General features: G+C 64.9%; 109 protein-coding genes, 1 pseudogene and 1 riboswitch (1 of these 111 cut by a window edge). Of the genes and pseudogenes, 68 read left to right on the plus strand and 42 right to left on the minus strand.

Annotation, left to right across the window (positions count from 1 at the left end; translation table 11 throughout):
- Positions 1–57: 57 nt before the first annotated feature.
- From AAHM38_RS09140 to AAHM38_RS09155, 4 genes are all read right to left on the minus strand, one after another.
- Complete coding sequence (locus AAHM38_RS09140; protein ID WP_015855961.1) at positions 58–777, minus strand: OmpW/AlkL family protein; 720 nt, start codon at positions 775–777, stop codon at positions 58–60.
- A 204-nt stretch (positions 778–981) separates the two neighbouring features.
- The gene (locus tag AAHM38_RS09145; protein WP_015855962.1) at positions 982–1,983 is read right to left on the minus strand and encodes a delta(1)-pyrroline-2-carboxylate reductase family protein; all 1,002 of its coding nucleotides are present in this window, start codon (positions 1,981–1,983) and stop codon (positions 982–984) included.
- 34 nt (positions 1,984–2,017) lie between these two features.
- Positions 2,018–2,782, minus strand: a complete 765-nt coding sequence (locus AAHM38_RS09150) for a lysoplasmalogenase (protein WP_015855963.1) — start codon at positions 2,780–2,782, stop codon at positions 2,018–2,020.
- A gap of 93 nt (positions 2,783–2,875) precedes the next feature.
- The gene (locus AAHM38_RS09155) at positions 2,876–3,352 is read right to left on the minus strand and encodes an Lrp/AsnC family transcriptional regulator (protein WP_009239525.1); all 477 of its coding nucleotides are present in this window, start codon (positions 3,350–3,352) and stop codon (positions 2,876–2,878) included.
- 138 nt (positions 3,353–3,490) lie between these two features.
- Between AAHM38_RS09155 and phhA the strand changes: the two genes are divergently transcribed.
- Both phhA and AAHM38_RS09165 read left to right on the plus strand, forming a co-directional pair.
- Entirely contained in the window at positions 3,491–4,435 is a 945-nt protein-coding gene (gene phhA, locus AAHM38_RS09160) for a phenylalanine 4-monooxygenase (RefSeq protein ID WP_015855964.1), read from the plus strand.
- Between the two features lie 60 nt (positions 4,436–4,495).
- Positions 4,496–4,795: a 4a-hydroxytetrahydrobiopterin dehydratase gene (locus tag AAHM38_RS09165; RefSeq protein ID WP_015855965.1), complete on the plus strand. Its 300-nt coding sequence runs from the start codon at positions 4,496–4,498 to the stop codon at positions 4,793–4,795.
- Positions 4,796–4,813: 18 nt separating this feature from the next.
- On the opposite strand, the gene AAHM38_RS09170 is transcribed toward AAHM38_RS09165, so the two are convergent.
- Positions 4,814–5,041, minus strand: coding sequence for a DUF3717 domain-containing protein (locus AAHM38_RS09170; protein ID WP_015855966.1), 228 nt, complete (start codon positions 5,039–5,041; stop codon positions 4,814–4,816).
- A 75-nt stretch (positions 5,042–5,116) separates the two neighbouring features.
- Here AAHM38_RS09170 and AAHM38_RS09175 point away from each other — a divergent pair, with 75 nt between their 5' ends.
- Both AAHM38_RS09175 and AAHM38_RS09180 read left to right on the plus strand, forming a co-directional pair.
- Positions 5,117–5,827 (plus strand): response regulator transcription factor, encoded by a 711-nt coding sequence (locus AAHM38_RS09175; protein WP_015855967.1) that lies wholly within the window; start codon positions 5,117–5,119, stop codon positions 5,825–5,827.
- A 9-nt stretch (positions 5,828–5,836) separates the two neighbouring features.
- The gene (locus AAHM38_RS09180; RefSeq protein ID WP_015855968.1) at positions 5,837–7,510 is read left to right on the plus strand and encodes a sensor histidine kinase; all 1,674 of its coding nucleotides are present in this window, start codon (positions 5,837–5,839) and stop codon (positions 7,508–7,510) included.
- A gap of 16 nt (positions 7,511–7,526) precedes the next feature.
- On the opposite strand, the gene AAHM38_RS09185 is transcribed toward AAHM38_RS09180, so the two are convergent.
- Complete coding sequence (locus AAHM38_RS09185) at positions 7,527–8,066, minus strand: SET domain-containing protein (protein WP_015855969.1); 540 nt, start codon at positions 8,064–8,066, stop codon at positions 7,527–7,529.
- A gap of 634 nt (positions 8,067–8,700) precedes the next feature.
- Between AAHM38_RS09185 and AAHM38_RS09190 the strand changes: the two genes are divergently transcribed.
- The 4 genes from AAHM38_RS09190 (at position 8,701) to AAHM38_RS09205 (ending at position 11,991) form a co-directional block, all read left to right on the plus strand.
- Positions 8,701–8,979, plus strand: a complete 279-nt coding sequence (locus AAHM38_RS09190; protein WP_004628548.1) for an HU family DNA-binding protein — start codon at positions 8,701–8,703, stop codon at positions 8,977–8,979.
- Between the two features lie 145 nt (positions 8,980–9,124).
- Positions 9,125–10,072, plus strand: a complete 948-nt coding sequence (locus AAHM38_RS09195; RefSeq protein ID WP_015855970.1) for a DUF2272 domain-containing protein — start codon at positions 9,125–9,127, stop codon at positions 10,070–10,072.
- 112 nt (positions 10,073–10,184) lie between these two features.
- Entirely contained in the window at positions 10,185–11,009 is an 825-nt protein-coding gene (locus tag AAHM38_RS09200; protein WP_015855971.1) for a class II aldolase/adducin family protein, read from the plus strand.
- Between the two features lie 4 nt (positions 11,010–11,013).
- Positions 11,014–11,991 carry a 2-dehydropantoate 2-reductase gene (locus AAHM38_RS09205; protein WP_015855972.1) on the plus strand — a complete coding sequence of 326 codons (978 nt, stop codon included), beginning with the start codon at positions 11,014–11,016 and terminating at the stop codon, positions 11,989–11,991.
- 13 nt (positions 11,992–12,004) lie between these two features.
- Here the strand turns inward: AAHM38_RS09205 and AAHM38_RS09210 are convergent, their stop codons facing one another.
- Together AAHM38_RS09210 and AAHM38_RS09215 are read right to left on the minus strand one after the other, a co-directional pair.
- Complete coding sequence (locus tag AAHM38_RS09210) at positions 12,005–12,808, minus strand: tetratricopeptide repeat protein (protein WP_015855973.1); 804 nt, start codon at positions 12,806–12,808, stop codon at positions 12,005–12,007.
- Positions 12,809–12,821: 13 nt separating this feature from the next.
- Positions 12,822–14,876: a bifunctional 2',3'-cyclic-nucleotide 2'-phosphodiesterase/3'-nucleotidase gene (locus tag AAHM38_RS09215; protein WP_015855974.1), complete on the minus strand. Its 2,055-nt coding sequence runs from the start codon at positions 14,874–14,876 to the stop codon at positions 12,822–12,824.
- Between the two features lie 349 nt (positions 14,877–15,225).
- Between AAHM38_RS09215 and minC the strand changes: the two genes are divergently transcribed.
- The 3 genes from minC to minE are packed head-to-tail and all read left to right on the plus strand — an operon-like array spanning position 15,226 to position 17,161.
- Positions 15,226–16,029: a septum site-determining protein MinC gene (gene minC / locus AAHM38_RS09220; RefSeq protein ID WP_015855975.1), complete on the plus strand. Its 804-nt coding sequence runs from the start codon at positions 15,226–15,228 to the stop codon at positions 16,027–16,029.
- Positions 16,030–16,073: 44 nt separating this feature from the next.
- Complete coding sequence (minD, locus tag AAHM38_RS09225; RefSeq protein ID WP_009239512.1) at positions 16,074–16,892, plus strand: septum site-determining protein MinD; 819 nt, start codon at positions 16,074–16,076, stop codon at positions 16,890–16,892.
- Between the two features lie 14 nt (positions 16,893–16,906).
- Positions 16,907–17,161, plus strand: coding sequence for a cell division topological specificity factor MinE (minE, locus tag AAHM38_RS09230; protein WP_004628536.1), 255 nt, complete (start codon positions 16,907–16,909; stop codon positions 17,159–17,161).
- A 15-nt stretch (positions 17,162–17,176) separates the two neighbouring features.
- On the opposite strand, the gene AAHM38_RS09235 is transcribed toward minE, so the two are convergent.
- Positions 17,177–18,409 (minus strand): citrate synthase family protein, encoded by a 1,233-nt coding sequence (locus tag AAHM38_RS09235; protein ID WP_015855976.1) that lies wholly within the window; start codon positions 18,407–18,409, stop codon positions 17,177–17,179.
- A 107-nt stretch (positions 18,410–18,516) separates the two neighbouring features.
- Here AAHM38_RS09235 and AAHM38_RS09240 point away from each other — a divergent pair, with 107 nt between their 5' ends.
- The 3 genes from AAHM38_RS09240 to ppk2 all read left to right on the plus strand — a co-directional run bounded on the left by AAHM38_RS09240 (position 18,517) and on the right by ppk2 (position 21,919).
- Positions 18,517–19,950 (plus strand): CoA transferase, encoded by a 1,434-nt coding sequence (locus AAHM38_RS09240; protein ID WP_015855977.1) that lies wholly within the window; start codon positions 18,517–18,519, stop codon positions 19,948–19,950.
- Between the two features lie 60 nt (positions 19,951–20,010).
- Positions 20,011–20,868 (plus strand): 23S rRNA (adenine(2030)-N(6))-methyltransferase RlmJ, encoded by an 858-nt coding sequence (locus tag AAHM38_RS09245; protein WP_015855978.1) that lies wholly within the window; start codon positions 20,011–20,013, stop codon positions 20,866–20,868.
- Between the two features lie 148 nt (positions 20,869–21,016).
- A complete protein-coding gene (gene ppk2, locus AAHM38_RS09250; protein WP_015855979.1) occupies positions 21,017–21,919 on the plus strand; it encodes a polyphosphate kinase 2 in 903 nt (300 codons plus the stop codon).
- 81 nt (positions 21,920–22,000) lie between these two features.
- Here ppk2 and AAHM38_RS09255 read toward each other — a convergent pair whose 3' ends face one another.
- A complete protein-coding gene (locus AAHM38_RS09255; RefSeq protein WP_015855980.1) occupies positions 22,001–23,587 on the minus strand; it encodes an inorganic phosphate transporter in 1,587 nt (528 codons plus the stop codon).
- 102 nt (positions 23,588–23,689) lie between these two features.
- Positions 23,690–23,977: an acylphosphatase gene (locus AAHM38_RS09260; protein WP_015855981.1), complete on the minus strand. Its 288-nt coding sequence runs from the start codon at positions 23,975–23,977 to the stop codon at positions 23,690–23,692.
- Positions 23,978–24,265: 288 nt separating this feature from the next.
- Between AAHM38_RS09260 and AAHM38_RS09265 the strand changes: the two genes are divergently transcribed.
- From AAHM38_RS09265 to AAHM38_RS09290, 6 genes are all read left to right on the plus strand, one after another.
- Positions 24,266–26,050 (plus strand): ABC transporter permease, encoded by a 1,785-nt coding sequence (locus AAHM38_RS09265; protein ID WP_015855982.1) that lies wholly within the window; start codon positions 24,266–24,268, stop codon positions 26,048–26,050.
- Positions 26,051–26,079: 29 nt separating this feature from the next.
- A complete protein-coding gene (locus AAHM38_RS09270; RefSeq protein ID WP_015855983.1) occupies positions 26,080–27,453 on the plus strand; it encodes an ABC transporter ATP-binding protein in 1,374 nt (457 codons plus the stop codon).
- Between the two features lie 191 nt (positions 27,454–27,644).
- Positions 27,645–28,607, plus strand: coding sequence for a mannuronate-specific alginate lyase (locus AAHM38_RS09275; protein ID WP_015855984.1), 963 nt, complete (start codon positions 27,645–27,647; stop codon positions 28,605–28,607).
- Positions 28,608–28,684: 77 nt separating this feature from the next.
- Positions 28,685–29,734 carry a dienelactone hydrolase family protein gene (locus AAHM38_RS09280; protein ID WP_015855985.1) on the plus strand — a complete coding sequence of 350 codons (1,050 nt, stop codon included), beginning with the start codon at positions 28,685–28,687 and terminating at the stop codon, positions 29,732–29,734.
- A 54-nt stretch (positions 29,735–29,788) separates the two neighbouring features.
- Positions 29,789–30,751, plus strand: coding sequence for a chromate resistance protein ChrB domain-containing protein (locus AAHM38_RS09285; RefSeq protein ID WP_015855986.1), 963 nt, complete (start codon positions 29,789–29,791; stop codon positions 30,749–30,751).
- A gap of 26 nt (positions 30,752–30,777) precedes the next feature.
- Complete coding sequence (locus tag AAHM38_RS09290) at positions 30,778–31,950, plus strand: chromate transporter (RefSeq protein ID WP_015855987.1); 1,173 nt, start codon at positions 30,778–30,780, stop codon at positions 31,948–31,950.
- Between the two features lie 22 nt (positions 31,951–31,972).
- Here the strand turns inward: AAHM38_RS09290 and AAHM38_RS09295 are convergent, their stop codons facing one another.
- The gene (locus AAHM38_RS09295; protein WP_015855988.1) at positions 31,973–32,278 is read right to left on the minus strand and encodes a hypothetical protein; all 306 of its coding nucleotides are present in this window, start codon (positions 32,276–32,278) and stop codon (positions 31,973–31,975) included.
- Positions 32,279–32,529: 251 nt separating this feature from the next.
- Between AAHM38_RS09295 and AAHM38_RS09300 the strand changes: the two genes are divergently transcribed.
- From AAHM38_RS09300 to AAHM38_RS09325, 6 genes are all read left to right on the plus strand, one after another.
- Positions 32,530–32,991, plus strand: a complete 462-nt coding sequence (locus AAHM38_RS09300) for a lysozyme inhibitor LprI family protein (RefSeq protein ID WP_015855989.1) — start codon at positions 32,530–32,532, stop codon at positions 32,989–32,991.
- Positions 32,992–33,411: 420 nt separating this feature from the next.
- The gene (locus tag AAHM38_RS09305; RefSeq protein WP_015855990.1) at positions 33,412–33,732 is read left to right on the plus strand and encodes an ArsR/SmtB family transcription factor; all 321 of its coding nucleotides are present in this window, start codon (positions 33,412–33,414) and stop codon (positions 33,730–33,732) included.
- Complete coding sequence (locus tag AAHM38_RS09310) at positions 33,726–34,244, plus strand: arsenate reductase ArsC (RefSeq protein WP_015855991.1); 519 nt, start codon at positions 33,726–33,728, stop codon at positions 34,242–34,244. The genes AAHM38_RS09305 and AAHM38_RS09310 overlap by 7 nt, the downstream gene beginning before the upstream one ends.
- A 5-nt stretch (positions 34,245–34,249) precedes the next feature.
- Positions 34,250–34,957: an aquaporin gene (locus tag AAHM38_RS09315; protein WP_015855992.1), complete on the plus strand. Its 708-nt coding sequence runs from the start codon at positions 34,250–34,252 to the stop codon at positions 34,955–34,957.
- Positions 34,958–35,122: 165 nt separating this feature from the next.
- A complete protein-coding gene (locus AAHM38_RS09320) occupies positions 35,123–36,031 on the plus strand; it encodes an alpha/beta fold hydrolase (RefSeq protein ID WP_015855993.1) in 909 nt (302 codons plus the stop codon).
- A 52-nt stretch (positions 36,032–36,083) separates the two neighbouring features.
- On the plus strand, positions 36,084–36,413 hold the full coding sequence (locus AAHM38_RS09325) for a hypothetical protein (protein WP_009239494.1): 330 nt from the start codon (positions 36,084–36,086) through the stop codon (positions 36,411–36,413).
- A 55-nt stretch (positions 36,414–36,468) separates the two neighbouring features.
- Here AAHM38_RS09325 and AAHM38_RS09330 read toward each other — a convergent pair whose 3' ends face one another.
- Complete coding sequence (locus AAHM38_RS09330; RefSeq protein WP_015855994.1) at positions 36,469–36,837, minus strand: hypothetical protein; 369 nt, start codon at positions 36,835–36,837, stop codon at positions 36,469–36,471.
- A gap of 578 nt (positions 36,838–37,415) precedes the next feature.
- Here AAHM38_RS09330 and AAHM38_RS09335 point away from each other — a divergent pair.
- Together AAHM38_RS09335 and AAHM38_RS09340 are read left to right on the plus strand one after the other, a co-directional pair.
- Positions 37,416–37,775: a CHAP domain-containing protein gene (locus AAHM38_RS09335; protein WP_015855995.1), complete on the plus strand. Its 360-nt coding sequence runs from the start codon at positions 37,416–37,418 to the stop codon at positions 37,773–37,775.
- 9 nt (positions 37,776–37,784) lie between these two features.
- Positions 37,785–38,240 carry a DUF3828 domain-containing protein gene (locus AAHM38_RS09340; protein WP_015855996.1) on the plus strand — a complete coding sequence of 152 codons (456 nt, stop codon included), beginning with the start codon at positions 37,785–37,787 and terminating at the stop codon, positions 38,238–38,240.
- A gap of 87 nt (positions 38,241–38,327) precedes the next feature.
- Here AAHM38_RS09340 and AAHM38_RS09345 read toward each other — a convergent pair whose 3' ends face one another.
- Positions 38,328–40,301, minus strand: coding sequence for an APC family permease (locus AAHM38_RS09345; RefSeq protein WP_015855997.1), 1,974 nt, complete (start codon positions 40,299–40,301; stop codon positions 38,328–38,330).
- Positions 40,302–41,006: 705 nt separating this feature from the next.
- On the opposite strand from AAHM38_RS09345, the gene AAHM38_RS09350 reads away from it, so the two are divergent.
- The 11 genes from AAHM38_RS09350 to AAHM38_RS09400 all read left to right on the plus strand — a co-directional run bounded on the left by AAHM38_RS09350 (position 41,007) and on the right by AAHM38_RS09400 (position 54,596).
- Entirely contained in the window at positions 41,007–41,432 is a 426-nt protein-coding gene (locus tag AAHM38_RS09350; RefSeq protein WP_009239489.1) for a universal stress protein, read from the plus strand.
- 487 nt (positions 41,433–41,919) lie between these two features.
- A complete protein-coding gene (locus AAHM38_RS09355; RefSeq protein ID WP_369812434.1) occupies positions 41,920–42,693 on the plus strand; it encodes a TorF family putative porin in 774 nt (257 codons plus the stop codon).
- Between the two features lie 31 nt (positions 42,694–42,724).
- Positions 42,725–42,850: a hypothetical protein gene (locus AAHM38_RS09360; protein ID WP_004628489.1), complete on the plus strand. Its 126-nt coding sequence runs from the start codon at positions 42,725–42,727 to the stop codon at positions 42,848–42,850.
- Positions 42,847–42,936 carry a K(+)-transporting ATPase subunit F gene (gene kdpF, locus AAHM38_RS09365; protein ID WP_004628487.1) on the plus strand — a complete coding sequence of 30 codons (90 nt, stop codon included), beginning with the start codon at positions 42,847–42,849 and terminating at the stop codon, positions 42,934–42,936. Before AAHM38_RS09360 ends, kdpF begins: the two co-directional genes overlap by 4 nt.
- A 19-nt stretch (positions 42,937–42,955) precedes the next feature.
- Positions 42,956–44,728 (plus strand): potassium-transporting ATPase subunit KdpA, encoded by a 1,773-nt coding sequence (kdpA, locus tag AAHM38_RS09370; protein ID WP_015856000.1) that lies wholly within the window; start codon positions 42,956–42,958, stop codon positions 44,726–44,728.
- Positions 44,729–44,768: 40 nt separating this feature from the next.
- Positions 44,769–46,994, plus strand: a complete 2,226-nt coding sequence (kdpB, locus tag AAHM38_RS09375; protein WP_015856001.1) for a potassium-transporting ATPase subunit KdpB — start codon at positions 44,769–44,771, stop codon at positions 46,992–46,994.
- 15 nt (positions 46,995–47,009) lie between these two features.
- Entirely contained in the window at positions 47,010–47,633 is a 624-nt protein-coding gene (gene kdpC / locus AAHM38_RS09380) for a potassium-transporting ATPase subunit KdpC (RefSeq protein ID WP_015856002.1), read from the plus strand.
- 156 nt (positions 47,634–47,789) lie between these two features.
- The gene (locus AAHM38_RS09385) at positions 47,790–50,606 is read left to right on the plus strand and encodes a sensor histidine kinase (RefSeq protein ID WP_015856003.1); all 2,817 of its coding nucleotides are present in this window, start codon (positions 47,790–47,792) and stop codon (positions 50,604–50,606) included.
- A 137-nt stretch (positions 50,607–50,743) separates the two neighbouring features.
- On the plus strand, positions 50,744–51,550 hold the full coding sequence (locus AAHM38_RS09390) for a MetQ/NlpA family ABC transporter substrate-binding protein (protein WP_009239483.1): 807 nt from the start codon (positions 50,744–50,746) through the stop codon (positions 51,548–51,550).
- A gap of 941 nt (positions 51,551–52,491) precedes the next feature.
- Positions 52,492–53,706 carry an EAL domain-containing response regulator gene (locus tag AAHM38_RS09395; protein ID WP_015856004.1) on the plus strand — a complete coding sequence of 405 codons (1,215 nt, stop codon included), beginning with the start codon at positions 52,492–52,494 and terminating at the stop codon, positions 53,704–53,706.
- Between the two features lie 242 nt (positions 53,707–53,948).
- Positions 53,949–54,596 (plus strand): response regulator transcription factor, encoded by a 648-nt coding sequence (locus tag AAHM38_RS09400; protein ID WP_009239481.1) that lies wholly within the window; start codon positions 53,949–53,951, stop codon positions 54,594–54,596.
- A 10-nt stretch (positions 54,597–54,606) separates the two neighbouring features.
- Here AAHM38_RS09400 and AAHM38_RS09405 read toward each other — a convergent pair whose 3' ends face one another.
- Both AAHM38_RS09405 and AAHM38_RS09410 read right to left on the minus strand, forming a co-directional pair.
- The gene (locus AAHM38_RS09405; RefSeq protein WP_015856005.1) at positions 54,607–55,347 is read right to left on the minus strand and encodes an aquaporin; all 741 of its coding nucleotides are present in this window, start codon (positions 55,345–55,347) and stop codon (positions 54,607–54,609) included.
- 173 nt (positions 55,348–55,520) lie between these two features.
- Complete coding sequence (locus tag AAHM38_RS09410) at positions 55,521–56,987, minus strand: MFS transporter (protein WP_041668411.1); 1,467 nt, start codon at positions 56,985–56,987, stop codon at positions 55,521–55,523.
- 124 nt (positions 56,988–57,111) lie between these two features.
- Between AAHM38_RS09410 and AAHM38_RS09415 the strand changes: the two genes are divergently transcribed.
- The gene (locus AAHM38_RS09415) at positions 57,112–57,957 is read left to right on the plus strand and encodes a helix-turn-helix transcriptional regulator (protein ID WP_015856007.1); all 846 of its coding nucleotides are present in this window, start codon (positions 57,112–57,114) and stop codon (positions 57,955–57,957) included.
- Between the two features lie 4 nt (positions 57,958–57,961).
- Here the strand turns inward: AAHM38_RS09415 and AAHM38_RS09420 are convergent, their stop codons facing one another.
- Both AAHM38_RS09420 and AAHM38_RS09425 read right to left on the minus strand, forming a co-directional pair.
- Complete coding sequence (locus tag AAHM38_RS09420; protein ID WP_015856008.1) at positions 57,962–58,561, minus strand: hydrolase; 600 nt, start codon at positions 58,559–58,561, stop codon at positions 57,962–57,964.
- 22 nt (positions 58,562–58,583) lie between these two features.
- On the minus strand, positions 58,584–59,018 hold the full coding sequence (locus AAHM38_RS09425; protein WP_015856009.1) for a PaaI family thioesterase: 435 nt from the start codon (positions 59,016–59,018) through the stop codon (positions 58,584–58,586).
- A 294-nt stretch (positions 59,019–59,312) separates the two neighbouring features.
- On the opposite strand from AAHM38_RS09425, the gene AAHM38_RS09430 reads away from it, so the two are divergent.
- Positions 59,313–60,440 carry a porin gene (locus AAHM38_RS09430; RefSeq protein ID WP_009239476.1) on the plus strand — a complete coding sequence of 376 codons (1,128 nt, stop codon included), beginning with the start codon at positions 59,313–59,315 and terminating at the stop codon, positions 60,438–60,440.
- An 18-nt stretch (positions 60,441–60,458) separates the two neighbouring features.
- Here the strand turns inward: AAHM38_RS09430 and AAHM38_RS09435 are convergent, their stop codons facing one another.
- Positions 60,459–61,508, minus strand: coding sequence for an ABC transporter substrate-binding protein (locus AAHM38_RS09435; RefSeq protein ID WP_015856010.1), 1,050 nt, complete (start codon positions 61,506–61,508; stop codon positions 60,459–60,461).
- Between the two features lie 147 nt (positions 61,509–61,655).
- Between AAHM38_RS09435 and AAHM38_RS09440 the strand changes: the two genes are divergently transcribed.
- Together AAHM38_RS09440 and AAHM38_RS09445 are read left to right on the plus strand one after the other, a co-directional pair.
- Positions 61,656–62,336 carry a response regulator gene (locus tag AAHM38_RS09440; RefSeq protein WP_004628458.1) on the plus strand — a complete coding sequence of 227 codons (681 nt, stop codon included), beginning with the start codon at positions 61,656–61,658 and terminating at the stop codon, positions 62,334–62,336.
- Positions 62,314–63,765: a sensor histidine kinase gene (locus AAHM38_RS09445; protein ID WP_015856011.1), complete on the plus strand. Its 1,452-nt coding sequence runs from the start codon at positions 62,314–62,316 to the stop codon at positions 63,763–63,765. Before AAHM38_RS09440 ends, AAHM38_RS09445 begins: the two co-directional genes overlap by 23 nt.
- A 224-nt stretch (positions 63,766–63,989) precedes the next feature.
- On the opposite strand, the gene AAHM38_RS09450 is transcribed toward AAHM38_RS09445, so the two are convergent.
- The 3 genes from AAHM38_RS09450 to AAHM38_RS09460 all read right to left on the minus strand — a co-directional run bounded on the left by AAHM38_RS09450 (position 63,990) and on the right by AAHM38_RS09460 (position 65,595).
- Positions 63,990–64,529, minus strand: a complete 540-nt coding sequence (locus AAHM38_RS09450) for a DUF4142 domain-containing protein (protein ID WP_009239472.1) — start codon at positions 64,527–64,529, stop codon at positions 63,990–63,992.
- 26 nt (positions 64,530–64,555) lie between these two features.
- Complete coding sequence (locus tag AAHM38_RS09455; RefSeq protein WP_015856013.1) at positions 64,556–64,933, minus strand: DUF2795 domain-containing protein; 378 nt, start codon at positions 64,931–64,933, stop codon at positions 64,556–64,558.
- 182 nt (positions 64,934–65,115) lie between these two features.
- Positions 65,116–65,595 carry an RrF2 family transcriptional regulator gene (locus AAHM38_RS09460; protein WP_004628449.1) on the minus strand — a complete coding sequence of 160 codons (480 nt, stop codon included), beginning with the start codon at positions 65,593–65,595 and terminating at the stop codon, positions 65,116–65,118.
- A gap of 230 nt (positions 65,596–65,825) precedes the next feature.
- Between AAHM38_RS09460 and AAHM38_RS09465 the strand changes: the two genes are divergently transcribed.
- From AAHM38_RS09465 to AAHM38_RS09485, 5 genes are all read left to right on the plus strand, one after another.
- On the plus strand, positions 65,826–67,031 hold the full coding sequence (locus tag AAHM38_RS09465) for a globin domain-containing protein (RefSeq protein WP_015856014.1): 1,206 nt from the start codon (positions 65,826–65,828) through the stop codon (positions 67,029–67,031).
- 20 nt (positions 67,032–67,051) lie between these two features.
- On the plus strand, positions 67,052–68,266 hold the full coding sequence (locus tag AAHM38_RS09470) for an NnrS family protein (RefSeq protein ID WP_015856015.1): 1,215 nt from the start codon (positions 67,052–67,054) through the stop codon (positions 68,264–68,266).
- Positions 68,267–68,338: 72 nt separating this feature from the next.
- On the plus strand, positions 68,339–69,796 hold the full coding sequence (gene pdxR, locus AAHM38_RS09475; protein ID WP_015856016.1) for a MocR-like pyridoxine biosynthesis transcription factor PdxR: 1,458 nt from the start codon (positions 68,339–68,341) through the stop codon (positions 69,794–69,796).
- A 78-nt stretch (positions 69,797–69,874) separates the two neighbouring features.
- Positions 69,875–70,312, plus strand: a complete 438-nt coding sequence (locus AAHM38_RS09480) for a carboxymuconolactone decarboxylase family protein (protein ID WP_015856017.1) — start codon at positions 69,875–69,877, stop codon at positions 70,310–70,312.
- Between the two features lie 48 nt (positions 70,313–70,360).
- Positions 70,361–70,792, plus strand: a complete 432-nt coding sequence (locus AAHM38_RS09485; RefSeq protein ID WP_015856018.1) for a hypothetical protein — start codon at positions 70,361–70,363, stop codon at positions 70,790–70,792.
- Positions 70,793–70,796: 4 nt separating this feature from the next.
- On the opposite strand, the gene AAHM38_RS09490 is transcribed toward AAHM38_RS09485, so the two are convergent.
- On the minus strand, positions 70,797–72,116 hold the full coding sequence (locus tag AAHM38_RS09490; RefSeq protein WP_015856019.1) for an MFS transporter: 1,320 nt from the start codon (positions 72,114–72,116) through the stop codon (positions 70,797–70,799).
- A gap of 168 nt (positions 72,117–72,284) precedes the next feature.
- Positions 72,285–73,169, minus strand: coding sequence for a LysR family transcriptional regulator (locus AAHM38_RS09495; protein WP_015856020.1), 885 nt, complete (start codon positions 73,167–73,169; stop codon positions 72,285–72,287).
- 113 nt (positions 73,170–73,282) lie between these two features.
- On the opposite strand from AAHM38_RS09495, the gene argC reads away from it, so the two are divergent.
- On the plus strand, positions 73,283–74,215 hold the full coding sequence (gene argC / locus AAHM38_RS09500; RefSeq protein WP_015856021.1) for an N-acetyl-gamma-glutamyl-phosphate reductase: 933 nt from the start codon (positions 73,283–73,285) through the stop codon (positions 74,213–74,215).
- A 138-nt stretch (positions 74,216–74,353) separates the two neighbouring features.
- Complete coding sequence (locus AAHM38_RS09505) at positions 74,354–75,190, plus strand: bifunctional allantoicase/(S)-ureidoglycine aminohydrolase (RefSeq protein ID WP_015856022.1); 837 nt, start codon at positions 74,354–74,356, stop codon at positions 75,188–75,190.
- A gap of 85 nt (positions 75,191–75,275) precedes the next feature.
- Here the strand turns inward: AAHM38_RS09505 and AAHM38_RS09510 are convergent, their stop codons facing one another.
- Positions 75,276–75,881 carry a trans-aconitate methyltransferase gene (locus AAHM38_RS09510; RefSeq protein WP_041668412.1) on the minus strand — a complete coding sequence of 202 codons (606 nt, stop codon included), beginning with the start codon at positions 75,879–75,881 and terminating at the stop codon, positions 75,276–75,278.
- On the opposite strand from AAHM38_RS09510, the pseudogene AAHM38_RS09515 reads away from it, so the two are divergent.
- A pseudogene (locus tag AAHM38_RS09515) lies at positions 75,762–76,124 on the plus strand (LysR substrate-binding domain-containing protein); the annotation flags it as partial. The gene AAHM38_RS09510 and the pseudogene AAHM38_RS09515 sit on opposite strands and share 120 nt — an antisense overlap.
- Before the next feature lie 58 nt (positions 76,125–76,182).
- Here AAHM38_RS09515 and AAHM38_RS09520 read toward each other — a convergent pair.
- On the minus strand, positions 76,183–76,491 hold the full coding sequence (locus AAHM38_RS09520; protein WP_015856023.1) for a hypothetical protein: 309 nt from the start codon (positions 76,489–76,491) through the stop codon (positions 76,183–76,185).
- A gap of 318 nt (positions 76,492–76,809) precedes the next feature.
- Between AAHM38_RS09520 and AAHM38_RS09525 the strand changes: the two genes are divergently transcribed.
- Together AAHM38_RS09525 and AAHM38_RS09530 are read left to right on the plus strand one after the other, a co-directional pair.
- Positions 76,810–77,082: a metal/formaldehyde-sensitive transcriptional repressor gene (locus AAHM38_RS09525; protein WP_015856024.1), complete on the plus strand. Its 273-nt coding sequence runs from the start codon at positions 76,810–76,812 to the stop codon at positions 77,080–77,082.
- Positions 77,083–77,440: 358 nt separating this feature from the next.
- Positions 77,441–78,304, plus strand: coding sequence for a DMT family transporter (locus AAHM38_RS09530; RefSeq protein ID WP_015856025.1), 864 nt, complete (start codon positions 77,441–77,443; stop codon positions 78,302–78,304).
- A gap of 23 nt (positions 78,305–78,327) precedes the next feature.
- Here AAHM38_RS09530 and AAHM38_RS09535 read toward each other — a convergent pair whose 3' ends face one another.
- The 4 genes from AAHM38_RS09535 to AAHM38_RS09550 all read right to left on the minus strand — a co-directional run bounded on the left by AAHM38_RS09535 (position 78,328) and on the right by AAHM38_RS09550 (position 81,387).
- Positions 78,328–79,668: an ATP-binding protein gene (locus tag AAHM38_RS09535; protein WP_049779108.1), complete on the minus strand. Its 1,341-nt coding sequence runs from the start codon at positions 79,666–79,668 to the stop codon at positions 78,328–78,330.
- Complete coding sequence (locus AAHM38_RS09540) at positions 79,644–80,309, minus strand: response regulator (RefSeq protein ID WP_015856027.1); 666 nt, start codon at positions 80,307–80,309, stop codon at positions 79,644–79,646. Before AAHM38_RS09540 ends, AAHM38_RS09535 begins: the two co-directional genes overlap by 25 nt.
- Before the next feature lie 147 nt (positions 80,310–80,456).
- Complete coding sequence (locus tag AAHM38_RS09545) at positions 80,457–80,846, minus strand: hypothetical protein (protein WP_009239456.1); 390 nt, start codon at positions 80,844–80,846, stop codon at positions 80,457–80,459.
- A gap of 106 nt (positions 80,847–80,952) precedes the next feature.
- Entirely contained in the window at positions 80,953–81,387 is a 435-nt protein-coding gene (locus tag AAHM38_RS09550) for a universal stress protein (protein ID WP_009239455.1), read from the minus strand.
- A 184-nt stretch (positions 81,388–81,571) separates the two neighbouring features.
- Here AAHM38_RS09550 and AAHM38_RS09555 point away from each other — a divergent pair, with 184 nt between their 5' ends.
- Both AAHM38_RS09555 and AAHM38_RS09560 read left to right on the plus strand, forming a co-directional pair.
- On the plus strand, positions 81,572–82,015 hold the full coding sequence (locus AAHM38_RS09555) for an acyl-CoA thioesterase (RefSeq protein WP_015856028.1): 444 nt from the start codon (positions 81,572–81,574) through the stop codon (positions 82,013–82,015).
- 109 nt (positions 82,016–82,124) lie between these two features.
- The gene (locus AAHM38_RS09560; RefSeq protein ID WP_009239453.1) at positions 82,125–82,346 is read left to right on the plus strand and encodes a hypothetical protein; all 222 of its coding nucleotides are present in this window, start codon (positions 82,125–82,127) and stop codon (positions 82,344–82,346) included.
- A 12-nt stretch (positions 82,347–82,358) separates the two neighbouring features.
- Here AAHM38_RS09560 and AAHM38_RS09565 read toward each other — a convergent pair whose 3' ends face one another.
- Genes AAHM38_RS09565 through AAHM38_RS09575 form a run of 3 tightly spaced genes read right to left on the minus strand, consistent with a single transcriptional unit; the run spans position 82,359 to position 84,291 of the window.
- The gene (locus tag AAHM38_RS09565; RefSeq protein ID WP_015856029.1) at positions 82,359–83,066 is read right to left on the minus strand and encodes a hypothetical protein; all 708 of its coding nucleotides are present in this window, start codon (positions 83,064–83,066) and stop codon (positions 82,359–82,361) included.
- Positions 83,063–83,719 (minus strand): type VI secretion system amidase effector protein Tae4, encoded by a 657-nt coding sequence (locus AAHM38_RS09570; RefSeq protein ID WP_015856030.1) that lies wholly within the window; start codon positions 83,717–83,719, stop codon positions 83,063–83,065. The genes AAHM38_RS09565 and AAHM38_RS09570 overlap by 4 nt, the downstream gene beginning before the upstream one ends.
- Positions 83,716–84,291, minus strand: coding sequence for a PAAR domain-containing protein (locus AAHM38_RS09575; RefSeq protein ID WP_015856031.1), 576 nt, complete (start codon positions 84,289–84,291; stop codon positions 83,716–83,718). The genes AAHM38_RS09570 and AAHM38_RS09575 overlap by 4 nt, the downstream gene beginning before the upstream one ends.
- A gap of 457 nt (positions 84,292–84,748) precedes the next feature.
- Here AAHM38_RS09575 and AAHM38_RS09580 point away from each other — a divergent pair, with 457 nt between their 5' ends.
- Together AAHM38_RS09580 and AAHM38_RS09585 are read left to right on the plus strand one after the other, a co-directional pair.
- Positions 84,749–85,033 carry a hypothetical protein gene (locus AAHM38_RS09580; protein WP_015856032.1) on the plus strand — a complete coding sequence of 95 codons (285 nt, stop codon included), beginning with the start codon at positions 84,749–84,751 and terminating at the stop codon, positions 85,031–85,033.
- 117 nt (positions 85,034–85,150) lie between these two features.
- Complete coding sequence (locus tag AAHM38_RS09585) at positions 85,151–85,807, plus strand: VOC family protein (RefSeq protein ID WP_041668570.1); 657 nt, start codon at positions 85,151–85,153, stop codon at positions 85,805–85,807.
- A 14-nt stretch (positions 85,808–85,821) separates the two neighbouring features.
- On the opposite strand, the gene AAHM38_RS09590 is transcribed toward AAHM38_RS09585, so the two are convergent.
- Entirely contained in the window at positions 85,822–86,706 is an 885-nt protein-coding gene (locus AAHM38_RS09590; RefSeq protein ID WP_015856034.1) for a LysR family transcriptional regulator, read from the minus strand.
- A 353-nt stretch (positions 86,707–87,059) separates the two neighbouring features.
- On the opposite strand from AAHM38_RS09590, the gene AAHM38_RS09595 reads away from it, so the two are divergent.
- The gene (locus AAHM38_RS09595) at positions 87,060–88,790 is read left to right on the plus strand and encodes a GMC family oxidoreductase (RefSeq protein ID WP_015856035.1); all 1,731 of its coding nucleotides are present in this window, start codon (positions 87,060–87,062) and stop codon (positions 88,788–88,790) included.
- A 307-nt stretch (positions 88,791–89,097) separates the two neighbouring features.
- On the opposite strand, the gene AAHM38_RS09600 is transcribed toward AAHM38_RS09595, so the two are convergent.
- The 4 genes from AAHM38_RS09600 to AAHM38_RS09615 all read right to left on the minus strand — a co-directional run bounded on the left by AAHM38_RS09600 (position 89,098) and on the right by AAHM38_RS09615 (position 94,240).
- Positions 89,098–90,006: an amino acid ABC transporter substrate-binding protein gene (locus AAHM38_RS09600; RefSeq protein WP_015856036.1), complete on the minus strand. Its 909-nt coding sequence runs from the start codon at positions 90,004–90,006 to the stop codon at positions 89,098–89,100.
- Between the two features lie 209 nt (positions 90,007–90,215).
- Entirely contained in the window at positions 90,216–91,112 is an 897-nt protein-coding gene (locus tag AAHM38_RS09605; protein ID WP_015856037.1) for an amino acid ABC transporter substrate-binding protein, read from the minus strand.
- A gap of 124 nt (positions 91,113–91,236) precedes the next feature.
- The gene (locus AAHM38_RS09610) at positions 91,237–92,898 is read right to left on the minus strand and encodes an acyl-CoA dehydrogenase family protein (protein WP_015856038.1); all 1,662 of its coding nucleotides are present in this window, start codon (positions 92,896–92,898) and stop codon (positions 91,237–91,239) included.
- 193 nt (positions 92,899–93,091) lie between these two features.
- Entirely contained in the window at positions 93,092–94,240 is a 1,149-nt protein-coding gene (locus tag AAHM38_RS09615; RefSeq protein WP_015856039.1) for an NAD(P)H-dependent flavin oxidoreductase, read from the minus strand.
- Positions 94,241–94,455: 215 nt separating this feature from the next.
- Positions 94,456–94,557: riboswitch (TPP riboswitch) on the plus strand.
- 99 nt (positions 94,558–94,656) lie between these two features.
- Between AAHM38_RS09615 and thiC the strand changes: the two genes are divergently transcribed.
- The 9 genes from thiC (at position 94,657) to AAHM38_RS09660 (ending at position 106,512) form a co-directional block, all read left to right on the plus strand.
- The gene (thiC, locus tag AAHM38_RS09620; RefSeq protein ID WP_009239442.1) at positions 94,657–96,564 is read left to right on the plus strand and encodes a phosphomethylpyrimidine synthase ThiC; all 1,908 of its coding nucleotides are present in this window, start codon (positions 94,657–94,659) and stop codon (positions 96,562–96,564) included.
- Positions 96,565–96,576: 12 nt separating this feature from the next.
- On the plus strand, positions 96,577–97,722 hold the full coding sequence (locus AAHM38_RS09625; protein WP_015856040.1) for an FAD-dependent oxidoreductase: 1,146 nt from the start codon (positions 96,577–96,579) through the stop codon (positions 97,720–97,722).
- Complete coding sequence (thiS, locus tag AAHM38_RS09630; RefSeq protein ID WP_004628385.1) at positions 97,719–97,934, plus strand: sulfur carrier protein ThiS; 216 nt, start codon at positions 97,719–97,721, stop codon at positions 97,932–97,934. Before AAHM38_RS09625 ends, thiS begins: the two co-directional genes overlap by 4 nt.
- 9 nt (positions 97,935–97,943) lie before the next feature.
- Positions 97,944–98,771 (plus strand): thiazole synthase, encoded by an 828-nt coding sequence (locus AAHM38_RS09635; protein WP_015856041.1) that lies wholly within the window; start codon positions 97,944–97,946, stop codon positions 98,769–98,771.
- Complete coding sequence (locus AAHM38_RS09640) at positions 98,768–99,922, plus strand: thiamine phosphate synthase (RefSeq protein ID WP_015856042.1); 1,155 nt, start codon at positions 98,768–98,770, stop codon at positions 99,920–99,922. Before AAHM38_RS09635 ends, AAHM38_RS09640 begins: the two co-directional genes overlap by 4 nt.
- A gap of 122 nt (positions 99,923–100,044) precedes the next feature.
- Entirely contained in the window at positions 100,045–100,524 is a 480-nt protein-coding gene (locus AAHM38_RS09645; protein WP_009239438.1) for a VOC family protein, read from the plus strand.
- A gap of 223 nt (positions 100,525–100,747) precedes the next feature.
- Positions 100,748–103,141, plus strand: coding sequence for a T6SS effector phospholipase Tle3 domain-containing protein (locus tag AAHM38_RS09650; protein WP_015856043.1), 2,394 nt, complete (start codon positions 100,748–100,750; stop codon positions 103,139–103,141).
- Positions 103,142–103,150: 9 nt separating this feature from the next.
- Positions 103,151–104,731, plus strand: a complete 1,581-nt coding sequence (locus AAHM38_RS09655; protein WP_015856044.1) for a hypothetical protein — start codon at positions 103,151–103,153, stop codon at positions 104,729–104,731.
- A 182-nt stretch (positions 104,732–104,913) separates the two neighbouring features.
- Entirely contained in the window at positions 104,914–106,512 is a 1,599-nt protein-coding gene (locus AAHM38_RS09660) for a hypothetical protein (protein ID WP_015856045.1), read from the plus strand.
- Between the two features lie 18 nt (positions 106,513–106,530).
- Here AAHM38_RS09660 and AAHM38_RS09665 read toward each other — a convergent pair whose 3' ends face one another.
- Together AAHM38_RS09665 and thiD are read right to left on the minus strand one after the other, a co-directional pair.
- On the minus strand, positions 106,531–106,890 hold the full coding sequence (locus AAHM38_RS09665) for a DUF4369 domain-containing protein (RefSeq protein ID WP_009239435.1): 360 nt from the start codon (positions 106,888–106,890) through the stop codon (positions 106,531–106,533).
- Positions 106,891–106,904: 14 nt separating this feature from the next.
- Positions 106,905–107,816 carry a bifunctional hydroxymethylpyrimidine kinase/phosphomethylpyrimidine kinase gene (gene thiD, locus AAHM38_RS09670; RefSeq protein ID WP_015856046.1) on the minus strand — a complete coding sequence of 304 codons (912 nt, stop codon included), beginning with the start codon at positions 107,814–107,816 and terminating at the stop codon, positions 106,905–106,907.
- A 114-nt stretch (positions 107,817–107,930) separates the two neighbouring features.
- Here thiD and AAHM38_RS09675 point away from each other — a divergent pair, with 114 nt between their 5' ends.
- A complete protein-coding gene (locus AAHM38_RS09675) occupies positions 107,931–108,269 on the plus strand; it encodes a hypothetical protein (RefSeq protein WP_182552936.1) in 339 nt (112 codons plus the stop codon).
- Here the strand turns inward: AAHM38_RS09675 and AAHM38_RS09680 are convergent.
- Both AAHM38_RS09680 and AAHM38_RS09685 read right to left on the minus strand, forming a co-directional pair.
- Positions 108,248–108,943, minus strand: a complete 696-nt coding sequence (locus AAHM38_RS09680; protein WP_015856047.1) for a hypothetical protein — start codon at positions 108,941–108,943, stop codon at positions 108,248–108,250. The genes AAHM38_RS09675 and AAHM38_RS09680 overlap by 22 nt on opposite strands.
- Before the next feature lie 75 nt (positions 108,944–109,018).
- A protein-coding gene (locus AAHM38_RS09685; protein WP_015856048.1) for an alkaline phosphatase crosses the window boundary here: on the minus strand, positions 109,019–110,317 show its 3' portion. The gene runs 96 nt beyond the window's last position; 1,299 of the gene's 1,395 nt are visible here — the last part of the coding sequence; its start codon lies off the right edge, out of view — the gene reads right to left on this strand; its stop codon occupies positions 109,019–109,021.

Here is a 110,317-nt window from a genome sequence, read left to right on the forward strand (position 1 = left end):
TTGGCAACAAAAAAGGCGTGCCGCTGTGGCACGCCTTTTTGTTGACGCGGAAACCGCTTAGAAGCGGTAGCCGACGTTCAGGAAGGTCACGACCGGGTTGATCTTGATCTTCGCTTCGCTCACGACGTGGACGCCGGTCGCCGTCGTGCTGTCGATCGTTGCCGTGGTCTTGAGCGGCAGGTACGACACCGACAGGCCAACGAACCAGTCCTTGGTGATGGCGTAGGTGGCACCCACGTTCAGCACCGGGTTCAACGAACCATCGGTCGACACGTTGCTCTTGCTGCCTGGGCCAGCCAGCTTCGTCTGGAAGGCGCTGTTCGTGATCTTCTCGTCGGAGAACCACGTGTAGTTCAGGCCCAGACCCACGTACGGACGGAACTTGGTGTCGGCGTTGAAGAAGTACCACTTCGCCAGCACGGCCGGGCTCCATTGCTTGGCCGAGCCGATTTCGCCGTAACCCGACAGCGCGCCGGTGCCTTCGATCTTGTGGCGCGGCGGAATGCCACCCACCAGCTCAACGGCAATGTTGTCGGTAAAGAAATGCGTGAAGGCGAGACCAACGGTATCGGCTTCCTGAATCTTGGCGCCCGTGCCGGACTGTGACTGATTCACCGGGATACCGCCGATGCTCTTGACCACCAGCGGGTCGCTCGAGCTGTTCGGCATCACGCGGAACCAGCCGAGGCTGACGATGTTGCTGCCGGCAGCTTGTGCGTGCGCGGCGGTGGCGAGGATCATCCCGGCGGCAGCCGCCAGTGCTTTTTTATAGGCCATCTCTGTATGTGCTCCTGTGTCAGACGCATCCGACGTAAACGTGATCAATACGTTTGCGGTGCGCTCTACGTCTCCTCCCAGGCGGAAGGGATGGCCATTATCCCGTGTGATTGCCTTGGCTAGAACCCTTTTTCTAGAGGTTTTCTGTTACAAGCAGTGCCTGACATCGGCCAGCGGCGGGCGTCTTGAGCACATGCTAGGTTTTTAAACAGTTCTGGATTTGGATAGCGCCAGCACGCAGGCGGCCAGATCCCACAGGGCACTGCCCACGCTCTTGAACACCACGGGCGATATCGGCGCAGGCTGCGTAAGCGTGTCGGGCGGCATATCGATGCACTGTTGTAATGGCCGCACACGCGACCACGGCACGCCGGCCTGCAGCAGATCGCCGGCTTCGGCTTCCAGGTCGACCAAGGTATCGGCGTATAGCCGATCGACCGCTGCGGCATGCACGCAAAGGCGCGGCGGCAGCTCGGCCATGTCGGGCCGAAACGCGCCAACAGCAGCGATGAAGTGATGCGCGCCCCACGCATAGCCAGCGGGGTGGCCAGGATCGCCCAAATCAGGGAGTACCGGTTGCGATGACGGTGTTGCCGTGACGACCAGCGGTGTCTGCGGCAGCATGGCACGAGCAGCATCTGCCACGCCCGCCGCGTCGCCGCCCGCCAGCGCCGTGGCGTCCATGCCGAGCGCGCGTGCGTAGTCCGCCAGCCCATCGGCGCTTGCAGCCGTGCGCGCAATGATGGTGACGCGACGCGTGCCCAGTCCGAAGCGGAAGGCCTCCAGATGTGCGCGGGCCTGGGCACCGGCGCCGATCAACAGGAGATCCCCCGCCGGCTCAGGCGCCAGCAAGCGCGCCGCCAGCAACGACACGGCTGCTGTTCGGTGCGCGGTCACGGTCGGGCCATCCAGCATCAGCCGGCGCTCGCCGGTGCGGGCGTTCATCACCACCACCTCGCCGTGGATCGCCGGCAAGCCCTGCCCAGGGTTGTGCGGATGCACGGTGATCATCTTGGTGATGGCGATGTCGGCGTTGCACGCGGGCATCAGCAACAGACTGCCCCCGCCCGCCACGGGCATCACAAGGCGGGCCGGCGCCTGGGCACGGCCTGCGCGCGCGTCGCGCAACACCTGGGCGATGGCATCGGCCAAGGCGGCATATGGCAAGCGGGCTGCCGTGGTGGCAGCGTCGAGGGTCTCCAGCATCGGGCTCCCGCGGCGGAAGAAACGTCGGACGGACTTATGCAGCGGCGCGACGCGGCGGCGGTGTGCGGCGCGTGAGCAATCCCGCGCTGATGAGCAGCTGCGCAGCGGCGTAGCTCCACCAGATCGCCAGCTCGTGGTCGGTGAACGGAAAGACGAACACGCTGATACCGATCATCGCGTCGGAAGCCGCGAAGGCGAGTGCGCCCCACGCCGTCAGCGGCCCCGGCAGGCGCGCCAGCAATGCCGCGCACACCATCGCCGACAGCACGACCATGTAGGCAATCACCGGCCCCTTCAGTTCGCCCAGGCCCGGCCAGTACCACAACAGCATGCCGATGGCCACGCCGATCATCACGCCCACACCGATCATGCGGATGGCCGACGACACGCCGCGCAGCCCCACCAGCACCCGCAGATAGCACAGATGCGCCAGCAGGAAGCAGCCCAGCCCGGCCATGAACGAGAACGCGAGCCCCGGCAGAGCGAGCCACAGATCCCCGAGTGCGGAAAACATCATGGCGCCGATCAGCCAGCGCCGCTCGCGCGGAATCTCGTGCAGCGATGCGGCGCGCGCCAGCAGCAGCGCCATCAGCATTTTCCACAGCGGCTGCGCGACGATGCGACCGACCAGGGGGGTGCCGGGCGGTACATCTACGGCCACCATGGTCAGCATGCCGCCGTAGGTCACGCCTGCCACGGCAGCAGCGACCCACCACGCGCGAACCCGTGCCGGCATGCCGTAGCCGCCTGACAGATGCGCCGGCGCGTGCGCCGGATGCGTGGTGTGCCCTTCAACCATCGTGGTCTCCCGCCCAAGACAGGCGTTTCATATCAGCAAAGTCATGTCGGCTTGCAGCGTGACACGCCGAGCACCCTGGCGCAAGGCGCGAATTTACCCACCAAGGTGGGATAGCGGCAACGCGCCATCCCTCTTCAGGGCTGTCAGTACGATATTGGAACGCACGTTATCCACACCCGGCACGCGCATCAGCTTGCGCATGACGAATTCCGACAGTGCGGGCAGATCCGGCACCACCACGCGCAGCATGTAGTCGGCGTCGCCCGCCACGGAATAGCATTCCTGCACCGCATCGAGCAGGCTGATCTCTTCATGAAAGCGTTCGACGATGGCGTCGCCGTGGTGCGCCAGCTTGACGCTCGCGAACACCGTCACGCCCAGCCCCAGCCCGGTCGGCGAGAGCACCACCCGGTAGCCCTCGATCACGCCTTCCGATTCAAGCCGCGCCAGGCGCCGCCCGACTTGGCTGGCCGACAGGTGGACTTGCTCCGAGAGCTGCTGATGCGTCGCACGCCCATCGCGCTGAAGCGCCGCTAACAAGGCCAGATCGAAGGCATCAAGCGAAATCATGCACACCTCCTGCGTTGACAGGCTGCATTCTGCATGATTTCCGCAAACAACGTGCAATGTGTGGCGGTTTTGCGGCCAACCCGCGTCGACGCGCCCCTACACTGGCCGGACTCTGATTGCACAAGATCGACATTACAAATGGCCATCGCAACCAACGCCCCCGATGCAGCGCAAAACGCCGCCCCGGCCGGCTTCAACGGCACCCTGACCGATAAGCTGCGTGAACAATTTGCCGAAGGCCTGGACGGCCAGACGCTGCGCGCTGATTTCACCATGCAGCAGCCGGTGCACCGCTACACCGCTGCCGATCACGCAACGTGGCGCACGCTGTACGACCGGCAGGAAGCGCTGTTGCCGGGCCGTGTCTGTGATGAATTCCTGCAAGGCCTGTCGACACTGGGCATGAGCCGCGATGCTGTGCCGTCATTTGACCAGCTCAACGAAACGCTGATGCGCGCCACCGGCTGGCAGATCGTCGCGGTGCCGGGCCTGGTGCCGGACGAAGTGTTCTTCGATCACCTCGCCAACCGCCGCTTCCCCGCAAGCTGGTGGATGCGCCGCCCCGATCAGCTCGATTACCTGCAAGAGCCGGATTGCTTCCACGACATCTTCGGCCACGTGCCGCTGCTGATTAACCCGATCTTTGCCGACTACATGGAAGCCTACGGCAAGGGTGGCCTGAAGGCCGCGCGCCTGGGCCAGCTCGACATGCTGGCGCGCCTGTACTGGTACACGGTGGAATTCGGCCTGATCCGCACGCCGGCCGGCCTGCGCATCTACGGCGCGGGCATCGTGTCGAGCAAGAGTGAATCGGTGTACGCGCTGGATTCGGCGAGCCCGAACCGCATCGGCTTTGACGTGCGCCGCATCATGCGCACGCGCTACCGGATCGACACGTTCCAGAAGACCTACTTCACCATCGACAGCTTCGAGCAGCTGTTCGATGCCACGCGTCCGGATTTCACGCCGCTGTATCAAGAACTCGCCGCGCTGCCGACCATTGGTGCGGGCGATTTGGTGGAGGGGGATGTGGTGCTGAATGTGGGCAACCGCGAAGGTTGGGCAGACACGGCGGACATCTGAGCGCAGATCGTGGCGCGCTGACTATACTGCGCGCATTCAAGACAGAACTTCGCCCCCATCATGATGCCGACCCTGAACGACGACCAACGCAAGGCCCTCTTTGCCGAACTGCCCGGCTGGACGCTGCAGAGCGACCGTGACGCCATCGAGAAGACTTTCACCTTTGCCGACTTCAACGCCGCCTTCGGCTTCATGACGCGCGTGGCGATCAAGGCCGAGCAGATGAATCACCACCCGGAGTGGTTCAACGTGTGGAATCGCGTGGACATCACGTTGTCCACGCATGATGCGAACGGGCTCACGCACCGTGACGCCGATCTCGCGCGCTTTATCGAGCAGGCCGCGAAAGGCACGAAGTAACGACCGCAATGCTGGCGCTCAGCCCCGTGTGGCTGCGCACCACGCTTCATAGGCCGCCCGCGCCTTGTCGCCCAATTGCTCAGGGGCGATGCGGGTGGCGCCTTGTACAATCATCAGCGCATACGGCTTGGCCAGCGCCGACGCCTCGGCACACAGCCGCAGTTCCTCGCCTTCGGCGGGCGAACGGGCACGCCAGAAATTGATGGCGGCCTCCAGATCGGTGATGGTGAGCAGGGCATCGGTCATCCGCGCATTGTAGCGCTGCCCAATCTCGCCGATTGTCCCTTTTTGCCCTTTCCGCCCGCACTCTGGATCGAGTCAATGCGCATCCTGCTGATTGAAGACGACCGTGCCATCGCCAGCGGCATCCATGCCGGGCTCACGCAAGCCGGGCACCGCGTGCATGTCGTTCATGACGGTGTCTTCGCCACTGAACAACTCACCCGGCAGACCCACGATCTGGTGATCCTCGATCTCGGGCTGCCCGGCATCGACGGCATGACGCTGCTCTCGCAATTTCGGGCGCGCGATCGCGTGACACCCGTGCTGATCCTGACCGCCCGCGACGGCCTGCTCGACAAGGTGAACGGCCTGAACGCGGGCGCGGATGATTACCTGCTCAAGCCGTTCGAGATGCTCGAACTCGTGGCGCGCGTAGGCGCCCTGCTGCGCCGTCGCAATGATTCGACCGAGCCGGCCGCGCGGCCCGACATCCTTGTCGGACGGTTGCGCATGAGTGGCGTGGAGCGCCGCATCTTTGTCGATGCCGCACCGCTGGAACTGTCGCCGCGCGAATTTGCCGTGCTGGAGTTGCTGATGCTTCGCCAAGGCCGGGTGGTCAGCAAGGTGCAGTTGCAGGAACACCTTGCGAGCTTCGGCCACGCCATCGGCGAAGCCAGCCACGACGTGGTGGGCGACACGGCCATCGAAGTCTATGTGCACCGCGTGCGCCGCAAGATCGAACATTCCGAGGCAGAGATCGTCACGGTGCGCGGCTTCGGCTATTTGCTGCAGGCACGCGCGGCAGCGTAGGTCTCGTCCATGTTCAAGCGCCACCGTCCCGCCTCGTCGTCGGCTTCAGCAGCACCGGCCAAGGGCGGCAACGGTGCGATCAGCCTGCGCCTGCATCTGTTGCGTGCGCTGGCGACACCGCTGTTCGGCCTCATTGTGGGGACCGGCGCGCTGTCGTACTGGCTCGCCGCGCATTACACCGCGCAGGTGTTCGATCGCGCATTGGTGGGGGTGGCGAACACGCTGGCTGAGCAATTGCGCATCGCCGGTCCGCATGTGCCGGCGGCCAAGCTCTACGACATTGCTCTCACCGCCCAGACGCTCGTCCAGAACAGCGGCGAAGACCGCATCTACTGGCGCATTTCCGGCCCCACGGGCACCCTCGTTGGGCGCGACACGCCATTGGGCTACGGCTCCGGCCAAGTCCGCATTGGCGATGCGCGCGTGTTCTACAGCTGGATCGACGGCAAACAGGTACGTGCGGTGCATCTGCTCGTGCCGGGCGTGAGCGCGGAGGTGCCCAAGCCGCACTCGCCGCGACAACCTGTACCGCCCGATCCCGAAGACGATGTCACGCGCCCTGCGCTCGCGCCCACGCAGGCGCAGACGGCACCTGCGTTCAACCCGTCCAACCCGCCCGATGCCATGCAGGCCGAGGGCGGCATCGTCGTGGAAGTGGCGGAGCTGCTGGACCATCGCGATACGGCCGCCAAGGAAGTGCTGCTGTCGGTGTCGATTCCATTGATCGTGCTGCTGGCAATTGGCGGGCTGATTCTTTCACTCGTGCTCAAGGAAGAACTGCAGCCGTTGCAGACGCTGGCCGATACGCTCAACAAGCAGAGCGCGCGTTCGGTGACACCGCTGCCGGCGGAATCGGCCGAACGCGTGCCGGCCGAACTGCAGCCGCTCATCAACGCGATGAACGCGCTGCTGGCCCGGCTGCGCGACGCACTGGAAGCGCAGCGCACCTTCATCGCAGACGCGGCACATCAACTCCGCACGCCGCTGACCGCGTTGAAGCTGCACGCCGATCGCGCTGTCGACGCCAAGACATTGGACGATGCCCGCCCCGCGCTGCTCGAGCTGCAATCGGGTGCGAACCGCGCGGTGCGTCTATCCAACCAGTTGCTCACGCTGGCGCGTGCCGAGCCAGGTATGACGCTGGACCAACTGGGCACGCCGATGCGCGTCGATCTCGTCTCGCTGGCGTTCGATACCGGCGCCGAATGGGTGCCGCGCGCGCTTGCACGCGGGCTGGACCTGGGCTTCGAGCCCTGGCCGCACGACGCCACGCTGCCGGGTTCCTTGCAGGCACCGGTGCTGGCCAATGCAGTGCTGCTGCGCGAAGCCATCAACAACCTGCTCGACAACGCCATCAAATATGTGCCGGCCGGCGGACGCGTAACCTTGCGCGCCGGCATGGAGGCCGACGCGGCATCCAAGTGGTGGGGTGTGGTGAGTGTGGAAGACAACGGCCCCGGCATTCCACCCGAGCGGCGCGGTGAAGTGTTCCAGCGCTTCTTCCGCGGGGATGCGGACCACCGCCCTGGGCAGCCGCAAGGCAGCGGCCTGGGCCTGGCCATCGTGCACGACATCGTGCGTCTGCACGGCGGCACCGTTGCCATCGATGATGCAACCGCGCGCGATGGCAGTCGCGTGATGCGCTTCGTGTTGCGTCTGCCGCTGGCAGACGACGCCGTCTGAACGACGAGCGTTCGACTTACTTCTTCTTGGTCTTCTCGGGCGGCGCCAGCATTGTGCCGCGGCATTTCTTGGCGCCGCAGCGGCACGCGAACTGTTCCTTCAGTGCCTTGGTCTGCCGGCCCTCGATGACGAGGCCGTAATCGTAGAACAGCTCTTCGCCAGGTTCGATATCGCGCAGCGCGTGAATGAACACGCGGCCATCCTCTTCCCGCGCTTCGCAATTCGGCTTGCAGGCGTGGTTGATCCAGCGCGCGCGGTTGCCGCCGAACTTGGCGTCGATCACGCTGCCGTCTTCCAGGCTGAAGTAGAACGTGTGATTCGGATCGGACGGGTCATGCGGATGGCGGCGCAGTGCCTCCTTCCACGTGATGTGCTCGCCCTTGTATTCGATGATCTTCTTGCCGCGTGCGATCGCGACCACGGCATAGACGCCGCGTCCGTGCACGCCAGATTCACGCACCTCGATGCGATCGCGGCGCCGCAGTTTGGCCGGCGCTTCCGTCGCGGGCGAGGACTCAGCCAGAGCCGGCGTGGCATCAGGGGACGTGCGTGTCATTGGGAAATAGCGCTGTAAAGCGAAACAAAAACGTCGATCAACGAAGCCGTGAGCCTACACCAAAAGCATGGCATCTCGACACGTGCCGCACCCCCATGCTGCCCCGTCAGTGTGGATAACTCGGCCTGCAGCTGTGGATAACTACCGGCAAAGGCTGTTGGCTGTCTGTGGCTGCCCTGTCGACGGTGTGGGCACAAGTGACGGGGTTGCCAGTCGGGCGGTCGGAAAAATCAGCAAGCTATCCACCTGAGGACACACGCGGTACCCTCGGTTTTGCGTGCAACAAGTGCTTGAACATAAAGCGCTTTTTCCACTTATCCACAGAAACTATCCACCGTTATCTACTACTACTATCTGTATACATAAGAAAAAAGGTATACCAACCGATCGACTTGCGTCGAACCTATCTACGAGCAGACAAGCCAACGGCAAACCAGGACATCAATCGTCAACATTGATGTGATGGGATCGCCTCGCAACGTAGGCCCCATGCGGGTTTGCGGAACCCGGATGCCAGGCGCGGTTACAAAGCTCACGTGCCGGCGCTGTTCGCATGCCGGTATCATGTCGCCCTTGGAGCCATCCCCCGGACGCTCTGTTGTGTGTTTTATCTACTCTTGAAGGGAGTCAAGCAATGACGAAAACCGAACTGATCGACGCCATCGCCAGCGGCGTAGACGGTCTGACCAAGGCCAAGGCAGAGCAGGCACTGAACGTGACGCTGCAAGCCATCATGGAATCCGTTGGCAAGGGCGATGCGGTCAGCCTCATCGGCTTTGGTACCTTCAGCCAAGGTGAGCGTGCCGAGCGTATGGCCCGCAACCCGCGCACCGGCGAAGAAATCAAGGTCGAAGCGGCCAAGACGGTCAAGTTCAAGGCCGGCCAGAAGTTCAAGGACGCTGTCAACGCCTGATGTAATGACAGCCCTCGGCGCAGCCAGCCTGTCTGGTGAGCGCCAACGACTTGGCATGCCATTGCATGCGTGGATCGACCGCAGCATTGGCATACCACGTCGGAAGGCCTGTCTCCCCGTCAGGCCATCCCTTCTCCCCTCTTTCATGTCCCGCCCTTTCCTGCGCAATTCGCTCGCTCTGCGCATTGCCCTGCCGCTTGTCTTGATCGCACCGGTCTTCTGGTTTGCCGGTTGTGCGACGCCGCCTGCGCGCCCGCAAGCTGAACCGCTGCCCGACAACGAAATCGTGCAGACGCGCCCAGGTGCCACGCCGCGCGAAAAGATGATCGAGATTGCCCTGACCGAATGGGACCGGTGGGGGCGCCAGGTGGTGCGTGTGGGGCGTGACGATACGTATTGCGTGGCAGGTGGCGGTTTTCCTGACCAGCCGCAAGGCCGTTGGCTGACACCCGACGACCCGACGCCCGCCCCGTCCGATGAAGAAAGCGGTACCGACATGCCGCTGCCCAAGGCGGTTGCCGCGCCTGCTGCACCAGCCCAGGCACCCTGCCTGCGTTATCCGGACGGCACGGGCGGCGAAGCCACCGCGCGCGGCTGCATGCTGGCCAAGCGCTACTGGGGCATCGTCGGCAAGACACCGACCTGCCAGCAGTTGACCACCGGCGGCTGGGCTTGGTCTGCGGTGTTCATCTCGTGGATCATGCGCAAGGCCGGCCTGCAGAACGATCAATTCCTGACCGGCGCCACGCATGCGGAATATGTGACCGACGCGCGCGATCATCTGCTCAAGCATCCCGCCTTTGTCCTTGAGCGCACACCGGCCGTGCCGCGTCCGGGCGACCTCATCTGCACCGCACGCGGCGCCGATCGCTTCATGACGGATCCGGCGGAGATCCAGGCCGGCAGAACGCCCATGCACTGCGACCTCGTCGTCGAGGTGGACCCGGTGCGCCATGAGGTGAAATCGATTGGCGGCAACGTGCAGCAATCGGCTTCGATGAGCATTACCGAGCTGAACGACGCCAACCAACTTGATCCGTACACGAATTCGGTCATGCAGTGGTTGGTGATCCTGCGTAACCAGCTGCCCTAGCAGACAGCGGATGTAACGTGGTTTGACGTTCGGCGCAAATTCATTAACATGTGAATCACTAAAGCGCCGGCAACCCGACCGGCGCATGGCCCCTGCGATCAGGAGACAGGTCATGACGGTGTTTTCGCTTTCGCCCGATTCCGGTTCGGACATCCAGGCCCATCGCCCGACCTGGTGCGGCCCAAGAGAATGGGGGGCGCGCGTGAAGCTGGCGGCGTGCTATCGCATCTTTGCGCAGCTGGGCTGGACCGAACTCATCTACAACCACATCACGCTGCGCCTGCCACCCGAAGATGGCAGCGCCGACGATGGCGGCCCGCATTTCCTCATCAACCCGTTCGGCCTGACCTATGCAGAGGTTTGCGCGTCGAACCTCGTGAAGATCGACCTGCAGGGCAATGCGCAGCGCGCGCCGGGTCAGCCGGACTGGCCCGTCAACCCGGCCGGCTTTACCGTGCATGCCGCCATTCATGCGGGTATTCCGGGTGCGCATTGCGTGATGCACACCCACACGACCGCCGGCATGGCCGTCGCCTGCGCGCGCGATGGCCTGTCGATCAGCAACTTCTATGCGGCGCAGTTGCACGGCAAGGTCGCGTATCACGACTTCGAGGGCATCACCGTGCATGCCGATGAAGGGCCGCGCCTGGTCAAGAATATCGGCGATAAGCCTGCCGTGATCCTGCGCAACCACGGGCTGCTGGCCTGGGGCGATTCAATTGCGCGGGCGTTCGCGGTGTTGTGGCTGCTCAACCGCGCGTGCGAGATCCAGCTCGCTTCTACATCGATGGGCCCTGTGCTGGAAATCCCTGAAGCGATTGCGCGCAACTGCACGCGCGATTCGTTGCAGTTCAACCCAAACTTTGGCGCAGGCGAAGATGTGTTTGCGGCCCTCACCCGCACCATCGACCGCATCGATTCTTCCTACCGAACCTGATCACATGACACGCATTTGCATCGTGGGCGCCGGCGCTGTCGGCGGCTATCTAGGCGCGAAGCTCGCGCTGGCCGATCAACCGGTCAACGTGCTGGCGCGCGGTGCGACGCTTCAGGCATTGCGAGCCGAAGGACTGCGCCTGACCGAAGACGGCAACACACGGTCTGTGTCAGTGCATGCGAGTGACGACGCGCATGCGCTCGGTGTGCAAGACGTCGTGATCGTTGCCGTAAAAGCTCCCGCCATGGAAAGCGTGGCGCAAGGCATTGCTCCGCTCATCGGCCCCGAGACCTGTGTGGTGGTCGCGATGAACGGCGTGCCATGGTGGTTCTTTGACCGGCACGGGCCGCTGGAAGGCCTGCGCCTTCAATCGGTGGATCCACACGGACGCATCACGCAGGCCATTCCAACGAAGAACGTACTGGGTTGCGTGGTGCATCTGACGTGTTCAACGGCGGCACCAGGACACGTACGTCATGGGTTCGGTAAGCGATTGATTCTTGGCGAACCCGCAGGCGGCATCTCACCGCGCCTGGATGCACTCGGTGCGCTCTTTGAACGCGCTGGTTTGCAGATCGAACGCAGCGAAGCCATTCAACGCGATATCTGGTTCAAGCTGTGGGGCAACATGACGATGAACCCGGTGTCGGTGCTTACGGGCGCGACGTGCGATCGCATTCTTGACGATCCGCTGGTCAGTGCGTTTTGCCTGGGCGTCATGGAAGAGGCCAAAGCGATCGGCGCGCGCATCGGCTGCCCGATCGAGCAGAGCGGCGAAGAACGCAGCGCGGTGACGCGTCAACTCGGGGCGTTCAAGACGTCGATGCTGCAGGATGCAGAGGCCGGACGCGGCCCGCTGGAGATCGATGCGCTGGTGGCGTCGGTGCGGGAGATCGGCCAGCATGTGGGCGTGCCGACGCCGCAGATTGATGCCCTGCTGGGTCTGGTGCGCCTGCACGCCCAGACCCGCGGGCTATACTGAAGAGAACGCTCTATTACGGCGCGAGCGCAGGATGCTTCAGCGCATGTGCCGTTTCAATCCACTGCTGGTGATACGCGGCATCGTCGCGCTTGAGACCCAGTTCGCCGTTCTGATACGCCATCGCCAGAGCTTGCACGGCCTCCGGCAATTCGTGCTCGGCGGCGTCCTGGTACAACGCCAGCGCGCGGGCTTCATCGCGTGGCACACCATCACCGTCGCGGTAGGCATTCGCCAGCATGAACATCGCTGCCGGAATCTCGTGGCGGGCAGCACGATCAAACCAGTGTGCAGCCTGTGTTGTGTCGACAGCCGTGCCGTAGCCGCTACGATACATCACGCCCAGGTAGTACGCCGCGGCCGCGTCGCCCTTGTCAGCGGATTGACGCAGCAGGCGCAGGGCGCGCGGATAGTCGCGCTCCACACCGCCGGTGCCGAGCAGCAGCGCCTTGCCCAGCGACAACTGCGCACGCGCATCGCTTGTTGCAGCGGTTTCCAGCCAACGCATCCCTTCGTTGCGCAAGGTGCCGTCGTGCGCGCTGAGCAAGGCTTCGCCCAACGCTGACTGCGCCGGCACGGAGCCGCTGCGTGCGCGCTGACGCAATTGCTGCAGCGCCTCGGGCTCCATCGCTTGCACGACCATTGCGCGCCACGATTCCAGCTGCGTGGCATCGACGGCGGGTGCCTGGCGCGCATGCGACAGCCAACCGCCTGCCGCCACGATGATCGCCAGCGCGGCGGCCACGGTGAGCATCGGCACCGACTGTCGCGGAGATTCCATGGCCGGTGCACCCGCCCATGCGGAACGAAGAGATGGCATCGTCGGCTCCTGCTTACTGCGTCAGGTCGATCTGGTACACCGCCAAGCCCTTGCCCGAACCGTCATCCGCAGCCACCTGTGTGACGTTGGTGATGCCGGCGGCCGTGGCGCTGGCCAGCTTGTTGGGCGCAGACGTGAACTGCACCTGCGCCACCGACGTCGCCAGCTTCGTAAAGCGCCAGCTACGCTGCGAGCCGTTCGTCGCACGCTTCACGCTGCCGATCTTCTTGATGTAGCTGATCAGCACGTCACGGTTGGCATCGGGCGACGCATAGATCGTCTTGCTGCCATCCAGGCCGGGGAAGTTGCCGCCGCCGCTTGCGCGGTAGTTGTTGGTCGCCACGATGAACTGCGCTGCCGGGTCGAGTGCCACGCCCTTGTACATCAGGTTCTTGATGCGGCTACCGACTGGCTGCGTGACGTCAATCTCATACGTCAGGTCCGGCGTGGTGAACATGTCGAAGTTGTAGCCCGGGAACGTGCTCACCAGCTTCTGCACCGTCGCTTGCGTCGGGTCGATGGTGTTGAAGCGCTTGGCTGCCGTTTCCAACCAGTTCTTGATGTCGGAGCCGGCCACCTTCACCGCGTAGACCGTGTTCGGATACAGGTACAGGTCAGCTGCGTTGTTGATCGCCAGCGGGCCGGCTGCAACATCGGTGAAATCCGTACCGCCGCCAAAGCCGCTCTTGAATGGCGCGCTTACCGACAGCACCGGCAGCGACGCGTATTGCGGCAGGTTCGCCTGGACATAGTCGGACACATACTGGGCCTGCGCCTGGTTCACGATCTCGATCGCGCCCGGGTCGCCCACGTCGGCAAAGTACGTGCTCATGTTGAAGTCGGTGCTGCCCACCGGCGTCTTCACGTAGTTGATCGTCGCCTGGTGTTCCGTGGCAATGGCGGCCGAGACCGTCGGGTCGGCGGCCACGTACGTCTTGTCGGCGTTCTGGATCGAACGCGCTTCCACCGTGGTCTGCGTCTTGTCGACGACCCAGTTCGTGCCGTTGAACGTCAGGCCCAGCTTGATCACACCGAGGTGCTTGCCCCAGTAATTGGCCATCACGGTCGGCACGCCGTTCACGGTGCCGGCCACCTTGTCTACACCCGGCAGGTTGAACTGGCTGACCGTGCTCTTTGCATCCGGGAAGAGCTGGTGCGAGTGGCCGATCAACATGGCATCGATGCCCGGCACGGTCGACAGCCACCAGCTGCCGTTTTCCATCGTCGGCGAATACGTCGAGTTATCCAGGCCGCCGTGCGAGATCGCCACCACCAGGTCGGCGCCGTTCGCGCGCATTTCAGGGATGTACTTGGCTGCCGTTTCCTTGATGCCGACCGTATAGACCTTGCCGTCGAGCCAGCGCTTGTCCCAGCTTGTGATGGTGGGCGGCGTGAAGCTGATGATGCCGATCTTGACCGGTGCGCTGATCGTGCTGCCATCCGGCGCCGTGGCGGTTACCGTCTTGGTGATGATCGTGTACGGCTGGAAGAGCGGCGCGTTGGTCTTCGCGCTCACCACGTTGGCCAGCACCTGCGGGAATGCCGGGCCTGCGCATTTCTTCTGCGTGGCCGGATCAGGCAGGCCATCGACGTTGAACGTATTGCCCGTAACCTGCGACAGATACGGCAGGCCATAGTTGAACTCGTGATTGCCGATGCCGCCGCCGTCGAACTTGGCAGCGTTCATCACCTTGTAGATCGCCAGCGTCTGGTCGCACGTGACCGGGCTCACCATGGCCTGGTAGTCCGACAGCGCGGTGCCCTGGATGGTGTCGCCGTTATCCAGCAGCAGCGTGTTCGGAAACTGCGCACGTGCTTGGTTGATGAGCGTCGCCACGCGCTCGAAGCCGAGCGAATTGTCGACCGCAAGCTTGAAATAGTCGTACGACAGCACGTTCGTGTGCAGGTCGGTCGTTTCCAGCACGGCCAGCGTGGCCTTGGTGCCCGCGGGGGCAGCGCTGGCGGCAGGCGTGGTCGGAGTATCGTCGCTGCCGCCACAGGCAGCCAGCGACATCGACAAGAAAACAGCAAGCGGCAACGCCGCCGAACACAATGGTCGGACTCGCATGAACTTCTCCCTGAAGTCTATTTTTTGGTATGCGAACTACGGACTGCGGATTGCGAAATGCGATTGCTGATGAAGCCAATGACACGCAGACGCGCACGCAAAACCGGGGGAACCGTTTGCGCAACGCGAGAGGACTACCGACTGGACCGGGGGGCTCAGGAGCCGAGAAGTATCGAAAGCGCGCATGACGATGCCGTGACCGTCGGATGACATTTGCGCGTGGCGTCCACCATGCGGAGATCGGCGCCGGCTGTGCGTCTCAGCCGGGTGGCGGATCGGCGGCCCCAAAAAATTCAAGGCGCTTCGTCAACAACGTTAGAATGAGCCCATTTTTCCGCGTAGCCGTTCTATGTCCCAGAAGAAAGCGCCGCTGTTCGAGATCCGCAGCGGCACCGTCGATGCCCTGCTGCTGTCGCCGCGCACCGCCGACATGGACGCCCTGGCCGCCGAACTCACGCGACGCTTTGCCGACACGCCGGAGTTTTTCTCCAACGACGTCATCGCCATCGATGTGCGCCGTCTGGCGGAAGACGAGCGCCTGCCCATCGACCGTTTGGTGGAGACCCTGACCGCGCTGCGTGCCCGCGCGATCGGCGTGGTTGCCAGCCCCGAACAAGCCGAGTGGGCCCAAGCCTTTGGCCTTCCGCTGCTCGATAGCCACGGCCGACGGCCGCGTGGCGGAAATGACGTCAAGGACGCCAAAGACGCCGACAGCAACGACGCGCCGGACGCACAGGATGCGCCCGAGCACGCCAAGGCCGCTGAAGCCCCCGCCTCCACTTCCGCTGTTCCTCCCGCCGATGCCGTGGCCATGCAGCCAGGCACGATGATCGTCGATCGCCCGCTGCGCTCCGGCCAGCGCATTTATGCGCGCGGCGACCTCGTCGTGCTCGACCTGGTGAGCGACGGCGCCGAGGTGATCGCCGAGGGCAACATCTACGTGTATGCCTCGCTGCGCGGCCGTGCGCTGGCAGGTGTGAAGGGCAACCTGGACGCGCGCATCTTCTGCACGTGCCTGGAGCCCCAACTGATTTCCATCGCCGGGATCTACCGCACCGGCGAAACCCCGTGGCCCGACGCCTACGCCAGCAAGCCTGCGCAGGTCCGGCTCGCGGACAACACGCTGGTTTTCGAACCGTTGCGGATGAAGTGACGCACCCCGTGCGCCGAGCGATTTAACTTACAGAGTTACGAGCCATGACCAAGATCATCGTAGTCACCTCCGGCAAGGGCGGTGTCGGCAAGACGACCACCAGTGCGGCGTTTTCCGCCGGCCTTGCGCTGCGCGGCCACAAGACCGCCGTCATCGATTTCGACGTCGGCCTGCGCAACCTCGACCTCATCATGGGCTGCGAGCGCCGCGTCGTGTACGACCTGATCAACGTGATCCACGGTGAGGCCAACCTGAACCAGGCCCTCATCAAGGACAAGAAGTGCGAGAACCTGTTCATCCTCCCTGCCTCGCAAACGCGCGACAAGGATGCGCTCACGCGTGAAGGCGTCGAGAAGGTGATCGAAGGCCTGAAGGAAATGGGCTTCGAGTACATCGTCTGCGATTCGCCGGCCGGTATCGAATCGGGTGCGCTGATGGCGATGTACTTTGCCGACGAGGCGATCGTCGTGACGAATCCGGAAGTCTCTTCGGTGCGCGACTCCGACCGCATCCTGGGCATCCTGTCGTCCAAGTCGCGCCGCGCGGTAGAAGGCAAGGAGCCGATCAAGGAACACCTGCTGCTCACGCGCTACAACCCGAAGCGCGTGTCTGAAGGCGAGATGCTGTCGCTGACCGACATCCAGGAAATCCTGCGCATCAAGCTGATTGGCGTGATTCCGGAATCCGAAGCTGTGCTGCAGGCGTCCAACCAGGGCCTGCCCGCCATCCACCTGGAAGGCTCGGACGTCGCCAACGCATACCACGATGTGATCGACCGCTTCCTGGGCAAGGAGAAGGAGCTGCGCTACGTCGAATACAACAAGCCGGGCTTCCTGCAGCGCCTGTTCGGCGGCGGAAAATAAGGAGACGCACATCCATGTCGATTCTGTCTTTCCTGCTGGGCGAGAAGAAGAAGACTGCAAGCGTTGCCAAAGAGCGCCTGCAGATCATCCTCGCCCATGAACGTACCGCCAGCGGTGCGCCCGCCGACTACCTGCCCGCGCTGCAACGCGAGCTGGTGGCCGTGATTTCGAAGTACGTGAAGATCGGCAACGACGACATCAAGGTCAACCTCGAGCGCCAGGACAACCTGGAAGTGCTTGAGGTGAAGATCGAGATTCCGCAGGCCTGACCTCGGCCTGCGTCGTTACCTGACGCGAATGATGCGGCCCACCGGTGCCTCCGGCGCGGCCGGCATCGGCCCCACATAGGCGGCTCTCGGGCGGATCAACTGCCCCGCCGCGCGCTGCTCCAGCGCGTGCGCAATCCAACCGGCCGTACGGCCCGCAGCAAACAGGCCAAAGCCTGAACCCTCCGGTAGCCCCAGCACGCGGCGGATGGCCACCAGCGCGAAATCCACCGATGGCCCATCGCCCGTCAACCCGGCCACGGCGTCCATCACCGTCTGCAGCCGCTTGCGCACCGCGCCCGTCTTCGGCAAGTGCGCCAGGATTGCACCCGCGCGAGGGTCGGCCTGGCGATACAGCGGGTGGCCAAAGCCGGGCAGCGCATCGCCGCGATCCAGCCGGCGCCGCAATGCCGTTGCCACGGAGCGCTCGCTTTCCAGTTCACTCAGCAAGGCCTCCACGCGCGCCGTGGTGCCGCCATGCCGGCCACCGGAGAGTGCAGCGAGCCCCGCACTGACCACCGCGCCCAGGCTGGCGCCGGTCGATGCGACAACGCGCGCCGCAAAGGTCGAAGCATTGAGTTCGTGATCGGCGCAGAGGACCAGCGCAACCCGGATGGCCTCGGCGGCGTGCGCGTCAAGGTTCCATGCCTGCTGGCATTGCAGATGCACGGGTGCGGTGTCTGGCTTGCGGCCGAGCATGGCGGCAAACACCACCCGCAGGAGGGCACCGGCATCGCGCGCCGTGCGTGCGGAATCCTGGCGCCACGCAGCTTCGTCGAGTGCCGGCAAGGCAAGCGTGCACAGCGCCATGCAGCGTTGGCGGATGTCCGCGTCTGCCAACGACGTGAGCGCCGCGTACCAGCTCTTCGGCAACACCGGCGCGGGCGCGTTGAAGGCGGCGGCTTCTTCGTATTGCCACAGGTGCGCCGCAACGGCCTCCAGCGTGGCCCGTTCGGCCAATCCCACAGCAGGCGTGCCGCGGTAGAACAACTGCCCGTGATCGATCAATGTAATGGCCGATTCCATGACCGGCAGGCCCCAGTCCAGCGCATGGCGTACCACCTGGCGCGGGCGCCGTCCGCCGGAACGCTGATCGGCGAGCCGGGCCACATCGGCCTCGCGGTAGCGGCTGCCGCGGCCGTCGGGCGAAGGGTATGCTGCCAGCAGGCCGCGGCTCACATAGGCGTACAGCGTGGGGCGCGAAATATGCAGGCGCTCGGCGGCTTCGGCGGCATTGAGGTAGGTGGTCATCGGGCCGGATGAAGTGGGCGGCAATCGAGGTTGATCAGTCTAGTCAATGTTGACGCTATCTGCGGTGCGGGACTGTAATGGGCGCACCTTCTTTGCGGAGCCCCGCTATGCCGTCACCTGTTGCTGATGTGGTTGATCCTTCCATGCAGACTGTCAGCCCGACCGACGCACTGAGCCAATTGTGGACCGTGCTCGGCCAGCCGGCCGATGTGCTGTCGCGCGCCACGCTCGCGGGCACGGAGCCGGCGCTGCCGTCGTCGTTTGCCGTGGGCACGCTCGCGCAGAGCACCATCGCTGCCGCCGCGCTGGCAGCGGCGCAGGTCGACACGTTGCGCAGCGGGCGGCAGCAGACGGTGTCAGTCGATATGCAGCACGCTACGCTGGAATTCCGCTCGGAGCGCTATTTCCGGGTCGATGGCCAGTTGCCGCCCGAACCCTGGGACAAGATCGCCGGGCTCTACCGCTGCGGCGATGGCCGCTGGGTGCGCCTGCACACCAACTTTGCGCATCACCGTGACGGTGTGCTGAAGCTGCTCGGCTGCGCGTATGACCGGGCCGCCGTGGCCGCCGCGCTGAACCAATGGAACACCGAGGCGTTTGAGGAGGCGGCCGCGCAAGCGGGCATGGTCGTCACCGCCGCGCGCACGTTTGAAGAGTGGGACGCGCACCCGCAAGGCATCGCCGTCGCAAGCCAGCCGCTGATGACGATCGAACGGATTGGCGATGCGCCACCGCAGCCGCTGGCGGCGCATGCCGACGGCCGACCGCTCTCGGGCGTGCGCGTGCTCGATCTCACGCGCGTGATTGCCGGGCCGGTCTGCGGGCGGACGCTCGCAGCGCATGGGGCCGATGTGCTGCTCGTCACGGGGCCGCATCTGCCTGCCATCCCGCCGCTGGTGATCGACACCGGGCGTGGCAAGCGCTCCGCGCAGCTTGACCTGCGCGATGCGGCCGGGGCCGCGCAACTCCGCACGCTGCTGCGCGACGCCGACATCTTTGTGCAGGGGTATCGGCCCGGTGGTGTGGCAGCGCTGCAGTTTGGCCCCGAGCAGGTCGCGGCCCTGCGCCCGGGCATCGTCTACGTGAGCCTGTGCGCCTACGGCTATGAAGGCCCCTGGGCCAATCGCCGAGGCTTCGATTCACTCGTGCAGACCGCCAGCGGTTTCAACTGGGCCGAAGCGCAAGCCGCCGGTGAGGCCAAGCCGCGTCCGCTGCCCGCACAGGCGCTGGACCACGGCGCCGGCTACCTGATGGCGGCTGGCGCGATGACGGCGCTCGCACGCCGCATGACGGAGGGCGGCAGCTGGCACGTGCGTGTGTCGCTCGCGCAGACGGCGCATTGGCTGCGCAGCTTCGGCCGCATGGCCAACGGGGTCGATGCGGCCGACCCACGCTATGAAGAGATCGGTGCGTATCTGGAAACGTCGCCGTCGGGTTTTGGCGCGCTCACCGCGCTGCGCCACGCGGGGCAGCTCTCCGACACGCCGCCGCACTGGACGCTGCCCAGCGTGCCGCTGGGGACGCATCCCGCGCGGTGGTAGGATTCGCGCCTACCGTTTTCTCCGCCCGCGCTTGATACTCCGGGCGCACATGGCCCGCCGATGCTCAGTTACCGTCACGCCTTCCACGCCGGCAATCACGCCGATGTCCTCAAGCACGCCGTGCTTGTGCAGATGCTCGATTACCTCACGCAGAAGGACAAGCCGTTCTGGTACATCGACACGCACGCCGGTGCCGGCCTCTACGCGCTGGATCACGAATGGGCGCAGAAGAAGGCCGAATTCGATACCGGCATCGGCCCCTTGTGGCGTGCGGCCGAAGGCGGCGAAACGCTGCCGCCGTTGCTCGATGCGTACCTCGACCAGGTGCGCGAACTGAACCCGAACGGCGAACTCCGGCACTACCCCGGATCGCCGTGGCTGGCGTGGCAGATGCTGCGCGATGCCGATCGCCTGCGCCTGTTCGAGCTGCACAGCTCCGAAATCAAGGTGCTGTCCAACAACTTCCGCGGTGCAGGCCGCAAGGTCATGCTGTACGACGGCGACGGCTTTGCCGGCATCAAGGCGATCCTGCCGCCGCCGCCGCGCCGTGCGCTGGTGCTGATCGATCCGTCCTTCGAAGACAAGCAGGATTACGCCCGCACCGTGCAGGCCCTGCAAGACAGCCTGCAACGCTTTGCCACCGGCATGTATGCGGTCTGGTATCCGCTGGTGCAGCGGCGCGAAGCCGCGCAATTTCCCTCGCGCCTGAAGCAGTTGCGCCCCAAGGATTGGCTGCACGTCACGCTCACGGTCAGGCACCCGGTCGAGGGCGGCCTGGGCTTGCACGGCAGCGGCATGTTCATCGTCAACCCGCCGTGGACGCTGAAGGCGCAACTGCAGGAAGCCATGCCCGCGCTGGTGCGCCTGCTCGGCCAGGACGACGGCGCCAAGTTCATGCTGGAAGGCGAATCCAGCTAAGCCTTTGGGCGGCGTGACGCCCGCATGTCACTCCCCTGCCACATGCCCGTGCTACCTAGTCGGGCTTAGACTTGCACTGCGCTGTCCGTGCGCAGCGCCGCCTCTCGGCAACATCGGCACTATCCGCAAGATCGGCAGGAGCAACACCATGAGCGAACGCGACGCAGCCCGGCAGGCGCGCCTGCAGGAAGACCTCCTCGACACGCTGGACGAGGAGCTGGAAATGGAAATCGACGACCACCTGCTCGGCGGCGGCGAAGCCATCAGCGAGGAAGCCCGCGAAACGCGGCGCATGTACTTCCGCGAGCTGTTCCGCCTGCAAGGCGAACTCGTCAAGCTGCAGGACTGGGTGATCGAGACCGGCCACCGGCTGGTGGTGATCTTCGAAGGGCGCGATGCCGCCGGCAAGGGCGGCGCCATCAAGCGCATCACGCAGCGGCTGAACCCGCGCGTGTGCCGCGTGGCCGCGCTGCCGGCGCCCACCAACCGCGAACGCACGCAGTGGTATTTCCAGCGCTACGTAGCGCATCTGCCCGCCGCGGGTGAGATCGTCCTGTTCGATCGCAGCTGGTACAACCGCGCCGGCGTCGAACGCGTGATGGGCTTTTGCACCGACGAGGAATACGAAGAGTTCTTCCGCTCCGTCCCCGAGTTCGAAAAGATGCTCGTGCGCTCGGGCATCCAGATCGTCAAGTACTGGTTTTCGGTCACCGATGAAGAGCAGGAAGTGCGTTTCCAGAGCCGCATCGACGATCCGCTCAAGCAGTGGAAGCTCAGCCCGATGGATCTGGAAAGCCGCCGCCGCTGGGAAGCCTATACGCGTGCCAAGGAAGTGATGCTCGAGCGCTCGCACATTCCCGAATCGCCGTGGTGGGTCGTGCTGGCCGACGACAAGAAGCGCGCGCGCCTGAACTGCATCCACCATCTGCTGGGGCAGGTGCCTTACCACCCTGTGCCGCATCCGCCGGTGCTGCTGCCCGAGCGCGTGCACCATGCGGAGTACATCCGCCACCCGGTACCGGAAGACATGATCGTGCCGAACGTGTACTGAACCGGCGGCAACGCCATCAGAGAAACAAAAAGGGGCGGCCTGCGCGGTCGCCCTTTTCGTTGAATGCGCGCGTTCAGATATTCAGAAGATCGCGCGGAACAGCCAGTACAAGCCGCCCGCCAGCAGGATCGATGCGGGCAGCGTCAGCACCCAGGCCAGCAGCAGGCTGCGTACGGTATTCCACTGCAGCCCGGAGCCATTGGCCGCCATCGTGCCCGCCACGCCGGACGACAGCACATGCGTGGTCGATACCGGCAGGCCATATGCATCGGCCGCGCCGATCGTCACCATCGCCACCAGTTCGGCCGACGCGCCCTGCCCGTACGTCAGGTGCTGCTTGCCAATCTTCTCGCCCACAGTGATGACGATGCGCTTCCAGCCCACCATCGTGCCCAGGCCCAGCGCGATCGCCACGGCCACCTTCACCCACGTGGGGATGAACTTCGTGGCGTGGTCGAGCTGCTGCTTGTAGTTGTCGATGATGGCCTGGTCGTCCTTGGCAATGGCGGGCTGGCCGCTCTTCTTGAGCAGGCGGATGGCCTCGGACGCCAGGTACATGTTGTTGCGCACGTTATCCACTTCGTTCTGCGGCACGGCGGCAATCGAGCCCGTCTCGCCGACCTGCGCGGCGATGCTGTTCGTCAACGCCTGCACGGCCGGCAGCGTGGCCGACGTCAGCACGCGCTTCTGCACATAGGCCTCCACATCGGCGCGCGGATTGGCCGACGGCGCCACCCCGTTGGTGTATTTGCCGAAGGTGGCCGCAGTCTGATGCGACACCGCCAGGAAGGTCTGCGTCTCGGCCGGGGTGACGGCGCGGTTGAGCGCGTAGACGGTGGGCACCGTGCCGATCAGGATCAGCATGATCAGGCCCATGCCCTTCTGCCCGTCGTTGGAGCCGTGCGCGAACGACACGCCCGTGCACGTGAGGATGAGCAGCGCGCGGATCCAGAACGGCGGCGGCTGGTTGCCCTCGGGCTCGGCATAGAGGGCGGGCACGCGCACTGCGGCCTTCAGCACCCACAGCAGCAGCCCCGCCAGCAGAAAGCCGACGATGGGCGAAAACAGCAGCGACTTGCCCACCCCCAGCGCCTGGCTCCAGTCCACGCCACTGGTGCCGTTCGCGCCGTGCAGGAGCTGGTTCATCAGGCCCACGCCGATGATCGAACCGATGAGCGTGTGCGAGCTGGAAGACGGCAACCCCAGATACCAGGTCGCCAGGTTCCAGATGATGGCCGCGATCAGCAGCGCAAACACCATCGCAAAGCCCGAGTGGCTGCCCACCTGCAGGATCAGCTCCACCGGCAGCAACTGCAGGATGCCGAAGGCCACAGCGCCGCTGGACACCAGCACCCCGGCAAAATTCCACGCGCCCGACCACACCACCGCCAGGTGCGGCGACAGCGAATGCGTATAAATGACCGTGGCAACCGCATTGGCCGTGTCATGAAACCCGTTGACGAACTCGAAGCCCAGCGCGATGAGCAGCGCAATGCCCAGCAGCACGAACGGCAACGCCGAGCTGGTCGATACGCCTTCCAGATCGGTCACCAGATGACTCACCACGTAGGCGGCGCCACCCGCCAGCATCAGCAGGAAGGCTGCAATACCAAGGTTGCGGAAGCGTCCGGGCACGGCACCGGGCTGGACGGAGAGGGGATGCGACATGACGGGTCACCAGGAAGGGGGCTGGGTGACCGATTCTAGGAGCCGAGCTTGTGCGCTAGGTGACGGTTTCGTGTCGAATCCGTGTCCGTTGGTTGCCAGACATTACACGGTGGGGCGGATCTCGAAGCCGGGCCCCGGTGCCTCATGGTCGCCCGTGGCAACGTCCAGCTGCGTAACGTGTGCGCTGTCCGGCCCTTCCCACATCCATTCCCGCATGCTGAGCACATTGGCCTCCGGGCCCGCCAAGAAGGCCTCCACCGCCCCGTCGCGGCGATTCCGTACCCAGCCGCGCAAGCCAAGCAGACGGGCGCGGTGGGCACACGCCGCGCGGTAGCCGACGCCCTGCACGCGGCCTTGTACGGTAACGATCACTCGTGCAATGGCGGACATGGCGGGCCTCCGAAACAAACGGCAGATGATGTGTTGGGTAAAACATGACAAGCCGGCGTTGTCGCATCTCTGTCACATTTCTGGAATGTGACGTCGTCAGACTGACAACCGCGCGGCGGGCTCTGACGTTACGCAAGGTAAACTAGGCGGCTTGCCGCCGGGTGCCAAGCAACGCTTCAGCTAAGCACTGCGCCCAGCCCCGTAGTACGCCATGCCATGTATTGCGCTTCGGCCCCAGGCCTTGAGGCGCCCGAAATTCATCCGCGGTTTCCGTCCCGGTTATCCAAGATGCAGCAGAACGACAACGAAACCACCATCCGGGGCCGCTTGGGTACCACCTTCGGTACCAACTTTGGCGTCAACTTCGGCAACCTGCTGACGGCGCCGCCCAACCGCTTCGACCTGGCGCTGCTGCCGATCATCCTGGCCGCCATCGTGCTCGTGGCGTATGCCGCCAAGCAGATGAACGTGCCATACACGCCCGGCGAACACCTGGACGTCAGCCTCGACGTCATTGAACTGCCCTATTACCTGCTGCGCACCAGCATCCGCATGCTGCTGGCGCTGGGCGCGTCGCTGGCGTTCTCGTTTGCGTTTGCCGCCATCGCGTCCAAGAACCGCACGGCCGAGAAGGTGATGGTGCCGGCGCTGGACATCCTGCAATCGATTCCGGTGCTGGGTTTCCTGTCGATCACCGTCACGGGTTTCATTGCGCTGTTCCCGGGCAACCTGGTGGGCGTGGAATGCGCGGCCATCTTCGCCATCTTCACGTCGCAGGCGTGGAACATGGCGTTCTCGTTGTACCAATCGTTCCGCACCATCCCGACCGACCTGGAAGAGGCCGCCACGGTGTTCCGGCTGTCGAAGTGGCAGCGCTTCTGGCGCCTGGAAGTGCCCTTCGCCATGCCGGGCCTGCTGTGGAACATGATGATGTCGATGTCGGGCGGCTGGTTCTTCGTGGTGGCGTCGGAAGCCATCTCGGTGTCGGGCCACGACATCAAGCTGCCGGGCATCGGTTCGTACATCTCGCTGGCGATCCAGCAGCAGAACCTGCCGGCCATCGGCTGGGCCATCCTGGCCATGCTGATCGGCATCATCCTGTACGACCAGCTGCTGTTCCGCCCGCTGATCGCCTGGGCAGACCGCTTCCGCTTCGACACGATGTCGTCGGAGCGCGAGCCGCAATCGTGGCTGCTGGATCTGCTGCGCCGTTCCGAGTGGGTCAAGGCACTGCTGGAGCGCACCGCTGCCCTGGCCGAGCACACGCTGTCCTGGGGGGCCGAACGCACGCGGCCCACGGCTGCCGGTTCGAACGGATTCCTGCCGCGCTTCCCGTGGTCGCACCGCGTGGCCGATGTGGTCATCATCCTGGCCGCGCTGATGGCGGTGGCGCACGTGCTGCAGTTCGTGCGCTCCGAGGTGGGCTGGGCCGAGGTCGGCCATGTCTTCTGGCTCGGTTTCCTGACCATGCTGCGCGTGATCCTGCTGATTGCGCTGGCCGCGCTGGTGTGGGTGCCGATCGGCATCCGCATCGGCCTGAACCCGAACGTGGCACGCATCGCCCAGCCGGTGGCGCAGTTCCTGGCGGCGTTCCCGGCCAACCTGATGTTCCCGCTGGCGGTCATGCTTATCGCGCGCTTCGCGCTCAACCCTGAAATCTGGTTGAGCCCGCTGATGATTTTCGGCACGCAGTGGTACATCCTCTTCAACGTGATTGCCGGCGCGTCGGCCATCCCGACCGAACTCAAACTGGCGGCCCGCAACTTCGGCCTGCGCGGCTGGCTGCTGTGGAAGCGCTTCCTCATTCCCGCCGTGTTCCCCAACCTGCTGACGGGCCTGGTGACGGCCGCCGGCGGTTCGTGGAACGCCAGCATCGTCTCCGAATATGTGTCCTGGGGCGACCGCACGCTCGTGGCGACGGGCCTGGGCAGCTACATTGCCGAGATGACCGCCAAGGGCGACTTCCCGCGCATTGCACTCGGGATTGCCGTGATGAGCCTGTTCGTGGTCGGCTTCAACCGGCTGCTGTGGAACCGCTTGTATGACATAGCGCAAGAGCGCACCCGCCTGTAACGACGACGACTTTTCAGCAGAGAACACACATGGTTACCACCAGCACCCATAGCCAGAACGCTGAAAGCGTCATGGAGCTGCGCGGCGTCTCGAAGATCTTCCGCACCGCAGACCACACAGACCGTGCCGTGCTCGAAGGCGTGGACCTCAACCTGCGCCAGGGCGAGATCGTCGCCATGCTGGGCAAATCCGGCTCGGGCAAATCGACGTTGCTGCGCATCATGGCGGGTCTGGTGCGCGCCGATCGCGGGCAGGTGCTGTTTCGTGGGCGTGAATACTCCGGCCCCGTGCAGGGCATTGCGATGGTGTTCCAGTCGTTTGCGCTGTTTCCGTGGCTGACGGTGCAGCAGAATGTGGAGCTGGGCCTGGAGGCGCAAGGCGTGTCCAAGGCCGAGCGTGAAGAGCGCGCCGAACAGGCCATCGACCTGATCGGCCTGTCCGGCTTCAACAGCGCCCTGCCACGCGAACTCTCCGGTGGCATGCGCCAACGTGTGGGCATTGCGCGCGCGCTGGTGACCGAGCCCGACCTGCTGCTGATGGACGAAGCGTTCTCGGCCCTCGACGTGCTGACCGGCGAAAACCTGCGCGACGAAATGCTCGACCTGTGGGAAGACCGCCGCACCAATATCAAGAGCATCCTGATTGTCTCGCACAACATTGAAGAGGCGGTGATGATGGCGGACCGCATCGTCATCCTCTCGAGCGATCCGGGGCGTATCCGCGCCGAGGTGCGTGTGCCGTTCCCGCGCCCCCGCAACCGAGATTCCGCCGCGGTGCGCAACCTTATCGACGAAGTGTATGGGCTGATGACATCGCCGGAGCGCGTGGGCGTGCATGTGGGCGTGGAGCCCGCTGCCGAGCAGCTTGCCTACCGCCTGCCCGATGCCGAGATCGGCCAGATGGAGGCCATCCTGGACCTGCTGGTCGAAGCGCCGTTCAACGGCCGCGCCGACCTGCCACACCTGGCAGAAGAAGCCGGCGTGACCGACGACGACCTGCTGCCCGCCTGCGAAGCGCTGGCGCTGCTGCAACTGGCCACCATCGAGCGCGGGGACATCATCGTCACGCCGTTCGGCAAGACCTACATGGAAACCGAACCGCCCGAGCGCAAGGTGCTGTTCGGCCAGAAGCTGCTGGAACGCGTGGCCCTGGCCGCGCACATCCGCGCCGAGCTGGAAGCCAACGAAGACGGCGAGATCCGCGAAGAGCATGTGCTGCGCGAACTTGAGGCGTACCTCAAGCCCGAAGAAGCCGAGCGCGTGCTCAAGATCGGCATCGAATGGGGCCGCTACGGCGAGGTGTACGAGTACGTGTACAACACCGGCATGCTCACCCTGCCCCGTGAAGAGCGCGAGGAACGCGAAGAGCGTGAGGCGCAGGACGGTGGGGATAACGCGCAGTAAGGACACGTTGCCGCTGACGTCAGAAGAGCCGCTCGATGCGGCTCTTTTTCATAGTCGCTACCGTTTGTAACCCCCGTCAACGGCACCGCGAACCACGCCGTTTTTCGTGTGCGGGCATCGACTCTCGCAAGCCCGCCCGCTCCGGTCTTCCCCCGTCTGCCGTCCTTTGCCGCCCCGCCCCGGAGGTCGAAATGCGTCGCGCGTACGTTCGAACGTTGTTAGCTTTTTCGCTGGTCGTCGGCGCAGGCTTCGGCTTGGTGCATGCGGCCCGCGCCTGTGAGATTCCCGCACCCGTCCAGACGATCGATCCCCCCGGCTTTTACGACGCCGCCGCGGGCTACACGCGCGACGTAAAACCGATGCGCAATTTCATCGCGCAACTCAACGCGTCAGCCGACAAGGGCGATTGGACGTGCGCGCTGAGCCAGCTTCGAACCTGGGCCGATGCCGATGCGCTGATGGGCAAGATTTCCGGCTATCAGGGCCACTACGAACGATCGTGGGCCGGAACGGATTTCGCCATGGTGCTGCTGCGCATGCCAAGCGAGATCCGCAAGCGAAACCAGGCGCAGCTCGATGCGATCACACCGTGGCTCGAGCGCATTGCGATCGCCACCCGCAACGCCGAGGCGATCAACCATCTGCATAACAACCTGGTGTACTGGGCCGGCCTCAATCTGATTGCCATCGGCACTGCGACGGACAACAGCGACCTGATCGACTCCGGACTCCTGCGCGTTCGCGAGGGCATTCGCGATATCGGCCCCGACGGCGCGCTGGCCCGCGAGGTCAAGCGCGGCGATCGCGCGCTGCACTACCACACGTTCGCGCTGATCCCGCTGGTGTTTGCGGCGGAGCTGGTGCAGCGGCGCCATATCGACCTGTACCGCGAGAACAACCACGCCATCGGCCGCCTGGCGAACCTGGTGATCGATGCGGTGGTTGACCCGGCGAGCTTCGAAAAAATCACGCCGATCAAGCAGGCGCTGTTTCCGTGGACCTTCCAGGATGAGCTGTGCTGGATGGAGCCCTACTATGTCCACGCGCGAGACCCGCGGCTGCCTGCGCTGATTGCACCGCGCCGCCCGTTTTCTGAATGGCGGCTTGGCGGCAATGTTACGGCGGCGTGGGGTGCGGAGCTGCCCGGCCATTGAGAGGGGCCGGTGTTGTTTGGAATCCCGCTACCCACAAGCGCACAATCACCACCTCCGCCCCACCGCCAGGATCCCTCATGAGAAGGCTCTCGACCGTCGGCTTGTTGCGCCGCCTGTTTCGCGTTGTTTCCGTCATGGCGCTGATCTCCGCGCCCGCATCGGCGCAGCAAATCGTCAGCGATCTCTCGGCACAACCCACCGGCCGCATCCACTTCAACAGCGTCACCCCCAAGAGCAAATGGGAGCTGGCGCATCGCAAGTTCGACAAGACGCCGACGCCCATCTGGGGCACGTTGTACCTGCCCGAGAACCTGCAGGGCCCGGTGCCAGCGATGGTGATCTCGCACGGCTCGGCCGGGCCGCAGCAGAAAGACGTCGACCGGTGGGTGCGGCTGTTCAACCAGATGGGCATGGCCGCGTTCGTGGTGGATTCGTTTGGCCCACGCGGCATTGCCAATACGATGGACAACCAATCGCAGTTGAACCCCGCCGCCAACGACGCCGACGCCCTGTTCGCGCTCAAGCTGCTGAGCACCGACCCGCGCATCGACCCGAAGCGCATCGGCCAGATCGGGTTCTCGCGCGGCGGTGGTGTGTCACTGGACATGACGCTCGACGCGTTCCGCAAAGGCGTCATCGGTGACGACACGCGGTTTGCAGCGCTCATCGGCTTCTACCCCGGGTGCTCGGCGCTCTGGTGGGAGATCCCGCCGCCACCGCTGACCGGCGCCCCGCTCATGCTCGCGCTGGGCGAGAAAGACGACTACACACCCGCGCAGCTATGCCGCAACGCCGCGGAGATCATGCAGCGTGATGGGCAGACCGTCGAGGTGCACGTGTACCCCGGCGCGTATCACGACTTCGACAACACGCGTGCGTACTTCAAGTACTTCCCAGGTGCGACTACGGCGCGCGATTGCCCGCAGACCCTGATCGACGTGCAGCACGATGCGTACTACCGGCTGCCAGGCGGCGAGAAGTACGCCAACCTCCAGGCCATGCAGGCCGACTACACGCGCTGCACCACCCGGGGTGTCTCCACTGGCGCCAACCTGGAGCAAGCCAAACGCGCCGAGGCCGACGTCAACGCGTTCCTGGTGAAAGCCATGGGCCTGTCGCCGCGCTAATGTAGCAATCTCTACAACATTGCAGCGGTTGTGACGCACGCCTATGCTGCCGTCATGACCGCCTCCCCCGATTCCTGGTTGTTGCTGATCGTCAGCCTACCCACTGCCCGAGCCACCGCGCGCATGCGTATCTGGCGCGCCATCAAGGCGATCGGCTGTGCGGCGTTGCGCGATGGCGTCTACCTGCTGCCTGCGCGTGCCGAGCATGCGGCACAGCTCAACGAGTTGGCAGACGAGACGCTGCAGGAAAACGGCCAGGCATGGGTGCTGCGCGTGCAAGCCGGCGATGCGGCGGAAGACGCGGCCTACCGCGCCCTGTTCGACCGCACGCCAGACTACGCCGAATGGCTGGCCGAGCTGTCTGAGGCGCGCAAGACGCTCCCCGACCTGCCCACCGCCGAGCGCAACCGGCTTCTGCGCCGCCATGCCCGCGCCTACGAAGCCATCCGCAAGATCGACTTTTTCTCCAATGAAGCGACCGTGCGTGCCGATGCGCAATGGCGCGACTTTGCTGCGGCGGCCGAAGCCACACACTCGCCGGGCGAACCGCGTGCCGCGGCGGGCGGCATCCCCCGGCGTGATCCCACGCAGCACCAGGGCCGCCTGTGGGCAACCCGCCGGCACCTGTGGGTGGACCGCGTTGCCAGCGCTTGGCTCATCCAGCGCTTCATCGACCCGCACGCCCGGTTCCTGTGGCTCGACAGCCCGGCCGATTGCCCAGCAGAAGCGCTAGGTTTCGACTTTGACGGTGCCACATTTACGCATGTTGGCGAGCGCGTTTCGTTCGAGGTGCTCATCGCCAGCTTTGGGCTCGATGACAACCCGGGGCTCGCGCGTCTGGGCGCCATGGTGCATGCGCTCGATGTGGGCGGCGCGGCCACGCCTGAAGCCGGCGGGTTCGAAGCGATCCTGGCGGGCGCCCGCAAACGGCTGGCCGATGACGATGCCTTGCTCGCAGAGATCGGCACCGTGCTCGACTCGCTGTACGTGCATTTTTCCGGCAGCCGGAAACCCTGACGGCTTTCACCCATGACAGGCAACTCATGAACCTTGCTCCCGAACGCCCCACCTACACGCTGCGGCAACTGCTGCTGTATTTCCTCCGGCTTGGCGCACTGGGCTTCGGCGGCCCGGTCGCGCTGGCCGGCTACATGCGCCGCGATCTGGTCGATACCCGCCAGTGGATTACCGAAGCGGACTACAAGGAAGGCCTTGCGCTGGCCCAGCTCGCACCGGGGCCGCTGGCCGCGCAACTGGCCATCTACCTTGGCTACGTGCACTACCGCATCGTCGGCGCCACGCTGGTCGGCCTTGCGTTCGTGCTGCCTTCGTTCCTGATGGTGGTGGCGCTGGGCTGGGCTTATGTGCGCTTTGGCGGGCTGACCTGGATGCAATCGGTGTTCTATGGCGTGGGTGCCGCAGTGATCGGCATCATCGCCATCAGCGCGCACAAGCTCACCACCAAGAGCGTCGGCAAGGACAAGCTGCTGTGGGCCGTCTATCTCTTGCTGGCGGCGGTGACGGTCGTGACGGAATCCGAAGTGGCCTGGCTGTTTGTGGCTGCGGGTGTGCTGGTGTGGTTCTGGCGCGCACCGCCCCGGTGGCTGCGCCAGGGCCGCATGAACGCCGTAGCCGTTGCCCCGGTCGCAGCGGCCAGCAGCCTGCTCGGCACGATGGATTCTTCGCTGCTCTCGCAGCTTGGCGCGTTCTTCGCCAAGGCTGGTGCGTTCGTGTTCGGTTCGGGGCTGGCCATCGTGCCGTTCCTCTACGGCGGCGTGGTCACGGAACACCACTGGCTCAACGAAAAGCAGTTCGTCGACGCGGTGGCCGTGGCGATGATCACGCCCGGCCCGGTGGTCATCACTGTCGGCTTTATCGGCTACCTGGTGGCGGGCCTGCCCGGTGCGTGCGTGGCCGCGCTCGGTACGTTCCTGCCGTGCTACCTCTTCACCATCCTGCCGGCACCGTACTTCAAGAAATACGGCAAGCTGCCCTCCATCCTCGCGTTTGTGGATGGCGTGACGGCGGCAGCGGTGGGCGCTATTACCGGCGCGGTGATCGTCCTGGCCAAGCGCTCCATCGTCGATGTACCGACGGCGCTGCTGGCCGTGGCGACGGTGCTGCTGCTCGTGAAGTTCAAGAAGCTGCCCGAACCGGTGATCGTGGCGGGCGCCGCATTGCTTGGCCTGGCGCTGTATCCGCTGCTGCATCGCTGACACAACGCGCCCAGCCGCGATCTCACTTCCACTTGGCGCCAATCTCCGCCAACCCCGCTTTCTGCAAATCTTCCGCGCTCATCGCAATGCGGAACTCGCAGTCTGCGTTGAACTGCAGGAACCACGGCTCGGCCAACGCTGGAATGTGCGAGGCCGATTCCACATTCACGATGAGCACCGCGCCGCGATGGCCGCTCTGCTCGGTGAAGTACACCGCCTCGGGCTTGCTCTCGGCCAGCACGCGCGGAATCCGCTCGGCGATGGAGCCGTCGCGCACATAGGTGTTGAAGGGTTCGTGCGGAATCCGCACGTTGACGAGCATGCGCATGATCTGCCTCCTGGATGATGGCCAGGGCAAGCGCCGCAACGAGGTCACCAAGGCCACCACGGCCGCCACGCCCGCGCATGGCCGAACACCACAGGTATAGGACGGCCGTCGTGTTTGCGTTATCAGCCTTTGGGTCGGCGAGATGGCCTAGTGGCCAGGATGAGAGCACCCAGCATCCACGCCCTGTGCCGCACGGGAAGACTTTTCCTACCATGGCAACCACCCCTGCCGTAAAAACGATGAGGTATGCGATGGCATTTCCGATGCTCGACCAGCAGATCCGTCCGACCCGCCGCCCAGCCATCCGGGCCGCGCGTGGTGTCGCACGCATACTATCCGTCGCTGCCGCGCTGCTGCTGTCCCTAGCCGCCTCGGCCGCCGACCCCGTCGACGACGCGCTGGAGCTATGCCTGAAAACCCCGCGCGGCGAAACCACGGCTGGCATGACCGAGTGCACGCACGCCGCGTATCAGGCCTACGACCGCCAGATGAACACGCTGTACCAGGCGGTGATGAGCAAATCCGACCCCGTATCGCGCGAGGCCATCCGCAACGCACAACGTGCGTGGCTGGCCTATCGGAACGCACAGAAGGCGGCGGACAACGCGCCGTGGCGGGCAGACGCCGGTTCGGTGGCAAGCCCCGATATCGAAGGGCTGAACGTGGAGGCAATCCGAGCGCGCATTGCGGAACTGGAGTACTACCCGCACTAGCCGCGCGGGGCAGACGCCACTGTGGATAACCTGCGCTCCCTCTGTGAATAACTCCAGGGACAAGCGTGTTGGTTCTCCGGGGTCAGCGTGCAGACAGCACGGGAATAACTTCCCACCGGGACGACGGGCCCCGACGCGATCCCCCGCAGTCATCCACGCAACGGCACACGCTGTCCGATGGGTTGTCCGTTCTGCAAGTCGTTGATGTCAAAGCGGTTTTATTGCTTATCCACAGGACTTATCCACCGTTATCTACTACTACTATCTGTATACATAAAGAAGTAAACCTATAAACCCTCTGTGGGGCATCGAGGCCGTGGCAGGGTTGTGGGCAAAGCGGCATGCGGGGGTTCGCCATGGACGACGCAATCGGTTGATTGACACGCGCCTGTCATTCAATAGTTTCAATATGTTGGAACTATGGAAGAGACCGACGCCATCCGATCCCTCGCCGCGCTGGCCCACGGCATTCGCCTGCAGGTGTTTCGCATGCTGGTGGTGGCCGGCCCGACCGGCCTCACGCCGGGTGCGATTGCCGAACAGCTCGACGTGCCGGGCGCCACGTTGTCGTTCCACCTCAAGGAACTGACGACCGCCCGCCTCGTGACACAAGAGCGCGACGGCCGCAACCTGATCTACCGCGCGGCGTATGACCGCATGAACGCCCTGCTGGGCTTCCTGACCGACAACTGCTGCCAGGGCAACGCCTGCCTGAGCGCCCGCACAGACTGCCAATGCTGACCACCCCCACCGCCGCCCGCACCACCAACGTCCTCATCCTCTGCACCCACAACTCCGCACGCAGCGTGCTGAGCGAAGGGATGCTCAACCATTGGGCCAAACAACTCGGCAAAGACGTGCGCGCCTACAGCGCCGGCAGCGCGCCGAGCGGCCGCCTCAACCCGTTCGCCCTGGAAGCCCTCGCCAACGCCGGCATCGACACCACCGGCTACCGCAGCAAGAGCTGGGACGAATTCGTGGGCGACGGCGCCCCGCAGATGCGCATCGTCATCACCGTGTGCGACAGCGCGGCAGCGGAAACCTGCCCCTACTGGCCCGGCAGTCCGGTCAAAGTGCATTGGGGCTACGCCGACCCCTCCAACGCGCCAGGCGGCGACGAGGGCAAGCGGCAAGCCTTTGAACTGACACGCCAGGCCATCGGCTACCGCATGCTGCAGTTGCTGGCGCTGCCGCTCGACACCCTCAGCAACGCCGAGCTGCAGGCCGCGCTGGAACGCATTGCACAGGCCTGAACACCATGGTCGAACTGCGCAGCCGGCTCACCGCCGAAGCACTGGGTACGGCGCTGCTGCTGGCCATCGTGATCGGCTCCGGGATCATGGCCGAACGCCTGTCTGGCGGAAACGTCGCGATCGCGTTGCTTGCCAACACGGCCGCCACGGTGGGCGGGCTCTACGTGCTGATCGAAGCCTTGGGGCCCATCAGCGGGGCGCACTTCAATCCGGTGGTGAGCGCTGTGATGGCGGCGCGTGGCGAGCTGCCCGGCGCCGCCCTGCTGCCGTACATCGTTGCGCAAATGCTGGGCGCGGCGCTGGGCGCATGGCTGGCGCACGCCATGTTCGACATGACCCTGCTGCAGTTCTCCACCAAGGTGCGCAGCGGCACGGGGCAGTGGATTGCCGAAGCGGTGGCCACCGCCGGCCTGCTGCTCGTCATCCTGCGGGCGCCCAACGGGCGGGCTGCATCGACGGTGGCGGCGTACATCGGCGCGGCGTACTGGTTCACGGCGTCGACATCGTTCGCCAACCCGGCGGCCGCGTTCGGGCGCATGTTCAGCAACAGCTTTGCCGGCATCGCGCCCGGCAGCGTGCCGGGGTTTGTGCTGGCCGAATGCGCAGGCGCCGTGCTGGGCGTGCTGCTGCACAACCTGCTTGAACCGCGCCTTGTTGCGAGCAGCCATCCCAACGTCATCGAATCGTCGGGCGAGCATCCGCCGCAGACGTAACCCCAAAGCGCCAGCGCGCGCCTCCCCTCTCCTTCACGCTTGCACCCCGCGTGGCGCGTACTACTCTTGACGAGGCCCGGCATCGCGCGTTTCCGACGGTGTGCGGCCCGATCTGCAGGCTGCTTCCGGCTTGGCCAGCCGCCCCACTCCCCCAAGAGAACAGCCATGCGAAAACTGTTTGCAGCCGTCGCGCTCATGCTCGCCATGACGCCCCTTGTGCAAGCGCAGGTGAAGCCCTATCCGCCGGGCTTTCGGCACCAGAACATCCAGACCGACGGGGCGACGCTGTTTGTGCGCGTGGGCGGCAGCGGCCCGGCGGTGGTGTTGCTGCATGGCTTTGGCGATACGGGTGACATGTGGGCACCGCTCGCCGCCGAGCTGGCGCGCACGCATACCGTGGTGGTGCCGGATCTGCGCGGCATGGGTTTGTCGTCGCACCCCGAGGGCAGCTATGACAAGCGCACCCAGGCCGGCGACATCCGCGCGGTGCTCACCAAACTGAACATCGACCAGGCCGATGTGGTGGGCCACGACATCGGCACCATGGTGGCGTTTGCTTATGCGGCGCGCTACCCGGACAAGACCACGCGGCTGGTCGTGATGGATGCGCCCGTGCCCGGTGTGCCGCCGTGGGAGCAGATCGTCCGCTCGCCCAAGCTCTGGCACTTCTCGTTCGGCGGCCCCGATGCCGAGCGGCTCGTCAAAGGCCGCGAGCGCATCTACCTCGACCGGTTCTGGAATGAGTTTGCCGGCAACCCCTCCAAGATCGACGAAGCCACCCGCGTCCACTACGCCCGCCTTTACGCCAAACCGGGCGCCATGCATTCAGCGTTTGCGCAATTCCTGTCGATCCCGCAAGACGCGGAGGACAACCAGAAAGCCATCGCCACCAAGCTGCCCATGCCGGTGCTCGCCATTGGGGGCGCCAAGTCCTTCGGCGAGAACGAGGCCATCGTCATGCGCAATGCCGCCACCAACGTGCAGGCGCTGGTGATTCCGGATGCGGGGCATTGGTTGATGGAGGAGCAGACGCAGGTTACGGTGGGTGCCGTCGTTAAATTTCTGGCGCAGTAGCGTCGGTCTTCCTCATTGGTCTTTCAACGCATCTCAACGAATGGAGTCTCCAATGCAGCCAGTCGTCCGAGTTTCGATTCTGCGGTGTCCGCCAGACAAGTTCGCCGAGATGCGCCAGATGATGAACGACCTCGAAGCCCTGCTCCGGCCCGGTATCGAGGCCATGCGCGGGTTGGTCGCGTTCTATGTGGGCGACGACGAGGCGACATCGTCGCTGTCGAACGTGAGCCTGTGGACTGACCTGGACGCGGCCAAGCAGCTGGACACGTTTCGCCCGATGTTGGATTCGGCCAAGCCCTTTCTCGACAAGGGCGGCACGTTCGAGCGGCCGATCATGAATTACCTGCCGATGTGGGAGTTGAAGCCGGTGGCGAAGGTTTGAGGGTTTGTCGCTGCCCTGGCATTCCCGCCCGTCACGGGAATGCGTCAACCTGTTGTTATTGGCTGTAACCACGCCGCTCTATGGCGGCTAACACATCCCACGTCTGCGGATCGATCTCGCGTCCCCCAAGCGACATCGAAACGTACGCGTCAATCGCATCCACAAAGCCTTTGATGAACGCCGGCGGGAACGACTGCGTAGAGAACACTTGAAGCTGTTCGCGCAGCATGCCCGGCCGGCATTGGCCGTGCGTGCACATGGCGGTGCGAGTTCGCTTGAGATACGCCTGTGCCGCGATGGCGCCGTTCAGGTAGGTGCGGTTCTTGGTCAGCCTGCCTGTGTCCGATGACGTGTGCGGTGGACTAGGCGACGGTGCTGGCGGGGACGGGTACGACGCTGGGCGCGTCTCGTCTGCAATAGGCATGGAGCCTCCTTGGGATTGAAGGAGCCCCACCATCTCGGCGCTAAACGAGGGTGGCGGGCCTGACGATGGTGTTAGCGACCCGGTCCCAAGGAAACCGGTAGACCCGGAGGTCTCACCATCCGGCCCGCCAAAGTAGGCGCGAACGGAAGCAGCAGTGCGACTGCATGCAGCAATCGTCCGCCTTGGTGTTTCAGGTCGCTAAACCAGGCTGCCGTTGGTGCGGCAGCGAGAGAATTATAGCGATGGGCGCTGCTTCCATCTTCCGATTCTGTGCACCGAGCCCACGGGCTCCAACGCCCGAGCGCCACAGTTTCAGGCGCGTCTGTCGACCTCAAACTTTCGATCTCGGCAGCCGGAGGGCTACACGCCACCGTCGAACAGTGGCGCCAGCCCCTCAGAGGTTCAAGCTCGACTATTGGAGGCCGACACTTGAGCCGCAAAGGCTCGTGATCGAGCAATGCAGCACGGCCACCAAGATGGACAACAGGTCGGTTGGATTTTCAGAAACGGCTCATGCATTTGCGGTCGTGCACCGTGTAGAAAGCAGGCTCCTCTGCCAACTTTCTCAGGAGCACGCAATGTATAAGGGCATCTCAGCTGCAAACTATGCAGCAAGCAATATCGAGCCGAATAGTGTGGGCCGCTGCGCAGAATACGTGCGCAAGGCGATTGAATGGGGCGGTATTTCTTTGCAGCGCACCCGCTCGGCAAAGGACTACGGCCCATCATTGCTGGCCGCCGGGTTCCATGAGGCGATAGGCTCGCCGATGAAGGGAGACGTGATCGTGATTCAACCCGCCCCCGGGCACCCTCACGGACACATGGCGATCTACGATGGCTCCCACTGGATATCAGACTTCAAGCAGCTTCATGGTTTCTATCCTGGCCCGGCGTACAGAAGCGCCAAACCGGCCTACAAGACCTACCGTTATCACTGAGGCAAGCTCATGACCCGCTTCCTTTCCCTGCTCGTTGCGGTGGTATGCGCCCTCGCGGTTGGGTCGGCATCCGCTGCACAGGCCGCCGTCTCGCAAAACTCGCCGGAGGCCGCAGCCATCTCGTTCTACACCTGGTTCATTCAGCATGATTCGGATCAAACGTATCCGCTGAGCGAGCCGGATATCGAGCGCTATGTCGCCACAGATACCGTTGGCCGGTTGCGCAACGACTACGCACACGCCGGCCCGCCAAATGGCGTGGACTATTTTCTCAAGGTGCAGGACTACGATAGCCGCGACTGGCTTGCCCATATTCAAGTGCAACGCGCGTTGATGCTGGGCGATGTTGCAGTGGTGCCGGTCTCTTTTGGCTCGCAAGACCCAGTGCATGTGCTGGTGTTTCTCAAGCGAGTGGATGCGACCTGGAAGATCATCAAAATCGACGACACCTGGGAGTACAGGTAAACAGTCCAGCAGAGAAACCCGGGCGTCGCAGCATGTGGCGCCTACCTTTCTGCAGCGCCTTTACACTCCCCCGCACATCAGCTCCACCTACCCCACATTCATCGGCAGCAGCACCATCTGCTTGCCCTGCACATGCAGGCGTGTCTGAATCTCGAGCGGCGTCTGGTTATGCAGCCATGCGGTCAGGAAGTTGACTTGTTTGAAGATCAGCTTGCTGGCAAAGCAGACGCTGTTCGGAAAGGCGTCCATCGTGGTTTCGGCCAGTCGGGTGAATTCGGCAATCGGGTGGGTGCCGAAGGCGATGCGGTAGTCGGCCGCCATGCCGTGCCGCCGGCAATGCGCGACGTAGTACTCCAGCGATGCGCCGATGGTCTGGCGCAGGTGGTCCAGGTGCTCCGCGCCCTCGTAGCTCTGGGCATCCACTTCGCCCACGGCCAGGAAGATGACGTTCTTGAAGTGACCCGGAAACAGCCGGTTGACCCAGAGCAGCGCGTGCATGCTGGCGCCGCGATGCTTGCCCACCAGCAGGATGGCGGTCGGCTGCGACGGGTCGGGTGTTGCCGGCGCCGTGGCTGGGTCCACTACCGGAGGCTGGCCTGCAAACAAGGCGTCTTCCTTGGCGATCAGTGCGCGCGTTTCGTCGTAATGCCGCCGGATCAGGAAGCAGAGTGCGACCACCGCGCTGGTGACGACCACGGTCAACCAACCGCCGGCCATGAATTTCTCGACCAGCGTAATGACGAGCACCGTGCTGGTGACCGAAAGCCCAAGCGCGGACAGACCGAAGTGCGTGTACCAGTTGCCGCCATCGCGGCGGCGGCGCCACCAATAGGTGCACAGGCCCAGCAATGACAGGCTGAACGTCAAGAACACGTTGATGCTGTAGAGCACCACCAATACCGCCACTTGGCCGTGCGTCCACAGCAGGATGATGACGCTGGCCACACCCATCACGATGATGCCGTTCTGCCGCACGAGTCGCGTCGACAGATCACGGAAATGACGTGGCACCCATGAGTCCTGCGCCATGTTCGACAGCACAGCGGGGCCATCCAGGAAACCGGTTTGCGCGCCAACCAGCAGCAGGCCGGCTTCGAACGCAAGCACGGCGGCCAGCAGCGCACTGCGTGCGAAGGCGGAGTCCAGGCCCATGTGGTCGATCACGCTGCCGAACACCACGGCGTTGAGCGTTTGCCCTTCCACCGGCTTGGCCTGCCACAGCATGTAGAGCAGGATGATGCCGCCTGCCGTAAAGGCCAGCGACGTTGCCATGTACACCATGGTCCGCTTGCCGGCCGGAACACGCGGTTCGGCCAGCATGTTGACGTTGTTGGAGACGGCCTCCAGCCCGGTATAGGTACCGCCGCCCATCGAGAACGCGCGCATCAGCAGCCCGATCATCACCAGTGGCCCGAAGGCTTGCGACATGCCATGCGCCTCGCCGACGGCCTCGGGCACGACAGCCGCAAGGTGCTGGCCGTGTACGGCGACGCCATAGATGATCAAACCGAGATGCAGCACCACGAAGCCGATGAAGATGGGCAGCAGCACGAGGATGGATTCGCGCATGCCCCGAAAGTTGAGCCCGGTCATCAGTACAACCAGCACGATCTCGGTGCCCAGCTTGAATGCTTGCGCGCTCACGGGCAGCAGGCTGAAGAATGCGTCGACGCCGCTGGCAAGCGACGTTGCAACCGTCAGCACGTAGTCGACGAGGAGTGCGGCGCCCGATACGAGCCCGGGCCGGGGTCCGAGCAGCGCCGTGGCTACGCGGTAACCGCCTCCGCCAGTGGGAAACAGCTCGATGACCTGGTTGTAGCCCAGCGCGATGATGAACACCGTGGCAGCGGTGGCCAACGCAAGGAACAAGGCAAGCGGTGTGTGCTGGCCCAGCGCCAGGAAGGCTTCTTCCGGGCCGTAGCAGGAGGATGAGAGACCATCCGCACCCAGGCCGACCCACGCCAGCAGCGGCGTCACGGCAATGGCGTGTCGCGTGCGCGGGTCCAGCGGGTCCAATGGCTTGCCGAACAGCAACTGCCACATCTTGGCGAAGCGTGCCATGGTGTCTCCCCTGCAGCAGACGATATCGATGCGCGCGTCGTCGTCGCAGGAGGAGTCATTCCCACGGGTGCGCGCCGAGTTGGATCGCGTTCTAGTCGGCAATCTAAAACAACACCTTTCGCAACGCCACAGATGCATGCCTGGGCTGGCTTGCTGTGATGGTCACCCGCAAACGCGCGGGCAAGGCGTTTACAGGATTTTTCTACAGCCACGCCAAGTCTCTACACGTTTTTAATGGCCGCCTCACTACTCTTGCATTGACTGGACTATGGGGGCGCAGTGCGCTCAATCATCATGACTTTGGCCGCCAGATGGCTACTCGGCGCCGGTGCCGTGCTCGCCCTCGTGATGTTGTTCGTGGTGCTTTACCTGGATGAGCGAAGCGCGTCCCGGCGCTATGGGCGCGCAATCGAGCACCATGAGAAAGGGCTCTCGAACCCTGGGGATCCCTCGTGAAGACTGCCGCTGCCGCTAATCCTGCTGGGCCGACGTCAGCCGACGCCGCGCCCACGGCGCATGCGGTACGCGCGTCCCTTTACACCTTTTTTATGGGCACGGGCCGCAGTCTTTACACCGTCTTTGCGGCGGCGTTCGTATAACACCGACAGGCCGTCACGCTGTTCAAGCGGCCATGCCCCCGGCACTGTGCAGGCAACGACCCGACTCACCCTGCCGCCGGTCGACCAACGTGATCAGGGTTACGCAATGCTCAAGCTTCTCGTCCCCGTTAACGGTTCTCGCCACGCGCTCGACGCGGTTCGCCATGCAGCCTTTCTCTGCCAGGACCGTTGCGCGTCGGACATCGTGCTGCTCAACGTACAGACGCCGATTGAAGGGGGACGCGCCAGCGCCTACCACTCGCTGCAGGCCCTGCGCGAGATTGAGGAACAAAGCGGTGAAGAGGCCCTGCGGCGGGCGCGCGCCATCCTGGACGATGCCGGCGCCCACTACGTTGCCCAGGTCCGGATCGGTCGCGTGGCCGAAACGATCGCGCAAACCGCTGCCGCCAACCAATGCGACATGATCGTCATGGGCTCGGCTGCCCGCTCACCGCTCGGCTCCCTCATGGCCGCCCGGCTGTCCAACCGGTTGATGCGCCTGTCTCGCATTCCGGTGACGCTGGTTCGCTAACCAGTGCGCCCGTATGCAGGATGCTCGTCGTCATGGCGCAGCGTTGCCGCCATCCGCGCGGGGTGCCGGCCAACACGTGCGTAGCCATCAAAGTCGACCGCGCCGGAGCCCGCCGCAATGCGCGTGGCCGTATTCCCCGAAATCCGACAACCAAGACCGGCGCTATCCGCTACGGAATGTCTCGCCTTTGCTCGGAGCTGTATCGCGGCCCGGTGTGTCTGGCTCGCGGGCACCCCTGATACAACTGGGGCAGTGATCGCCCGGGCAATCGACCGTTTTTACACGGCGTTTACACCCCTCCCCTGAAGCTTTATCCCGTTTTTATCCCCGCTTCCCTAATGTTGCACTGCACGCAGGCCCTGTGACGGGAGCCTGTCTGCACGCCGCATCCGGCCCCAGTTGACGCGCATCTGCGCCGGGCCGGGCGGCACCTAAAACAACAAGGGAAAGGTCCATGCAAGCCAACGTTTCTTTGCGCGCCACCGTCATGGGTGGCGTTGTCTTCTGTGCCGCAGCACTGTCGAACGCGGCCGCATTTGCGCAGTCCACTGACGCTGCCCCGGCACCTGTTGCCGCCCCGGCTGCACCTGCCAGCCCGTTGACGGCCAACGTCACGCTGGCCAGCCAGTACCGCTATCGCGGTCTCATGCAGACCAACAACAAGCCTGCCATCCAAGGCGGCGTGGATTACGCGCTGCCCAACGGCTTCTACGTGGGCAACTGGAACTCGTCGATCAGCTGGCTGGGGGATTCCAACCCCAACGTCTCTGCCCCCATCGAGATGGATTTCTACGGCGGCTACAAGACCGAGCTGATGAAGGATGTGCCCATTGATGTGGGCGTGCTGCAGTACTACTACCCGGGCAGCTATCCCGACAGCTACACCCGCCCGCACACCACCGAAGGTTATGCGCAGATCGGCTACGGGCCCGTCACGTTCAAGTATTCGCATGCGTTCTCCAACCTGTTCGGTTTTGCAGATAGCCACCACAGCCAGTACTTCGATCTGTCCGGCAACTTCGACACCGGTTTCTGGGGCCTGACGCTGAACCTGCACGTGGGCTATCAACAAGTGCCGCACCAAGTGGTGCGCACGTCCTATGCCGACTGGAAAGTGGGCGTAACGAAGGATTTTGGTTCGGGCTGGACAGCTTCTTTGAGCTACATCGACACGAATGCATCGCGTCTGGCCTACACCAACACACGTAACAGCTACATGGGCAAGGCAACCGCCCTGCTCGCCGTGACCAAGACGTTCTAACGACCACCACCCGAAGGAAAGGGGAGCGCATATGGACCTCGTTTATCTCGCCGGCCTAGCGGTGCTGGCCCTGGCAGTGGGCGGATTGCTCGCCCTCTCCGGCCGGCTCGCCACCAAAGACCAACCCACCACGCACGCGATGGAGAAACAACAATGACCTGGCTCTATGTGCTGTCCGGGGCCATCACGGTGGTTCTGCTCGTCTACTTGTTCGTGGCCTTGCTCTGGCCCGAACGTTTCTAACAACACTGCGAGGCACACCATGAATGCGTTCCTCCTCCAGCTGGCGATCTATCTGGTCGTGCTGCTGGTTTTGGCCAAACCGCTGGGCGCGTATATGACCGGCGTGTTTGGTGACAAGCCATCGCGCACGCACTGGCTCGGCCCCGTCGAGCGGCTGTTCTATCGCGTGGCCGGCGTCAACCCGAAGGCCGAGATGGGCTGGAAGCACTACGCACTGGCCGTCATCGTCGTCAACGTGCTGGGCGCGCTGGCGGTGTATGCGCTGCAGCGCGCGCAGCAGTGGCTGCCGCTCAACCCGCAGGGCTTTGGTGCGGTCACGCCGGATTCGTCGTTCAACACGGCGGTCAGCTTTGTCACCAACACCAACTGGCAAGGCTATTCGGGCGAAAGCACGATGAGCTATCTCACGCAGATGCTCGGGCTGGCGGTGCAGAACTTCCTGTCTGCGGCGACGGGCATTGCGGTGGTGATTGCGCTCATCCGCGGTTTTGCGCGCCACTCTGCCAACACCATCGGCAACTTTTGGGTCGACTTCACGCGCTCGACGGTCTATGTGCTGCTGCCGTTGTCGATCATCGTGTCGGTGTTCTTTGTCAGCCAGGGCGTCATCCAGAACTTCGATGGCTACAAGGAGGTGACCACCGTCACCGCCACCACGTACGACAACCCGAAGATGGATGCCAACGGCCAGCCGATCAAGGATGCCCAAGGCAACCCCGTCACGGAAAAGGCCACCACGCAAACGCAGACTCTGCCGATGGGTCCGATCGCCTCGCAAGAAGCCATCAAGATGATCGGCACCAATGGCGGCGGCCCGTTCAATGCCAACTCCGCGCACCCGTATGAGAACCCCAACGCGCTGACGAACTTCGTGCAGATGCTGTGCATCTTCATCATCCCGGCGGCGCTGTGCTTTACGTTTGGCGGCATGGTGGGCGATGGCCGGCAAGGCTGGGCCGTGCTGGCTGCGATGACGGTGCTGTTTGTGGTGCTCGCCGTCTTCCTGGCATGGGCTGAGCTGCACGCCAACCCGATGCTCACCAACCTTGGCATCGACCAGACCGTGGGCAATATGGAGGGCAAGGAAACGCGCTTCGGCATCGTGGCCTCGTCGCTGTTTGCCACCATCACCACGGCAGCGTCGTGCGGGGCGGTCAATGCCATGCATGACTCGCTGACCGCGCTGGGCGGCTTTGTGCCGATGTTCCTGATGCAGCTGGGTGAAGTGGTGTTTGGCGGTGTGGGCTCGGGCCTGTACGGCATGCTGGTGTACGCCATCCTGGCCGTGTTCATCGCGGGCCTGATGATCGGCCGCACGCCGGAATACCTCGGCAAGAAGATCGAGGTGTTCGAGATGAAGATGACGTCGATCGCCATCCTCGTCACGCCGCTGCTGGTGCTGGTGGGCACGGCCGTGGCCGTGGTGGTCACGCAGGGCAAGGCGGGCATCTTCAACCCGGGCACGCACGGCTTCTCTGAAGTGCTGTACGCCTTCTCGTCTGCCGCCAACAACAACGGCAGCGCGTTTGCGGGCCTGTCTGCCAACACGCCGTTCTACAACATCGCGCTGGGCATCTGCATGTGGCTGGGCCGCTTCTGGATCATCGTGCCGGTGCTGGCGATGGCAGGCACGTTTGCCGCCAAGAAGCGCCTGCCCGTGACGGCCGGCACGCTGCCCACGCATGGCCCGCTGTTTGTGGTGCTGCTGATCGGCTCGGTGCTGCTGGTGGGCGCGCTCACGTACATCCCGGCGCTCGCGCTAGGCCCCATTGCAGAGCATCTCGCCCGCTAAGCGCACGGCGAGTCGTCTACCCAATATCAACAGGTGCCTTATGGCTATCCGTTATCCCGAATCCGAACCGGCTGTGCGTACGGTCAAGCACAAGCTTGAGCCCACCGCCGGTACTGGTACTGCTGCAGCCGCCGAGCCGCAGGCACGCAGCACGCACACGACGCATACCACGCTGTCCGCCAAGGATGTGCGCAAGCTGTCGATGTTCTCGTCGGCGCTGGTCAAGCCCGCCATTGTCGATAGCTTCCGCAAGCTGTCGCCGCGCGCGCAGGCCAAGAACCCGGTGATGTTTGTCGTCTACGTCGGCAGCATCCTCACCACCATCCTGTGGGTGATGGCGCTGCGCGGCCAGGCCGAAGCGCCGGCGGGCTTCATCCTCGCCGTATCGGTGTGGCTGTGGTTCACGGTGCTGTTTGCCAACTTTGCCGAAGCGCTGGCCGAGGGCCGCAGCAAGCAGCAGGCCGCATCGCTGCGCGGCATCAAGACCACGGTGCAGGCCAAGGTGCTGGCGGATGCCGCCCGCCGTGACCGTGTGGAAGCACGCGCCGCCACCGCGCTGCGCCGTGGCGACATCGTGCTCATCGAAGCCGGCGACATGGTGCCCGGCGACGGCGAGGTGATCGAAGGCGTGGCCTCGGTGGACGAAAGCGCCATCACCGGCGAATCGGCACCGGTCATTCGCGAATCGGGCGGGGATTTCTCGTCCGTGACGGGCGGCACACGCGTGCTGTCGGACTGGATCATCGTGCGCATCACCGCCAACCCCGGCGAGAGCTTTCTCGATCGGATGATCTCGATGGTGGAAGGCGCCAAGCGCCAGAAGACGCCCAACGAACTGGCGCTGACGATCCTGCTGGTGAGCCTGACCATCATCCTGATGCTGGCGACCGTCACGCTGCTGCCGTACTCGATCTTCTCGGTGGATGCGATGAAGGCTGGTTCGCCGATCACGATTACCGTGCTCGTGGCGCTGCTGGTGTGTCTGATCCCGACCACCATCGGCGGGCTGCTCTCCGCCATTGGCGTGGCGGGCATGAGCCGCATGATGCAGGCCAACGTGATCGCCACGTCAGGCCGCGCCGTAGAGGCGGCTGGTGATGTGGATGTGCTGCTGCTCGACAAGACCGGCACGATCACGCACGGCAACCGTCAGGCATCGCGCTTCATCCCGGCGCCGGGCGTGACGGCCAAGCAGTTGGCCGAGGCGGCATGGCTGTCGTCGCTGGCCGATGAAACGCCGGAAGGCCGCAGCATCGTCACGCTCGCGCGCAACCTGGGCGAGGCGTCCATCGATGAAGCGGCGCTGGCGAAGACGCAACCGGTGTACGTCGCCTTCTCTGCGCAAACGCGCATGAGCGGCATCAACGTCTCCCATGCAGGCGACGCCCGTCAGATTCGCAAGGGCGCGGCCGATGCGATTCGCACCCATGTGACGCTGTTGGCCGGCAAGTTTCCCGATGCCGTGTCGACGGCTGTGGATGACGTGGCACGCGCGGGCGGCACGCCGCTGGTGGTGTCCGACAACGACCGCGTGCTCGGCGTGGTGGAACTGAAAGACATCGTAAAGGCCGGCATCCGCGAGCGCTTTGCCGAGCTGCGCCAGATGGGCATCAAGACCGTGATGATCACCGGCGACAACCGTTTGACCGCCGCGTCCATCGCAGCCGAAGCCGGCGTCGATGATTTCATCGCCGAAGCCACGCCCGAGACCAAGCTCGCACTCATCCGCGAACAGCAGGCGCAGGGCCGCCTCGTTGCCATGACCGGTGACGGCACCAACGATGCGCCCGCACTGGCACAGGCCGACGTGGCCGTCGCCATGAACAGCGGAACGCAGGCCGCTAAGGAGGCCGGCAACATGGTCGACCTGGATTCCAGCCCGACCAAGTTGATCCAGATTGTCGAGATCGGCAAGCAGATGCTGATGACGCGCGGCTCGCTCACCACGTTCTCGATCGCCAACGATGTGGCGAAGTACTTCGCGATCATCCCGGCCGCATTTGCGACGACGTATCCGCAGCTTGCCGCGCTGAACGTGATGCACCTGGCCACGCCCGCATCGGCCGTGATGAGCGCCGTGATCTTCAATGCGCTGATCATCGTGTTCCTGATTCCGCTGGCGCTCAAGGGCGTGAAGTACCGCGCGCTTGGCGCTGCCACGCTGCTGCGCCGCAACCTCTTGATCTACGGCCTGGGCGGCCTGCTGCTGCCCTTCCCGGGCATCAAGATCATCGACATGTTCCTGGCCGCGATGGGCTGGGTTTAAGGAAGGAGTGCATTCATGGCAACCACAACTCAAGCGCGTCAACCTGTTCAGGCCGACGTGCCGCAACAAGGTGGGCTGCTGCGTGCGGCGCTGGTGGTGTTTGTTGGGCTGTCGCTCATTACCGGCGTGCTGTATCCGGTGGTGGTGACGGGTATTGGCAAGGCGCTGTTTCCGGCGCAGGCCGGGGGCTCGATCATCGAGCGTCATGGCAAGGCGGTAGGTTCGTCGCTGATTGGGCAGAACTTTGATACGCCCGAGTATTTCTGGGGGCGGATCTCGGCGACTGCGCCGAACCCCTATAACGCGCAGGCGTCAAGCGGATCGAACCTTGGGCCCAGCAACCCGGCGTTGACGGAGGCGGCTAAGGCACGCATTGCGGCGCTTAAGGAAGCGGACCCGACGAACAGTGCGCCGATTCCTGCTGATCTTGTGACGGCATCCGCCAGTGGGCTAGACCCGCAGATCAGTCCGGCTGCTGCGGCGTACCAAGTAGAGCGTGTGGCCAAGGCTCGCCACATGTCGCCTGACCTGGTGAAGAAGGTGGTGGCTGAGAACACCAAGGGGCCGGTGCTTGGGGTGTTTGGCGAGCCGGTCGTCAACGTGTTGGAGCTGAATCTGGCCTTGGATGATTTGAAGTGAGGGTTTTGAGTCGGGCCTTGTTGGTATGTCCCCGGTTTTCGTGCCCTGCCGGGCCCGACTCACTTTCTTTGGCAAGACAAAGAAAGTGAGTCAGCCCCGGCAGGGGATGAAACAAGGGATGCACCACAAGAACAAAAAGCACCCAAAATACAAACCATGCCAGCCGACCAGCGCCCGAACCCCGACCAACTCCTAGCCGAACTTCAATCCGGCAAGGAACAGTCCGCCCGCGGCAAACTCCGCATCTACTTCGGCGCCTCGGCCGGCGTAGGCAAAACCTACGCGATGCTGGCAGCAGCCAAGGCCGCGCGCGCAGCCGGCATCGACGCCATCATCGGCCTGGTCGAAACCCACGGTCGCGCCGAAACCGCCGCGCTGGTCGCCGACCTCGAACGCCTCCCCACCCGCCAGATCGAATACAAGGGCCGCACGTTGCCCGAGTTTGATCTCGATGCCGCGCTGGCGCGAAAGCCCGCACTCATCCTCGTCGATGAACTGGCGCACTCCAACGTGGCGGGCTCGCGCCACCCAAAGCGCTGGCAGGACATTGAGGATTTGCTCGCCGCCGGCATCGATGTCTGGACCACCGTCAACGTGCAGCATCTCGACAGCCTGAACGAGGCGGTGGGCAGCATCACCGGCATCCGCGTGTGGGAAACCGTGCCGGATGCGGTGTTCGATGCGGCCAACGAAGTCATCCTCGTCGACCTGCCGGCCGATGAACTGCTGCGCCGCCTGGCCGAGGGCAAGGTCTACATGCCCGAGCAGGCGCAGCACGCCGCGCGCAATTTCTTCCGCAAGGGCAACCTCATCGCGCTGCGCGAACTCGCCCTGCGCCGCACCGCCGATCGCGTCGACGACGACGTGCAGGCCTACCGCCGCGCGCGTCGCATTGAAAACGTCTGGCGCACGCGCGAAACCGTCGTCGCGTGCCTGGACCCGCAGGGCGATGGCGAACAGGTCATCCGCAGCGCCGCGCGCTTGGCGGCCCAGCTTGAATGCGATTGGCATGCCGTGGCCGTGGTGATGCCGCATCTGCGCGCCGCCGATGCACGCACCGAGCGTTTGCATGCCCTGCTCAAGCTGGCCGAGGACGCCGGTGCCAAGGTGGAGACGCTGGCCGGCACCAACGCCGTCGAGGCGATCACCGGTTATATCCGCCGCCACAACATCACCAAGGCCGTGATCGGGCGGCCGCCGGAGAAGCGCTGGCGATCGGCGCGTGCCGTCGTCGTGGCGCTGCGGCTGGCGATCGGGCTGGAGCGCCGGCTGCCCAGCGGCGACTTTGCCGAGGCCCTGGCGCGGCATTGCCCCGAGGTCGACGTGATCCGTGCCGCGGCGGACCCGGCGCATATTCAGCTCACGCCGCGCGCAGCGGAGGTCGGCCGCGCTGATGTGCGCAGCGAAGCCCAGCGCGCGGCCGATGCACAGGCTGGTTGGCTCAAGCCGGCTTACGTGGCCGCCTGCGTATACGTCGGCATTGCGACGGCGCTGTCCAGCCTGGTGCGGCCGGTGTTCGATCTGGCCAACATCGTCATGCTGTTCCTGGCCGCCGTGGTGGCGGTGGCGATGCGCCACGGGCGGGGTCCGGCAGCGTTGGCGTCGGTGCTGTCGGTGGCGCTGTTCGATTTCTTTTTCGTGCCGCCACGTTTCTCTTTTGCCGTGAGCGACGTGCAGTACCTGCTGACCTTTGGGGTGATGCTGGCGGTCGGCATGCTGGTGGGCCAGTTGACGGCGGGCCTGCGTGAACAGGCCGAGGTGGCGGTGCAGCGCGAGGCGGCGGCGCATGCGTTGTATGAGGCCGCGCGGGAGTTGTCTGCCGCGCTCACGCTGGACCAGATCGTCAGCATCGGCGGGCGCTTCGTCAACGCAACGTTTGGCGGGCGCTGTGCGTTCTTCTTCGTCGGGCTCGATGGGCGGTTGGGCGCACCGCAGGTCGCCAAGCCGGAAGGCAGCACCGATGCACCGTCCGGCATGCCGAATCTTGACCGCGTGCTGGCCGATTGGACGTACCAGCACGGCCAGCCTGCCGGTACGGGCACGCATACGCTGCCGTCTGGCTCGGTGCTGTATCTGCCCTTGAAGGCGCCGATGGCGATTCGCGGTGTGCTGGCCGTGGAGCCGGAAACCTTCCAGGTGCTCGCCCAACCCGACAACCGCCGCCAGATCGACGCCTGCGCCACGCTCATCGCGATTGCCATCGAGCGTGTGCATTACGTGGAAGTCGCCCGCGACGCCTTGGTGCGGATTGAATCGGAGCGGCTGCGCAATTCACTGCTGGCCGCCGTGTCGCACGATTTGCGCACGCCGCTCACGGGCCTGGTGGGGATGGCCGAAACGCTGTTGCGCGCGCAGCCGCCCCTGCCCGCGCTGCAGGCAGAAGCCGCGGCCGCCATCGGGCAGCAGGCCCAGCGTATGCGTACGATGGTCACGAACCTGCTCGACATGGCGCGGCTGCAGAACCAGGACGTCAAGCTGCGGCTGGAGTGGCAATCGGTGGAAGAGTTGGTTGGCGCGGCGCTGCAGGCGATTCCGCTACCCGATCATCGTGTGGTGGTGGATGACCTCGCAGCCCTGCCGCTCATCCGCTGCGACGGGCCGCTGATGGAGCGCGTGCTGTCGAACCTGCTGGAGAACGCGGGCAAATTTGCGCCGGCCGGCACCGAGGTGCGTATCTCTGGCGAGATTGTCCACGACGAAGCACGCGGCAACGAACTCCGCCTGCGTGTGCGCGACCACGGCCCCGGCGTGCCGGCGGGTTCGGTGCAGACCATCTTCGAGAAGTTCACGCGCGGTGAGAAGGAATCGGCTACCACCGGCGTCGGCCTGGGCCTGGCCGTGTGCGAGGCCATCGTGAGTGCGCATCACGGCCGCATCTGGGTGGAGGCGCCGGCTGACGGCGGCGCGTGCTTCGTCGTCGCCCTGCCCGCCGCCGAGCCGCCGCCTCTGGAAGACGCCGAGCCCATCGCCTAGCCTGGCTGCACCGTCGCAGGGCATATGGACATGCCGAAAAAGTCGTTCGGTTACGGATGCCGCTATGACAGGATCACGTCACACGCCCGCTATCCGCGGGCGGATTTCATTCACGACAAGATCCACGAGGTTTCTCCATGTCCCTGTTCTCCCGCCTTGCGCGCGTGGCCGTACCGGCCATCGCCTTTGCCGTCGCCACCGCCGCCAACGCCGATACCAAGCAGATCAAGCTCGGCACCATGAGCGGCCCCGATGCGCAAATCTGGGAAGTCGTTCAGAAGGTCGCCAAGAAGGATGGCCTCGACGTCAAGATCATCGAGTTCAACGACTACGCCCAACCCAACCCCGCGCTCGATTCGGGCGACCTGGACGCCAACGGCTTTCAGCATCAGCCCTTCCTCGACAGCCAGATCCAGGCGCGCCATTACAAGATCGTCAACGTGGGCCTGACCTACGTGGCGCCGATGGGCTTTTACTCGAAGAAGGTCAAGTCGCTCGCGCAGCTGAAGGAAGGTGCCAAGGTCGGTATCCAGAACGATCCGTCCAACGGCAACCGCGCGCTGCTGCTGCTGCAAAAGGTAGGCGTGATCAAGCTGAAGGCGGGTGCCGGCACGAACGGCAACAATGCGACCCCGCGTGATGTGGTCGAGAACCCGAAGAAGATCAAGCTGATCGAGCTGGATTCGGCGCAACTGCCGCGCTCGCTGGATGATCTGGACGCCGCTTCGATCAACACCGACTACGCGGTCAAGAACGGCCTGACGCCCACCAAGGACGCCATCGCACTGGAAGATCGCCAGGGGCCGTACGCCAACCTGATCGCCGTGCGTGAAAAAGACAAGGATCAGCCGTGGGTGAAGACGCTGGTGCGCGCCTACCAATCTGAAGACGTACGCAAGTTCATCGACACGCAGTTCAAGGGCGCGATCCTGCCGGCGTTTTAAGTTCCCACGCTAAGTCAGCGGTTACTTTCGCGAACTGACCCGAGATTGAAGCGCGGCGCGCCGCTGGCTCAGCTTAGCCGGCGGTGCGCCAAGTCATTTGCTGCGATGCAGCAGTGTGTGACGGTTGCAATCGTTTCCGTCACACGTGGTGCGCTGGCAACGCTTGTAGCTTCTCGTTACATTAAGTAGTTCTACGTTATTGCAACGCAACAAACGATTCGCTATAGTAGGAACTGTCTCCTCCACCCTCCTTGGTGGATTGTGGCCCGAGCACCTGGTGCTCGGGCTTTTTTCTTTGGCGCGCGGCTTTTGTTCTTTTTCCGGTCGCCTTGCATCTCGGCCGGTTCCGGCTACCCTGAATTCTTGATTTTTCTGCGCGTTTTGCTCGGCGACGTTGCCCGATAGCAACGAGCGCAGCTTTTTCAAGCGTGCACTTCGAACCGCGCTTCGATCGCCAAAGCGCGTCAGAGCGATGTCTATCCAAAGCGTTGTTTGAATCACCTTGTTGCTGCGAATGTGCGCGTAACGGTGTGCTTTGTGCAGCTAACATCGCGAAATTGCGTCAGTTTTTGTCCTACAAGCCTTTCGGCGAACCCCGGACAGTCTGACAGCACCCCCTCCACTAAACTTCACCTTGCTCTCTCTTTAGAGAGCACTCCCCCCCTTTTGAGCCCGCCCCTGTTGCGGGCTTCATTTTTTTCGGGCACGATTTCTTGCATCCCGACGCTGTCGACACCGGCGCCGGAAGCTCAAAAGGTTGGGGGAATCTCTCAAGGCCCGCGCAGTTAAAAAGCTGCGCGGGCTTTGTTTTTTCTGGCGCCGCGTGCTGACTTCGCCTGACAAGGCCCCCGGGCGGTGATTCAATGGCGGCTGATGGTGCCGGCACACAGCGCAAACGGGATGCGCCTCGGCCCGATACCGACAACAACAAGGACTAGCCGATGGAAGGTTTCGCGCAACTCGCCGTGCTGGTGGTGGATGACCACCCCGTGCAACGGGCTGCCGCCCGGCAACTGCTCCATACGCTGGGCGTGCAGCAGATCCTGACCGCGTGCGACGGCCGCGAGGCGCTCTACCTCCTGCAGCTTTGCCACGTCGATCTGGTGCTGTGCGACATCGACATGCCCGCGATGAACGGTCCCGAACTGATGGAGCAGATGCACTTGCGCGGCGGCCGCATCTTTCCGCGACAGGCGCCCGTGTGGGCGTGGGTCAGTGCGATGGATGCGCCAATCGTCGAGTCGCATGTCAGCCTGGCCGATGCGATCGGGTTGACGCGCACGCGCGGCGTGCAGAAGCCGCTGCGCCCGGCACACGTGCTGCCGCTGCTGGAAGAAGCCGCCGCGCGCGAACGGGACCGGGCGCCTGCCGCAACCGCCGGCTTGCCGCAGTTTTCTGACGACGAACTTGCCGCGCTTATCCACGAAACGCCCGAGCAGATCGAGGTCGTATTCCAGCCCCAGCACGATCTGGCCAGCAACCAGATCGCCGGCGCCGAGGCGCTCTGCCGCTGGATGCACCCGGTGCATGGGCGCGTGTCGCCCGCTGCGTTCGTGCCGCGCCTGGAAGCGCTGGGGCTGGCGGACGGCCTGTTCTTCCACGTGTTGGAGCATTGCGTGCGCGTGCAGCACGCGCTGTCCGCGCATGCGTACCCCGTTTCGATTGGCGTGAATGCGTCTGCGCAGACGCTGAGCCGGGCCGGCACCGTAGACCGCATCGAAGCGATCGTGCGCGGGGCGCGCATTGCGCCGACGGCGATCGCCATCGAACTGACGGAAGACTCGCCCGTGCCTGATGCCGCGCAGCTCACCATTGCGCTCAACCGCTTGCGCCTGCTTGGTCATCCGCTGGCCATCGATGATTTTGGCGTGGGCATTGCCACGCTCAAGCTGCTGGCGGATCTGCCCTTCACCATTCTCAAGATCGATCGCTCTTTTACGGCCGCGGTGGACCAGACCAGCCAGCGCGGCGTGATCTGCCGCACGATGATCGAGCTGGCGCGCGCGCTGCATCTCGAGTGCATCGCCGAAGGGGTGGAAACCGAAGCGCAGCGCCAGACGCTGCGCGCTTTGGGCTGTGCGACCGGGCAAGGCTATCTGTGGGCGGCACCACTGTCTGTCACCGCGTTTCTTGCGCATGTGCAGGCGGTGGCTTAAGGGCGAACGCCACCGCGTCATTCAGTTTTTCTCAACCCAGATAGAAGCAGCTTCTGCCCCGAAAGGTTACGCGGAGCCAAAGTAAGAAAAGTCTGATCCCGCAGGGCATATCCGGTAAGTAAGGTACTGGCTCCTTTCAGCGGCGCTCCTGACTTCCATGACGGCTCCGATCTCTTCCACCCTGTTGCTCGCCGCGCCGGCCATGTCCTCCACGGCGACGCGCCTGACCTGACGGCGAGCGCATGTGCCCTGTCCTCTCGATCGTGCTGGCAGACGATCATCCGGTGATTCTCATGGGGCTGGCAGCGGCCATTGGGCAGTTTCCACAGCAGCAGGTCGTCGCACAGGCACACGATGGGCGCGAGCTGATGCAGGTGCTTGCGCACATCGACTGCAACGTCATCGTTACGGACTACAACCTGGGTGGCGAACCTGCCTTCGATGGCATGCAACTGCTGGCGCGCCTGCGTCAGCAGCATCCCAGGTGCGGCATCGTCGTCTGCACGATGGTCCGCAATCCGGCGCTGTTACGCGCCATGCGGCAGATTGGCGTGGCTTGCATCGTCAGCAAGAACGATGACTTTGTTCATGCCGGACACGCCGTCATGGCGGCCGCGCGCGGCGTGCGCTATGACAGCCCGCGCATTCTGGAAGAGCTGGGCCTCGGTTCCAACGACCGGAATGGGTTCGAGCGGCTGAGCGCACGTGAGCGGGAAGTGCTTCGCCTGTATGCCGCGGGCACGGCCGTGTCGGACATCGCACAGATGCTCGGTTCGAGCGTGAAGACCGTCAGCACACAGAAGGCCGTGGCATTGCGCAAGCTGGGCCTGGTGCGCGAAATCGATCTCTTTCAGTACGCCCGCGCTAGCGGGCTGACAGCGCCCCGCTGAGCGCCGGTCATCAACTTGCCTGGCGATGCCTCGGCACGGCTTGCGCCGGTGCGATGGTGGTGCCGGATGCTTGCGCGGGTGCTGCGTCCACACCCATCAGCCAATTGAACAACGGCGTTGCCAGCAACGCACCGACCAGTTGCGCCAGCATGTAGCCCGGGACATCGCCGGGGCGGATGCCGGAGGGGCCGTCGGTCAGCGCGCAGGCAAGGGCCAACGCGGGGTTGGCCAGCGATGACGACGACGTGAACCAGTATCCGGCCGCGATATAGGCGGCCACCACCAGCGGCAATTGCTGTGGCGCGCGACGGCCGCATGCCATGCCAACCCCGATCAGTCCGAACGTTGCCAGCGCTTCGCTCCACCACAGCGCGGGCCCTGTGGCGGCGTGCGTGCCTGCTGCCCACGCCGGCATGCCGAACATGGCATGCGCGGCTGCCACACCCAGCGCGGCGCCCACGGCCTGTGCAGCCAGATAGGCCAGCGCCTCATGCCCACGCAGACCGCCCCGCAGCAACGCGGAAAGCGTGACCGCCGGGTTCAGGTGCGCCCCCGACACTGGCGCGAACACCGTCAGCAGCGCCAGCAAACCGGCGCCGCCGGCCAGCGATTGCGCCAGCAGCGTCCAGGTGGCATCGCCGCCGGAGAGCCGGCTTGCGTGGATGCCCGTGCCGATCACCACCGCAATCAGCAAGGCCGTACCAAGCCCTTCCGCGACGATGCGGCGAGCCAGGGACGGTGGAGCAGACATGGCCGAAGCCGCGGTACGAAGGTGGGAAACAGTGGCCATGCGGGAAGGAGGCGAGCAATGCCAAGCGCATCGCGCGGGAGTGTGGAATCACCGCTGCGGCCGATCAATGCACACGGGCGCGCTTGTGTCGCGCGCCCGAGTATCGAATGGTGGAAGTGGTTTGATGGTGCGGCTCAGGCCGGACTTACCGCGCCGGCCGCGGCCAGTTGCCGCTGCTGTGCGCCCAGTCGCGCAAAACCCACGGCCGCCGCGCCGAGCGCCGCCAACATGGCGAAGCATCCCGCCATCGTGCCGTGCGCCATGCCGATGGCACCGCCGCCTGCGGCAAACGTGAAATACAGCCCGCCGATACAGGCGACGCCCAGCGCGCCCGCCAACTGCTGCGCGGTAATCAGCAGCCCTGCTGCTGCACCGGCTTGCGTGCGTGCCACGCCGGTCAGCACCAGGCCGATCAACGGGACAACGACCAGGCCTTGCCCCGCGCCGTACAGCGCCACCGCAATGCCGATGCGCGCCATGCTCGGCGTGGCGGGGTGCGCCCACGCCGTGCCGAAACCCGACAGCAGCGTCAGCAGTCCCAGCGCCATCAGGCCGAGGCCTGCCAACAGCGCGCGAACGCCATGGCGCCTCACCAGCGCATTCGCCACCCGCGACGTCATCAGAAAGGTGATGGCCAGCGGCAGGATGGCGACGCCCATGCGCACCGCAGACAGCTGCCGCCCGTTTTGCAGATACAGCGTCAGCACCAGGAAGAAGGCCATCATCCCGATGTAGTGCAGCGCCGATGCCGTCAGGCCGGTTATGAAGGCGCGATGCTGCAGCAAGGTGGGCGGCAGCAGCGGCGTACCGCCAACGCGGTCGACACGGGCCTCGAGCTGCTGGAACGTTGCCATGCCCAGTACGCCTACGACCAGCAGTGCCAGGGTCCACACCGGCCAGTGCAGCTCGCGGCCGAACAGCAGCGGCACCAGCACGGCGGCCACGCTGACGGCCATCCACGCCACGCCGACGGTATCGAGATGCACCTTTGCCGCGTCGGGGCTTGGGTGCGGGATCCAGCGCCCGCCCAGCAGCGCGGCCGTCAGCCCGACCGGTACGTTGATCAGGAAGGCCGCGCGCCAGCCCAGCCCGGCGATGTCGGCGCTGGTGAGTGCGCCGCCCACCAGCAACCCGGCCGCCCCGCCGGTACCCATCACCAGGCCGAAAATCGACAGCGCGCGGTCGCGCTCGGCGCCGGCAAAGAGCGCCTGCACGCTCGCCAGCACCTGCGGCACCATCATCGCGGCGGACAGGCCCTGCGCGAAACGCCATGCGATCAGCGCCGCCGCGCTGCCCGCCAGCCCACAACCGGCCGAGGTGGCGGTAAAAGCGACGAGACCGAGCAGGAACACGCGCCTGCGCCCGAACAGATCGCCCAGACGGCCGCCAGTGATGAGCAGAATCGCGTAGCCAAGCTGGTACACCGCCAGCACGGCCTCCAGTTGCGCGGGTGTGGCATGCAGGCTCGTACGGATGCTCGGAATCGCCACATTGGCGATGAACGCATCGACGATGAACATGAATTGCGCCGTCACCATCACACCAAAGGCAAGCCAGCGGCGGCGTTCCGATACGGAGGAAGCAGAAGAAGGGTGAGTCACGATCGGCTCCGGAAAGAGAGGTGAACGCAGCGTAGGTGCGCGAGCCGATTCGATGCAGAGCTAGGATTAACCTAGGATTAGCTTGTCCCTCCCACCTGCGCATGCCAGCGTGTGTAATACCGCCATGGACGATTTCACCGCCGACCTTGCGCCCTTGCCCGCCGCGCCCCGCAACGAGCTGGGCGAGTTCCTGCGCAGCCGCCGCAGCCATCTGCGTCCGCAGGACGTGGGGCTGCCCGAGGGCAGCGGGCGCCGCCGCACCGCCGGCCTGCGCCGGGAAGAAGTCGCGCAGCTCGCCAACATCAGCATCGATTGGTACGTGCGCATCGAGCAGGGGCGCGACGTGCGGCCTTCCGTGGCGACCATCGAGGCGATCGGGCGGGCGCTGAAGCTGTCTTCGGACGAGCGCGCGCACATGCGGGGCCTGGCGCGTGCCGAATCCGTTTTGACGGGCGCCGGCGCGGGAGCGGCCGGGCGTTCCACGGCCGAGGCGGTGCCGGATGTCTTGCGGCGCGCCGTCGCCGGCATGGTGCTGCCCGCCCACGTGCGCAGCTATCGCACCGAACTGCTGTGCTGGAACGAGGCGACCTCGCAGCTCTTCATGGATTTCGGCACGATGCCGCCGGAAGACCGCAACTCGCTGGTCTACATGTTCCTGTACGCCAATGCGCGCGAGCGTTTTGTCGAGTGGGAAAACGAGGCGCGCAGGATGCTGGCGAAGTTTCGCGCGGTGTACGACCCGCATGCAGATGACCCGGTGCTCGTGGCGCTGGTCGACCGGCTGCGCACCTGCAGCCGCGAGTTCGATACCTGGTGGCGCCAGCACGAAGTGCGCGCCCAGCGTGCAGAACATAAGCTGATCCGCACGCCCGGCGGCCAGGTCGTCCGCTACGACTACATCGGCCTGCCGGTAATGGAAGACCCGCGCCTGCGCATGGTGCTGTACGTGCCCGTCGAGGACGGGGCCTGAACGCTCAGGCCGTCAAGGCCGAGAGGATGGTGCTGGTATCGCGCACGCGGCCCAGTCGCGGGAATACGTTCTCCACCGACGACCGATGCATGGCCGCATCGTTCGAAGTCATCGCATCTTCGGCCAGCACCAGCGCGTAGCCGTGTTCCCACGCGGCGCGCGCGGTCGATTCCACGCCCACATGCGTCGAGATACCGCCCAGCACGATCGTGGTGATGCCGCGACGGCGCAGTTGCAGATCCAGCTCGGTGCCGTAGAACGCGCCCCACTGGCGCTTGGTGATCTGGATGTCAGTGGGTGCGACTTCCAGCTCGGCGGGCTGTTCCCACCATTGCGGCGGCAGACCGCCCGGCTGTGTAGGCGCGGGCCGGTCGACGGGCTGGCGCGGCGCATCGGCGTAGTCCGGCGCCCACCCCACGCGCACCAGCACCACGGGCGCAGCCAGCTCGCGAAAGCGCTTGGCGAGCCTGGCGGACGCACTCAATACCTGCTCGGCCGAGTGCGGCCCCTGGGCAAACGGCAGGATGCCGCGTTGCAGGTCGATCAACACCAGCGCGCTGGTTTTCGCAGACAAGGCAGACAGGGTTTGCAGCGGTTCAGGCATCAGATGCTCCAGGTGAATGGGGTTACGGACGGCGGATGACACACGTTGCCGTGGCATGCGCCAGCAACGTGCCGTCCTGGGTCTTGAGCGTGCCCTCCGACACGCCGATCGTGCGCGAGACATGCAGCACGCGCCCAACGGCCACCAGCGGCGTATCGACCGGCACAGCCTTCACCATCTTCACGTTCAGGTCAACCGTGCCGTAGCCGACGCCGGCTTCGAGCATCGAATGCACGGCGCAGCCGGTCACGGAGTCGAGCACCGTCGCCGCAAAGCCACCGTGCACACCGCCCAGCGGATTGAGGTGGCGCTTGTCGGCCTGGGCACCGAAGTGCACGGTGCCTGCTTCGATGACATCCATCGTCATCGGGATGGTTTCGCTGATGGACGCGCGCGGGAGATCACCGTGCGACATGGCCTGCAGCAGTTGCAGGCCGGTCATTTGGGACGGATGCATGGGCGGGGTCTGGTGGAGGTGAGATGAGACGAGGCGACTCAACACTCTACCGCGAGGCCGATTGCCGGGGCTGCAATGCATTGCATTGGGCGACGCAACAACCGCGCGTCTGCGCATGCCCCAATACGGGTAGACCCTAGCGTTGCGCGCACGCCGACGCGAAAGGCTCCAGAAAGGTGCCCCCTTCTACGCTCGCCCAGCGATTGCATCGGCGGCCTGACCCACTGCCGTTGCGCGTTTCCCGAAGCCGGCATCACGACCGGACACCATCACCCACAAAGGAAGGAGACTTCAATGTCCCGCATCAAGTTTGCCCTTGCGGCAACTGCAGCTGCCGCGGCCACGCTGGCCGCCAGCGCCGCCCATGCCCAGTCAAACGTGACGCTTTACGGCCTGATCGACACCACCATCAGCACCGTCAACAACACCAACGCCGCGGGCGCACGCACCACCGGTTTCCAGGTGCCTTGGTTCTCGGGCAGCCGCTGGGGCCTGACCGGCAAGGAAAACCTGGGCGGCGGTACGTCGGCCATCTTCAAGCTGGAATCGGAATTCGAGACGCCGACCGGCAACATGGACACCCCGGGCGTGTTGTTCAACCGCGACGCCTGGGTGGGTCTGTCGAGCGAATCGCTGGGCAAGCTGACCTTCGGCCGCCAGAACGCGATTGCGCGTGACATCTCTGGCATCTACGGCGACCCGTACGGCAGCGCTAGCGTCACGCTGGATGAAGGCGGCTACACCAACGTCAACAACTTCAAGCAACTGATCTTCTACGCAGGCAGCGCAACGGGCACACGTCTGAACAACGGCGTAGTGTGGAAGAAGCTGTGGGATGGCCGCTTCTTTACCGGCTTGGCCTATCAGTTTGGCGAAGTGCCGGGCCAGTTCACGCAAGGCACCACCGAATCGTTGGCGCTGGGCTACAACGGCGACAACTTCCACCTCGCAGGCTTCGCGCAACAAGCGAAGGTCAACGGCTTCATGGACCGCTCGTACTCGGTGGGCGGCAACGTGATCTTCGGCATGTTCCGCGTGAACGCCGGCTACTTCCACTACACCGGCGAGCAACCGGCCGCACTGGGCAACCGCAAGGACGACGCCTACACCGTGTCGCTGAAGATCGCTCCGCAAGGCGCCTTCGACTACGAAATCGGCTACCAGATCATGAAGGCCGGCAACGCCGCGTTCAGCGCCGATGGCAACACGCTCAACGCTTATGCCAACGTCGCGGGTGCCACGGCAGCGGGCAGCGGCCGCAAGAACACGCTGTACGGTTCGGTGTTCTACCACGTGTCCAAGCGCACGGAGTTCTACGTCGCGGCTGACTACATGAAGCTGAAAGATCAGTACATCGTGGGCGGCACCAACGGCCACAACAGCCAGACGGAGTTCGCCGTCGGTATGCGCACGCGCTTCTAAGCGCCTGTTTGGCTTGAGCTAGCGGCGCTCGCGCACCTGATCGACAAACCTGTTGGTGTAGGTGCGCGAGAGGTCGATGTGCTTGTCGCGCGCGTTGGCATTGCTGGCGGCGAGGACGCGCAGGACGGTGGGTGGGCCGTCGTCAGGCATGCGTCCGTCGGTGCTGAAGGTGGGCAACGCGGCGGCAAGCGCTCTTGTGTACAGCTCGGGATGATCGCGCCGGAATTCAGGCGGCATGCGGGCGGCGATGTCTTCTGCACCATGCGTGTGCAGGTAATGCAGGGTACGCACGAATGCGCGGGCCAGTTTGGCAGCGATGTCCGGATGCGCTTCCAGCCATGCGGTCTGCAGGTACAGGCACGCGGCCGGGTACGAACCGCCGAGCGCCGCTCGTGTGCTCTCGAGCGTACGCAAGTCGAGCAGCACGCGCGCTTCGCCGCCGTGCAAGAGGCGCGAGACCGTCGGGTCGGTGGTCATGCCGGCATCGATGCGGCCGTTGCGCAGCGCAGTGACGAAACTGCGTTCCGCGCCAACCGGCAGCATGGTGTAGTCGCCGGCCGAGAGCCCCTGCTGCACCATCAGGTAGCGCGTGAGAAAGCTCGTGGATGCGCCCAGCCCCGTCACGCCCAGCGTGCGGCCGCGCAAGTCACGCATCGACTGCACCGTCGCCGGCAAGCGTGTCGACACGACTTCCGCTTCGCCCGGCACCTGGCTGAATACGACAATGGCGCGCACTTCCTTGCCCTTGGCCTGGAGGTCGATGGTGTGGTCATAGAAGCCGACCACGCCTTGCGCAAAGCCGGTGAGCAGTTCGCTTTCCGCATCAACGCCGGCGGGCTGCGAGAGCAGTTCCACATCGAGCCCTTCGTCGCGGAAATAGCCCAGACGTTGCGCCAGCGTGGCCGGCAGGTAGATCATCTTGGCGGTGCCGCTGACCATGAGCGTCAAGCGCGTCGGGTCTTGTGCGAGGGCATGCGAAGTTGCCACTGCCAAAAGGGCAGCGAGCCACGGCGTGATCCAGCCCCGGACGCCGCGTGCGCGTGCGCTCCTGCAGGTAAAAACACCCATTGAGTTGTCTCCGGCTCTTTTGTAGATATCGGTATCGCGCGGTCCGGATCTGGCGAGTGATGCCTCCGGCGCGCGTAGGCAGCCGCCACCATTCTAGGAAGCGGCAACCCACAAATCGCTTTCATTTTTCGGACGCGCTGTTTTCGCATGAAGCTGCTCCTGATCGAAGACAACGCCCCGCTGGCGCACTGGCTGTCCGAAGCCCTGCGCCGCGCCCAATTCACCGTGGATCACGCCAGCGATGGCGAATCCGCCGATACCCTGTTGCTGACGCAACACTACGACGTCGTGCTGCTCGATCTGCAATTGCCCACGTTGTCGGGGCAAGGTGTATTGCAACGTTTGCGCGGCCGGCGCAACCCGGTGCCGGTGCTCATCCTGACAGCCAGCGGCGGGATCGACGACAAGGTCGCCTGCCTGGGTGCCGGCGCCGATGACTACCTCGTCAAGCCGTTCGAGATTCGCGAGCTGATTGCGCGGATCCAGGTGCTGGTGCGGCGCAGCACGCCGGACCAATCCGTCGAGCTGCAATGCGGCGACCTGACGTACCACACCGGCAGCCGTACCTTCAATCTGGCCGGCCAGCCCCTGGTGCTGCCCGCACGCGAGCATACGGTGCTTGAAATTCTGATGCTCAAGCTGGGGCGCACGGTGTCCAAACCGGCGCTGGTGAACGGCGTGTTCGGGATGGACGACGAAGCCAGCCCCGAGGCCATCGAAATCTACATCCACCGCCTGCGCAAGAAGCTGGAGCATTCCGCCGCTACCATCGTCACGCTGCGCGGCCTTGGTTACCTGCTGCGCGATGCCTCCGCCGCGCAGTCCTGATCAAGCGCCGGCGCAGTCCGCTCCGGCGCGTGCCCGCAGCCTGCGTGCGCGGCTGGTGCTATGGCTGGCGTTGCCGCTGGTCGTCTATGTGGCGGCCGATGGCTGGCTCGACCTCGCCGCCGCGCGCCACAACGCCGATCTCGTGCACTTTCATGCGCTGGACACGGCCGCCCAGATGATCAGCGGGCAGATCGAGTGGGATGAAGGCCGCCTGCGCGTGTCGGTGCCGCCGGCTGCGCTGGCCGTGTTTGCCGCGCCCGAAACCCCGGTGCGCGATCAGGTGACGTACCAGGTCAGCACCGAGCACGGCCGCCTGCTGGCCGGGCGGCTCGACTTCGGCACGCGCCCCGCGTTTGACGCGGCGGGCCTCGCCGATGCCGGCACCTACACCGATACCGTGGAGGGCCAGCCCGTGCACGTGGCCGCCGTGGTGCGCACCATGTACGACGCCGGACGCACCGAACGCGTCGTCACGCGCGTCGCGCAAACCATGAACGGGCGCGACGCGATGATCCGCCAGTTGTGGTGGCCCGCCACCGTGCGCCAGCTCGCGCTCGTGGGGCTGGCGCTGGCGATGATCCTCATCGGCCTGACGCTGGAGTTGCGGCCGATCTTGCGGCTGGCCGGCAATGTGTCGGCACGCGCCCCCACCGACCTCGCGCCGCTCGACCCCGACGGCCTGCAGCACGAGTTGCAGCCGATTGCTGGCGCGTTCAACCAGTACCTGCAGCGCATTGCCGACAACGCGCTCACGCAGAAGCGCTTCATTGCCGATGCCGCGCACCAGATGCGCACGCCGCTGGCGATTCTCGATACGCAGATGCAGGTGGCGGCGCAAACCAACGCAGATGCCGCGCTGCATGAAGTCCTGAGGGCCGCGCGCACCAGCACGCGCAACCTGGCGGATCTCATCAACGACTTGTTGCTGCTGTCTCAGGCCGAAGCCTCGGCCGCGACGAGCGAGGTGGTGGACCTCTCTCAGGTGGCGCGCACCGTGCTGGAAGACCTCGCACTGCTGGCCGATGGCCGCCGGATCGACCTGGGCATCGAGCTTGCAGACCTGCCCGTGTGGACGTCGGGCAACCGCACGCTGATTGCCGCCCTGTTGTTCAACCTGGTCGACAACGCTGTGCGTTACACGCAGGAAGGCGGCCACGTGACGGTGCAGGTGTCGGCGGACTACGGTTGGGCGATGCTGACCGTGACCGACAACGGCCCCGGTATTCCCCCCGAGGCGTACACACGCGTGTTCGAGCGCTTTACGCGTCTGGACGGCACGCAGACCCAGGGCACTGGCCTGGGCCTGGCGATCGTGCGGCAGATCGTCGATCGCATGGGCGGCCAGATTGCGCTGGCGCCCGGGCCCGGTGGCATCGGGCTGGCGGTCACGGTCTGGCTGCGGCGGACGAGCGCGCCCGCTGCAGGGTAAATCACCGCCCCTGCCTTACGGCTTCCGCACTTACTGCACCGACACAAACACCGGGTTCGAGTAGAACCACAGATCGTTGTAGTTGCGACCGTTGATGGCGTTGAAGCGCGCGGCGTTTTCCGTCACCGCGGTCTTCTGGTCGGGCATCGGTCTCGAAGCCATCGGCCAGGAAGGTGTCGGCCATTCATGGTCACCTCGATCAACGAAGGGTTCAACCTGCGGAATTATTTCGCTGCGGTTTTCAACTGCTCCGCCATCTGCAGATGCTCACGCAGGGCCGGCAGGTTGTGCGCGAAAAATGCCTTGATGTCGGGGTCCTTCGCGTCCTTCGAGGCTTTGTCGAACAACGAGACGGCTTCCTTGTGGGCCTTCACGCCCACCTCGTCGGCGTAGGCCTTGTCGAATTTGGCGCCCTCCAGTGCATTGAGCTTGTCCACCTTCGCACGCTCGTCGGCGGGCAGGCTCTCCGGCACTGCGATGCCCTTCTTGCCGGCCAGCGTCTTGAGTTCGTCGCCAACGGTGGTGTGGTCCTTCACCATCCTTTGTGCAAAGGCGCGTACGTCGGGATTGCCTGCGCGTGTAATCGCCGCCTGGCTCGCCTGAACCTCTAGCATCCCGGCGGCCGCAGCCTTGGTGACGAAGGTGGTGTCGGACTTGTCCACCGCCGCCCGCGCCACGCTCAGCCCACCTCCAAAGCCAAGTGCAGCTGCCAGAAACAACGCGGCAACGCGCTGCACTCCAATAGGCTGTGTCGATCTGTTCATGAGTCGTCCTCCTGCTCGCATGCGCATCACTTTTCGTTGCTGACGGCCTTCGAAACAGCGGCCGGCGTGTCGTATTCGTCGTCGGGCATGTCGCGCAGCGTCTTCAGTGTGCTGTCAACTGCGCCGTTGGCCTGCGCGGTCTTCACCAGCGCCTGCTTCTTCGCCGGGTAGGACGCGCCCTTCAGGGCCTTTTGAATGCCGATCGGCGAGTGCGCTGCGTGTTCATCCCCGCCGCCGTGGCCGCCGCGCTCATGCGACTTGGCAACGGCGCGTTCGGAGGATTTGCCGGCGCTGCCGTGGCTGGCGTGCTCGCCGCGCTCCTTGGCCGATGCGCTGCTGCGATTGCTCTGCGACGTCGATTTCGAGTGCGACGCGTACTTGCTCTTGTCGCGCGTGGGTTTCATGACACCTCCGCTGGTCGGGTTGATCGGGCCGTCACCGGAAATGGCGCGGCCAACGACCGTCTCGCAGCAGTGAACATGCCTGCGGTGCGGCGGGGTGGAAAGAACTGGAGGCGGGCGACAGCTGAGTTACGTAGGCCCGACATCGTGCTTCAGTGCTGTGCTACGGCAACTCCGACGAGCGCCTACGCTGCAACGCCTTTGCGCCGGGCCGCACGCGGCATCGGCAGCGGTGCCTCGCCCAATGCGCGGCTGACCGCATTCGGTTTGTCGACCAGATCCTGCAGCGTATAGCCGTCGAGCACCTCAAAGTACGCCCGCAACGCCGCGTGCAGGACGCCGCGCAGGCCGCACACGCGCGTGATGACGCAGTGGTTGTCGTCGCCGTGGAAGCACTCGACCATGCGGAAGTCGGGCTCGGTGGCGCGGACCACATCGCCGAGGTTGATTTCGGCGGCCGGGCGGCCGAGCGTGATGCCCCCCGCGCGCCCCCGCACCGTATGCAGGAAGCCGTCCTGCCCAAGCTGCTGGACGATCTTGATGAGGTGGTTCTTGGGAATGTCGAAGGCATCTGCAATGCGCTGGATCGTGACGAGCTCGTCCGGGTGCACGGCCACGTAGATCAGCGTGCGCAGGGCGTAGTCGGTGTAGTCGGTCAGTCGCATGGCGGGTGTGCGGCGTTGCCGCCGGTAGAAACATTCATGAGAGGTACATCTTATCGGGAAGTTGCGCACAAGATGCGCCGGTTTGCCGCAGGTCAATTTGTTGCATCAAAAATATACGTTTAATAGAATCCAATGCAAGCGGTTGCCTGAGCACCAGGCCATCCAGAAAAAAGCGTGACGGCGCCCCCCGTCTTATTTGTTGCATATTTCACGCATATTTGGAGTCCAGCATGCTGTCCGACAAGTCCAAGCCTTACATCGATGCCAGCGTTCCGGTGCTGCGCGAGCATGGCTTGACCATCACCCAGACCTTCTATCGCAACATGTTCGCCAGCCACCCCGAGCTGACCAACGTGTTCAACATGGGCAACCAGGCCAATGGGTCGCAGCAGCAGTCGCTGGCTTCGGCGGTGTTTGCGTACGCCGCCAACCATGGCAACAACGCGGCGCTGGCGCCCGTGGTCAACCGCATCGTGCACAAGCACGCCGCTGTGGGCATCAAGCCGAGCCACTACCCGATCGTCGCGCGCCACCTGCTGGGCGCAATTGCCGAAGTGCTGGGCGACGCCGCCACACCAGACCTGCTCGCCGCCTGGGACGAGGCCTACTGGCTGCTCGCCGCCGAGCTGATCGCGGCTGAAGCGCGCCTGTATCAGCACACCGGCAGCGGGCCCGACCATCGTCAGCCGGTGCGCATTGTCAGCCGCCGCCAACAGGCCGAAGATGTAGTGTCGCTCACTCTCGAAGCGGTGGGGGATGCGCCGTTGGCCGATTTCCTGCCGGGTCAATACATCTCGGTGCAGGTGGAGCTGGCGCCGGGCGCACTGCAGCAGCGTCAGTACAGCCTGTCGGATGCGCCGAATGGCCGCACGTGGCGCATCTCGGTCAAGCGTGATGCGGGTGACGCCGATCGCCCTGCGGGCACCGTGTCGAGCTGGCTGCACGCCAATGCGCGCGAAGGCGACGTCCTGCTGGTCAGCCAACCCTACGGTGACTTCGTGCCGCAACTGGCGACCAGCAACCCGATCGTGCTGATGTCGGCTGGTGTTGGCATCACGCCCATGATCTCGGCGCTCAACACGCTCGCGCAGCAGAACAGCGCGCGCAAGATCGTATTCAGCCACGCCAGTCGCGCGGCCTCGCATGTTGCCCACGCCGACGATCTGGAGCGTGCCGCACAAGCGCTGCCTGCATTCGAGGCGCACGTATTCCTGGAGTCCGGCGAAGACGCGGAATTCGCGCAGCGCCCGGCCCACCCCGGCCGCATGACGGTCGACACGTTCGTGCGCGACCACGGGGCGGAAGCGGACTTCTATCTCTGCGGCCCGCTGCCGTTCATGCAGGCACAGCGTGCGGCGCTGCTCGCCAGCGGCGTGCCGTCGGAGCGCATCCACCGCGAAGTGTTCGGCCCCGATCTGCTGGACGACATCCTCTGACCTGAACCACGGAAATCACCATGCCCCGCCAAGCCCCGTTGCTCACCATCGGCCAGCCCGACCCGGCAAGCCGTTTGCCTTACACGGGGCGGGCCGTCTTCGCGCTCGGCTTCCGGCCGTTCTACCTGTTGGCAGCCGCCTTTGCCGCGCTGGGGATGGCGTTGTGGGCAGCGTTGCTGCTGGGGGTGCTGCCGTCGGCGCAGGGCCCCGCCACCATGGCGCCGCTGTTCTGGCATGCGCACGAGATGGTGTTCGGCTTTGCGGCGGCAGTGGTGGTGGGTTTCCTCTTCACGGCGGGCAAAAACTGGACGGGCCTGCAGACGCCACAAGGCGCGCAACTCGCTGGGCTGGCGGCGCTGTGGCTGGCGGCGCGTGTGCTTATGTGGACGGGCCCCGTGCCGCTTGCGGTGGCGGCGGATGTGGCGTTCCTGCCGGCATGCGGCGTGGCGTTCCTGCGCGTTCTGCGGCGCGCAAAAAGCGCACGCAACTACGGCCTGGCGATCGCGCTGCTTGTGCTCGGTGCCATCAACGCGGCGTTCCATGCGGCGCTGGCTTGGGACGCGCCGCTGGCTGCATTGCGCTGCCTCGACGGGGCCGCTGGGCTGGTGTGCCTGTTTGTCACGGTCATTGGCGGGCGCGTCATCCCGATGTTCACGTCAAACGCGGTCCCTGGCGTGCACGTGCGCCGCGTAGTGTGGGCCGAGCGCGCTATCGTGCCGGCGACGGCGCTCGCCGTTGCCATGTTGGCGACGCCGCTTCAAGGCATCGTTCCGGCCATCGTGTTTGCGGCGGCAGCAGTCGTGCAGGGCGTCCGCTGCGCCGGCTGGGACACGCGCCGCACGCTGCGCACGCCCATCGTCTCCATCCTGCATGTGGCGTATGCCTTCCTGCCCATCGGCTTTGCCATGTTGGCTGCCGCAGCGCTCGGTTGGGGCGACCGTTCCACCGCGCTGCATGCGCTCACGGCAGGAGCCATCGGCGGCGCCATCATCGCAATGATCACGCGCACCGCGCTGGGCCACACCGGCCGGATGCTGCGCACGGGCCGGGCAGAGCATTTCGCCTACGCTGCCGTCGCGCTGGCCGCACTCGTGCGCGTGGCAGGCCCGGCGTTGCTGCCGCGCGAGGTGTGGATCGGCGGGGCGAGCCTGCTGTGGGTGGCGGCGTTCGCGACGTACCTGTGGCGCTACACGCCGTGGCTGATGGCGCCGCGAGCCGACGGCCGGGAGGGCTGAGCCTCACCCTGCCCTTCCCGCCCCCGGCGGCTTCCGTAGAATGGCGCAGCCCCTTTGCACACTGCGCCCACGATGGATGTCCATTTGACGATCCACGGCCGGCACGACCTTGCCGGCCAACTCTATCGACAACTCCGCACCGCCATCCTCGATGGTCGGCTCGTGCCGGGCGAGCGCCTGCCCTCCACGCGCGACCTCGCGCTGCAGATCGGTGTGTCGCGCAAGACCACGCTCGACGTATTCGAGCGCCTCATTGCGGAAGGCTATCTACAGCCGCGCGCCGGCTCCGGCACGTTTGTGGCCGAAGCCACCGAAGGATTGCGCGCCCGCACGCCGGCCGCCTCGCCTGCGGCGCAACTTGCGTCGCCCACGCCCGCCGTACGCACCTTCGACACGCCCTGGAACAACATGCCCGCGGTGCTGCCCCTGCCGCGCGCGAATCTCGTCTACGACTTTGCGGGTGGCGTGACGGAGAAGCGCCAGTTTCCGTTCGACGTGTGGCGCCGTTGTGTTGCGCATGCGCTGCGCCAGCAGGCACGCGGGCGTGGCGGCTATCAGGACCCTGCGGGCGACCAGGCGCTGCGCCTGGCCATCTCGCGGTATCTCGCATTCAGCCGCGCGGTGGTGTGCGCTTGGGCCGATATTGTCGTCACGCAGGGCGCGCAGCAGGCCATCGACCTGATCGCTCGCGTGCTCGTGCGCCCCGGGGATACGGTGGCGATTGAAGACCCGGGTTACCCGCCCGCGCGCATTGCGCTGCAGGCCCTCGGTGCCAAGGTCGTGCCGGTGCCGGTCGATGCGGAAGGCCTGGTCGTCGATGCGCTGCCCAAGCGCGCCAAGCTCGTCTACGTAACGCCGTCGCACCAGTTTCCGCTGGGCATGCCGATGAGCCTGGCGCGCCGAGCGCAACTGCTCGACTGGGCGCAGCGCCATGACGCGCTGATCATCGAAGACGATTACGACAGCGAATTCCGCTTCGACGGCCGTCCGATGGAATCGCTCAAGAGTCTGGACGCTGCGGGTTGCGTCGCTTATGTGGGTACGTTTTCGAAGACGATCTTTCCGGAACTGCGGATCGGCTATGTGGTGCCGCCGGCCTCGCTGGTGACGCCGTTGCGGCACGCCAAGCAGGTGGCCGACTGGCACACTGAATCGCTCATGCAGGCGGCGCTGGGCAAGTTCATGCTCGACGGCGATTTCGCCAAGTACCTGCGGCGCATGCACAAGGAATACGCGGCGCGCCGGGATGCGCTGCTGCGGCATCTGCGGGGCCCGCTGGCACCGTGGCTGACGCCCGTGCCGTCGGCGGCGGGCATTCACATGGCAGCGCAGGTGGGCCCACCGTTGCCCGAGGCCGAGCTGGTGAAGCTGGCGGAAAGCGTGGGCGTCGGGCTGTACGGCACGGCCAGGATGTATGTGGCGCGGCCGGCGCAACCCGGGCTGCTGATCGGCTATGGCCACGTGAACGTTGCCGAGATCGACGCGGGCCTCGGCAAGCTGGCGGAGGCGCTGACCAAGGTGGCTACCTGATATTCGCGGGGATTGGCAATTCCAAGGTGCCACCTGCACGCCTAGACTGGCTCCAGTTCTCAAGCACAGGAGCCTCTCATGGAACCCCTCCTCGACTTCTATCAAAGCAATCCCGCCGCCATCCAGGCGGTCATGGGCCTCGAAAAAGCACTGGGCAGAAGCACGCTGGAAAAACCCCTGACTGAACTCGTGCGTCTGCGCGCCTCGCAAATCAACGGCTGCGCCTATTGCGTCGACTTGCATACCGCCGATGCGCGCAAGGGCGGTGAAGACGACCGCCGCTTGGCCACCGTCTCGGTCTGGCATGAAACGCCCTTCTTCACCGACCGCGAACGCGCCGCGCTGGCCTGGACGGAAGCCGTCACCCTCGTCGCAGAAACGCGCGTGCCCGACGACGTCTGGCAGGCCGTGCGCGCGCAGTTCTCCGATGCCGAGTTGGTCGACCTGACGCTGCTGGTGAGCACCATCAACACGTGGAACCGCCTGGCCATCAGCTTTCGCAAGCTGCCCGCCTGAGCGCCGCATATACTGCCTCGCACGGCAAGCGCCGCACCCGGAGGCCACATGCTGCACAACGTCCGCACCCTGAGCATCAACATCGAGCGCCACTTCGATGACGTGGCCATGTTCCTGGCCGAGCCGCTGAACTTTCCGATCTGGGCGACCGGGCTGTCGGAAGGGCTCGCGCCCGGTACGCAGGGTTCGGGCGCCGCACCCGACGAGTGGATCGCCAAGGCCGCACCGAACAGCGACGAAGGCACCGTGTTCATCCGCTTCAGCCCGCCCAATGAATTTGGCATCGCCGATCACTGGGTGCGTTTGCCGGATGGATCGATCGTCTACGTGCCGCTGCGCGTGGTGCGCAACGGCGCCGGCACCACCGTCTCGCTCACGCTGTTTCAGCAGCCGAACATGGACGACGCACAATTCAACGCCGATGCCGAATGGGTGCAGCGCGACCTGGTGAAGCTGAAGACGGTGCTGGAGGCCGAATAAGCGCTCAGGCCTTTTCCGCCTGCGGTGCTTGCGGCACCGTTTGCGGACCCGACGCGCCGGCAGGTGCACCAGATGCCGGTGCTGCAGGCGATGTCGCCAGCGACGGATCGCCTTGCGCATCCGAGCCCTTCACCTGGCTCACCCAGAACACGCAGAACAACCCTGCCGCCACGGCCAGCCAGCCGTTGAGGCCATAGCCCTCGATGCGGCCGCTGGCGCCACCGGACAGCAGCAGCCCGCCAAGCCACGCCCCCACGCCAGTGCCCACCGACATCACCGCGCTGTTGGCCGAGAGGAACGCGCCGCGCACCTGCGGGGCGGGCACCGTCGTCATCAGCGCCTGCATCGGCACCATGCGGCTGGAGAGGATCACCATGAAGAACGGGAAGAACAGCAGCATGCCGATGAACGGCCAGTCGGGCAGATGCGTCATCACCAGCACCGGGATGAACGCCAGCAGGGCCGCGCCCACGAACACGCGGCGACGGCCGTAGCGGTCGGCCAGCTTGCCGACGGCGCGCGAGCTGAAGAACGATGCCGCGCCGCCCGCCACATACAGCCACGACAGGTTTTCAGGCGCCACGCCGTGGTTGGCCACCAGCACCGGCGAGATGAACGGAATCACCAGCATGTGCGAGCCCATCATCACGAAAGTCAGCACGAAGGCACGCAGATGGCGCGGGTTGGTGAGCAACCGCCACAGGCCCGAGAGCACCTCGCCCAACGTCTGGCTGCGATTGCCTGCCAGATGTTCGGCCAGCGGCGGAATGGTCCGCCGCGCGCCCAGCCAGATCAGCACCGTGAGCGCCGTCAGCAGGAAGAACGGCGCCGACCAGCCGAAGTGCGCGCCAATGGCAATGCCCACGGGCACGCCCGCCATGGCGGCCAGCGCAAACGACGACATCACCACGCCGGTGGCTGCGCCGCGCCGCGCGGGCGGAATCACGTCGGACAGCACGGCCATGATGATCGACCCGAGCACACCGCCCGTGACGCCCGCAAACGCACGGGCGAACAGCAGCATGCTGTAACTGCCCGACAGCGCGCACGCCAGGTTGGCCAGCGTGAAGAGGCCGTAGACGGTCAGCAGCAGGCGGCGCCGGTCAAAGCGGTCGACATAGGTGGCGGCCAGCAGGCCGGAGGCACCCGAGCACAGCGAATACACCGACACGGCCGTGGCGAACGCCGCCGGACCGATGCCAAACGTATGCATGATCTGCGGACCAAGCGGCATCATCACCATGAAATCCATGATCACAGTGAACTGCGTGAGCGCCAGCAGCCAGAGCAACCGGCGCTCGCGCGAGGGATCAAGTAGAGGCATGAGGGCGAAGAAAGAAAGAGAGGAGGCGGCGTGCGCGGCTCGGAATGGGCAGCCAGGGGCGCCGGGTTGTGTCGAAAAACATATCTTACGATAGTTGTCACGACACAAGAAGTCAAACTTTATTCAGCGGATTCTCCGTCTCGTCACGGTGCCAAGGCGCGCAATGCGCTATTTCGCGCGCAGCATCCAGAGCACGTCGAGCACATGCTGCGTCGATCGCTCGACGTGGCCGGCGCGGTGCGCGATGCCAAGTTCACGCCACAACGCCGGCCGCAGCGGCCGCATGGTGATGCGCACATCCGACGGTACGGCGGACGCCTCGTGCGGGAGCAGCGTGGCGCCATAACCGGCGGCAACGAGGCTTTTGATAGCGTCGTTGTAGTTGAGCTGGATGCGCGGCACGGGGTGATAACCGTCCGTGGCGAACCACTCGGTCGTCTGGCGCGAGAGACGTGTGGTGGCGTCGTTCAGGATCAGCGGCTGCGCGGCAAGCCACGCAGGCGTGATGCGCGCCGGGTTCGACCAGTGCGAAGGCAGGAAGGCCATCACGGGATCGCGCCGCCACGGCTTGATGGCGAGCCCCGCCACCTGCGATTGCGGCAGCGCCACGAGACCAATGTCGAGCGCGCCATCGGCCAGACCGACCAGCGTTTCCTGCGACGTCAGCACCGCCACCTGCACGTCGATGCCGGGGTGGTCTTGCCGCAGCACCTCCAGCGCCTGCGGCAGCAAGTGGGCGATGGCGCCGGTGGAGGCGCCCAGCCGCACGCGCCCGCTCAGGCCCTGCACTTGCCGCTGGATATCGTCCAGCGCTTGCTCGGCATCGGCGAGCAGCTTGCGCGCGCGCTCCACCATCACCTCGCCGATGGCGGTGGGCTGCACCTGCCCGCGCTTGCGTGACAGAAGTTGCGCGCCCACGCGATCTTCCAGCTCGGCGATATGCAGGCTCACGGTGGGCGCTGCCAGATGCAGGGCTCGCGCCGCCTCGGCAAACGATCCGCGGCCGGCGACTTCCACGAGGGTGCGCAGGCGGTCCAGGCTGATCTCTCGCATGATTCAGAAAAACTGAATGTGAAAGTTGTGAAATTCAACTTTTCATATTCTAGGTCGCGCTCGAAGATGGGGGTTCGTGTTCACCACCATCTTCTTTCCATTGGAGCGCTCCCATGTCCACGCCCCTCGTCTTCATCGACGGCGACCAAGGCACCACCGGCCTGCAGATCCACGAGCGCCTGCGCGGTCGTGTCGAGCGGCAAGACCTGACACTGCTGACGCTTCCCGCCGGCGCGCGCAAAGACGCGCAACGCCGTGCCGAAGCCATCAACGCCTGCGACATCGCCATCCTGTGCCTGCCCGATGTGGCCGCGCGCGAGGCGGTCGCGGCCATCGTCAACCCGCGCGTGCGCGTGATCGACGCCAGCTCCGCGCATCGCACCACGCCGGGCTGGGTCTACGGCTTTCCGGAGATGAGCGACGAGCAAGCTCAACGTGTTGCGGGCGCGTCGCGCGTGACCAACCCGGGCTGCTACCCGACCGGCGCGATCGGGCTGCTGCGCCCGCTCGTGCAGGCGGGCCTTGTGCCGGCGGATTACCCGATCAGCATTCATGCCGTGTCCGGCTATTCGGGCGGCGGCCGCGCCGCGGTGGAAACCTACGAGGGGCCGGAGGCAGCAAACGCCCTGCCGTTCCAGGTGTACGGGCTGGGTCTGGCGCACAAGCACACGCCCGAGATCCAACTGCACGCCGGGCTCACGCAGCGGCCGATGTTCGTCCCGGCCTACGGCGCGTATCGCCAGGGCATTGTGCTGACGGTGCCGCTGGAGCTGCGTCTGCTTAACGCCGGCGTTGATGCGACCGCGCTGCACGCATGTCTGGCTGACCACTACGCTGGCGCGCCGCATGTGGACGTGATGCCGCTGCAGGCACCGTCTGCCTTGCCGCATCTCGATCCGCAAGCGCTCAACGGCACCAACGACATGCGCCTGGGCGTGTTCGCCAACGACCACGGTCAGGTCTTGCTCACGGCGGTGTTCGACAACCTCGGCAAGGGCGCCTCCGGCGCGGCGGTGCAGAACCTCGATCTGATGCTGGCGCAGTAGTGGCAAATCGAATGGAAGGCATCGCAACATTTAATTGGTCGATTGTGGGCGACTTCGCTATCGTCAACGCCGCCCGCGTACGAACCGCCTGTTGCTGTTTGCGCCCGGGGCCGGACCAACCCATTGCCTGAATGCAACATGTCTAAAACCACGTATTACGCGCCGCATGGCGGCCATCCGCCGCAGACGGATCTGCTGACCGATCGCGCGATGTTCACCGAGGCGTACGCGGTGATCCCCAAGGGGGTGATGCGCGACATCGTCACGAGCTGGCTGCCGTTCTGGACCCACACGCGCCTGTGGGTGATCGCCCGCCCGCTCTCGGGCTTTGCCGAGACCTTCTCGCAGTACATCGTTGAAGTGAACCCGGGCGGCGGCAGCGACAAGCCCGAGCAAGACAAGAACGCCGAAGCCGTGCTGTTTGTGGTGGAAGGTGAAGCGGAGCTGACGCTGCAGGGCAAGAAGCACACGCTCACGCCGGGCGGCTACGCGTTCATTCCGCCGGGCGAGGACTGGACGCTGCACAACGTGAGTGACGCCGCGGTGCGCTTCCACTGGATCCGCAAGCACTACCAGGTCGTCGATGGCATTCCCCTGCCGGAAGCCTTTGTGACCAACGAACAGGACGTCGAGCCGATCCCGATGCCGGGCACCAACGGCGCCTGGGTGACGACGCGCTTTGTCGACATGAGCGACATGCGCCACGACATGCACGTCAACATCGTCACGTTCCTGCCGGGCGGTGTGATTCCGTTTGCCGAGACCCACGTGATGGAGCACGGTCTGTACGTGCTTGAAGGCAAGGCTGTCTATCGCCTGAACCAGGATTGGGTCGAGGTGGAAGCCGGTGATTTCATGTGGCTGCGCGCATTCTGCCCGCAGGCCTGCTATTCGGGTGGCCCCGGCCGCTTCCGTTACCTGCTGTACAAGGATGTGAACCGTCACATGAACCTGACGCTGAATCCGTCGCGTTAAGCGACGCAGAGGTCCGATAAAAGCCCGCCGATATTTGCCGTCGGGCTTTTTTTCACGGCCGGCGTTTCTGCCTCTGCGATTGCGCCTACTTGCGCGTCGCCACGATGAACAGGCGCGGAAACGGCAGCAGCACCGTGCCATCGTCGAGTGCCGGATAGGCCTGGGCAATCATGTCGCGATAGCGCGTGAGGAATACGGGGCGCTCGTCCTCGCTCAGCGCTGCGAGGAAGGGCCGCAGCGCGCTGCCCTTGAACCATTCGACCACCGCATCGACGCCGCCTTGCAGCGGATGCATGTACGTGGTGCGCCACACGTCGACGCGCGAGCACAGCAGCGAGAGCAGCGCGTAATAGCGACGCGCATCGAAGCGCTCCGTGCGCTCCACCCCCTCCAGCTTGTTGGCCCACGGCCCTGCAGCGGCCACTTCGCGCATCAGGCGGTGCGCCGGTTCATCAAGGTTGTCGGGCATATGCACAACCAGGTGGCCACCCGCCGCCAGCTTGCCGATCAGCTTCGGCCGCTGACGAGCGATCCGTACGTCCTCGTCTGCCGCGACGATCATCCGTTGGCCAAGCGCCGGCGCATCCGATGGCAGGCCTTGCAGCCCCACCCCCTCATCTTTGCCGGTGAGGTCAGCGGCAACCGTAGCCTGCTCGACGGCGCGCTCAAGGCGAGCGGCGTGACGCTGCATTCGTTCTACGAAGTACAGCGCAGCTCAATGGCGCTCGGGTTGGTGGCGGAAGGGCTGGGCGCGGCGGCGGTGCCGCGGCTCGCCATTCAGAAGAATGCGTATCCGATGATCCGCACGGTCGAGCTGGTCGAACCGGAAGTGTCGCGCACGCTGGTGCTCGTCACGCGCAAGGCGGCGCAGTTGTCGCCTGCGGCGCGCGCGCTGTATGACCGAATCGTCGAAGGGGCAACAGCGCCGACGTGATGCCGGCACAGAGGGGGCCGTGTATCACTGCGCCCGCCTCTCATGCCGTACGCGGTCTTCACGCGCTGGCGCCGTCCGACGTGCCGGGGTAGCGCGTATCGCCGCGCCATGCGAGCACATCATGTGCGCTGGTTTGCCGATCCGCGCCCTGCGCATACGGATCGAAGCGATCGTACTTCCACGACAGATAACCGTAGGTATCGGCTTGGCGATCTGCACCTTGTGTGAACGGGTCCGTCTTGTCGACGGCGCCTTGCGTATACGGATCGTACTTGGCCTGCGCGGCAGCAGCCGGTTGTGCGATGAACAGTGCGGCAGAAGCGGAAAGGGTGGCAAGCAAGGCCAGGGTAATGCGGCGGGTGTGCATGGTGAACTCCTCGTACGGTGAACGTGCCGCCGGAGGCGGCATCCCATCGGATCGCCGGCGGCGTGTGGCCGCTTGCGTCCCACAGGTTGGTCGCGGTGCACCTGCAAACCTGACACTGCATCGACGAAAAAATGCCGCACCAGCCTGTACCTGCAGATACGCAGCCCGTGCGGCAGTGGATGCGGCCCTCGCGAAAAACGCGTGGATGTTGCGGCTGTTGCGGCCGCTGCATCAAGCTGTGCAGGCCCAGCCACCCGACGTAGACGCCACCGGGATGCTACCCTCGCACATCATTCACATCACCTCGATATCCGACCCATGGCCCATACCATCCGCGACAAAGCCAAGCTGCAGGCGCGCGTCCGGCGTATCCAGGGGCAGGCCGCCGCGCTTGAAAAACAACTCGCCGAAGAGGGCGATTGCACGGCCGTCCTCCAGCAGATTGCTGCCATTCGCGGCGCGGTGAACGGGCTGATGGCCGCGGTCATCGAGGGCCACCTGACAGATCACGTGGTCAAGGAGCCCGCCGAGGCGCAGCGCCAGCAAGACCTCGACGCGGTGATGCAAGTGATCAAGTCGTATCTCAAGTAGCGTGCCGCCCTTGCACCATACGCGCAATCCCGATAGGCTGCGCAAACGCCATCGGCGAATTCCGATTTTCTGAAGCTTTCCGAATCTTCGTCTTCATGCCCCGACTTCACGCCACCCTCCTCGTTGCCGGCCATCGCGCCCGCGTGGATGACCCCTGCGTGCAGCCCGGGCCCTTCCCTCCTCCTGTCGTCTCTTCGGGCTACGACGTCGGCGCGCCGCCGCCGCCTCATCTGCCCGCATTCGGCTGACTTTCAGCCGCTTCGTTTCCGGTTGACCTGAACCAGGCTCGGGCACACGCCCGAGGCAGGCGCTTGCCTGCGCGCCGGAACCCGACATCTCTTTTCGACAGGTGAGTGGAATGCGTTCCATACAAGCCGCGCTGGCAGGGTCCGGCGCGACGGTTCTATTCGTGCTGCTGTGGAGCAGCGGTGCAATCTTTGCGGAGATCGGGGTGCAGCATGTCCCCGCGTTCGCGTTTCTGGTTGGGCGCTTTGCGCTCGCGTCTTTGGTGCTGGCGGGGCTTGGCCTCGGGCGGGGGCGGTGGTGGCCGGCGCCCGGATCACGGCTGAAGGTAGCTGCCACCGGTGCATTGCTGACCGGCGGCTATTCGATCTGCTATCTGCTTGCGCTGGACCGCGGCCTCACGCCCGGGCTCCTGGCCACGGTGCTCGGCGTGCAGCCGCTGCTCACGCTGCTGGTGACCGAGCGCACTTGGTCTGCACGGCGGATGGCCGGCCTCTTGCTGGCGTTGGGCGGCCTCTCGCTGGTGGTGGGCGGGGCCGACGCGCGCCAAGTGCCAATGGCCGGTCTCGGCTATGCGTTCGCCGCGCTCCTCAGCATGACGCTGGGCGCCATCGGCCAGAAGCGGCTGAACCAGTCGCCGATCGATACGCTGCCGATGCAGAACGCGGTGAGCCTTGTGCTGTGCGTGGGGTTTGCCATCGCGCATCCCGCGCAATCGCTGGCGTTCACGCCCAGCCTGCCCGGCATCGCCGCCTTGTTGTGGATGGGCGTGGTGATGTCGGTGGGTGCGCAGTTGCTGTTCTACCGGCTCATGCAGCACGGCAACCTCGTCAACGTGACGAGCTTGTTCTACCTCGTGCCGGTTGTCACGGCGCTGCTGGATGATCTTGTGCTGGGGCATCGCCTTGCGCCCGTTGCAGTGGCGGGGATGGCAATGATTCTGCTGGGGTTGGCGGTGGTATTCCGGGTGCGGCGGTAGATTGGTGTGCGGTTGCCATTGCATTAGGCGGCTGGCAACCGCACCGTCACCCGCAACCCGCTGGCACGATCATCCGCCTCGCCGAGTTCCACTTCCCCGCCGAGTCGCCGCACCACCGTACTCACGATCGACAACCCGAGCCCCGAGCCGGTCGCCTCATTGCCGAGCACACGATAGAACGGGTCGAACACGCGCGCGCGCTCTTCGATGGGGATGCCGGGCCCGGTGTCCTGCACGGCAATCGACACAACGTGCGCGTCATTGGCCACCGACAGGTCGATACGTCCGCCTTCCGGCGTGTAGCGAATCGCGTTGTCCACCAGGTTGCGCACTACGACGAAAAGGTCGAGTTCGCTGGCATGGACGCGTGCATCGGCTTCGGTGGTGACGCCCATGTCGAGCTGCTTGGCGTCGGCAAGCGGCATGAGGTCTTCCAGCACGCTGCGGAACACGCTCTGGACGGAGACGGTGCCAGTTGGCACGCCGGTGGCCTCTTGCGCGCGCGCCAGGGTGAGGAGTTGTTCGAGCAGCCCGCGGCTACGCTCGATGCCCTGGCGCAGCGTGCCAAGCCGCGCCTGCGCGTCGGGCGACATCGCGGCCTGCCCGAGCCGCTCGGCCTGCAGCGACAGTGCGGAGAGGGGCGTGCGCAGTTCGTGCGCGGCATCGGCGACAAAGCGGTGCTGGGCGTCCATGGACTGTTGCACGCGCGCGAGCAGGCGGTTGATCGCCACCACGAACGGGCGCACCTCGTCGGGCACGGCTTCGGGCGCGATGGCGTGCAGTTGGCGCTCGTCGCGTTGGTCCACCTCATGCGCGAGCCGCTTGATGGGCGCGAACATCTTGCGCAACACGTGGGCGACGGCCAGCAGCAGGATCGGCACAAGTATCAGGAACGGCATCAACGTGCGCAGCGCGCTGTCGCGGGCGGTTTCGTCTCGCACGGCGGTTTCCTGCGCCACAGCGATGCGCTGGCCGTTGGCGAGCGTGCGGACCCACACGCGGTAGTCGCGCTTGCCCAGGCGTGCGGTCTGCATGCCGTCGGTCAGCACGGGCAGGTTGGCCGCAGGCACCGCGCCGGCCGGCGGCAACACCTGCACGATCACGCGCGCCTCCGTGTCCGAGACCTTGGGCGCGTCGGCTGGGTCGCCTGGGGCTGGCAGATGGCCGGGGTCGAACATCGCCCCCACCTGGCGCAAGACGTCGTCCTGCAATTCATGCGCTTCGCGAAAAGCCGAGGCAAACGCAAAGCCGCCGGCCAACATCGCCACCGCCACGATGATCACCGACAGCCACACCGACAGCCGCCGCTGCACGGATGCAGCCGCAGATGTAGCCGCTGTCATTGGCCCCTCGGCACCATCCATCCCACTCCCCTGACGTTCTTGATGGCCTGCGCGCCGAGCTTTTTGCGCAGTGCGTGGATGAGGAATTCGACCGCGTTGCTGGCCACCTCGTGGCCCCAGCCGTAGATGCGCTCTTCCAGCTCCGTGCGCGAAAGGATGGCGCCCGGCCGCAGCATGAGCGCCTGCAGCAATGCAAACTCGCGCGCGGACAGGCGTACCGGTTCGCCGTCGCCCATGCGCGCTTCATGTGCAGCCGGGTCGAGCGTCAGCACGCCATTGGTGAGCACGGGGCTCGCAGCCCCGCCCTTGCGGCGCAGGACGGCGCGCATGCGGGCGAGCAGTTCAACCATCTCGAAGGGCTTGAGGATGTAGTCATCCGCGCCGCCGTCGAGACCGCGTACGCGCTCATCCACCGCATCGCGCGCGGTCAGGATCAGCACCGGGACAGGATTGTCGCGGGCGCGCAGGCTGCCGAGCACTGCATGGCCGTCCTTTCCGGGCAGGCCGAGATCGAGCAGCAGCAGGTCGTAGTGTTGGTGCGCGGCCACATCCAACGCGGTCTGGCCGTTACGCACCCAGTCCACCGCGTAGGCGGCGTCCTGCAGCGCGGCTTCCACGGCCGCGCCAATCATCGGGTCGTCTTCAACTAGGAGGACTCGCATTCAGTGTCGGGTGAACGGTCAGACCGATTGCAGCGCACCGCGCCGGGCCTGCCAACTCGGCGGATTCTCCAGAGCGATGGAGGGAGATTCCGCACCAGTCTGGCGAGGCAGACTTAGACGAGCCATAGCCGCCCGATGGCCGATGCCTTACTGCGCCACCTGCCGCAACTTCCATTCCCCGCTTGGCTGTTTGCACAGCCACGCGGTCCACTGCTCTTTGCTGCTGCCGCGCGCGAGTTCGCTCTGCAGGCGGCGGCATGATTGGCCGGCGTCGGTCTTGGATTCCAGCGGTGTGATGGTCGCGTCGATGGCGGGCTGCTTGCCCGTCGCCGCAGACGTCCATTGTGCGGGCGTGTTGTCGGCGGTGCTCCTCAGCACGTCGCCGATGGCCTTGGTGAACGACTTCAACTCCGTCGGGCTCATCGAGCCGATGATGGTGCTGGCCAGCACGTTGCGGAAATAGGCAAACGACGGCGTGGCAGCAGCAAACAGTGCAGCGCCCGCGAAGGCGAGCGCAAGACGGCGACGATGCGACATGGGGTCCCCCAGGATGTGAAGAAAAAGGTGCCTTCATCCTAAACCATGCCGCGTCGGGCTGTGGGGGTGCGCGCAGCGGAGCGTAGCTGCGACCGCCCCGCCGCCGTCAAGCCTTGGGCGCCTTCACGAGCACCACCGGGCATTCGGCATGGGCGAGCACCCGGCCCGCCACCGAGCCCATCAGCGCCTCGACGAACACGCCGCGCCCGTGCGAGCCCATGACGATGGCCGCCGCCCCCGCGCTTTGAGCGTGATGCACGATGCGCTCCGGCGGAAAACCCACCAGCGCGTGCCGCTCGAACGGCACGCCTGCCGCACCCAGGATCGCGCAGACCGAGGCCATGGCGCCGGTGCTTTCCTCCGCGTACCACGCATCAACCTCTGCCTTGCCGACGAGCGATTTGATGTCGCCGGAGAGGTCCGGCATGCAATGCACGACGTGCACCGTCACGTCGCTGCCGAAGAGCGTTTTGTCGGCAATGCAGCGGGCGGCCGCATCGGAGTAGTTCGATCCGTCCGTTGCCAGCACTAGGGTTTTCATGTGGCCTCCTTGCCATGTCTGGGGGCCGCGCCCGTGCGCGGTGGGTGTCTGCTTCCAACGTAAGCGCTGCTGAAAGCCGCGCGTTGATACGCGTCAACGGAAGCGCCATGGTGCGGCGGCGCGGTCAGCGCTTGCACAGGAAGGCAGGCAAAATGCGCAAGTTGACCCAGACGCCGCGCCCCACATGACAACCACGCCATCCCTTTCCGATTACCCGCTGCAGTCGACCGACAAGCTCCGCTACGGCGACACCGACCGCCAGGGCCACATCAACAACGCCGTCTTCGCCACGTACCTGGAAACGGGCCGCGTAGAGATGCTCTTCTCGCCCGACAACCCGCTGGCAGCGCCCGGCTGCGAGTTCGTCATCGCGCAGCTCGTGCTCGACTTCCGCAACGAAATCCTCTGGCCCGGTTCCGTGCAGATCGGCACGCGCGTGGCGAGCGTCGGCCGCAGCTCGGTCAAGCTCGAGCAGGCCATCTTCCAGAACGGCCAGTGCGCCGCCACGTCGCAATCGGTGATCGTGCAGATCGACGTGGCGACGCGACAAAGCAGCCCCATTTCCGACAGCGCCCGCCAGCGGCTTGCCGCGCTCACCGCCACCCCAGCCGGCGCAGAAGCGGAGTGACGCGCGCTGTACGCAAACGAACGCCCGCAGAAAATTTTTAACTTTGCTTGCACTTGCGCCCCTTGCCGGTGGGAAGATGGCTCTCCCGTTCAATCACGCGGAGGTGACCATGGGACTGTTGGATGAAGTGGGCAAGATCGCCGGCGCCGTCGCCGCGGTTGAAGCCGCCGAGAAAGTCGATCCGGATGCCGGCCTGCTGACCAAGGCCGTCGCCGCCGTCGCCGGTTTCAAGGGCGCGGGCGCGCTGGAAGAGATGATCGAAAAGAAGGACGAAGCCAAGGCCGAAGGCGCCGAGGCCGCTCCGGAAGATGGGGCTGCGCCACAGGCTTGATTGCTTGCAGGCTCAAAAGGATTTGGGGGACCCCGCCGGTTGGCGGGGTTTTTGTTTTATCGAACCGATGAGCCCGCTGCGGCCTAATGGTTCAACCCAATTGTCTGGAGCGCATAGCTTCATTGATTTCAAGGGAATTGCTCCAAAGACATTCTCTTTTGGAATCAGGGAGAAGTATTTCCAGTCGGTTTCATTGACGAAAACCTCTCCGCTCTTGCATAGCATGTGTGCCTGCCTTGGTTGTTTTCCGCATGAAGCACCGCCAATTGCACAACGTTGCCATTGAGCAATCATGCCGACAGATTGAGGTTGGCCCTTCTTGAGTTCTGTGTACGTCTGAACATCGCGGGTCGCAATCGCCATATACATGAAGTCCAAGTCCGGCTGTACGGGCCTTGCTGCCTCTGCTCTGAGATACCGTGTGTGTAAATTAAAGACGTAGTGAACAAAGGCTAAAAGAATGGCCACTAGCATTAATGTCGACAAAGTGGCGGCTATTCGACGTGTCGTAGAGTTTCTTTTGCGTGTGAAGAAAAATCCGAGAATCGGGAATGCGAGAACAGTTGCGAGACCCGACAGCAAGGCGGCTTCGAGTTCGGGGCTTGCGCAATCCAATCCGCACCCGGGGTTGTTGTCAAAGGCGGTCATGATGCGTATGACGATCGCGGCAGTTACGAAACCGGCAAGTACGAAACCCATTAGCATCATCACGCGCTTCACTTAACCTCCCAAAAGAGAATTTTCTTGGAGTCACCCAAATCAGAGAAGCCAAACGATGATCCAGGGAAGAGCGAATTCATTCCGAACATTCGGCCGACGGTTGCGATTGAGTTAATTGGCCCGCTGATTGTCAACCGCGAGCCGTTCCAAAGATCAATATGGCCACCGCTGGCGTCGCCGGCAGAATCGCTGCTGCGAGACCAGTAGCTGTCGAACATGATGATGCCGGTTCTCCCCTTGACCTTCGATTCCCAATCCCTGCCTGTAATGTCTTCCGTTCTACGCAGTCCACAAAACGGGTGCTTGCTCAACCAAGACCCCATCTGATCCGCAAGGACAGCCGTGTACCTACCCCCCATCAGAATGCGCCCAAATTGGTGACCGGGCTTGACTGACACATTCGCAGGCGTGAACGACTTCATTTCTATGCCGACCTTGTGCAACGTCACACTCATCCGAATCGCGCACTGGTTTCCGAAGCCGGGTGGCACGCCGCCGGTCTTGGCATCCCGATAGGGCTCGCCCGTGACGTAGTTGTCCCAAAGGTCGGAAAACTTCACCGCTGGCACGTCGATCTTGCACACCGAGCCCCGCGTTGTATTGGTCCGAACCTGCGCCTTTTGTTTGAGCGGTTTGCGTTGCGCTGCCGTCATGCCTGTGCCTCCGTTTGCTTTGCCAGTGCCTCGTCGCCCCAGAGCACCGTGTATGGCTCTTCACCTTGCGTATCAATGCGCGGCAGCAATCCATTTGCGGGTACCCGCCCTGAGAAAGTGCGGCCGTCTTCGGTTTCGATGTAATACGGGATGCCCTCAAGGGCTGCGGACACGAGATGCGCCTGTTCGTCGTACGAAGAACAGGCATTGAAGTGCCTTGTCGCTGACAGCGCAGTACGCAAAGGGTTACTGCTTTCACCGAACCCCAGTGCAGCAAGCTCATGGTGCTCAAAACTCTGGAAGCTGTCGTTTTGAGACGCAATCATGATTGGCGGAGGCTGGCATTTGCAGATGCAGACGTCCCCCTCGAGTGCCTGCTCTTTCTCCATCATGAAATCGGGCCATCGCGGCCCTTGTGGGGCGATCAAGCCAACGGTCTTGCATGCGTGGCAGTAGACCTTGGCCCCAATGAATGCCAGCGCGGTACCGTTGTGCGTGCAGGTTTCCTCGCCTTCAAGCACTTCAGCTCCGACGGTTGATCCGTCGCCCTTCTTCAGAAAGTTGCGCCTCAAGTTAACCTCCTCGTTGGTGTTAGTCCTCGAGGATTCTCTTGGCCGAACGAAGCACCACGCGGCATTTGGCGAAATATTACGAATAGGATGGATGTATCCGATCGCTATAATCCCCACCGTCACCGCACCAACGGTGACTGGGTTTAGCAGCCCACCCCTTTTTCCCAGACGGACAGCCGCCTCCGCGCGGCATTTTTGTGTCCGGTGCTTGTGCACGCCTATGTGTTTTATGGCGGGCCGGGCGGTGAGACCTTCGGGTCTGCCGGTAGCTGGGATAGGGCCGGTCTGCTAACGCCGTCGTCAGGCCCGCCACCCTTGTTTAGCAGCGAGCGGCGAGCCTCCATCAACCTATCCCCGGAGGCCACATGGCTACCGCACTCAGCGGGCATCGCCCCGCGTCTTACCCTTCCCCACCGCCTTGGCGCTGCAGGCTTCCCACACAACCGGGAGGTGCCGCATGTCGCTGACCAAAAACCGCCTCTACCTGGATGGCGCGGTGTCAGCGCGCGCGTTTCTGTGCCGCACGCACAGCGTCATGCGCGACCCTGGGCATTGCCGGCCCGGCAGGCTGCGCGAGCAGCTCACGTACTTTTCGGAACACGCGTATCCGCCGGCATTCGTGAAAGGCTTTATCGATGCCATCGACGCGTATCTGTCGATGTCGCTCGGGGGGAGCGACGTGGATCCGCACACGTGGGAGGTGCTGGCCGCCATCGAGCGCCGGCGGGTTTCCGCCGCATAAGAACAGTTGGACACATCCCCGAGACGGGCGGGGATGCCGGCACCACGCCGCAACGCCGTGGAGGGCGCTGTGGCATGCTGGGCCCTCACATTTGAGAAGGACACAGCGGGAGCCATCTTGAAGCTCGATCACATTGCCGTCGTTGCGCAATCGCTTGAGCAAGCGCAGGGCTATGCCTCGCAGCGGTTCGGCGTGGAGCTGCCTGCCGGCGGCAAGCATCCCTTGATGGGCACGCACAACCTGGTCACGCGGATTGCGCCCGGCGTTTTTCTGGAGTTCATCGCCATCGACCCGGAGGCGGCGGCGCCCAACAGGACGCGCTGGTTTGCGCTCGACCGCCTGACGCGGGAAGGCACATTGGAACAGGCGCCACGGTTGTTCGGATGGGTCGCGAGCGTTCCGGATCTGACGCGCAACGTAAGCGAATCACCGCAGCACGAATTGCTCGAAGTGACGCGTGGCGATTTGCGATGGCACTTCTTTCAACGCAGCGACGGCGAAGCGGAAGCGGGCGGTTGCTGGCCCGCACTCATCGCTTGGGCCGGCGGCCAAAGCCCGGTCGGCAGGATGCAGGAGGTTGGGCTGCGCCTGAACCAATTCCAACTCGCACATCCGGAGATGCCGGCCATCCGCGCAAAGCTTCAGGGGCTGGGGTGGGATGCTTCCGAACCGGAGAACCGATACGTCGAATTGTCGGAGGCGGCACGGCCGGCTTTGACGCTTGTGCTCGATACGCCGAATGGGCTCGTGCAGATCGAAGGCGGCGGCCTGTAACCGCTGGCCACGTGTCAGGCGGCGCGCCGCTCGCCCACCCGCTGCCGCGTAGAGAACCCGTCGCGCACGCACTGCGCCAACGCCAGCGCCGCCGCACTCGCGCCTTGCGCAGGCAGCAGCAGGCTGATCGCAAACATCGGCAGTTCCGGAAGGCCGGCTTCAGGCCCGAGGATGTCCAAGTCCGCCGGCACCGTCGGTGTCAGCCATGCCGTAACAGCGAGCCCGGTGCGCACCGTGGCGGTGGTCGCTTCAATGTTGCCGCTCTCGAACACCGTGCGCCATTCGATGCCGTGCTCGCCGAGCGCCTTGAGCACGCGGGCGCGGAAGGTGCAGCTCTCGTCCACCATCGACAGCGGTAGCGGGCGCTTCGCATGCACGTTGCCGCCGCGCGGGCCGACCCACACCAGACGCTCCACGCACAGGCAGTCGCCCGTGGCTTCGTCCACCGGCGCTTCGACCACGGCGACGTCCAGCTCGCCGCGCGCAATGCGCTCCGTCAGCTCGGGCGAGGTGCCGCAGACGATGGTCAACTCCACCGACGGCCACGCTTCGGTAAAGGCCTTGAAGATCGGTGGGAAAACGGTGCCGACCAGGTCGTAAGGCACACCCAGGCGCACCGGACCCTGCAGCGGGCGTGCCGCCATGTCGGCCCAGATTTCGTCGTTGAGGGCGAGCAGGCGTTTTGCGCGGCCGAGGAAGCGTTCACCTGCGTGGGTGAGTTCGAGCCGACGGCCGTCGCGTTCGAACAGGCGGCATTCGAAGGCGTCTTCGAGCCGCTTGATCTGTTGGCTGATGGCGCCCTGCGTGAGGTGCAGCGCGTTGGCGGCCACCGTCATGCTGGCGTTTTCCGCCACGGCAATGAAGGTGCGCACGAGGGTGATGTCGAGGTTCTTGGCCATCGCTGCATTCTAGAAGCTAATGCTTGGGCACAAAAACCGCATCGTTGCTAATGGCTTGTCAGCGCACGGGGTGGGCGGATCGGTGGCCCGCTGTGTGCGGCGTGCCCCGTTGCCAGGGTCGCGCGCAACCGTGTGCCAGTGCGGAATTGCTGCATTGCCGCATGTCGCAATCGCTACCAAGGCAACGGTCTGCCCACTGCAGCGTGCGGGTTTGCTGCATGCCGTCGAGCGATGCCTCTAATGCGGGTAAGCCCGGTCGTTTGAAACAACCCGGCGCGCCTACGATGTGAAGTTGTGACCGGCAACAAGCCGGCGGCGTCGCTCGCCCATTAGAAAACCATCCGGAGACATCCATGGCCAACGATTTGCCCACCTCGGCCCTCACCTTCGATTACGTCATCGTCGGCGCCGGTTCGGCCGGTTGCGCGCTCGCCAGCCGGTTGACCGAAGACCCGGACGTGACGGTCGCGCTGCTCGAAGCCGGCCCGCACGATCATCACCTGTCAGTCTGGGTGCCGGCCGGTTGTGCGGCATCGCTGCCGTTCAAGAACAAGCGCAACTATGGATTCCAGACCGTGCCGCAAGCGGGGCTGGGCGGCCGCCAGGGCTATCAGCCGCGCGGGCGTGGGCTGGGCGGCAGCTCGTCGCTCAACGCCATGATCTACATCCGTGGCACGCCCAGCGACTACAACCACTGGGCCGCGCTCGGCTGCACCGGCTGGAGTTGGAGCGATGTGCTGCCCTACTTCAAGCGCTCCGAAGGCAACGAGCGGTTTGCCGGCCGCGATGACGACGCGCTGCACGGCGGTACCGGCCCGCTGCACGTGAGCGACCTGCGCACCGGCAACCCGATCGCCCAGCGCTTTGTCGAGGCCGGCGTGGCGGCAGGCTACCGCCTCAACAACGATTTCAACGGCCCCGACCAGGAAGGCGTCGGTCCGTACCAGGTGACGCAATACAACGGCGAGCGCTGGAACGCCGCACGTGCCTACCTGCACGGCGGCGACAAGGCTGATGCCACGTTCAGCCGCAATCGCCGCCAACTGACGGTGATGCCCGACACGCAGGCCCTGCGCATCGTCTTTGAAGGCAAGCGCGCGGCAGGCGTGGTGGTGGAGCGCGCGGGCCGCACAGAAACGTTGCGCGCGCGCCGCGAGGTGATCGTCTCATCGGGCGCGTTTGGGTCGCCGCAGTTGCTGATGGCCTCGGGCGTGGGCCCGGCGGAGCATCTGCGCTCGCTGGGCATTCCGGTCGTACACGACCTGCCCGGCGTCGGGCAGAACCTGCAGGACCACCTCGACATCATCCTGCACAAGAAGGTCTTCAACCTGGATTTGATCGGCTATTCCGCGCGCGGCAGCGCCCGCATGCTGAGCGAGATCCTGCGCTACCGGCGCGAGCGTCGCGGCATGCTGGCAACCAACTTTGCTGAAGCCGGCGGCTTCATCAAGAGCCGGCCCGATCTGGCCGATCCCGATCTGCAACTGCACTTCGTTGTCGCCATGGCCGACAACCACAACCGCACGTTCAACTACGGCCACGGCTATTCATGCCACGTGTGCGTGCTGCGCCCAAAGAGCCGCGGCGAAGTGCGCCTGGCCTCCGCCGACACGCGCGACGCACCGCTGATCGACCCGCGTTTCCTGTCCGACCCCGACGACATGAACGGCATGCTTGCCGGCTTCCGCGCCGTGAAGAGCATCTTCGCGCAGCGCCCGCTGGCCGACCTGGGCGGCCGTGAGTTGTATTCGGCAAACATCCGCGGCGATGGCTCCGACGACGAAGCCGTCCGCGCCCTTATCCGCCAGCACGCCGACACGATCTACCACCCCGTCGGCACCTGCAAGATGGGCAGCGCAGACGAAGCAATGGCCGTCGTCGACCCGGAACTGCGCGTGCGCGGCGTCACGGGCCTGCGCGTGATCGACGGCTCGGTCATGCCAACGCTCATCGGCGGCAACACCAACGCCCCAATCATCATGATTGCCGAGCGCGCCGCCGACCTAATGCGTCAAGGCGGACGCCCGACGCTGAATGTGGTGAGCAGCATCGCGGCGCAGGCAGCACCGGCGGAGGTGCACTGAAAACAGCGAGGGCGACGAGCGGCCGCGCCGCCCTTCGCACACCAACGGTGTGGCCGTTGGAGCCCTAGATGGCGCCTTGAATTTCTGTGAGCGGGCGGAAAAAGGAAGGAGGCCTGTCTGAGCGCAGCGAGTTTGCCTCCTTCCCCGCACGGTCACAGAAATTCAAGGGGAAGTCGCCATCTTGGGCGCGCCTTTCTTTGCTTACTTTCTTTGGCAAGACAAAGAAAGTGAGTCAGCCCCGGCAGGGGATGAAACAAGTGATGCACCACAAAGGCCCACCCCCGCCAGGGGAAAACAGCTGCCCGCCTCAGTTCCCCGCACTATCCGTAGGCGTATTAAACGAATCCCGCAGCAAATAACTCATCGGCACATCCAGATTCACCCCATTCGGCGGAATCGGCTGCTGAAACCACTTCTTGTAGAGCTTCGGCACCTCGCCGTCGACAATCAGCCGCGTCATCGACTGGTCGATCAGCTTCTTGAACTCCGGGTCCTGCTTGCTCAGCATGATCGCGTACGACGACACGAGCTGCGTCTTGCCCGCCAGGCGGTAATCGGCCGGGTTCTTGGCCATGGCGCGCATGCCCGAGAGCAGGATGTCGTCACCCGCGAAGGCCTGGGCGCGACCGTCGGTCAGCATGGCGAAGGCGCTGCGCAAGTCATTTGCATCCACCACCTGCATCGTCATGCCCGTCTCGTTGAGCTTGCGTGCGAGGTCGGCATTGGTCGATCCGCGCGCGGCCACCACCGTCTTGCCGTTCAGGTCTTCCCATTGCTGGATCGGCGAGTTTGCTTTCACCAGCATGCGCCCCTTGGTGATGTAGTGCGGAATCGTGAAGGCCACCTTCTGCCGGCGCTCCGGCGAGTTGTTGGTCGAGCCGCACTCAAGATCGGCCTTGCCGGTGGCGATCACGTCCAGACGGTTGGCAGCCGTGACGGGCACGTACTGCACCTTCAGGTCGGGGCGCTTGAGCGACGTGCGCAGCGAGTCGATCAGCCGCGAGCAGATGTCGATGGCGTAGCCGACCGGCTTGGTGCCATCGAGATACGAAAACGGAATGGAGTCTTCCCGATACCCCACATGCACCGTGCCGGAGTCGCGGATGCGATCGAGCGTCGGGGAGGCAGCAGCAACGTCGGGTGAGAAGAATGCGGCGGAAACAGCAGCGGGAACGGCAAGCGCGGCCAGCAGCCACGTGCGCGCGGGAAACGACATCGTCAAAGGTCCTGGGAGAGGGTTGGGCTCTAGTGGCACGACTGGCTGCGCTGTTGCCCTGTCGGCGCAGCTCTGGCGTGCGCGCCGTCACTCCCCCGGGAATGCCAAAACGTGAAGCAATGTCACGCGCCGCCATGGGCGCGCATTATGCGCTGATTACGGGTATACCCTCAAGCACCTTTCCGGTGCATGGTGGGCGGGGCGTTGCGTCAATCCGCCACCTTGTCGGTCGGGAACTTGAACGAGTCGCGCAGCAGAAAGCTCATCGGGATCTCCAGCTTTACGCCATTGGGCGGAATGGGCTGCTGGAACCACTTCTTGTAAAGCTTTTCCGCCTCGCCATCGAGGATCATGCGTGACATCGCCAGGTCGATGACCTTTTTGAACTCCGGGTCGTCCTTGCTGAGCATGATCGCGTACGGCGCTACAGCCAGGTTGCTGCCGACGACCGTGTAGTCCGCCGGGTTCGGCGACGTGGCCCGGAAGCCATAGAGCAGCACGTCGTCCATCGCAAACGCATCGGCCTTGCCGGCCACCACCAGGCCGAACGCTTCGGTGTGGTCGCGGGCTTCCACCACGTTGACCTTGAGCACGCGCGCATCGGCCATCGCGCGGATCTGCCCACCGTTCGTGCTGCCGCGCGTGGACACCACCGTCTTGTTGTTGAGGTCTTCCCAGCGATGAATGCCGGAGCTGGTTTTCACCAGCATGCGGCTGCTGGCAATGTAATGCGGGATAGTGAACGCTACCTTCTCGCGCCGCTCACGCGTGTTGTTGGTTGAGCCGCATTCCAGATCCGCCTTGCCCTCGGTGATGGCGGCAATGCGCGTGGCAGGCGTCACCGGCACGTACTGGATGTTCAGGTCGGCCCGCTTGACCGCCACCTTGAGCGCCTCAACCAGCCGTGAGCAGAGGTCGATCGAATACCCCACCGGCTTACCGCCATCGACATAGGAGAACGGCACGGAGTTTTCGCGATACGCCAGCCGGACGGCGCCGGTATCGCGGATGCGGTCAAGTACGGGGCTGGTGGTGGGTAGGGCCAACGCCTGGAAAGCGCACAACGCCAGGCCGGCCGCGAGCAAGGCGCGGGTCGGGTGCGGCACGGGATGTCTCCTGTCTGGTTATTTTTCTGGTGCCGGCGCGCTCGCGCGGCTCCCCAACCCTAGGCGATGTGATCTTTCATCCCGCTTTCACGCAGGCCTGCCGGCGTTTCCCTTCACAACGTATTCATACAGGCCACGCGCGCTGCAGCACGGCGCCCAGCTCCTGCGCGTGCCCGTCGAGCGTGCCGAACACGCGGCCATGCTGGTGGTAGAAGCGGCTGGCGATAAAGCGCTCGGCGTCGTCCGGGTGGGCGTACGCCAGCATCAGCGCAGCCTGTGCCGTCAGCGCCAGCCCCTGCGCGATGCGGCGTGCGGAGGTTTCCTGGATGTCGCCCGGCTGATGCAGCATCGCCTGCAGCGCGGCCAGCTCCGCACGCACGGCACGGTGGCCCTGCGCGCGCTCGGCAATGTCGTGCACCAGGCGCAACGCATCGTCCGGCGTGCGGGCGATGGCGCGCAGCACGTCCAGGCACATCACGTTGCCCGAGCCTTCCCAGATGGAATTGACCGGCGCCTCGCGGTACAGACGCGCCATCGGGCCTTCTTCGACATAGCCGTTGCCGCCCCAGACTTCCATGGCCTCGCCGGTTGCTTCGATGGTGCGCTTGCAGACCCAGAACTTGGCCGCGGGCGTGACGATGCGCTTCCACGCTGCGGCCAGCGGATCGACATCGGCGCGCTCGAACGCGTTGCCCAGTTCCATCATCAGCAGCGTTGCGGCCTGTGATTCGAGCGCGAGGTCGGCCAGCACGTTGCGCATCAGCGGCTGGTCGGCCAGCAGGCGGCCAAAGGCCATGCGATGGCGTGCGTGGTGCAGGGCCTGCATCAGCGCGTGGCGCAGGATGGCCGCGCTGCCGATCACGCAATCGAGCCGCGTGTGCGTCGCCATCTCGATGATGGTCGGAATGCCGCGTCCTTCTTCGCCGATGAGGATGCCCTCGGCGCCGCGAAACTCGACTTCGCTGCTCGCGTTCGAGCGGTTGCCGAGCTTGTCTTTCAGGCGCTGGATCTGGATCGGGTTCTTGCTGCCGTCATCGCGAAAGCGCGGCACGAAGAAGCACGACAGCGGGCCGTCTTCTGCGCCCATGCGCGCGACCACCAGGTGTGCATCGCACATCGGCGCAGAGAAGAACCACTTGTGGCCTGTGATGGCGTACGTTGCGCCACGGGCCTCGCCGCGCAAGGGCGTTGCCACCGTGGTGTTGCTACGCACATCGGAGCCGCCTTGCTTTTCAGTCATGCCCATGCCGACGAGGATGGCGGTCTTCTGGCGCCACGGCAGATCGCGTGCGTCGTGCTCCCGGGCGTAGAGACGCGGCCCCAGATCGGCAAACAGCGCGGTCTCTTTCTGCAGGACGGGGATGCTGGCGAACGTCATCGTCGCCGGGCACAGCGTGCCGGATTCGATCTGCGCCTGCATGAAGTAACCGGCGGTGCGCGCCGCCCATGCACCCGCGCGCGGGTCGGCGAACGGCAGGGCCTGCAGCCCCTGGCTGCGCATCAGGCCGAGCAGCGCGTGCCAGGCGGGGGCGAAGCGGATGGCATCGATTCGCTCGCCGGTGCGGCTGTGGGTGTGGAGTTCAGGGTGATAGGTGTTGGCCTCCGCGGCCCACTGCAGCGTCTCGGGCGCGCCGAGCTGGTCACCGAACGCTTGCAGCGCGCTGGCGTTCCAACCGCCGCCCAGGCGTTCGAGCGCACCTTGTAGCGTGGTGTCGGACGTGAAGGGGTTGAAGCCGGTCAGGTCCGGGACCTGGTTGAAGACGCGGTGGGTGGCCTCGGTGGGCATTGGGGGTCTCCTGGCGTGGTGCTTTTGGGTGTGTGGGCCATGGTAGACCACCGGCGGTGGGGGCGGGTGGAAGGGGATTTCTATACCGGGGTGTTTTTGGGTGGTTGGTTTTTGACTTGGTGGTCCATCCTCGTTTCGTTCCCTGCCGGGGCTGAAACAAGGGATGAACCACAAACAAAAAAACAAAGACCCATTAAGAAGCGACCGGCTTTTCCCCAGTCAGCAAGTAATGCATCAGTTCCCGCACCGGCCGAATCGCCTGCCCAAACGGCAACTTCCCAGCGCCACGGAAAAACAGCCCGCGCTCCACATCCCCCCGAAGTGCCTGCGCCAGCTTCAGGTCAATGCAGAACTGCCCCACCTTGCCGATGCCATCCCGCAGCCCGCACGTCTGCAGGCAATCGAACCCCTGCAGGCAGTCCCGCACCTTGGCTTTCGCCTGCAGCGCGCTTTCGCGTGACAGATAACGCGACAGCCAAGGCGTCATCACGGCCCGCGCGGGCAGCCCCGCCACGCTGACAAACTCACTGATATCGCCTTGCTCCGCGCCCGTCAGCACCCGCTTGAAGCGCACGTGCGCATCGCCCTCTTCCGTCACGGCAAATGCAGTACCGAGCTGCACGGCAGCGGCGCCCTTGTCGAGCCAGTGCTTCACTTTGGCGTGCGAATCGATGCCGCCCGCCAGGATGATCGGAATCTGTTCCGCAGCCAGCCCCAGCTTGATGAACAGTTCACGGCATTCGTCCAGCACGCGCGCGAACGAAAAGCGCTCGTCGCGCAGATCTTCGATGCGGGCCGCGCCCAGGTGGCCGCCGGCGTGCGACGGGTGCTCGATCACCACCGCATCGGGCAAGCGCGACTTCTTCATCCACCGCTTGAGCACCACGCCCACGCCGCGCGAGTCGGAAAGGATCGGGATAAGCGCCACCTTCGGATGCTCCGCCGTCATCTCCGGCAGATCGAGCGGCAGGCCTGCGCCCATGACGATTGCATCGGCGCCGCTCTCGCACGCCTGCCGCACCAGCGCCGGGTGCGATTCCACCGCCTTCATCACGTTCACGGCGATCATGCCGTTGCCTTGGCTGGCTTCACGCGCGGCGCGGATCTCGCGGTCCAGCGCGACGAGGTTGGCGGCGTTGATGGCGTCCTTGTCGCGCGATTTTTCAGTCGCGGCAACAAGGTCTGCGTGGTGATGCCGCAAGTCGATGCTGGCGATGGTGCCCACGCCGCCTTCGCGTGCCACGGCGCCGGCCAGCCGGTGCGCCGAAATACCCACGCCCATCCCGCCCTGCACGATGGGTACGAGGCTGCGCCCCGCGAGTGTGAACCGACGCTCCAGCATGACAACTCCCAGCGGCCGTGCCGCAATGCAATAGAAAAGGGATTGAGCGTCGCACAGGTGAAACGCGGCGGGGTTGCGCAAGATCAAGGCGGGCCGCGCCGGTGCGCGCCGCCGCACATTGCGTGGCGGTTTGGACTGAAATGACCCGTCGACCGTCATCTCACTGGTTTTCGTGCTGGCAACGCCGGCAGCCCTGTGCTTAAATTCAGCCTCGTTGGATGAAACAGGGGTGCCGTACGGATGGGCCGTGCGGCTGAGAGAGTCCCTTCGCACCCGATCCGGTTCGTACCGGCGTGGGAAGTTTCAGAACACCGCGTAGTCTCTGGCAGCCACCCCCTCAGTTCTTCGGGTCACGCCACCTCTCCCGGTTTCGTCCACTGCCTGCTCCACCAGGCCACAGAATCAAGGACGAGACCATGCCCCAAGCCAAAAACGCCCCCGCCGCATCGTTCGACTCGCTGCAGTCCGAGCTCGACCAGAAGTTCGCCTATCCGGCCTCCAGCAAGACGTACATCGTCGGCAGCCGCCCGGACATCCGCGTGCCGATGCGCACCATCAAGCAGACCGCCACGCGCACCGACAAGGGCGAGATGCTGAACCCGCCGGTGCCGGTGTACGACACCTCGGGCCCGTACTCCGATCCGGACGTACACATTGACCTGAAGGCTGGCCTCGCCCCGCTGCGCGCCAAGTGGATCGACGAGCGTGGCGATACGGAAATCCTCTCGGGGCTGTCGTCCGAATACGGCCAGACGCGCGCCAACGACCCGGCCACGGCGCACCTGCGCTTCTCGCACATCTCCAAGCCGCGCCGCGCCAAGGCCGGCGCCAACGTGAGCCAGATGCACTACGCGCGCCGCGGCATCATCACGCCCGAGATGGAATACGTCGCGCTGCGCGAATCGCTGAACCTGCAGGCGCTGCAAGACAAGCCCGAGTACCGGCAACTGCTCAAGCAGCATCCGGGCTTCTCGTACGGCGCGAACCTGCCGCAGCGCCCGGAAGACATCACGCCGGAATTCGTCCGTGCCGAAGTCGCCGCGGGCCGCGCGATCATCCCCGCCAACATCAACCATACCGAGCTGGAGCCGATGGCCATCGGCCGCAACTTCCGCGTGAAGATCAACGGCAACCTCGGCAACTCGGCGGTCACGTCGTCGCTGGCCGAGGAAGTGGAAAAGATGGTGTGGGCGATCCGCTGGGGCGCCGACACGATCATGGATTTGTCCACCGGCAAGCACATTCACGAGACGCGCGAATGGATCCTGCGCAACTCGCCGGTGCCCATCGGCACGGTGCCCATCTACCAGGCGCTGGACAAGACCGGCGGCGTGGCTGAAGACCTGACGTGGGAGATGTTCCGCGACACGCTGATCGAGCAAGCCGAGCAAGGCGTGGACTACTTCACCATCCACGCCGGCGTGCTGCTGCGCTACGTGCCGCTCACGGCCGACCGCATCACGGGCATCGTCTCGCGCGGTGGTTCGATCATGGCCAAGTGGTGCCTGGCGCATCACAAGGAAAACTTCCTGTACACGCACTTCGACGAGATCTGCGAAATCATGAAGGCGTACGACGTGTCGTTCAGCCTGGGTGATGGCTTGCGCCCCGGTTGCATTGCCGACTCGAACGACGCCGCGCAATTCGGCGAGCTGCACACGCTGGGCGAACTGACCAAGAAGGCGTGGGAGCACGACGTGCAGGTCATGATCGAAGGCCCGGGCCACGTGCCGCTGCAGCGCGTGCAGGCCAACATGGACGAAGAGCTGAAGCACTGCTTCGAAGCCCCGTTCTACACGCTTGGGCCCCTGGTGACCGACATCGCCCCGGGCTACGACCACATCACCAGCGGCATCGGCGCGGCCAACATCGGCTGGTACGGCACCGCCATGCTGTGCTACGTCACACCCAAGGAACACCTGGGCCTGCCCGACAAGGAAGACGTGCGCGAAGGCATCATCACCTACAAGATCGCCGCGCATGCGGCCGACCTTGCCAAGGGCTGGCCGGGTGCGCAGCTGCGTGACAACGCGCTGTCGAAGGCGCGCTTCGAATTCCGCTGGGAAGACCAGTTCAACCTCGGCCTCGATCCGGAGAAGGCGCGCGCCTTCCACGATGAAACGCTGCCGGCCGAGGGCGCCAAGATCGCGCACTTCTGTTCGATGTGCGGTCCGAAGTTCTGCTCGATGAAGATCACGCAGGAAGTGCGCGACTACGCGGCCACGCTCGACGCCAACGCCACCGCCGCCGCAGTTAACCCAACTGCGGGCATGGAAGAGAAGTCGATCGAGTTCCGCAAGAGCGGCAGCAAGATCTACAGCTAACCCACCGGTGCAATGCCAACCTCGACTGCATTCGACGTAACGATCCTCGGTGGCGGCCTCGCCGGCCGCCTGTGTGCCTGGCAACTCGCGCAGACGGGGGTGCCCCCCGCGCGCATTGCCTTGGTGGAGCGCGGTCCGCGTGACGGCAGCGGTGCCGCGGCGTACGTTGCGGCGGCCATGCTGGCGCCGCTTGCCGAAGCCGCCGTGGCCGATCGTTTTGTCGTGGACTTGGGGTTGGCAAGCCTGGCGCTGTGGCGCGATTGGTTGCCCAAGCTGCGCACGCCGGTCTTCTTCCAGGAGGCCGGCACGCTGGTGGTGTGGCATGCGGCGGACCGTGGTGAGGCGTCGCTGTTTGCCAACCACGTGCGCAATGCCGCGCCGCCCGAGCGCGTGGCCGCCGATCTGCGTGCCGTGGACGCGTCCGGCATTGCCCAACTCGAGCCGCTGCTCGCACAGCGCTTCACGCAGGGGTTGTATCTCGCTGGCGAAGGTCAGCTTGACCCGCGCGGCGTGTTGGATGCGCTGGCGACCGAGCTGGAAGTGCTGGGCGTGCAACTGCGCTGGAATACCGAGGTTGTCGATCCGAGCCCCGACGCACTGGCTGCCGCCGGGCTGGGCGCGCGCCTCGTGCTCGATTGCCGTGGCCTGGGCGCCAAGCCGCAGTGGCCGCGCCTGCGTGGCCTGCGGGGCGAGGTGGCGCGCATCCATGCGCCGGACGTGTCGCTCACGCGGCCGGTGCGCATGCTGCATCCGCGCTACCCGCTGTACATCGCGCCCAAGCCGGGCAACGTGTACGTGATTGGCGCGACCGAGCTGGAATCCGACGACATGTCGCCGGCAAGCGTGCGCTCCACGCTGGAATTGCTGTCTGCGGCCTACGCCGTGCACCCCGCGTTTGGCGAGGCGCGCGTGCTGGAGCTGAACACGCAGTGCCGCCCGACGCTGCCGGACCACCGTCCGGCCGTCCGCTGGGATGGCGCTGGCACGTTGTCGGTCAATGGCCTGTACCGGCACGGCTACATGATCGCGCCCGCCGTCACCCAAGCCGCGGTGGCAGCGGCGTGCGACGTGCTGGACGGCTGTGCCTTCGATACGGACGACTGCGAATGGCCCGAGCTATTCGCCGCCGCTGCATCGCCTGAACCTGTTTTGTCATGACGCTGAACGTCACCCTCAACGACCTGTCGCTGGCCCTGCCTTTGGGCAGCACGCTGGCCGACGCCATTGGTGCGGCCACGCCGCAACTGCAGATCGCGCCGCCGTTTGCCGCATCCGTGAATGGCGATTTCGTGCCCAAGGCGCGCCATGCGCAGCACGCGCTCAAGACAGGCGACCGCATTGCACTCGTGCAGCCCGTCGTGGGCGGCTAGGAGTCTTCGATGACCACTACGAATCTGTCCGCCGTGGCTGACCCGCTGCGCCTCTACGACGAAACCTTCGCCTCGCGCCTGCTGCTCGGCACGGCACGTTACCCGTCGCCGCAATCGCTGGAAGACGCCGTGCGTGTTTCCAACCCGGCCATGCTGACGGTGGCGCTCCGCCGCCAGAGCGCGGGCTCGCCCGAGGGCGGCGCCGGCTTCTGGAAGATGCTGCGCGATCTCGGCGTGCCCGTGCTGCCGAACACCGCCGGCTGCTATTCCGCCGACGAGGCTTATACCCTCGCGCAAATGTCGCGCGAAGTGTTCGAGACCGACTGGATCAAGCTCGAAGTCATCGGCGACGACTACACACTGCAGCCCGATACGCTCGCATTGCCGGCCGCTGCCGAACGCCTCATCCGCGACGGCTTCAAGGTGCTGCCGTATTGCACCGAAGACCTCGTGCTGTGCCGCCGCCTGCTCGACGTCGGCTGCCAGGCGCTGATGCCGTGGGCCGCACCCATCGGTACCGGCCGCGGGCCCACCAACCCGTATGGCCTGCGCCTGCTGCGCGAGCGCCTGCCCAACGTGCCGCTCATCGTCGATGCGGGCCTGGGTGTGCCGTCACACGCCACGCAAGTCATGGAATGGGGCTACGACGCCGTGCTGCTCAACACCGCCGTCGCCCAAGCCGGCGACCCGGTGGCGATGGCGCAGGCGTTTGCGATGGCCACGCAGGCCGGTCGCCTTGCACGGCTGTCGGGCCCGATGCCTGAGCGTGATGTTGCGCAGGCGAGCACGCCTGTTGTTGGGTTGCCGTTTTGGCATGCGGAAGAGAGGAGCGCATGAGCCTGTCTGCCTTGCGTTTTTCCGCTGCGTGGCCGGAAGCGGCCGCGCTTGCCGCACAGATCGTCGATCGCCATGCGGAGGCCTTTGGCCGCGCGTCGCATGCCTGGAGCGTGACCGACCGTGCTGACGAAGCCACGAGCGCCGCCACGGTCCTGCTGACAACGGATGCGGGGCAAGCCGAACGCGCGCGCTCCGCTGGCGCCGCGGTTGTGCTGACGGCAGTGGAAGGCGACCTGCTCATCGACACTGTGCACGATCGCCTCGGCACGTACCGCTTCACGTCTGCGGCGCAGGGCGATGCATTCGATGCGCGCTTCGTCGCCGTCTTCGGTGCGGCACTGGCGCTGGCATTCGAACCGCGCGATGCGCTATGCGTGGCGCGCGCGTGGATCGCCGAAGCGAATGCCGATGCGCTGGCCTGGCCCACGCAATTTGATGCCTTGCCCCGCGTGCTCGAGCCGGCGTTGCCGTGCCCGACCGCAGCGGACCTTGCCTTTGCGCCGTGCCCGACGCAGCTCGGCATCTACGCTGTCGTGCCGGATGCGGACTGGGTGGCGCGCCTCGTCGCGCTCAAGGTGCCGACGGTGCAATTGCGCTTCAAGTCGGACGACGCGCAAGCCGTGGTCGACCAGGTGCGCCGGGCAGAAGCCGCAGCGCGCGGCAGCGCCACGCGCCTGTTCATCAACGACCACTGGCAAGTCGCGCTTGACGTGCATACGCAGGCGCCCGACAGCGGCATCTACGGCATTCACCTCGGCCAGGAAGACATCGACGAAGCTGACTTGGTGGCGATCCGCTCGGCCGGACTTCGCCTTGGCATCAGCACGCACGGCTTTGCCGAAATGCTGCGCGTCGCACCGTTGAACCCGAGCTACCTTGCACTGGGCGCCGTGTTCGCCACGCCCACCAAGACCATGCCGACCGTCCCGCAGGGCCTCGGCCGCCTGTTCGCCTACGCGGCGGCCATGCGCACGCGCGAGCCGGCACCGCCGCTGGTGGCCATCGGCGGCATCGATCTGGCAGCGATGCCGCGCGTGCTGGAATCGGGCGTGGGCTGCGTGGCCGTGGTGCGAGCCATCACCCAGGCGCCCGATGTGCCGGCTGCGGTCGATGCCCTGCAAGCGACGTTCGCGGCGCACGTGCGCGCATAAGCATCGTCCGCTGCACGTCGGTGCGCCTGCGCCGCGCACCCGCGCTTTTGCTGACCTATCCTGTTCGTGCGCCGCTGCGGTCGCCGCAGCGGCTTTCCAACACACGCTGCAGGAGACAAGACATGGCGGTCCAGCCCATCCCTGAGGGTTACCACAGCGTCACCCCGTACCTGAGCATCAAAGGCGCCGCGCGCGCCCTCGATTTCTACAAGCAGGCCTTCGGCGCCACCGAGCTCGTTCGCATGGATGGGCCCAACGGCACCATCGCGCACGCTGAAATACGCATCGGCGATTCCCCCATCATGATGTCGGACGAAGCGCCGGACACGGTCTGCGCCAGCCCCGACACGCTGCAGAGCACGTCGGTGGGACTGATGATCTACGTGCCCAACGTCGACGCCGTGTTCGCCAATGCCCTGAAGGCGGGCGGCACGGAAGTCCGTCCTGTGGTGGACCAGTTCTACGGCGACCGCTCCGGCACGCTTAAAGACCCGTTCGGTCACGTGTGGACGGTGTCTACGCATGTGGAAGACGTGGCGCCCGACGAGATGGCCAGGCGCATGGAGAAGTGGACGAAGGAACAGGCAGCAGCGTCGGCCTGATATCGGCAGCCTTCAAGAAAAAAGCGCGGATGAGAGCCGCGCTTTTTTTTGTTCCTGCATTCCAGACTAGCTGCCGCGCCAAACATATCCCGTCGTTGTTCATCGCGTGCATGCCTCGGGACGAAAAAGTCAAAGAGTGTTGAGTGAGGTCGATTTCGTGCGCGACGCTCGGACACTGGTGGATCTGTGTGCGTTTGCATTTTCCACCCTGAGGTCCTGCACGATGACTATCCCTGAACAGGCTCTGCCCGAAACTACCGTCACCGCCCGCCGCCGCTCTTTCTACGGCATCAAGGTGACGGACATCACCCTACCCGGCAGCCCATGCCGCACCGTCGTCCACCCCGCGCCACTGCCCGGCGTCATCATCTTCGTCCATGGCGTCAACTCCACCGGCGAATGGTTTGATGCCGCAGAGGAAGGCCTTTGCAAGGGGCTTAATGCCCGCCTGCAACGCAACGACGAACAGGTCGCCTATCCCAAGGAGAGTGGCAAGCTTCGCCCCATGCGCTATACAGCCGAATTGACGGAAGACGGCTATATACGCCGCGACCTCAAAGCCAACACCTTCATTGAACCGGGCAGCGGCACCAGCCCCGTCATCCGTTTTCGCTGGGGCTACAAAGCCAGCAGCGAGGACGTCGTCCAGGAAGACGGCACCATCCGCAATGAGCTTGCCAGCGTGGGTGGCAATATCCTGCTCGACGAGAAAAACGCCTGGGGCGGCGGTCCGTTCGTCAATGGCGCCTCCGCTCTGCCGGATCTGTTCGGCAAGGGCACCGACAGCGAAGTGTTGGGCGGTCTGTTTGAGCTCCAGCACCTGCAAACCAGCGACCGTCAGATCTACAGCGCGCCCACGCGCCACTACCAGGCCTTTGCCGCGTGGCGGTTAGCCAAGCTGGTCGCTCGCATCCGGGAGTTACACCGCGACATTTTCGAACGCGATTGTCCCATCACCGTCGTCTGCCACAGCCAGGGCAACATGGTGGGCTTGGCTTCTGCCTACTTCGGCGCCAACCACCGCGAGTTCCAATCATTGGGCGTAGCCGACACCTACGTCCTCGCCAACCCGCCATACAGCCTGCGTGGTAGCCGCCTGGATAACTTCAGCCAATTCGACGGCGCAGGCCGCGTTACCTACGACGCGCGCGTTGCCGGCCTCAAGGGCTTCTTCAACATCGTGCGCCACTTCCAGGCCCGGGCCCAGCACTACAGCCACCACGCCGTGGACCAGCTCGGATTCAACGCGTGCCCCCAGAATGGCGACACCCCGCGCACTGCCGCCCAGGACAGCGCAGACCACCAGACCCGCGGGCGCGTCTTCCTCTATTGCTGCCCGCACGACCGCGTCATCTCCGTCTCACCCGTCCAAGGCATGGGCTGGCTTGGCTTGAACGACAAGGATGTGCAAGCCACCGGGGCACAGGGCATTCTGTTCCAACGCGTCTGGGCGCAAACCAAGCCGGGCACGCCGTACAAGGTGGGTGCAGAACCGGGCTACCGCTACCGTTATTGGCACGACACCATCGGCGCCACGCCGGCCGATGTGGGCAGCGGCTGGGATGACACCGCCGGCACCTTCAAACCGAGGAACACCAACCCCACCATCTGGACGCCGTCCCCTGACACCGCGGGTGTTTCCTTCGCCAGAATCTGGGGCGATTCGCGCAAGAGCATTTGGGGCAAGCTTGTCGCCAGCGCTGCCGGCGTTCCGATCCAAGCCCTCATGTGGGGTGGCCAAGCCGTCAAGGGCGCCACCAACGTCAATGCCGACCCAGCGGATGACTGGACGGTGCTCGTCAACGCCCCCAAGGTGCCAAGCGGTGGCATCGTACCCCAGGCCGTCTACCTGCCGCACGGCGAGCCTCGACCCGGCGAGATCTCGCATCCGGATGGCGTGCGCACCATGGGCCCCTTCAACCAGCACAAGGAATCGGCCAGCGATGCACTGAACCGCAAGCGGAGCATCCCTGAAGGGCAGTTCGACCCCTACGCCGAGCAGCGCAAGAGCGGCCGCGGCAACGCCACCAGCGAAGCCGCCATGCGCTACGACCAGAACGCCGGGGTGCGCCAGCGCGCGCGGCGCGAAATCTACAACGATGACGGCACCGCCAGGAAGGGCGTGCCCTTTGCGGAAGGCGATGTCGAGAAGATGAACGCCGCACAACACCACACCTTGCGTGGCACGAAGTTCGGCGCTTTCGAACAGCAAGAGCGCACGGCCTTGATGAAGGACGGCGAAGACGCGCAGGCCACCAACCACTCCACCATCCTCACCAACGCCATGCATGCGGAACATGTGCTCGCCTATGACGTGGACGTGGGCCTGTGCCACTTCGATGAGCTGCTGATGAACCAGTTGCGGCGGATGGCGGATTGGCGGTGGTGCGAGCCAGAAAAGACTGATGAATACCCGGCGGGACGCGACCGCAAGAAAGACAGCGAGTTCACCTACTACAACACGAAAGGAGCCCTCTATCAGGACGGCGCGTTGGCCCAAAACAAAGATCTCGCCGCCGCCAAGGGTGCCGTCAGGGCTATAGGCATTGACGACGCGCGTAATTCAAGGCGCCTCGATGCGCATCTCATGTTGCCACGCGGACCTCACCACGCTTGAGGAGCGGGCATGCGCAATCCAATTCATTCGTTCCTTTATCGGCGTGCTGCTACCCACGCGCTGGCCGCCGCCTGCCTGTTGCTTACTGCTTGTCAATCCGGAGTCCAGATGTCCACCAATAAGACCTACTACCGCCAACCCATCGCCTGGCCGCGTATGCAAACGCAAGCACAACAAGGTGATCCGGCCCAAGCCCCCGCCGCTGTTCTGCTCGGGGTGCAATGGCTTAACCCGCTGATGTGGCGGGACTACCCGACCCAATGGAATCTGCTGTGGGCCCAAGGGCTCGCACAGCCCAATGACGACGATCTGCAAGCGAAGCGCTTCAAGCTGGGCGACGCGGTGGGCCAAGTGACCAATGGCGTGCCTCGCCGCCTGCGGCTAGAAGACCTGCCGCACGTGGAGCGAGATGAATTTGAGTCGGCGTTGAGCGTTTTGATTACCGCCCCGTTGCGCACCTTCAATGACTATTTGGAAAACCCGAACTACTTCTATTCCCTCAAGCAGGGTACCAGCCGCCCGAACTACTTCGACCCGAACGTGTTCTTTGGCTTGCCGCGCGAGTGGTTGAACACGCCAACGTACCTTGACGACACTCACCCCAGTACGGGCCAGACAGACCTTCTTGAAGAGCAGAGGTCCATGGGCATGCCCGCACCGAGCATCCTCGCCTACGATGCCGCCCACGCCGAGGAGCGCATGCGCGACTACTGGGTCACTCTGCACAAAGACGACAAGGGTAGGACCGTGCGCGGTACGCGCGTCTTTCCGGAAATGATCCTTGGCGAGCGCACCCTGTCGCTGCTGGCGGTGCGGCGACTGGTGTTTCACGAGATCGCAAGCGATGCTCAAGCCAAAAGCATGCTGCTCAACCCTGACGGCAAGTTGCCCAACGTCACGGTGTCGGCAGGCGACACCAACGTCGGTTTCTACAACCTCCAAGACGCCCTCAAGTTCCTGGCGCAACACCCTGACAAGTTGGCGTGGGTATGGAACGTGGATGCCCCAAACTACCCCATGGGCGAGCAGACCAACGAGAACACCGCCCTGCTGATCCTCGGCCACCCGAGTGCCGACTGGGGCTACACAGCACTGGCCTCGATCTACACCCCGCATCAGCACCAAGGCGCCATTGGAAACAAGGCGGCCAACCCCGGTGGGGCATGGACGGGGCTCATGCAAGCTGTGCAAGCGCAGGCCGCAGCACAGCATCCGGTCGAACGCGTCTACTACGACGTGCCCAAGCATGCCGGCAATGTCACCTCGTTGATGGGGCCGCTGCGCGCCGCTATTCACCAGCAGTGGCCTGACCTCGACCAGATCGCCAACGTGCACAGCGTGGCTGAACACATGGAGGGGCCGGCGCGGGCAGCCAGCTTTGCCGTCAATGCCGCGTTTGCGGCAGCGTACGCCAATCAGAGCGGCAAGAGCGCCGTCGTCACCAGCGTGGCCGATGCGACCGATAGCTGGGCAGTGCTGATCGGGCCGCCCCCGGGCTGGCAACCCAAGCCGCCGGTGACGTACTGGCCGCGTGCACGAGGCGAGAACCGGGCGTATTGGGCGTGGTTTGGGGAGCGGACGGGGAATTGACGGTGCATGCATTTGCACATCTGCGCCTTCGACAGGCTCTGTCAAGGCATGCCACCAAGAGGCACAGCGAGTTCGCTTGCTACAGCGAAGAAGCGGTCTACGACAACGGCTCGTTGCCTCAACACGAGAACGATGCCCTCCACATGCCGCCAGACGAACCACGCTACGCCTGAGGAACCCACATGCGCGATTCATTTCATCTCATCGCTTACAGGCGTGCCGCCACCCACGCGCTGGCCGCCGCCTGCCTGTTGCTTACTGCCTGTCAATCCGGAGTCCAGATGCCCACCAATAAAACCTACTATCGCCAGCCCATCGCCTGGCCGCGCATGCAAACGCAAGCAGAACAAGGTGATCCGGGCCGGGCGCCTGCCGCTGTCCTGCTTGGGGTGCAATGGCTTAATCCGCTGATGTGGCGGGACTACCCGACCCAATGGAATCTGCTGTGGGCACAAGGGCTCGCACAGCCCAATGACGACGACCTGCAAGCGAAGCGCTTCAAGCTGGGCGATGCAGTGGGGCAAGTCACCAATGGCGTCGCCCGCTACAAGCAGCTGGAGGATTTGCCGCACGTGAAGCGTGACAAATTCGCGACGGCGTTAAGCGATTTGATTACTGCTCCGCTGAACACTTTTAACGACTACCTCGAGAACCCGAACTACTTCTATTCCCTCAAGCGGGGTACCAGCCGCCCTAACTACTTCGACCCAAACGTGTTCTTTGGACTGCCGCGCGAGTGGTTGAACACGCCCACGTACTTCAACGCCAATCCGAAGGACACCGGCTTGGATGCCATGCTCCGCGAGCAACGGGAGATGGGGGTTCCGGCGCCAAGCTACCTTGCCTATGACGCTGCCCACGCTGAAGAGCGCATGCGCGACTACTGGGTCACGCTGCACAAAGACCGGGAGGGGAAAACTGTGCGTGGTACCCGCGTCCTTCCGTCCATGATCATTGGAGAACGCACCCTGTCACTGCTGGCCGTGCGTCGCCTTGTGTTTCATGAAATTGCGCGGGACTCACAAGCCAGGAGCATGCTGCTCAACCCCGAAGGCAAGTTGCCCAACGTCACGGTGTCGGCAGGCGACACCAACGTCGGTTTCTACAACCTCCAAGACGCCCTCAAGTTCCTGGCGCAACACCCTGACAAGTTGGCGTGGGTATGGAACGTGGATGCCCCAAACTACCCCATGGGCGAGCAGACCAACGAGAACACCGCCCTGCTGATCCTCGGCCACCCGAGTGCCGACTGGGGCTACACAGCACTGGCCTCGATCTACACCCCGCATCAGCACCAAGGCGCCATTGGAAACAAGGCGGCCAACCCCGGTGGGGCATGGACGGGGCTCATGCAAGCTGTGCAAGCGCAGGCCGCAGCACAGCATCCGGTCGAACGCGTCTACTACGACGTGCCCAAGCATGCCGGCAATGTCACCTCGTTGATGGGGCCGCTGCGCGCCGCTATTCACCAGCAGTGGCCTGACCTCGACCAGATCGCCAACGTGCACAGCGTGGCTGAACACATGGAGGGGCCGGCGCGGGCAGCCAGCTTTGCCGTCAATGCCGCGTTTGCGGCAGCGTACGCCAATCAGAGCGGCAAGAGCGCCGTCGTCACCAGCGTGGCCGATGCGACCGATAGCTGGGCAGTGCTGATCGGGCCGCCCCCGGGCTGGCAACCCAAGCCGCCGGTGACGTACTGGCCGCGTGCACGAGGCGAGAACCGGGCATATTGGGCGTGGTTTGGGGAGCGGACCGACAGCAATAAGGCCAACGTCCAATGAAACCGGCACGAGACAGGTTCAACGCGGCTGACACGTCACCTGCACATTGTTCACATCGCCATTGACCCTGCCGTTGCCATTCGTCACCACGCAGTTGGCCGACGCGGGCTGCGTGCTGATCGTCACCACATAGCTGCCGTCGAACGGCACCAGCCCGCCAAACACGAACGGGCCGTTGGCGGCCAGCGTGAGCGAATCGCGGCCATTGTTGAGCAATACGATCGACTGGCCGCCGGGCAGCCCGGACAACGTGCCGCCAATCGAGAAGGCGCTGCCGATAGGCGAGCCGAGGCTGATGTAGCCATTGCAGGCACCAAGCAGCGAGCACAGCGCGGCCACCGGAAGGCAGCGAACCAGCATGAGCGGCAGGCGTTTCATGGCGGCTCCCCTGATCAGTCTTCCTCGACATCCACGTCGAGCGAACGCGGCGCTGCGAGCGGCCGCGGCGCGAACCCGTGGTTCAACGGACCCGCCCCCCGCCCGAGGGCCAGGTGCCGGCCCGCGCCGATTGCGTGCAGCAGGTAATCGAGCGAGGCTTCGATGGCGACTTCCAGCGCATCGCCGCGCGCCAGGTGGGCGGCAATGGCGGCGGACAGCGTGCAGCCCGTGCCGTGCGTGTGCGGCGTGTCGATGTAGGTATGGGCGTAGACGCGTTCGGTGCCATCGGCGGTGACAAGCACGTCTTGCAGCACGCCGTCTTCGCCTGCGTTGGAAGCGGCGCTCAGATGCCCACCCTTGAGCAGCACGGCGCGGGGACCGAGCGCCAGCAGGTCGCGCGCGGCGGGCAGCATGTCGTCGGCCGTGCGCACCTCACGGCCGAGCAGCGCGCTGGCTTCCGGCAGGTTGGGCGTGACGAGCAGCGCGCGCGGGAACAACCACTTCGCCATCGCCTGTGCCGTGGCATCGCTGCCGAGTTGCGCGCCGCTGGTGCTGACCATGACCGGATCGACGACGAGATTGGCGATCGGGTGACGGTCCAGCGCAGAGAGGATGGCCTCTACCACCTGCGGCGTGCCCAGCATGCCGGTCTTGGCGGCATCCACCCCGATGTCACTTGCCACGGCGTCGATCTGCGCGGCCACGATGTCGGGGGTGAGCGATTCCACTGCGGTCACGCCCAGCGTGTTCTGCGCGGTGATGGCCGTGATGGCTGACATGCCGTAGCAGCCTAGCGCGGCAAACGTCTTCAGGTCAGCCTGGATGCCCGCACCGCCACCGCTGTCCGAACCGGCGATGGTGAGCACGCGCGGTACGTGCGAGGCGGGAGCGGCAAACGCAGCGAGGGTCGGGTCGGTGATCGTCATGTCGTGCGAATGTTGGGGGGTGTTTCGCACTATAGCGCTATCGAGGCCGGATCGATGTGCGGGGTCCTGAACCTGATTGGCGAGGGTTTCCGCCTCTAGCGCGAGGCTCAGACCGTGGAACGCGACAGTTTTTGGCTCGAACGCGAGGCTCAGACCGTGGAACGCGGCAGTTTTTGGCTCGAACGCGAGGCTCAGACCGTGGAACGCGACGGTTTTTGGCTCGAACGCGAGGCTCTGACCGTGGAACGCGGCAGTTTTTGGCTCGAACGCGAGGCTCAGACCGTCGAACGCGACAGTTTTTGGCTCGAACGCGAGGCTCAGACCGTCGAACGCGACAGTTTCAGCCTGACACGCCATGGTCGCAGGATGGGACGCCGTGCCTTCAGGCTCGAACGCAACGTCCGGCCGCTCGAGCTGCAGACGGCGGCACTTCAGTCCATCAGGTCGGTGTAATCGGCGGCGGCGTAGCGTTGGGCGCGTTCCCACGGTGCGGCGGCGGGCGCCGGCAATGCCGTCACGCGGGTGAGCTTGCGTTGCGTGCCGGTGGCGTTGCGCGATTCCACGCGACGCGGGTATTGGCCTGCCACGTCCCAATCGACGGTGACGGTGCGCTCGCCCTGCGTCGAGCGGTAGGTCTGCACGCCATTGCGTACCGGGCCTTCGGCGCGCATGCCTTTGAGCGCGGCCGGGTCGAGCAAGTGATACGCCGTCGCCCACGAGCCGTCGAAGCCAATATTGGAATATTCGGCAGGTTCCACCGCGTAGTTCTTTTGTTGCGATTCGCTCACCACGCGCACGGTCAGCGCGCCCTTGGCGTCGCGTTCGATCCAGCGCGGAGCGGTGTCGGTATCGGCGTGTTTGTGGCCGGCGTGGGCGTTGGCGTGGTCATGCTCGGCGTGCGCCGACGCGGGCGGCAGTTCGCGCGCGATCCAGACGCGGTCGCCCTGGCGGTAGACTCGCTCTGCAAAGCGGACGTCGCGCTGGATGCCGTCGGTGCCGAGCGACGACAGTTGGTGTTCGACGCGCAGGGCGGTCAGCGAGTTGGACGAAGCCGGCCCGGCGGCCTGTGCCGTGGCAGCGAGCGCAGCGAGGGCAAACGAAAACAGAATGCGGACAGATCGGGTCATACGAATGCGGTCAGGCTGAAACGAAAAAAGCGCATGCCGATTGCCTCGGCATGCGCATCAATGGAAACGCAGGAATCAGAGGCCCATGGCCGTCTTGACCACGCCGAACACTTTCGTGTTGTCCAGCGTGCCCTTCAGCGGTGCGCTGCCCGGACCAGAGGAGAACAGCATCACATCCCCGCCGCCGTGCGTTTCCGAACCAGGCGTGCCGAGCTGCACACCCACTTCCTGCAGGTAATCGTCTGCAGCCGTATCGACCGCGGCCACGTTGTCGCGGGTGGCCTTGCGCGTTGTGCCGCCGTTGCCGAACACCAGCGTGGTGTACGGCAGGCCGTCGGCGGCCAATTGCGGCTGGCCGGTCTTGATGTCGTTCGACACGCCCAGGATCGGGTTGCCCTTGCGGGGGTAGCCGTTGATCGTCATCGTGTGGTCGTGATCGGCTGTGACGACGATGAGCGTGTTCGACAGATCCGCCGTGCCAAGCGCGCGCTTGATGGCTTCGTCAAACGCGCCCGCGTCTTCCAGTGCGCGCTTGGCATTGGTGCCGTGCAGCGCATGGTCGATACGGCCGCCTTCCACCATCAGGAAGTAGCCCTTGCCGTTTTTCTGCAGCACGCGGATGGCCTTCTCGGTCATGTCGGCCAGGCTGGGCTCATCCACATTGTTCTTTTTGCGGTCCAGCTCGTAGTTCATGTGGTCCAGGTTGAACAGGCCGAGCAGCTTGTTCGTCGTGGCCGGGTTGACGGCCGTCAGTGCCGTGCCAGTGGTCACGTAGGTGTAGCCGGCGGTCTGGAACTGCGCGGTCAGGTCGGTCGCGTCGGTGCGCTTGCTGCCCGTCGTGCCTTGCGGCAGGTAGTGACGGCGGCCGCCGCCGAGCAGCACGTCTAGGCCATCCTTGAGCGCGGCGTTGTACAGCGCGTTGCCCGGCGTGCCTTGCGCGGCGATCTGGTTCTCGCCGTCACGATGGCAGATGTGTGAATACGTGGCGGCCGGCGTGGCGTGCGTCACCCGCGTGGTCGTCACCGCGCCCACCGACTTGCCGGCGGCCTTGGCAAGTTCCAGCAGCGTCACGGCCGGCGTGCCGTTGTTGGCGGGGCACGTGCTGTCTGCACCGCTCACGTAGCCCTTGCCCGTGGCATCGCTGGCCTTGGTGTCGGCCGACATGGAGATGACTTCGTTGTTCATCTTCACGCCGGTCATGTACGCCGACATCGACGGCGCGCTGTCGGTGGTCTGCGCATCGTTGGAGTACGTCTTGATGCGCGCCGTGCGCTTGAGCGATTCCATCGTCAGCTTGCCGGCCTCGCCCACCTTGTAGATGCGCGTGGCGGTGACGGTGGTTGGACCCATGCCATCGCCCAGGAAGAAGATCAC

The sequence above is a fragment of the Ralstonia sp. OTU4908 genome (assembly GCF_038440115.1).
GTDB classification, from domain to species: domain Bacteria; phylum Pseudomonadota; class Gammaproteobacteria; order Burkholderiales; family Burkholderiaceae; genus Ralstonia; species Ralstonia pickettii.

What these genes read in the sequence shown, in the direction of transcription:
- AAHM38_RS09660 (WP_015856045.1), top strand. Translation starts at nt 104,914, where the DNA reads ATGCGCGATTCATTTCATCTCATCGCTTACAGGCGTGCCGCCACCCAC.
- AAHM38_RS09635 (WP_015856041.1), top strand. Translation starts at nt 97,944, where the DNA reads ATGACCACTACGAATCTGTCCGCCGTGGCTGACCCGCTGCGCCTCTAC.
- ppk2 (WP_015855979.1), top strand. Translation starts at nt 21,017, where the DNA reads ATGAGCGAACGCGACGCAGCCCGGCAGGCGCGCCTGCAGGAAGACCTC.
- AAHM38_RS09390 (WP_009239483.1), top strand. Translation starts at nt 50,744, where the DNA reads ATGTCCCTGTTCTCCCGCCTTGCGCGCGTGGCCGTACCGGCCATCGCC.
- AAHM38_RS09265 (WP_015855982.1), top strand. Translation starts at nt 24,266, where the DNA reads ATGCAGCAGAACGACAACGAAACCACCATCCGGGGCCGCTTGGGTACC.
- AAHM38_RS09560 (WP_009239453.1), top strand. Translation starts at nt 82,125, where the DNA reads ATGGGACTGTTGGATGAAGTGGGCAAGATCGCCGGCGCCGTCGCCGCG.
- minE (WP_004628536.1), top strand. Translation starts at nt 16,907, where the DNA reads ATGTCGATTCTGTCTTTCCTGCTGGGCGAGAAGAAGAAGACTGCAAGC.
- AAHM38_RS09180 (WP_015855968.1), top strand. Translation starts at nt 5,837, where the DNA reads ATGTTCAAGCGCCACCGTCCCGCCTCGTCGTCGGCTTCAGCAGCACCG.
- argC (WP_015856021.1), top strand. Translation starts at nt 73,283, where the DNA reads ATGTCCACGCCCCTCGTCTTCATCGACGGCGACCAAGGCACCACCGGC.
- AAHM38_RS09680 (WP_015856047.1), bottom strand. Translation starts at nt 108,943, where the DNA reads ATGACCCGATCTGTCCGCATTCTGTTTTCGTTTGCCCTCGCTGCGCTC.
- AAHM38_RS09435 (WP_015856010.1), bottom strand. Translation starts at nt 61,508, where the DNA reads ATGGGTGTTTTTACCTGCAGGAGCGCACGCGCACGCGGCGTCCGGGGC.
- minC (WP_015855975.1), top strand. Translation starts at nt 15,226, where the DNA reads ATGTCCCAGAAGAAAGCGCCGCTGTTCGAGATCCGCAGCGGCACCGTC.
- AAHM38_RS09175 (WP_015855967.1), top strand. Translation starts at nt 5,117, where the DNA reads ATGCGCATCCTGCTGATTGAAGACGACCGTGCCATCGCCAGCGGCATC.
- AAHM38_RS09280 (WP_015855985.1), top strand. Translation starts at nt 28,685, where the DNA reads ATGAGAAGGCTCTCGACCGTCGGCTTGTTGCGCCGCCTGTTTCGCGTT.
- AAHM38_RS09355 (WP_369812434.1), top strand. Translation starts at nt 41,920, where the DNA reads ATGGGTGGCGTTGTCTTCTGTGCCGCAGCACTGTCGAACGCGGCCGCA.
- AAHM38_RS09595 (WP_015856035.1), top strand. Translation starts at nt 87,060, where the DNA reads ATGGCCAACGATTTGCCCACCTCGGCCCTCACCTTCGATTACGTCATC.
- AAHM38_RS09340 (WP_015855996.1), top strand. Translation starts at nt 37,785, where the DNA reads ATGACCCGCTTCCTTTCCCTGCTCGTTGCGGTGGTATGCGCCCTCGCG.
- thiC (WP_009239442.1), top strand. Translation starts at nt 94,657, where the DNA reads ATGCCCCAAGCCAAAAACGCCCCCGCCGCATCGTTCGACTCGCTGCAG.
- AAHM38_RS09465 (WP_015856014.1), top strand. Translation starts at nt 65,826, where the DNA reads ATGCTGTCCGACAAGTCCAAGCCTTACATCGATGCCAGCGTTCCGGTG.
- AAHM38_RS09650 (WP_015856043.1), top strand. Translation starts at nt 100,748, where the DNA reads ATGACTATCCCTGAACAGGCTCTGCCCGAAACTACCGTCACCGCCCGC.
- AAHM38_RS09455 (WP_015856013.1), bottom strand. Translation starts at nt 64,933, where the DNA reads ATGAAACCCACGCGCGACAAGAGCAAGTACGCGTCGCACTCGAAATCG.
- AAHM38_RS09590 (WP_015856034.1), bottom strand. Translation starts at nt 86,706, where the DNA reads ATGGCCAAGAACCTCGACATCACCCTCGTGCGCACCTTCATTGCCGTG.
- AAHM38_RS09200 (WP_015855971.1), top strand. Translation starts at nt 10,185, where the DNA reads ATGACGGTGTTTTCGCTTTCGCCCGATTCCGGTTCGGACATCCAGGCC.
- AAHM38_RS09345 (WP_015855997.1), bottom strand. Translation starts at nt 40,301, where the DNA reads ATGGCACGCTTCGCCAAGATGTGGCAGTTGCTGTTCGGCAAGCCATTG.
- AAHM38_RS09520 (WP_015856023.1), bottom strand. Translation starts at nt 76,491, where the DNA reads ATGCACACCCGCCGCATTACCCTGGCCTTGCTTGCCACCCTTTCCGCT.
- pdxR (WP_015856016.1), top strand. Translation starts at nt 68,339, where the DNA reads ATGGATGTCCATTTGACGATCCACGGCCGGCACGACCTTGCCGGCCAA.
- AAHM38_RS09150 (WP_015855963.1), bottom strand. Translation starts at nt 2,782, where the DNA reads ATGGTTGAAGGGCACACCACGCATCCGGCGCACGCGCCGGCGCATCTG.
- AAHM38_RS09550 (WP_009239455.1), bottom strand. Translation starts at nt 81,387, where the DNA reads ATGAAAACCCTAGTGCTGGCAACGGACGGATCGAACTACTCCGATGCG.
- AAHM38_RS09315 (WP_015855992.1), top strand. Translation starts at nt 34,250, where the DNA reads ATGGTCGAACTGCGCAGCCGGCTCACCGCCGAAGCACTGGGTACGGCG.
- AAHM38_RS09470 (WP_015856015.1), top strand. Translation starts at nt 67,052, where the DNA reads ATGCCCCGCCAAGCCCCGTTGCTCACCATCGGCCAGCCCGACCCGGCA.
- AAHM38_RS09490 (WP_015856019.1), bottom strand. Translation starts at nt 72,116, where the DNA reads ATGCCTCTACTTGATCCCTCGCGCGAGCGCCGGTTGCTCTGGCTGCTG.
- AAHM38_RS09165 (WP_015855965.1), top strand. Translation starts at nt 4,496, where the DNA reads ATGATGCCGACCCTGAACGACGACCAACGCAAGGCCCTCTTTGCCGAA.
- AAHM38_RS09625 (WP_015856040.1), top strand. Translation starts at nt 96,577, where the DNA reads ATGCCAACCTCGACTGCATTCGACGTAACGATCCTCGGTGGCGGCCTC.
- AAHM38_RS09140 (WP_015855961.1), bottom strand. Translation starts at nt 777, where the DNA reads ATGGCCTATAAAAAAGCACTGGCGGCTGCCGCCGGGATGATCCTCGCC.
- AAHM38_RS09420 (WP_015856008.1), bottom strand. Translation starts at nt 58,561, where the DNA reads ATGCCTGAACCGCTGCAAACCCTGTCTGCCTTGTCTGCGAAAACCAGC.
- AAHM38_RS09260 (WP_015855981.1), bottom strand. Translation starts at nt 23,977, where the DNA reads ATGTCCGCCATTGCACGAGTGATCGTTACCGTACAAGGCCGCGTGCAG.
- AAHM38_RS09530 (WP_015856025.1), top strand. Translation starts at nt 77,441, where the DNA reads ATGCGTTCCATACAAGCCGCGCTGGCAGGGTCCGGCGCGACGGTTCTA.
- AAHM38_RS09610 (WP_015856038.1), bottom strand. Translation starts at nt 92,898, where the DNA reads ATGCCCACCGAGGCCACCCACCGCGTCTTCAACCAGGTCCCGGACCTG.
- AAHM38_RS09145 (WP_015855962.1), bottom strand. Translation starts at nt 1,983, where the DNA reads ATGCTGGAGACCCTCGACGCTGCCACCACGGCAGCCCGCTTGCCATAT.
- AAHM38_RS09205 (WP_015855972.1), top strand. Translation starts at nt 11,014, where the DNA reads ATGACACGCATTTGCATCGTGGGCGCCGGCGCTGTCGGCGGCTATCTA.
- AAHM38_RS09360 (WP_004628489.1), top strand. Translation starts at nt 42,725, where the DNA reads ATGGACCTCGTTTATCTCGCCGGCCTAGCGGTGCTGGCCCTGGCAGTG.
- AAHM38_RS09450 (WP_009239472.1), bottom strand. Translation starts at nt 64,529, where the DNA reads ATGAACAGATCGACACAGCCTATTGGAGTGCAGCGCGTTGCCGCGTTG.
- AAHM38_RS09430 (WP_009239476.1), top strand. Translation starts at nt 59,313, where the DNA reads ATGTCCCGCATCAAGTTTGCCCTTGCGGCAACTGCAGCTGCCGCGGCC.
- AAHM38_RS09170 (WP_015855966.1), bottom strand. Translation starts at nt 5,041, where the DNA reads ATGACCGATGCCCTGCTCACCATCACCGATCTGGAGGCCGCCATCAAT.
- AAHM38_RS09295 (WP_015855988.1), bottom strand. Translation starts at nt 32,278, where the DNA reads ATGCGCATGCTCGTCAACGTGCGGATTCCGCACGAACCCTTCAACACC.
- AAHM38_RS09215 (WP_015855974.1), bottom strand. Translation starts at nt 14,876, where the DNA reads ATGCGAGTCCGACCATTGTGTTCGGCGGCGTTGCCGCTTGCTGTTTTC.
- AAHM38_RS09310 (WP_015855991.1), top strand. Translation starts at nt 33,726, where the DNA reads ATGCTGACCACCCCCACCGCCGCCCGCACCACCAACGTCCTCATCCTC.
- AAHM38_RS09330 (WP_015855994.1), bottom strand. Translation starts at nt 36,837, where the DNA reads ATGCCTATTGCAGACGAGACGCGCCCAGCGTCGTACCCGTCCCCGCCA.
- AAHM38_RS09640 (WP_015856042.1), top strand. Translation starts at nt 98,768, where the DNA reads ATGAGCCTGTCTGCCTTGCGTTTTTCCGCTGCGTGGCCGGAAGCGGCC.
- AAHM38_RS09665 (WP_009239435.1), bottom strand. Translation starts at nt 106,890, where the DNA reads ATGAAACGCCTGCCGCTCATGCTGGTTCGCTGCCTTCCGGTGGCCGCG.
- AAHM38_RS09275 (WP_015855984.1), top strand. Translation starts at nt 27,645, where the DNA reads ATGCGTCGCGCGTACGTTCGAACGTTGTTAGCTTTTTCGCTGGTCGTC.
- AAHM38_RS09305 (WP_015855990.1), top strand. Translation starts at nt 33,412, where the DNA reads ATGGAAGAGACCGACGCCATCCGATCCCTCGCCGCGCTGGCCCACGGC.
- thiD (WP_015856046.1), bottom strand. Translation starts at nt 107,816, where the DNA reads ATGACGATCACCGACCCGACCCTCGCTGCGTTTGCCGCTCCCGCCTCG.
- AAHM38_RS09440 (WP_004628458.1), top strand. Translation starts at nt 61,656, where the DNA reads ATGAAGCTGCTCCTGATCGAAGACAACGCCCCGCTGGCGCACTGGCTG.
- AAHM38_RS09350 (WP_009239489.1), top strand. Translation starts at nt 41,007, where the DNA reads ATGCTCAAGCTTCTCGTCCCCGTTAACGGTTCTCGCCACGCGCTCGAC.
- AAHM38_RS09270 (WP_015855983.1), top strand. Translation starts at nt 26,080, where the DNA reads ATGGTTACCACCAGCACCCATAGCCAGAACGCTGAAAGCGTCATGGAG.
- AAHM38_RS09185 (WP_015855969.1), bottom strand. Translation starts at nt 8,066, where the DNA reads ATGACACGCACGTCCCCTGATGCCACGCCGGCTCTGGCTGAGTCCTCG.
- AAHM38_RS09210 (WP_015855973.1), bottom strand. Translation starts at nt 12,808, where the DNA reads ATGCCATCTCTTCGTTCCGCATGGGCGGGTGCACCGGCCATGGAATCT.
- AAHM38_RS09460 (WP_004628449.1), bottom strand. Translation starts at nt 65,595, where the DNA reads ATGCGACTGACCGACTACACCGACTACGCCCTGCGCACGCTGATCTAC.
- AAHM38_RS09485 (WP_015856018.1), top strand. Translation starts at nt 70,361, where the DNA reads ATGCTGCACAACGTCCGCACCCTGAGCATCAACATCGAGCGCCACTTC.
- AAHM38_RS09240 (WP_015855977.1), top strand. Translation starts at nt 18,517, where the DNA reads ATGCCGTCACCTGTTGCTGATGTGGTTGATCCTTCCATGCAGACTGTC.
- AAHM38_RS09505 (WP_015856022.1), top strand. Translation starts at nt 74,354, where the DNA reads ATGTCTAAAACCACGTATTACGCGCCGCATGGCGGCCATCCGCCGCAG.
- AAHM38_RS09320 (WP_015855993.1), top strand. Translation starts at nt 35,123, where the DNA reads ATGCGAAAACTGTTTGCAGCCGTCGCGCTCATGCTCGCCATGACGCCC.
- phhA (WP_015855964.1), top strand. Translation starts at nt 3,491, where the DNA reads ATGGCCATCGCAACCAACGCCCCCGATGCAGCGCAAAACGCCGCCCCG.
- AAHM38_RS09155 (WP_009239525.1), bottom strand. Translation starts at nt 3,352, where the DNA reads ATGATTTCGCTTGATGCCTTCGATCTGGCCTTGTTAGCGGCGCTTCAG.
- AAHM38_RS09335 (WP_015855995.1), top strand. Translation starts at nt 37,416, where the DNA reads ATGTATAAGGGCATCTCAGCTGCAAACTATGCAGCAAGCAATATCGAG.
- minD (WP_009239512.1), top strand. Translation starts at nt 16,074, where the DNA reads ATGACCAAGATCATCGTAGTCACCTCCGGCAAGGGCGGTGTCGGCAAG.
- AAHM38_RS09615 (WP_015856039.1), bottom strand. Translation starts at nt 94,240, where the DNA reads ATGCTGGAGCGTCGGTTCACACTCGCGGGGCGCAGCCTCGTACCCATC.
- AAHM38_RS09195 (WP_015855970.1), top strand. Translation starts at nt 9,125, where the DNA reads ATGTCCCGCCCTTTCCTGCGCAATTCGCTCGCTCTGCGCATTGCCCTG.
- AAHM38_RS09480 (WP_015856017.1), top strand. Translation starts at nt 69,875, where the DNA reads ATGGAACCCCTCCTCGACTTCTATCAAAGCAATCCCGCCGCCATCCAG.
- AAHM38_RS09190 (WP_004628548.1), top strand. Translation starts at nt 8,701, where the DNA reads ATGACGAAAACCGAACTGATCGACGCCATCGCCAGCGGCGTAGACGGT.
- AAHM38_RS09235 (WP_015855976.1), bottom strand. Translation starts at nt 18,409, where the DNA reads ATGACCACCTACCTCAATGCCGCCGAAGCCGCCGAGCGCCTGCATATT.
- kdpB (WP_015856001.1), top strand. Translation starts at nt 44,769, where the DNA reads ATGGCTATCCGTTATCCCGAATCCGAACCGGCTGTGCGTACGGTCAAG.
- AAHM38_RS09645 (WP_009239438.1), top strand. Translation starts at nt 100,045, where the DNA reads ATGGCGGTCCAGCCCATCCCTGAGGGTTACCACAGCGTCACCCCGTAC.
- AAHM38_RS09415 (WP_015856007.1), top strand. Translation starts at nt 57,112, where the DNA reads ATGGACGATTTCACCGCCGACCTTGCGCCCTTGCCCGCCGCGCCCCGC.
- AAHM38_RS09525 (WP_015856024.1), top strand. Translation starts at nt 76,810, where the DNA reads ATGGCCCATACCATCCGCGACAAAGCCAAGCTGCAGGCGCGCGTCCGG.
- AAHM38_RS09385 (WP_015856003.1), top strand. Translation starts at nt 47,790, where the DNA reads ATGCCAGCCGACCAGCGCCCGAACCCCGACCAACTCCTAGCCGAACTT.
- AAHM38_RS09325 (WP_009239494.1), top strand. Translation starts at nt 36,084, where the DNA reads ATGCAGCCAGTCGTCCGAGTTTCGATTCTGCGGTGTCCGCCAGACAAG.
- kdpA (WP_015856000.1), top strand. Translation starts at nt 42,956, where the DNA reads ATGAATGCGTTCCTCCTCCAGCTGGCGATCTATCTGGTCGTGCTGCTG.
- AAHM38_RS09495 (WP_015856020.1), bottom strand. Translation starts at nt 73,169, where the DNA reads ATGCGAGAGATCAGCCTGGACCGCCTGCGCACCCTCGTGGAAGTCGCC.
- AAHM38_RS09570 (WP_015856030.1), bottom strand. Translation starts at nt 83,719, where the DNA reads ATGACGGCAGCGCAACGCAAACCGCTCAAACAAAAGGCGCAGGTTCGG.
- thiS (WP_004628385.1), top strand. Translation starts at nt 97,719, where the DNA reads ATGACGCTGAACGTCACCCTCAACGACCTGTCGCTGGCCCTGCCTTTG.
- AAHM38_RS09285 (WP_015855986.1), top strand. Translation starts at nt 29,789, where the DNA reads ATGACCGCCTCCCCCGATTCCTGGTTGTTGCTGATCGTCAGCCTACCC.
- kdpF (WP_004628487.1), top strand. Translation starts at nt 42,847, where the DNA reads ATGACCTGGCTCTATGTGCTGTCCGGGGCCATCACGGTGGTTCTGCTC.
- AAHM38_RS09555 (WP_015856028.1), top strand. Translation starts at nt 81,572, where the DNA reads ATGACAACCACGCCATCCCTTTCCGATTACCCGCTGCAGTCGACCGAC.
- AAHM38_RS09425 (WP_015856009.1), bottom strand. Translation starts at nt 59,018, where the DNA reads ATGCATCCGTCCCAAATGACCGGCCTGCAACTGCTGCAGGCCATGTCG.
- AAHM38_RS09580 (WP_015856032.1), top strand. Translation starts at nt 84,749, where the DNA reads ATGTCGCTGACCAAAAACCGCCTCTACCTGGATGGCGCGGTGTCAGCG.
- AAHM38_RS09545 (WP_009239456.1), bottom strand. Translation starts at nt 80,846, where the DNA reads ATGTCGCATCGTCGCCGTCTTGCGCTCGCCTTCGCGGGCGCTGCACTG.
- AAHM38_RS09535 (WP_049779108.1), bottom strand. Translation starts at nt 79,668, where the DNA reads ATGGATGGTGCCGAGGGGCCAATGACAGCGGCTACATCTGCGGCTGCA.
- AAHM38_RS09400 (WP_009239481.1), top strand. Translation starts at nt 53,949, where the DNA reads ATGTGCCCTGTCCTCTCGATCGTGCTGGCAGACGATCATCCGGTGATT.
- AAHM38_RS09405 (WP_015856005.1), bottom strand. Translation starts at nt 55,347, where the DNA reads ATGTCTGCTCCACCGTCCCTGGCTCGCCGCATCGTCGCGGAAGGGCTT.
- AAHM38_RS09655 (WP_015856044.1), top strand. Translation starts at nt 103,151, where the DNA reads ATGCGCAATCCAATTCATTCGTTCCTTTATCGGCGTGCTGCTACCCAC.
- AAHM38_RS09395 (WP_015856004.1), top strand. Translation starts at nt 52,492, where the DNA reads ATGGAAGGTTTCGCGCAACTCGCCGTGCTGGTGGTGGATGACCACCCC.
- AAHM38_RS09300 (WP_015855989.1), top strand. Translation starts at nt 32,530, where the DNA reads ATGGCATTTCCGATGCTCGACCAGCAGATCCGTCCGACCCGCCGCCCA.
- AAHM38_RS09255 (WP_015855980.1), bottom strand. Translation starts at nt 23,587, where the DNA reads ATGTCGCATCCCCTCTCCGTCCAGCCCGGTGCCGTGCCCGGACGCTTC.
- AAHM38_RS09540 (WP_015856027.1), bottom strand. Translation starts at nt 80,309, where the DNA reads ATGCGAGTCCTCCTAGTTGAAGACGACCCGATGATTGGCGCGGCCGTG.
- AAHM38_RS09600 (WP_015856036.1), bottom strand. Translation starts at nt 90,006, where the DNA reads ATGTCGTTTCCCGCGCGCACGTGGCTGCTGGCCGCGCTTGCCGTTCCC.
- AAHM38_RS09290 (WP_015855987.1), top strand. Translation starts at nt 30,778, where the DNA reads ATGAACCTTGCTCCCGAACGCCCCACCTACACGCTGCGGCAACTGCTG.
- AAHM38_RS09245 (WP_015855978.1), top strand. Translation starts at nt 20,011, where the DNA reads ATGCTCAGTTACCGTCACGCCTTCCACGCCGGCAATCACGCCGATGTC.
- AAHM38_RS09445 (WP_015856011.1), top strand. Translation starts at nt 62,314, where the DNA reads ATGCCTCCGCCGCGCAGTCCTGATCAAGCGCCGGCGCAGTCCGCTCCG.
- AAHM38_RS09510 (WP_041668412.1), bottom strand. Translation starts at nt 75,881, where the DNA reads ATGCAGCGTCACGCCGCTCGCCTTGAGCGCGCCGTCGAGCAGGCTACG.
- kdpC (WP_015856002.1), top strand. Translation starts at nt 47,010, where the DNA reads ATGGCAACCACAACTCAAGCGCGTCAACCTGTTCAGGCCGACGTGCCG.